General features: G+C 34.7%; 105 protein-coding genes, 3 tRNA genes and 6 pseudogenes (2 of these 114 cut by a window edge). 58 read left to right on the forward strand and 56 right to left on the reverse strand.

Annotated elements, in window-relative coordinates:
- From OOK92_RS04370 to OOK92_RS04380, 3 genes are all read left to right on the forward strand, one after another.
- Nucleotides 1-967 carry the 3' portion of a hypothetical protein gene (locus OOK92_RS04370; RefSeq protein WP_264735340.1) on the forward strand. It extends 257 nt beyond the left edge of the window, so the window shows 967 of its 1,224 coding nt (coding positions 258-1,224); the start codon falls outside the window, past its left edge; its stop codon occupies nucleotides 965-967.
- A 110-nt stretch (nucleotides 968-1,077) separates the two neighbouring features.
- Nucleotides 1,078-14,082 (forward strand): ankyrin repeat domain-containing protein, encoded by a 13,005-nt coding sequence (locus tag OOK92_RS04375; RefSeq protein ID WP_264735341.1) that lies wholly within the window; start codon nucleotides 1,078-1,080, stop codon nucleotides 14,080-14,082.
- A 218-nt stretch (nucleotides 14,083-14,300) separates the two neighbouring features.
- The gene (locus OOK92_RS04380; RefSeq protein ID WP_264736382.1) at nucleotides 14,301-14,855 is read left to right on the forward strand and encodes a latrotoxin-related protein; all 555 of its coding nucleotides are present in this window, start codon (nucleotides 14,301-14,303) and stop codon (nucleotides 14,853-14,855) included.
- Between the two features lie 386 nt (nucleotides 14,856-15,241).
- Here the strand turns inward: OOK92_RS04380 and OOK92_RS04385 are convergent.
- A pseudogene (locus tag OOK92_RS04385) lies at nucleotides 15,242-15,856 on the reverse strand (Rpn family recombination-promoting nuclease/putative transposase); the annotation flags it as partial.
- 121 nt (nucleotides 15,857-15,977) lie between these two features.
- On the opposite strand from OOK92_RS04385, the gene OOK92_RS04390 reads away from it, so the two are divergent.
- The gene (locus OOK92_RS04390; RefSeq protein ID WP_264735342.1) at nucleotides 15,978-17,000 is read left to right on the forward strand and encodes an IS110 family RNA-guided transposase; all 1,023 of its coding nucleotides are present in this window, start codon (nucleotides 15,978-15,980) and stop codon (nucleotides 16,998-17,000) included.
- 271 nt (nucleotides 17,001-17,271) lie between these two features.
- Here OOK92_RS04390 and OOK92_RS04395 read toward each other — a convergent pair.
- Nucleotides 17,272-17,553, reverse strand: a pseudogene (locus tag OOK92_RS04395) (Rpn family recombination-promoting nuclease/putative transposase); the annotation flags it as partial.
- A 129-nt stretch (nucleotides 17,554-17,682) separates the two neighbouring features.
- Here OOK92_RS04395 and wmk (OOK92_RS04400) point away from each other — a divergent pair.
- The 5 genes from wmk (OOK92_RS04400) (at nucleotide 17,683) to wmk (OOK92_RS04420) (ending at nucleotide 22,638) form a co-directional block, all read left to right on the forward strand.
- Nucleotides 17,683-18,594 carry a WO male-killing family protein Wmk gene (gene wmk / locus OOK92_RS04400; protein WP_264735343.1) on the forward strand — a complete coding sequence of 304 codons (912 nt, stop codon included), beginning with the start codon at nucleotides 17,683-17,685 and terminating at the stop codon, nucleotides 18,592-18,594.
- Between the two features lie 170 nt (nucleotides 18,595-18,764).
- Nucleotides 18,765-19,421: a JAB domain-containing protein gene (locus OOK92_RS04405; RefSeq protein WP_264735344.1), complete on the forward strand. Its 657-nt coding sequence runs from the start codon at nucleotides 18,765-18,767 to the stop codon at nucleotides 19,419-19,421.
- Between the two features lie 101 nt (nucleotides 19,422-19,522).
- Nucleotides 19,523-20,719, forward strand: coding sequence for a hypothetical protein (locus tag OOK92_RS04410; protein WP_264735345.1), 1,197 nt, complete (start codon nucleotides 19,523-19,525; stop codon nucleotides 20,717-20,719).
- Nucleotides 20,720-20,804: 85 nt separating this feature from the next.
- Nucleotides 20,805-21,701 (forward strand): WO male-killing family protein Wmk, encoded by an 897-nt coding sequence (wmk, locus tag OOK92_RS04415; RefSeq protein WP_264735346.1) that lies wholly within the window; start codon nucleotides 20,805-20,807, stop codon nucleotides 21,699-21,701.
- A gap of 25 nt (nucleotides 21,702-21,726) precedes the next feature.
- Complete coding sequence (gene wmk / locus OOK92_RS04420) at nucleotides 21,727-22,638, forward strand: WO male-killing family protein Wmk (protein WP_264735347.1); 912 nt, start codon at nucleotides 21,727-21,729, stop codon at nucleotides 22,636-22,638.
- Between the two features lie 58 nt (nucleotides 22,639-22,696).
- On the opposite strand, the gene OOK92_RS04425 is transcribed toward wmk (OOK92_RS04420), so the two are convergent.
- Nucleotides 22,697-23,623, reverse strand: coding sequence for a patatin-like phospholipase family protein (locus tag OOK92_RS04425; RefSeq protein WP_264735348.1), 927 nt, complete (start codon nucleotides 23,621-23,623; stop codon nucleotides 22,697-22,699).
- Here OOK92_RS04425 and OOK92_RS04430 point away from each other — a divergent pair.
- A complete protein-coding gene (locus tag OOK92_RS04430; protein ID WP_264736383.1) occupies nucleotides 23,614-24,135 on the forward strand; it encodes a phospholipase D family nuclease in 522 nt (173 codons plus the stop codon). The genes OOK92_RS04425 and OOK92_RS04430 overlap by 10 nt on opposite strands.
- Here the strand turns inward: OOK92_RS04430 and OOK92_RS04435 are convergent, their stop codons facing one another.
- The 11 genes from OOK92_RS04435 to OOK92_RS04485 all read right to left on the reverse strand — a co-directional run bounded on the left by OOK92_RS04435 (nucleotide 24,136) and on the right by OOK92_RS04485 (nucleotide 32,911).
- Entirely contained in the window at nucleotides 24,136-24,351 is a 216-nt protein-coding gene (locus OOK92_RS04435; protein ID WP_264735349.1) for a hypothetical protein, read from the reverse strand. It abuts the gene before it with no gap.
- A 47-nt stretch (nucleotides 24,352-24,398) separates the two neighbouring features.
- Nucleotides 24,399-24,911, reverse strand: coding sequence for an ankyrin repeat domain-containing protein (locus OOK92_RS04440; protein WP_264735350.1), 513 nt, complete (start codon nucleotides 24,909-24,911; stop codon nucleotides 24,399-24,401).
- A 33-nt stretch (nucleotides 24,912-24,944) separates the two neighbouring features.
- Nucleotides 24,945-25,895, reverse strand: a complete 951-nt coding sequence (locus tag OOK92_RS04445) for a phage tail protein (RefSeq protein WP_264735351.1) — start codon at nucleotides 25,893-25,895, stop codon at nucleotides 24,945-24,947.
- Nucleotides 25,896-26,105, reverse strand: coding sequence for a tail protein X (locus OOK92_RS04450; RefSeq protein ID WP_264735352.1), 210 nt, complete (start codon nucleotides 26,103-26,105; stop codon nucleotides 25,896-25,898). It abuts the gene before it with no gap.
- Nucleotides 26,102-26,449, reverse strand: a complete 348-nt coding sequence (locus OOK92_RS04455) for a phage tail protein (protein WP_264736384.1) — start codon at nucleotides 26,447-26,449, stop codon at nucleotides 26,102-26,104. The genes OOK92_RS04450 and OOK92_RS04455 overlap by 4 nt, the downstream gene beginning before the upstream one ends.
- On the reverse strand, nucleotides 26,449-28,722 hold the full coding sequence (locus tag OOK92_RS04460; RefSeq protein ID WP_264735353.1) for a phage tail tape measure protein: 2,274 nt from the start codon (nucleotides 28,720-28,722) through the stop codon (nucleotides 26,449-26,451). The genes OOK92_RS04455 and OOK92_RS04460 overlap by 1 nt, the downstream gene beginning before the upstream one ends.
- A 109-nt stretch (nucleotides 28,723-28,831) precedes the next feature.
- Nucleotides 28,832-28,951, reverse strand: a complete 120-nt coding sequence (locus OOK92_RS04465) for a phage tail assembly protein (protein ID WP_264735354.1) — start codon at nucleotides 28,949-28,951, stop codon at nucleotides 28,832-28,834.
- A gap of 371 nt (nucleotides 28,952-29,322) precedes the next feature.
- Complete coding sequence (locus OOK92_RS04470; protein ID WP_264735355.1) at nucleotides 29,323-29,580, reverse strand: phage tail assembly protein; 258 nt, start codon at nucleotides 29,578-29,580, stop codon at nucleotides 29,323-29,325.
- A 72-nt stretch (nucleotides 29,581-29,652) separates the two neighbouring features.
- A complete protein-coding gene (locus OOK92_RS04475) occupies nucleotides 29,653-30,675 on the reverse strand; it encodes an IS110 family RNA-guided transposase (RefSeq protein WP_264735356.1) in 1,023 nt (340 codons plus the stop codon).
- A gap of 212 nt (nucleotides 30,676-30,887) precedes the next feature.
- Complete coding sequence (locus OOK92_RS04480; protein ID WP_264735357.1) at nucleotides 30,888-31,427, reverse strand: hypothetical protein; 540 nt, start codon at nucleotides 31,425-31,427, stop codon at nucleotides 30,888-30,890.
- Nucleotides 31,428-31,507: 80 nt separating this feature from the next.
- Nucleotides 31,508-32,911, reverse strand: a complete 1,404-nt coding sequence (locus OOK92_RS04485; RefSeq protein WP_264735358.1) for an NAD(P)H-dependent flavin oxidoreductase — start codon at nucleotides 32,909-32,911, stop codon at nucleotides 31,508-31,510.
- A 166-nt stretch (nucleotides 32,912-33,077) separates the two neighbouring features.
- Between OOK92_RS04485 and coaE the strand changes: the two genes are divergently transcribed.
- Nucleotides 33,078-33,665 carry a dephospho-CoA kinase gene (gene coaE, locus OOK92_RS04490; RefSeq protein ID WP_264735359.1) on the forward strand — a complete coding sequence of 196 codons (588 nt, stop codon included), beginning with the start codon at nucleotides 33,078-33,080 and terminating at the stop codon, nucleotides 33,663-33,665.
- A gap of 222 nt (nucleotides 33,666-33,887) precedes the next feature.
- Here the strand turns inward: coaE and OOK92_RS04495 are convergent, their stop codons facing one another.
- From OOK92_RS04495 to OOK92_RS04505, 3 genes and pseudogenes are all read right to left on the reverse strand, one after another.
- A complete protein-coding gene (locus OOK92_RS04495) occupies nucleotides 33,888-35,066 on the reverse strand; it encodes a ribonuclease D (RefSeq protein ID WP_264731940.1) in 1,179 nt (392 codons plus the stop codon).
- Between the two features lie 74 nt (nucleotides 35,067-35,140).
- A pseudogene (locus OOK92_RS08555) lies at nucleotides 35,141-36,194 on the reverse strand (IS3 family transposase).
- 165 nt (nucleotides 36,195-36,359) lie between these two features.
- Nucleotides 36,360-37,070 carry a class II aldolase/adducin family protein gene (locus tag OOK92_RS04505; protein WP_264735360.1) on the reverse strand — a complete coding sequence of 237 codons (711 nt, stop codon included), beginning with the start codon at nucleotides 37,068-37,070 and terminating at the stop codon, nucleotides 36,360-36,362.
- Nucleotides 37,071-37,350: 280 nt separating this feature from the next.
- Here OOK92_RS04505 and OOK92_RS04510 point away from each other — a divergent pair, with 280 nt between their 5' ends.
- Nucleotides 37,351-37,974: an AAA family ATPase gene (locus OOK92_RS04510; protein ID WP_264735361.1), complete on the forward strand. Its 624-nt coding sequence runs from the start codon at nucleotides 37,351-37,353 to the stop codon at nucleotides 37,972-37,974.
- Here OOK92_RS04510 and tsaB read toward each other — a convergent pair.
- The 3 genes from tsaB to OOK92_RS04525 form a co-directional block, all read right to left on the reverse strand.
- A complete protein-coding gene (tsaB, locus tag OOK92_RS04515) occupies nucleotides 37,969-38,571 on the reverse strand; it encodes a tRNA (adenosine(37)-N6)-threonylcarbamoyltransferase complex dimerization subunit type 1 TsaB (RefSeq protein WP_264688015.1) in 603 nt (200 codons plus the stop codon). The two genes, OOK92_RS04510 and tsaB, sit on opposite strands and share 6 nt — an antisense overlap.
- Nucleotides 38,571-39,701: a dicarboxylate/amino acid:cation symporter gene (locus OOK92_RS04520; RefSeq protein WP_264736385.1), complete on the reverse strand. Its 1,131-nt coding sequence runs from the start codon at nucleotides 39,699-39,701 to the stop codon at nucleotides 38,571-38,573. Before OOK92_RS04520 ends, tsaB begins: the two co-directional genes overlap by 1 nt.
- Nucleotides 39,702-39,964: 263 nt before the next feature.
- Entirely contained in the window at nucleotides 39,965-40,954 is a 990-nt protein-coding gene (locus OOK92_RS04525; protein ID WP_264735362.1) for a ribonucleotide-diphosphate reductase subunit beta, read from the reverse strand.
- A gap of 130 nt (nucleotides 40,955-41,084) precedes the next feature.
- Here OOK92_RS04525 and OOK92_RS04530 point away from each other — a divergent pair, with 130 nt between their 5' ends.
- Nucleotides 41,085-41,423, forward strand: coding sequence for an outer membrane protein assembly factor BamE (locus tag OOK92_RS04530; protein ID WP_264735363.1), 339 nt, complete (start codon nucleotides 41,085-41,087; stop codon nucleotides 41,421-41,423).
- A gap of 334 nt (nucleotides 41,424-41,757) precedes the next feature.
- Here OOK92_RS04530 and OOK92_RS04535 read toward each other — a convergent pair whose 3' ends face one another.
- Complete coding sequence (locus tag OOK92_RS04535) at nucleotides 41,758-41,931, reverse strand: hypothetical protein (RefSeq protein ID WP_264735364.1); 174 nt, start codon at nucleotides 41,929-41,931, stop codon at nucleotides 41,758-41,760.
- Between the two features lie 58 nt (nucleotides 41,932-41,989).
- The gene (locus tag OOK92_RS04540; RefSeq protein ID WP_253307187.1) at nucleotides 41,990-42,616 is read right to left on the reverse strand and encodes a hypothetical protein; all 627 of its coding nucleotides are present in this window, start codon (nucleotides 42,614-42,616) and stop codon (nucleotides 41,990-41,992) included.
- Between the two features lie 150 nt (nucleotides 42,617-42,766).
- Here OOK92_RS04540 and recO point away from each other — a divergent pair, with 150 nt between their 5' ends.
- Entirely contained in the window at nucleotides 42,767-43,489 is a 723-nt protein-coding gene (recO, locus tag OOK92_RS04545; RefSeq protein WP_264735365.1) for a DNA repair protein RecO, read from the forward strand.
- A gap of 144 nt (nucleotides 43,490-43,633) precedes the next feature.
- Here the strand turns inward: recO and OOK92_RS04550 are convergent, their stop codons facing one another.
- From OOK92_RS04550 to OOK92_RS04570, 5 genes and pseudogenes are all read right to left on the reverse strand, one after another.
- The gene (locus OOK92_RS04550; RefSeq protein ID WP_264735366.1) at nucleotides 43,634-45,016 is read right to left on the reverse strand and encodes a PleD family two-component system response regulator; all 1,383 of its coding nucleotides are present in this window, start codon (nucleotides 45,014-45,016) and stop codon (nucleotides 43,634-43,636) included.
- Nucleotides 44,988-45,284, reverse strand: coding sequence for a Sec-independent protein translocase subunit TatB (tatB, locus tag OOK92_RS04555; protein ID WP_253307184.1), 297 nt, complete (start codon nucleotides 45,282-45,284; stop codon nucleotides 44,988-44,990). The genes OOK92_RS04550 and tatB overlap by 29 nt, the downstream gene beginning before the upstream one ends.
- Nucleotides 45,285-45,289: 5 nt before the next feature.
- Entirely contained in the window at nucleotides 45,290-49,996 is a 4,707-nt protein-coding gene (locus OOK92_RS04560; RefSeq protein ID WP_264735367.1) for an NAD-glutamate dehydrogenase, read from the reverse strand.
- A 26-nt stretch (nucleotides 49,997-50,022) separates the two neighbouring features.
- The gene (clpB, locus tag OOK92_RS04565; RefSeq protein ID WP_264736387.1) at nucleotides 50,023-52,686 is read right to left on the reverse strand and encodes an ATP-dependent chaperone ClpB; all 2,664 of its coding nucleotides are present in this window, start codon (nucleotides 52,684-52,686) and stop codon (nucleotides 50,023-50,025) included.
- Between the two features lie 119 nt (nucleotides 52,687-52,805).
- A pseudogene (locus OOK92_RS04570) lies at nucleotides 52,806-52,961 on the reverse strand (transposase); the annotation flags it as partial.
- 197 nt (nucleotides 52,962-53,158) lie between these two features.
- Between OOK92_RS04570 and OOK92_RS04575 the strand changes: the two are divergent.
- The 3 genes from OOK92_RS04575 (at nucleotide 53,159) to OOK92_RS04585 (ending at nucleotide 55,576) form a co-directional block, all read left to right on the forward strand.
- On the forward strand, nucleotides 53,159-54,115 hold the full coding sequence (locus tag OOK92_RS04575) for an IS5 family transposase (RefSeq protein WP_264735368.1): 957 nt from the start codon (nucleotides 53,159-53,161) through the stop codon (nucleotides 54,113-54,115).
- A gap of 547 nt (nucleotides 54,116-54,662) precedes the next feature.
- Nucleotides 54,663-54,797 carry a hypothetical protein gene (locus tag OOK92_RS04580; protein WP_264735369.1) on the forward strand — a complete coding sequence of 45 codons (135 nt, stop codon included), beginning with the start codon at nucleotides 54,663-54,665 and terminating at the stop codon, nucleotides 54,795-54,797.
- Nucleotides 54,798-55,502: 705 nt separating this feature from the next.
- Nucleotides 55,503-55,576 (forward strand) — tRNA-Arg (locus OOK92_RS04585).
- Nucleotides 55,577-55,584: 8 nt separating this feature from the next.
- On the opposite strand, the gene OOK92_RS04590 is transcribed toward OOK92_RS04585, so the two are convergent.
- Entirely contained in the window at nucleotides 55,585-56,535 is a 951-nt protein-coding gene (locus OOK92_RS04590) for a complex I NDUFA9 subunit family protein (protein ID WP_253307182.1), read from the reverse strand.
- Between the two features lie 50 nt (nucleotides 56,536-56,585).
- Nucleotides 56,586-58,115 carry a UDP-N-acetylmuramoyl-tripeptide--D-alanyl-D-alanine ligase gene (locus OOK92_RS04595; RefSeq protein ID WP_253307181.1) on the reverse strand — a complete coding sequence of 510 codons (1,530 nt, stop codon included), beginning with the start codon at nucleotides 58,113-58,115 and terminating at the stop codon, nucleotides 56,586-56,588.
- Between the two features lie 173 nt (nucleotides 58,116-58,288).
- Between OOK92_RS04595 and OOK92_RS04600 the strand changes: the two genes are divergently transcribed.
- From OOK92_RS04600 to mdh, 6 genes are read left to right on the forward strand one after another with little or no spacing between them, the layout of a single operon-like run.
- Nucleotides 58,289-59,248: a hypothetical protein gene (locus OOK92_RS04600; protein WP_264735370.1), complete on the forward strand. Its 960-nt coding sequence runs from the start codon at nucleotides 58,289-58,291 to the stop codon at nucleotides 59,246-59,248.
- A gap of 3 nt (nucleotides 59,249-59,251) precedes the next feature.
- Nucleotides 59,252-59,620 carry an HIT domain-containing protein gene (locus tag OOK92_RS04605; protein WP_164224547.1) on the forward strand — a complete coding sequence of 123 codons (369 nt, stop codon included), beginning with the start codon at nucleotides 59,252-59,254 and terminating at the stop codon, nucleotides 59,618-59,620.
- 18 nt (nucleotides 59,621-59,638) lie between these two features.
- The gene (locus OOK92_RS04610) at nucleotides 59,639-59,992 is read left to right on the forward strand and encodes an NADH-quinone oxidoreductase subunit A (protein WP_006279576.1); all 354 of its coding nucleotides are present in this window, start codon (nucleotides 59,639-59,641) and stop codon (nucleotides 59,990-59,992) included.
- A 3-nt stretch (nucleotides 59,993-59,995) separates the two neighbouring features.
- The gene (locus OOK92_RS04615) at nucleotides 59,996-60,511 is read left to right on the forward strand and encodes a NuoB/complex I 20 kDa subunit family protein (protein ID WP_164224545.1); all 516 of its coding nucleotides are present in this window, start codon (nucleotides 59,996-59,998) and stop codon (nucleotides 60,509-60,511) included.
- Nucleotides 60,504-61,076 carry an NADH-quinone oxidoreductase subunit C gene (locus tag OOK92_RS04620; RefSeq protein ID WP_253307178.1) on the forward strand — a complete coding sequence of 191 codons (573 nt, stop codon included), beginning with the start codon at nucleotides 60,504-60,506 and terminating at the stop codon, nucleotides 61,074-61,076. The genes OOK92_RS04615 and OOK92_RS04620 overlap by 8 nt, the downstream gene beginning before the upstream one ends.
- A gap of 3 nt (nucleotides 61,077-61,079) precedes the next feature.
- Nucleotides 61,080-62,042, forward strand: a complete 963-nt coding sequence (mdh, locus tag OOK92_RS04625) for a malate dehydrogenase (protein WP_253307177.1) — start codon at nucleotides 61,080-61,082, stop codon at nucleotides 62,040-62,042.
- Here the strand turns inward: mdh and OOK92_RS04630 are convergent.
- From OOK92_RS04630 to OOK92_RS04640, 3 genes are read right to left on the reverse strand one after another with little or no spacing between them, the layout of a single operon-like run.
- The gene (locus OOK92_RS04630) at nucleotides 62,017-62,826 is read right to left on the reverse strand and encodes a TatD family hydrolase (protein WP_264735371.1); all 810 of its coding nucleotides are present in this window, start codon (nucleotides 62,824-62,826) and stop codon (nucleotides 62,017-62,019) included. The genes mdh and OOK92_RS04630 overlap by 26 nt on opposite strands.
- 16 nt (nucleotides 62,827-62,842) lie before the next feature.
- Nucleotides 62,843-63,286: an RNA pyrophosphohydrolase gene (locus OOK92_RS04635; protein ID WP_406719231.1), complete on the reverse strand. Its 444-nt coding sequence runs from the start codon at nucleotides 63,284-63,286 to the stop codon at nucleotides 62,843-62,845.
- 34 nt (nucleotides 63,287-63,320) lie between these two features.
- Nucleotides 63,321-63,995, reverse strand: coding sequence for an AAA family ATPase (locus OOK92_RS04640; RefSeq protein ID WP_264735372.1), 675 nt, complete (start codon nucleotides 63,993-63,995; stop codon nucleotides 63,321-63,323).
- Between the two features lie 123 nt (nucleotides 63,996-64,118).
- Between OOK92_RS04640 and rsfS the strand changes: the two genes are divergently transcribed.
- On the forward strand, nucleotides 64,119-64,445 hold the full coding sequence (gene rsfS, locus OOK92_RS04645; protein WP_253309997.1) for a ribosome silencing factor: 327 nt from the start codon (nucleotides 64,119-64,121) through the stop codon (nucleotides 64,443-64,445).
- The gene (locus OOK92_RS04650) at nucleotides 64,436-64,558 is read left to right on the forward strand and encodes a hypothetical protein (protein WP_264735373.1); all 123 of its coding nucleotides are present in this window, start codon (nucleotides 64,436-64,438) and stop codon (nucleotides 64,556-64,558) included. Before rsfS ends, OOK92_RS04650 begins: the two co-directional genes overlap by 10 nt.
- Nucleotides 64,559-64,764: 206 nt before the next feature.
- Here OOK92_RS04650 and OOK92_RS04655 read toward each other — a convergent pair whose 3' ends face one another.
- Complete coding sequence (locus OOK92_RS04655) at nucleotides 64,765-64,896, reverse strand: hypothetical protein (protein ID WP_264735374.1); 132 nt, start codon at nucleotides 64,894-64,896, stop codon at nucleotides 64,765-64,767.
- Between the two features lie 129 nt (nucleotides 64,897-65,025).
- Here OOK92_RS04655 and tyrS point away from each other — a divergent pair, with 129 nt between their 5' ends.
- Both tyrS and OOK92_RS04665 read left to right on the forward strand, forming a co-directional pair.
- Nucleotides 65,026-66,276 carry a tyrosine--tRNA ligase gene (gene tyrS, locus OOK92_RS04660; protein ID WP_253307173.1) on the forward strand — a complete coding sequence of 417 codons (1,251 nt, stop codon included), beginning with the start codon at nucleotides 65,026-65,028 and terminating at the stop codon, nucleotides 66,274-66,276.
- Nucleotides 66,277-66,330: 54 nt separating this feature from the next.
- Nucleotides 66,331-66,891 (forward strand): hypothetical protein, encoded by a 561-nt coding sequence (locus OOK92_RS04665; RefSeq protein ID WP_253307172.1) that lies wholly within the window; start codon nucleotides 66,331-66,333, stop codon nucleotides 66,889-66,891.
- A 425-nt stretch (nucleotides 66,892-67,316) separates the two neighbouring features.
- On the opposite strand, the gene OOK92_RS04670 is transcribed toward OOK92_RS04665, so the two are convergent.
- Complete coding sequence (locus OOK92_RS04670; protein ID WP_264735375.1) at nucleotides 67,317-67,451, reverse strand: hypothetical protein; 135 nt, start codon at nucleotides 67,449-67,451, stop codon at nucleotides 67,317-67,319.
- Nucleotides 67,452-67,649: 198 nt separating this feature from the next.
- Between OOK92_RS04670 and OOK92_RS04675 the strand changes: the two genes are divergently transcribed.
- A complete protein-coding gene (locus tag OOK92_RS04675; RefSeq protein WP_264735376.1) occupies nucleotides 67,650-68,126 on the forward strand; it encodes an SWIM zinc finger family protein in 477 nt (158 codons plus the stop codon).
- Here the strand turns inward: OOK92_RS04675 and OOK92_RS04680 are convergent.
- The 3 genes from OOK92_RS04680 to grxC form a co-directional block, all read right to left on the reverse strand.
- Nucleotides 68,117-68,308, reverse strand: a complete 192-nt coding sequence (locus OOK92_RS04680) for a hypothetical protein (RefSeq protein ID WP_264735377.1) — start codon at nucleotides 68,306-68,308, stop codon at nucleotides 68,117-68,119. The two genes, OOK92_RS04675 and OOK92_RS04680, sit on opposite strands and share 10 nt — an antisense overlap.
- Nucleotides 68,309-68,877: 569 nt before the next feature.
- Entirely contained in the window at nucleotides 68,878-69,750 is an 873-nt protein-coding gene (locus OOK92_RS04685) for a hypothetical protein (protein WP_264735378.1), read from the reverse strand.
- 115 nt (nucleotides 69,751-69,865) lie between these two features.
- Nucleotides 69,866-70,216: a glutaredoxin 3 gene (gene grxC, locus OOK92_RS04690; RefSeq protein ID WP_164224674.1), complete on the reverse strand. Its 351-nt coding sequence runs from the start codon at nucleotides 70,214-70,216 to the stop codon at nucleotides 69,866-69,868.
- 68 nt (nucleotides 70,217-70,284) lie between these two features.
- On the opposite strand from grxC, the gene ribF reads away from it, so the two are divergent.
- The 4 genes from ribF to OOK92_RS04710 are packed head-to-tail and all read left to right on the forward strand — an operon-like array spanning nucleotide 70,285 to nucleotide 74,357.
- On the forward strand, nucleotides 70,285-71,217 hold the full coding sequence (gene ribF, locus OOK92_RS04695) for a riboflavin biosynthesis protein RibF (protein ID WP_264735379.1): 933 nt from the start codon (nucleotides 70,285-70,287) through the stop codon (nucleotides 71,215-71,217).
- Complete coding sequence (lspA, locus tag OOK92_RS04700) at nucleotides 71,214-71,690, forward strand: signal peptidase II (protein WP_264731750.1); 477 nt, start codon at nucleotides 71,214-71,216, stop codon at nucleotides 71,688-71,690. The genes ribF and lspA overlap by 4 nt, the downstream gene beginning before the upstream one ends.
- Before the next feature lie 29 nt (nucleotides 71,691-71,719).
- Complete coding sequence (locus OOK92_RS04705; RefSeq protein ID WP_264735380.1) at nucleotides 71,720-73,060, forward strand: M16 family metallopeptidase; 1,341 nt, start codon at nucleotides 71,720-71,722, stop codon at nucleotides 73,058-73,060.
- A complete protein-coding gene (locus OOK92_RS04710; protein WP_264735381.1) occupies nucleotides 73,047-74,357 on the forward strand; it encodes a M16 family metallopeptidase in 1,311 nt (436 codons plus the stop codon). The genes OOK92_RS04705 and OOK92_RS04710 overlap by 14 nt, the downstream gene beginning before the upstream one ends.
- Nucleotides 74,358-74,359: 2 nt before the next feature.
- On the opposite strand, the gene purN is transcribed toward OOK92_RS04710, so the two are convergent.
- Nucleotides 74,360-74,926, reverse strand: coding sequence for a phosphoribosylglycinamide formyltransferase (gene purN / locus OOK92_RS04715; RefSeq protein WP_187297655.1), 567 nt, complete (start codon nucleotides 74,924-74,926; stop codon nucleotides 74,360-74,362).
- 430 nt (nucleotides 74,927-75,356) lie between these two features.
- Between purN and OOK92_RS04720 the strand changes: the two genes are divergently transcribed.
- Nucleotides 75,357-75,773 (forward strand): hypothetical protein, encoded by a 417-nt coding sequence (locus tag OOK92_RS04720; protein WP_253309572.1) that lies wholly within the window; start codon nucleotides 75,357-75,359, stop codon nucleotides 75,771-75,773.
- Here the strand turns inward: OOK92_RS04720 and OOK92_RS04725 are convergent.
- A complete protein-coding gene (locus OOK92_RS04725; RefSeq protein WP_253302098.1) occupies nucleotides 75,766-76,287 on the reverse strand; it encodes a Na+/H+ antiporter subunit E in 522 nt (173 codons plus the stop codon). The two genes, OOK92_RS04720 and OOK92_RS04725, sit on opposite strands and share 8 nt — an antisense overlap.
- Before the next feature lie 98 nt (nucleotides 76,288-76,385).
- On the opposite strand from OOK92_RS04725, the gene smpB reads away from it, so the two are divergent.
- From smpB to OOK92_RS04740, 3 genes are read left to right on the forward strand one after another with little or no spacing between them, the layout of a single operon-like run.
- Nucleotides 76,386-76,835 (forward strand): SsrA-binding protein SmpB, encoded by a 450-nt coding sequence (gene smpB / locus OOK92_RS04730; protein ID WP_264735382.1) that lies wholly within the window; start codon nucleotides 76,386-76,388, stop codon nucleotides 76,833-76,835.
- A gap of 6 nt (nucleotides 76,836-76,841) precedes the next feature.
- Nucleotides 76,842-77,633: a prolipoprotein diacylglyceryl transferase gene (gene lgt, locus OOK92_RS04735; RefSeq protein WP_264735383.1), complete on the forward strand. Its 792-nt coding sequence runs from the start codon at nucleotides 76,842-76,844 to the stop codon at nucleotides 77,631-77,633.
- A gap of 46 nt (nucleotides 77,634-77,679) precedes the next feature.
- On the forward strand, nucleotides 77,680-77,835 hold the full coding sequence (locus tag OOK92_RS04740; RefSeq protein WP_264735384.1) for a hypothetical protein: 156 nt from the start codon (nucleotides 77,680-77,682) through the stop codon (nucleotides 77,833-77,835).
- A 142-nt stretch (nucleotides 77,836-77,977) separates the two neighbouring features.
- Here the strand turns inward: OOK92_RS04740 and OOK92_RS04745 are convergent, their stop codons facing one another.
- Entirely contained in the window at nucleotides 77,978-78,112 is a 135-nt protein-coding gene (locus OOK92_RS04745) for a hypothetical protein (protein WP_264735385.1), read from the reverse strand.
- 620 nt (nucleotides 78,113-78,732) lie between these two features.
- A complete protein-coding gene (locus OOK92_RS04750) occupies nucleotides 78,733-80,448 on the reverse strand; it encodes a recombinase family protein (RefSeq protein WP_264735386.1) in 1,716 nt (571 codons plus the stop codon).
- Between the two features lie 208 nt (nucleotides 80,449-80,656).
- Here OOK92_RS04750 and OOK92_RS04755 point away from each other — a divergent pair, with 208 nt between their 5' ends.
- From OOK92_RS04755 to OOK92_RS04770, 4 genes are all read left to right on the forward strand, one after another.
- Entirely contained in the window at nucleotides 80,657-80,809 is a 153-nt protein-coding gene (locus tag OOK92_RS04755) for a hypothetical protein (protein WP_264735387.1), read from the forward strand.
- Between the two features lie 439 nt (nucleotides 80,810-81,248).
- Nucleotides 81,249-81,830, forward strand: coding sequence for a Holliday junction branch migration protein RuvA (gene ruvA, locus OOK92_RS04760; protein WP_264735388.1), 582 nt, complete (start codon nucleotides 81,249-81,251; stop codon nucleotides 81,828-81,830).
- Nucleotides 81,827-82,801: a Holliday junction branch migration DNA helicase RuvB gene (gene ruvB, locus OOK92_RS04765; protein WP_264735389.1), complete on the forward strand. Its 975-nt coding sequence runs from the start codon at nucleotides 81,827-81,829 to the stop codon at nucleotides 82,799-82,801. The genes ruvA and ruvB overlap by 4 nt, the downstream gene beginning before the upstream one ends.
- Before the next feature lie 406 nt (nucleotides 82,802-83,207).
- A complete protein-coding gene (locus OOK92_RS04770) occupies nucleotides 83,208-83,747 on the forward strand; it encodes a DNA-3-methyladenine glycosylase (protein ID WP_264735390.1) in 540 nt (179 codons plus the stop codon).
- Here the strand turns inward: OOK92_RS04770 and purF are convergent.
- The 3 genes from purF to OOK92_RS04785 are packed head-to-tail and all read right to left on the reverse strand — an operon-like array spanning nucleotide 83,729 to nucleotide 87,755.
- A complete protein-coding gene (gene purF / locus OOK92_RS04775; RefSeq protein ID WP_264735391.1) occupies nucleotides 83,729-85,114 on the reverse strand; it encodes an amidophosphoribosyltransferase in 1,386 nt (461 codons plus the stop codon). The two genes, OOK92_RS04770 and purF, sit on opposite strands and share 19 nt — an antisense overlap.
- Nucleotides 85,115-85,139: 25 nt before the next feature.
- Nucleotides 85,140-86,243, reverse strand: a complete 1,104-nt coding sequence (gene rodA, locus OOK92_RS04780; protein ID WP_253309566.1) for a rod shape-determining protein RodA — start codon at nucleotides 86,241-86,243, stop codon at nucleotides 85,140-85,142.
- 45 nt (nucleotides 86,244-86,288) lie between these two features.
- Nucleotides 86,289-87,755, reverse strand: a complete 1,467-nt coding sequence (locus OOK92_RS04785; RefSeq protein WP_264735392.1) for a proton-conducting transporter transmembrane domain-containing protein — start codon at nucleotides 87,753-87,755, stop codon at nucleotides 86,289-86,291.
- Nucleotides 87,756-87,819: 64 nt separating this feature from the next.
- On the opposite strand from OOK92_RS04785, the gene OOK92_RS04790 reads away from it, so the two are divergent.
- The 3 genes from OOK92_RS04790 (at nucleotide 87,820) to virB9 (ending at nucleotide 89,565) form a co-directional block, all read left to right on the forward strand.
- Nucleotides 87,820-88,134, forward strand: a complete 315-nt coding sequence (locus OOK92_RS04790) for an NADH-ubiquinone oxidoreductase subunit NDUFA12 family protein (protein WP_264731730.1) — start codon at nucleotides 87,820-87,822, stop codon at nucleotides 88,132-88,134.
- Between the two features lie 2 nt (nucleotides 88,135-88,136).
- Nucleotides 88,137-88,592 carry an outer membrane lipid asymmetry maintenance protein MlaD gene (gene mlaD, locus OOK92_RS04795; protein ID WP_096676800.1) on the forward strand — a complete coding sequence of 152 codons (456 nt, stop codon included), beginning with the start codon at nucleotides 88,137-88,139 and terminating at the stop codon, nucleotides 88,590-88,592.
- A 187-nt stretch (nucleotides 88,593-88,779) separates the two neighbouring features.
- Nucleotides 88,780-89,565, forward strand: a complete 786-nt coding sequence (virB9, locus tag OOK92_RS04800; protein WP_253309562.1) for a P-type conjugative transfer protein VirB9 — start codon at nucleotides 88,780-88,782, stop codon at nucleotides 89,563-89,565.
- A gap of 14 nt (nucleotides 89,566-89,579) precedes the next feature.
- On the opposite strand, the gene OOK92_RS04805 is transcribed toward virB9, so the two are convergent.
- The 4 genes from OOK92_RS04805 to OOK92_RS04820 form a co-directional block, all read right to left on the reverse strand.
- Nucleotides 89,580-90,176 (reverse strand): ribonuclease HII, encoded by a 597-nt coding sequence (locus tag OOK92_RS04805; protein ID WP_015589381.1) that lies wholly within the window; start codon nucleotides 90,174-90,176, stop codon nucleotides 89,580-89,582.
- Between the two features lie 6 nt (nucleotides 90,177-90,182).
- Nucleotides 90,183-91,163, reverse strand: a complete 981-nt coding sequence (gene mraY / locus OOK92_RS04810) for a phospho-N-acetylmuramoyl-pentapeptide-transferase (RefSeq protein WP_253309561.1) — start codon at nucleotides 91,161-91,163, stop codon at nucleotides 90,183-90,185.
- Nucleotides 91,164-91,277: 114 nt separating this feature from the next.
- On the reverse strand, nucleotides 91,278-92,597 hold the full coding sequence (locus tag OOK92_RS04815; protein WP_264735393.1) for a hypothetical protein: 1,320 nt from the start codon (nucleotides 92,595-92,597) through the stop codon (nucleotides 91,278-91,280).
- 4 nt (nucleotides 92,598-92,601) lie between these two features.
- Complete coding sequence (locus tag OOK92_RS04820) at nucleotides 92,602-94,701, reverse strand: hypothetical protein (RefSeq protein WP_264735394.1); 2,100 nt, start codon at nucleotides 94,699-94,701, stop codon at nucleotides 92,602-92,604.
- 376 nt (nucleotides 94,702-95,077) lie between these two features.
- Here OOK92_RS04820 and OOK92_RS04825 point away from each other — a divergent pair, with 376 nt between their 5' ends.
- On the forward strand, nucleotides 95,078-96,091 hold the full coding sequence (locus tag OOK92_RS04825; RefSeq protein WP_264735395.1) for an IS110 family RNA-guided transposase: 1,014 nt from the start codon (nucleotides 95,078-95,080) through the stop codon (nucleotides 96,089-96,091).
- A 45-nt stretch (nucleotides 96,092-96,136) separates the two neighbouring features.
- Here the strand turns inward: OOK92_RS04825 and OOK92_RS04830 are convergent, their stop codons facing one another.
- The 5 genes from OOK92_RS04830 to der form a co-directional block, all read right to left on the reverse strand.
- Nucleotides 96,137-97,066 carry a patatin-like phospholipase family protein gene (locus tag OOK92_RS04830; RefSeq protein ID WP_264735396.1) on the reverse strand — a complete coding sequence of 310 codons (930 nt, stop codon included), beginning with the start codon at nucleotides 97,064-97,066 and terminating at the stop codon, nucleotides 96,137-96,139.
- 196 nt (nucleotides 97,067-97,262) lie between these two features.
- The gene (locus tag OOK92_RS04835; RefSeq protein ID WP_264735397.1) at nucleotides 97,263-98,762 is read right to left on the reverse strand and encodes a collagen-like triple helix repeat-containing protein; all 1,500 of its coding nucleotides are present in this window, start codon (nucleotides 98,760-98,762) and stop codon (nucleotides 97,263-97,265) included.
- A gap of 170 nt (nucleotides 98,763-98,932) precedes the next feature.
- A complete protein-coding gene (locus tag OOK92_RS04840; protein WP_264735398.1) occupies nucleotides 98,933-99,475 on the reverse strand; it encodes a demethoxyubiquinone hydroxylase family protein in 543 nt (180 codons plus the stop codon).
- Nucleotides 99,450-99,980: a disulfide bond formation protein B gene (locus OOK92_RS04845; protein WP_264735399.1), complete on the reverse strand. Its 531-nt coding sequence runs from the start codon at nucleotides 99,978-99,980 to the stop codon at nucleotides 99,450-99,452. Before OOK92_RS04845 ends, OOK92_RS04840 begins: the two co-directional genes overlap by 26 nt.
- A complete protein-coding gene (der, locus tag OOK92_RS04850; RefSeq protein WP_264735400.1) occupies nucleotides 99,977-101,302 on the reverse strand; it encodes a ribosome biogenesis GTPase Der in 1,326 nt (441 codons plus the stop codon). Before der ends, OOK92_RS04845 begins: the two co-directional genes overlap by 4 nt.
- Before the next feature lie 134 nt (nucleotides 101,303-101,436).
- Between der and OOK92_RS04855 the strand changes: the two genes are divergently transcribed.
- Nucleotides 101,437-102,543, forward strand: a complete 1,107-nt coding sequence (locus OOK92_RS04855; protein ID WP_264735401.1) for a hypothetical protein — start codon at nucleotides 101,437-101,439, stop codon at nucleotides 102,541-102,543.
- A 107-nt stretch (nucleotides 102,544-102,650) separates the two neighbouring features.
- Nucleotides 102,651-104,177, forward strand: a complete 1,527-nt coding sequence (locus OOK92_RS04860) for an acyl-CoA carboxylase subunit beta (RefSeq protein ID WP_264735402.1) — start codon at nucleotides 102,651-102,653, stop codon at nucleotides 104,175-104,177.
- A 53-nt stretch (nucleotides 104,178-104,230) separates the two neighbouring features.
- Here the strand turns inward: OOK92_RS04860 and OOK92_RS04865 are convergent.
- Nucleotides 104,231-104,303: transfer RNA gene (locus OOK92_RS04865), tRNA-Thr, on the reverse strand.
- 19 nt (nucleotides 104,304-104,322) lie between these two features.
- On the opposite strand from OOK92_RS04865, the gene OOK92_RS04870 reads away from it, so the two are divergent.
- The 5 genes from OOK92_RS04870 to OOK92_RS04890 all read left to right on the forward strand — a co-directional run bounded on the left by OOK92_RS04870 (nucleotide 104,323) and on the right by OOK92_RS04890 (nucleotide 107,697).
- Complete coding sequence (locus OOK92_RS04870) at nucleotides 104,323-104,544, forward strand: hypothetical protein (RefSeq protein WP_264735403.1); 222 nt, start codon at nucleotides 104,323-104,325, stop codon at nucleotides 104,542-104,544.
- A 17-nt stretch (nucleotides 104,545-104,561) separates the two neighbouring features.
- Complete coding sequence (gene mutM, locus OOK92_RS04875) at nucleotides 104,562-105,377, forward strand: bifunctional DNA-formamidopyrimidine glycosylase/DNA-(apurinic or apyrimidinic site) lyase (RefSeq protein WP_253309550.1); 816 nt, start codon at nucleotides 104,562-104,564, stop codon at nucleotides 105,375-105,377.
- 16 nt (nucleotides 105,378-105,393) lie between these two features.
- On the forward strand, nucleotides 105,394-105,987 hold the full coding sequence (gene pdxH / locus OOK92_RS04880) for a pyridoxamine 5'-phosphate oxidase (RefSeq protein WP_264735404.1): 594 nt from the start codon (nucleotides 105,394-105,396) through the stop codon (nucleotides 105,985-105,987).
- Nucleotides 105,988-106,509: 522 nt separating this feature from the next.
- Nucleotides 106,510-107,512, forward strand: a protein-coding gene (locus OOK92_RS04885; RefSeq protein WP_264735405.1) for an IS630 family transposase whose coding sequence is annotated in 2 segments (ribosomal slippage) — nucleotides 106,510-107,019 and nucleotides 107,021-107,512 — 1,002 coding nt in all. Because the reading frame shifts where the segments join, the coding sequence is not laid out codon by codon here.
- Between the two features lie 35 nt (nucleotides 107,513-107,547).
- A complete protein-coding gene (locus OOK92_RS04890) occupies nucleotides 107,548-107,697 on the forward strand; it encodes a hypothetical protein (protein WP_264735406.1) in 150 nt (49 codons plus the stop codon).
- 28 nt (nucleotides 107,698-107,725) lie between these two features.
- Here the strand turns inward: OOK92_RS04890 and OOK92_RS04895 are convergent, their stop codons facing one another.
- Nucleotides 107,726-108,445: a helix-turn-helix domain-containing protein gene (locus OOK92_RS04895; RefSeq protein WP_264735407.1), complete on the reverse strand. Its 720-nt coding sequence runs from the start codon at nucleotides 108,443-108,445 to the stop codon at nucleotides 107,726-107,728.
- Nucleotides 108,446-108,500: 55 nt separating this feature from the next.
- Here OOK92_RS04895 and OOK92_RS04900 point away from each other — a divergent pair, with 55 nt between their 5' ends.
- On the forward strand, nucleotides 108,501-109,523 hold the full coding sequence (locus OOK92_RS04900; protein ID WP_264735408.1) for a DNA-methyltransferase: 1,023 nt from the start codon (nucleotides 108,501-108,503) through the stop codon (nucleotides 109,521-109,523).
- A gap of 911 nt (nucleotides 109,524-110,434) precedes the next feature.
- On the opposite strand, the gene OOK92_RS04905 is transcribed toward OOK92_RS04900, so the two are convergent.
- Nucleotides 110,435-110,511, reverse strand: a tRNA-Met gene (locus OOK92_RS04905).
- A 429-nt stretch (nucleotides 110,512-110,940) separates the two neighbouring features.
- Here OOK92_RS04905 and OOK92_RS04910 point away from each other — a divergent pair.
- The 6 genes and pseudogenes from OOK92_RS04910 to OOK92_RS04935 all read left to right on the forward strand — a co-directional run.
- Nucleotides 110,941-111,192 carry a hypothetical protein gene (locus tag OOK92_RS04910; RefSeq protein WP_264735409.1) on the forward strand — a complete coding sequence of 84 codons (252 nt, stop codon included), beginning with the start codon at nucleotides 110,941-110,943 and terminating at the stop codon, nucleotides 111,190-111,192.
- 232 nt (nucleotides 111,193-111,424) lie between these two features.
- Nucleotides 111,425-112,513 (forward strand): annotated as a pseudogene (locus OOK92_RS04915) (ComEC/Rec2 family competence protein); the annotation flags it as partial.
- Between the two features lie 202 nt (nucleotides 112,514-112,715).
- Nucleotides 112,716-113,737: pseudogene (locus OOK92_RS04920) on the forward strand (IS110 family RNA-guided transposase).
- A gap of 72 nt (nucleotides 113,738-113,809) precedes the next feature.
- A complete protein-coding gene (locus OOK92_RS04925; RefSeq protein ID WP_264735410.1) occupies nucleotides 113,810-114,067 on the forward strand; it encodes a phage tail assembly protein in 258 nt (85 codons plus the stop codon).
- Nucleotides 114,068-114,438: 371 nt separating this feature from the next.
- A complete protein-coding gene (locus OOK92_RS04930; RefSeq protein ID WP_264735354.1) occupies nucleotides 114,439-114,558 on the forward strand; it encodes a phage tail assembly protein in 120 nt (39 codons plus the stop codon).
- A gap of 109 nt (nucleotides 114,559-114,667) precedes the next feature.
- On the forward strand, nucleotides 114,668-115,343 hold the 5' portion of the coding sequence (locus OOK92_RS04935; RefSeq protein WP_264735411.1) for a phage tail tape measure protein. It continues 1,616 nt past the right edge of the window; the window shows 676 of its 2,292 coding nt (coding positions 1-676); it begins with the start codon at nucleotides 114,668-114,670; its stop codon lies off the right edge, out of view.

Consider the following 115,343-nt stretch of genomic DNA (forward strand, 5'->3'; position numbering starts at 1 on the left):
AAAATCTCTCCTTAGTAACTTTGATCGCTACAGGATTGCATGTTGGTGTTGTTTTGAGGACGAAATAAGAGCTATTTTTGAGGAATTTAAATTAACATTAGGTAGCAAGCCAGTAGAGAGTTTAGTTAAAGGATGTAATAAAGGGGCTTTAATGATTTACTGGTCACATGCTATGAATAACCAGGAACATCAGTTAAAGCTAAATAATGAACATCCATATGTTTATGCTTTTAAGTGTGCAATGCTAGAAAAGCACGTGGAAGCATTGGAGTTCTTTTGGGATAAGTTACAATCAATTGATTCTCTATCTTTAGAGAGAAAAGAAGATTTATTAATGCAAGCAGCATATAATAAAGGAAATTTTTCTACTGATGATGTTGGGATGGCCGACTTCTGTCTACGTCACCTTCATGACGATAAATACCCTGAATTATTAAAAAGAGACTTTAAACAACATAGGTGTTATTATACTTTAAGTATATTAAGAAGAAATCATTCTTTCGAAAATGCCAGAAAGCTATTTGAACATTTAAAGCCAGAAGATTTATCTCCTGAAGGTTATAGTACATCAATGTTTTCAGCATTAAACTCACTTGTTTCTGCACCAGATGATAATTTTGTTAAATCTGGCAGTGATATGCTTGCCTCTATGTGGAATAGTCCTGGCTTTGAAGCTCATAGACAACACTATTTACATAATCTAAGCATAAGATTGTCATCCAGAGATTTAATTGTCCATCTTATTAAGGAGAACAAAGCTGTCAAAGTATTATCAGAAATTGTCAATTCTCTTATTCCGGAGCAAATGCAATCTATTAGGAAACTCAATAAGTCAGAATATGAGGTATTTACTGAAGTTAGAAACAAGCAATTAGATGGTGGTGCAGGTGATTCAACAGTACCAAGTTCATTATTAGATGTAGAAGTTGTACAGCAGGAGGTTACTGACGTTAGAAGTAAAGTGTAGTGTTTCTATTTTAGAAAACAAAGTCATTCAGTTACTTAGACTTAAATGAAAGTAGGTACAGAGTTTAGGTAAGGATGAAAATTGTACAAGGTTAAAATCAGGAGGTAGTTATGGTTATTAGCAATCAACAACAAGAAAAGCTGCAAGATTTTAAAGATTTTGAATTAATAAAGTTGCTTTTTCAGAAAGTGGCTTCTGCTGGCTCTGATCCAGTAGATCTACTAGATAAATCTTTTGAAGCAAGATTTCAGTCGCTGGTTGATCAAATACAATCTTATTTGCATTCCAGTGAAAAGGTTGGTTTTTTTCCTCACCGATTCTTAGGTTGGTTTTCTAGTATATTAGATACTAAGCTCAATGATAAGCTAGGTATAAAGAAATTACACTTTCGTTTTGAGGGAGCAAGAACTTTAAAGGTTGTAGCAGAAACAGAATCTAAAGCACATGTTTTTATTTTCACTGAAGATATAGAAGCTCAATATTCCAATCCTCAACGTCAACAAATGCGCACCAGGAATTTTGAATTTACTAAGGGTGAGTGGAAGGATGTGATGGGTAGAGATTATACTCGATCAGATGCCCGCAAGTTTCAAATTGATGTAGTAAAAATTTTGAAAGATAAATATGAGTTAGTAAAAGGCAGACCGAAATCAAAAACTAATCCTACACCAAAAAAATTATATTTATATCTTAGGAGTGATGGTATATTAGAGTATGTAGCTAAGGACATACGTGGAAATACTCAAATAATACAAATTAGTCGTAATGAATTAAAAGGTAATTATGCATTCAAAGCTAGATTTTTTGATGAAATTAAGCAGTTTCTAGGTAAGTCAGGTAAAGATCTTAGTGATGATGTTAGGAAGGAGTTATCAAGAATTACATCAGCAAAGGGATATACTTTAAAGGGTGGTAAAGAAGATGAAAAAATAAATATTGAAATAGAAAGGAACAAGAAAATCAAAGATGAACCTATCGCTCCTCCAGCAGAGTTTCCATTTAAAGAAGTGACAAAAAAGCTAGGTAAATCTGTCTATCTAGAGGATTATATGGAAAAGCTTGCTAGTCCAGATGGAAAGCAAGTTCAGGATAATCTCAAAGAAATTCTAACTTATATTAAAGAAGTTCATACTAATTTAAATTTACAAGGCAATGTTTACGGTAATAAGGCTCGTGAAGCTGGTCAACATGGTTTTGTAGCAGGAATATTTGATAACTTTCGATATCGTGATAATACCAAGATCTACCTGGAGCAATTTGCTGGTGGAGGTTATGCTGATATTGTTTTGCTTGTTCGTGGGCCTAATCGTGCTATTGATTCAGTTCCAATTCTTATTGAACTCAAGGCTGGAACTGAAGGACAGGTTAATCCAAGTGATGCGCTGAGACAAGCTGAAGATTATATAGAAGGTTTTAGACCAAATAAGATGAGAATTTTAACCAATGCAGATGATGCCATCGCTGTTGGGTTGAATTTGGATTCCACAGAACCATTTAAAACTAACGTAGAACCTATTAAACAACCTTCTTCTTTGATGGAGGATTTTATAAAGTTAGCTCGTAGGTGGAATAATCAACAACTTTCTGAAAAAGATTTCAAGCAAGAAATAGCAGATTTGTTATCAAGCGAATATCATACTTTTCCAGCAAATAAAGAAACAAAAGATCATTACTATTTCAGTCGAGACATATTAGGTCAATCAATTTTAATCAACAAGATTGGTCAAGATCAAAGTAACATTAAAAAATATATATACTCATATGATGAGTACCCGCTGAACTGGCCTCAGGGAACAGAATACACTTTATCTAAAAGCCCAGTTATGACATTAATACTTGTTCAAGGTAATGAAGGGCAAGAAAAAACAGCATTCATTTTTCATATACGAGAGTCCAATACAAAGGAATTCTATGCTGATAAAAAAATTCCAGTACTGAACATACCTGAAATAGGAAAAGTAGGAAATGCCGTAGAAATTAAAATGAGTCTAAAAAAATATGAAACAGGATTATCTTTTGAAGACCTTTTTAAAATAGAACAGATAAGTAAATATAAACCAAGTGGTGCCGATCAACAATTTACAGGTAGTTTTCTTAAGATACCTAATTCTGATGAATTAAAGGTAAAATTTGATCAGGCAATCACTTCTCAGCATGCTACTTCTTCTGATGGTAAAGATTTATTACCAGATTATAAAAGGCTACTTGCTGAGGTAGCAGATGCAATTTATCCTATTAAAGATTTGATTACTAATGAAGCAAGATTACAAGCCATTCTTAATGGTTTATTTAGTAGTTACAGCGATTTAAAGCTACAGGAAACTTCTTCTAAGACTGTAATCATACCTGAATTTCAAGTAGGAGCAGGTGGTCGTGTTGATATGGTAATTCAAGGTATTGGTCCTTCGCCTCAGGGTACTAAAGAATATACTCCTATAGCGCTGGAATTTAAGCTTATAGATAAAAACTTAAATCAAGATCAGCTAAAACAGGAAGTTGATAAATTAACAAAAGAACAAAATGTTAGATATGCTAAAGGGGCAGCACTGAAAACAATAACAGATAGTGACAAAATGCTTTTCATGGGCGTAGTTGTTAATGTGAAAGCTAAAGATAAAAATTCTTTAATATTAACGAGTGATGAGTTTGTTCCTGCTATAGTAGTTCATAGTTCTATTGATATAGCTAAGAGAAAACATTTAGAAGGAATACAAGAGATAACTCAGAGACTTAAAAATATTGGTATACAAGAAGAGAATTTACGTACATTAGAATCTGCAACAGCAGAAAAAGATTATCATTATTGGCTGCAACAACATGATATAGCTGATATTGCAAGAATAGAATACGGTTATGGAGCTGATACATTATTTGAAGTAGTGGGATCATCAGAACACATAGTTAATCAATTGCAACAGTTTCAAGATAGCGTAACAACAAGAGGTGAAAGAAGGCCATTAACTTTAATTGTTAATTTAGATAATAATCACTGGGTTACGTTGGTCGTTGCCTATCAAAATGGGCAGTATAATGGATACTATGTAGACTCGTTGGGTAATAGTGTTCCAGATAATATTCGTCAAGTTTTACAACAGGCTCAAATTAACGTTCATGATGTTCCTGTTACTCAACAAAGAGATGGTTATAATTGTGGCTTATGGGCGTTAGAAAACGCTAGAGGTATTAATGCTGTGTTGCAAGGAAGTAGAAGTAATATTCCTGATGAAATACGTAACCGTTTGCAAGTTCAAGGAAGAGATGAAGCTTATTTTATACGCACGAGAGAAAATGTTTCAGACAAATTAAGTATAGATCCACAACGTATAGCTAATCTAGAGACTGTACTTGCTGAAACACAAGCACCTAGAAAGAAATTTGACCTGAATAATTGTGTAAAACAAGGTAGTAGAAAAAGAAGAAGTATTAATCCTTGTTTATTTTCATTGGATGATGTAAAAAAGTTTATTAAGGGAAGGGTAGATGAAAATAATATAGATAAGATTATAGTTGATAGTGAAAAGTTCCTAACTTATGTTAAAAGTAGTCAAAATGAAGGGAAAAATGCTCAGCTAATAGAGTTCGTTGGAGATAAAAATATCGAAGGTAATCATAAGTACTTATTTGATAGGGTAGTTGAAGATCAAGGGTACGGACGTTATATTGAAAATGAACGTATTAAGAATTTGCACGGTGACATTTCACAGCAAACTGGTAGTACAACAAAAAGCTCAAAGTTGAAAAGCAGGTTAATGAACGCTGCAGGTGGAATACAATTAATAAGAGGAATTCATGGAGCTATTGTATCTTGTAAAGATGGAACAGCAATAGATTGTGGATTAAATTTAGGTGGGATAGGATGGTCTTTTGCATCTCAACCAATTGAGAATGTAATGGTTAAAATTACTCCAAAAGTTGTAGCATCAGCTGAAAAGGTTGCAGGAAAAATTGTATCAGGCACTCTGGGTAAACAGACAAAATTTGCTATTCGGATTGCAGGTGTAAAGTTTGGAAGTACAATAGCAAAAGGTACGGCAGGAGCTATAGCTGGTGTTTTTGATATTGTTGATATAGGTATGTCAGCAAGTAATCTTGTTGATTGTAAAAAAAGAGAGGATAGTGATAATCCATGTGGAGAAAAGGAGATAAGAGATAATATAGCATCTATATCCTTTTCTAGTATATCGTTTGTTTCTGGTGTTGCTCTTACAGCAGCAAGTATGCCGGTGGTTGGTATTGCAGTTGGATTTGGGCTCATGGTAGGTTATGGAATTTATAGTGGTGTCAGCAATATCATAGAGTATGAGAAAAAGTATGATACAACCCATGGAGAGAACTGGAGTATTTTTTGGCGTACACTTCTTTTTCAACCTATGGCAGCTGATGTGCAGCATCTTGCAGCTAGGAAAGACACAGTTAATAGTTTAGCTAAAGGAGTGTGGCAAGCTTTAAATAATAGCCCTAATAGTACTGTTGCTTATGGTATTGGTCTTGGAAAAGTAAGCGGTAATACCCTTCGTCCAGATTATGCAAAGATTCTTATGAATAAAGCAGAAAGAGCCAATACAAGAAATCTTTCACGTATTATACCTCATAGTATTGAAGGTGCTAGCAGGGTTTGTTTACCACAGGTTACTGACCAAGATTATGAAAAAGAAGGTACAAAAAATTCATTCGACTTTGCTTCGTATTATTGTGAAAATTCAGTGGTTATTAGTCACGATAATAGGGTAAAAGCAAAACAAAAGGATAAAACAATTGTTTATGATTTAAGCAATGTAGACAAAGGTACCATCATAGGAAGTGATGAATGGAACAATAATTTTCTAATTGACTCAAGTACAGCAGAAATAGTTGGTGGTAGTAATAAGGTAGTAAATAGGTTTGTTGTAAATAACGCTGACTTCTCAGGTAAAATTATTGGTGGAAGTAACACTGTTAATATACTTGATTTAAGCCAATTGAAAGATCCAGTTATAGGAATGAACGTTAACTATCGTTTTAAGCCTAATGCCTCTGGGTCATTAAAGGCAAGAGTAAATGGTCGTTGGTTAATCAATGATCAAATTGATAATAATGGCATCTTTAATTATTACTATGTTGGAAGAAAGAACAAGGTGGATGAGATTTTGTGCATGGGTTACTCTGAGCACTTTATAGGAACCGATGATCGTGAGGTTATAATAGATAGTGGCGGTGGTCTTGATAAAAATAGGAAAGATGTAGTTGAAAATTGTAAAAAAGTAATTATTTCGCCGTATACTACAGTCAAGGGTGGAAAGAGCAATTATACTTTTTACGTAAAAGCTGCAGACTACAAAGGTAAGGGTTTATATTCAGAAATTGATGTAGATGGAACAGGAACTATAATTTTTCCGGAAATCGATTTATTAGGTGATTGTGATCAAATCACTTATTCCACAGACAGTAATACTTTATCTTTAAAAATAAATTTTGGTCAAAACAATCAATTTACTCTTGATGTAAAAAATTATGTTGAGCAAAGCAGTAATAAACCTCGCTTTGCACTAATAGATAAAAATGGTAGTAATATTGTTCCTAAGATTGAAAGATCAGACTCATCAACTATAAAAATTACTTCATTTGAATTACATTCAGAACATTCCCTAGATAATTTTGACAATGTTGAAAATCATTACAAAAAAATTCTAAATAATCATAAGAGTTATAAAGTCTTTGGTGTTATTAGAGATAAAGTACAAAATCAGGATAATAGTACAGTTCCACATATGTTTTTTGGTTCTTCAGAAGATGATATAATAAATTTTGATCAAGGAGCCATAGTTGCTAGAGGTGGAGATGGAAGTGATGTGTATTTTATTAGCAATGATATAAATAGTAGAGAAGTTAAAATTGATAATAATTCAAATGATAAAAAACTGGATATACTATTTATGCCAATGGTTGAAAAAGATTTTTCAATCCAGCAATGTGACCTCTATTTAAAGCACAATAATAGTAACATTCGAGTAAAAAATTACCTTCAAGATTCTAATTATAGGCATCTTATAATTATGAATAAAAAAGGAGAAACTTTTATCCCTAATATACAGTCAATATCATGTTCTCCCTCTTCTTCGAGAAATGGTAAATTAGTTCCTTTTTTCCACGCTACACGAGCTCAAAACATGTTTGTGTTACCTAAAGATTTTCAAGATGATCATGTAGTGATAGATTCCCGTCTTGAAGATATTGAGCGATATAGAAACAAAGATCATCTTTTACTGATAAGGAATAACGAGGTTCCTTTTATAATAAAAGTAGAAAATTTTTATGATAATCAAAGTAAATGGAGAAACGTTAATTTTTTTCTGTGGAATGATGGTAATTTTTCCTCATATCTTGGCTTACAGCAAGAAGTTAATGGAATAATGGACTATCAAGATAAACTTAAGAGTGATTATGAGAAAACTGTAAAAGAATACACTATAGACTTCACTGAGTCTGTCGATATTACACATAATCAAAATGGTACTTTAAATTCGATAGAGGAAGATGAAAAGCGTATAGGAGTAATGATACTAAAGAATATTACTCCAGATCGGATTAGAGTTTCTAGTAGTAACACAGATTTGGTGTTTTCTGATGAAGTATCCAATCACACAATCAATATAAAGAATTGGAATAATTCTGAGTCTCATAGAATTTCTACGTTGGAGTTTGATCTAGGTTTAGAACCAATAACGCTCCGTAGATTAGATAGGTTTAGCTTATATGAAGTAGGGAAAGTACAAGACCTAATTGAAAAAGCTTCAGAGAATTATAAAAATAAAAGTAAATATGCTCCTAAAGTAGAAAATGACTTTAAATGTTTAGTATCGATTGATAATTTTATAATGGAAAACAAGAACCCAATATACCAATGTTTAAGTTTTTCTTCACTTCAGGACCATGTAAGCTTTACAGAAAATTCCTGTAGTTTAGAACAAATTGAGGAATTAAAAAATAAAACGCCAAGTAGTAATCAGATTTTAACATTGCTTGAAAAGTTAGAAAACAACCTTTTGCTGAATGGCTATGATTCAAACATAATAGATCAGTGCAATAATTGGATGATCTCTTCAGGGTTGGGAGTATTGAAACCTTTGGTAAGTACAGCAGTTTATGAAGGTAAATGGGATGAAGTTAAAACCCTTCTTGATAAAACTGCTAAAAAAAGTAATGTTGATATTGAATATAAAAATCAGTGTTCACAGAACTGGACGCCTTTGCATTATGCTACTTACAACGGTAATGTAGAATTAAGCAAGAGTGTATTCAAAGCATTTTTAGAGAAGAAAGGTAATATTAATGCTTTAGAGAGTACTAGTTGCAACAGTGATAATTGGGCGCTTTTGCACTATGCTGTTCATTATGGTAATCCTGATATGGTTAGCTTTCTTATAGATAAAGGTGCTAGTATTGAAATTAGAAGTAAGGAGGGTAAGACACCCCTGCATTTGGCTGTTGAAGAAGCAAAGCAAAACGTAATTAATCTTCTTCTTGATAGAGGTGCTGATATCGAGGCTAAAAACAACGATGGTAGAACACCTCTATACTTAGCCGCTTACAATAATGACTCAGGTGTAATTGAACTTCTTTGTAACAGGATCAAGACTAAAAGTAATGACGCATTTAAAATGATAAAACAGGTTGAATTTTTAAAGAAGGAAGTTGTTAACCAAGCAAATATTCCATCTAACGCAAAAAGATTGGTAGAGTTTTGTATAAGTAGTTTAAAAGGTTCGATAAAAAGTACAGCAAAAAAGGTGCTAAAGGATGGTATGCTGCATAATCGTAGTGCTTCGACTATTGAACTTTTGGATGAGATTTATAATTTTGATGAAAAGTTGTTTGATAGAGCAATTAAGGAAGCTGTAAGTGACGTATACTGGCAAGTAGATAAAAAAGAAATATTAAGGTTTATATACAGTCATAATAACCCTGGTCAGAGTATCTCAGGTTATATGGCTGTGTTTGATAAAATGCCGAAGAACGATGGTGCAGTATTTGAGTTAGCTCACCGTATTAAAAGTACAGTGAACTCTAATAAATATTCCGGGGTCAGTTCAGAAAAAAGATCTGATCTTGAAAGGCTAAAAAGTAAATTACCAGAGTCAGTGAGAAATGCGGTATTTTCATCAGAGGTATGTATTAAAAATGTTGAGTATGGAAGGTACTTGTACTCACCTAATAATGATTGTATGTACCACTTAAACAATTGTGATAGGGATAGGCGGTATGTGTTCACTTGGCCTTCAAATGGAAATAGTGATCAATTTAAGTGGAAGGTTGAGCTCAATGGCGATAATGTGTATCTAAAGAATGTTGAGTATGGAAGGTACTTGTACTCACCTAATAATGATTGTATGTACCACTTAAACAATTGTGATAGGGATAGGCGGTATGTGTTCACTTGGCCTTCAAATGGAAATAGTGATCAATTTAAGTGGAAGGTTGAGCTCAATGGCGATAATGTGTATCTAAAGAATGTTGAGTATGGAAGGTACTTGTACTCACCTAATAATGATTGTATGTACCACTTAAACAATTGTGACAAGGATAGGCGGTATGTGTTCACTTGGAAATCAGGGGAAAGTGTTATCAATGGTGTTTGGAAGATTGAAGATTGTGGATCTACTCGCAAGAGACGTAGTATACAAGGGTCAAATGGTTATAATCAAAGTGTAGTAGACTATCAGTCAATATTGACTGAAGAAAATAGTCAGCAAATAGCAAGTAGAACATCTGCTATGGTTGAAGATGTTGAAAGGCACACCTTTTTAAATCAGTCAAAAAATAAGTTAGATTTAGATAGTTGTTTAAATAATAGAGGGAGAAGCAACGCTGCGGATTCTATGAGGAGAGATGTTTGTAGTGAACTCAATGCAAGTGGGAGAAAAAATATTGTTCTAAGCGGAAACGATGTATGTACAATTACTTCAGGTCATGAAACACTTGATATTGAAAACTTCCCTATTCAAGAGGTAATCATTAATGAGGATGTCAATGGAAAGAAAAGTTTAAGAAGTATATTAGATTTACATCAGCTGGTACAGCAAGTAGATAGGGATTTGAGTATAAAACCGACACCAACGATTATTAAAGACAAAAATGATTTATTAATTAAGTTATCTATATCAGCTACCGGCTTGCAGCAAGATGTAATAACAGTTAGGCTGAAGGATGCACTTATAAATAAGTGGTATAAAAAACTACAAATTATTTTTGATAATGCACCGGTGGAAATAGATGGTAATCTAGATTTAAAGTCTTCATTCTTTATTTCTGATGAGAAAATTATTGTAGTAAGACCTCAAGACATAGAAGAAAATAGTAAACTAATTATATCTAAAAAAGCAGGGCGGTATACCTACCTTCATGATAAATATGACTTGATAGTTACCAATGCCTTTAATGCTGGCATAGAAGCAAATGAGTTGTGTATTATATATTTTAGAGATTTCTATAAAGAACCTGAAATGAAAACATTATCTATAAAATTTACTGACAAAGAGATATTATTAAGTAATGAAGTAGATAAAATACATAATTCAGATAGTATTGATAAATTAAATAATGTGAGTTCTATTGTTAATTCACAAGAGAGTTCTATACATTTAGAGGTTCCAAACAGTGGAGACATAAATGCTCAAGGTAAACTTGACAGAACACTGTTGCATCTTGCTTCCGAGGCGGGTGAATTTGATAAGGTTAAACTTCTTCTTGATAGAGGTGCTAATATTGAAGTTCAAGATAAATTTGGGTACACACCAATATTTCTTGCTACTCAATCAGGTAAATGGAGCGTGGTAGAACTTCTTCTTGATAGAGGAGCTAATATTGATGCTCAAGACAAGGAAGGTAAAACACTTTTACACTTTGCTGCATCAGGAAATAATTTGGATATGGTTCAATTCCTTCTTGACAGAGGTGCAAGTATCGAAGTTCAAGACGGGCGTGATTGGACACCGATACTTTATGCTGCTCAGTCAGGTAAATGGGGTGTGGTCAAACTTCTTATTAGTAACGGTGCAAAATTTAATAATGAGATAACGTATCAGGGAACGCCTTTACATTTTGCTGCTCAAGGGGGTAATTTGGATATAGCTCAATTCCTTCTTGATGAAGGTGCTGTCATCGAATCTCAAGACAAAGATGATAAAAAGCCTTTAGATCTTGCTGTTGAAGCAGGAAGGTTGAACGTAGCAAAACTTCTTCTTGATAGAGGTGCTAGTGTCAATGCTAAAGATAAGAATGATAGAACACCTTTAGACTTAGCTACTAAAGGAGATATGATAGAGCTTTTGAAGAGAGCGCAGATGGATCAAGGATTGTCAATCAATGCACGAGAGGGCACTTTTGATAAAGTGGAAGATCTTATTGCTCAAGGTGCTAATTTAGAAGCTAAAGATAATAATGATAATACTCCTCTACATAATGCTTGTAATAATGGTCACTTTAACGTAGCAAAATATCTTATCGAAAAGGGAGCTAGTTTAAAGGCTAAAAATAAAGACAATAAAACACCTTTAGAGTTGGTTGAGCAAAAGGGTTACACAGATATAGTGGAAATTTTAAAACAAACACAATTAAATCTGGATAGAGAATTATTGATTGCTGTAGAAAAAGAAGATCTTGGTAAAGTTAGAGACAATATCAGACGAGGTGCTAATGTTAATGCTCAAAGTAGGCTGGGTTGGGTCTCTGTGTTCTGGGCAATTCAAAAGGATAATTTAAATATAGTTAAACTTCTCGTAAATAACGGTGCTGATATTAATGCCAAAGATAATGAAAGTTGGATGCCTCTTCATTGGGCTGTTCAATTGGGTTCATTAGATGTAGTTAAGTATCTTGTTGAGAGAGGTGCTAATATTAATGCTTTAACTGCTGACGGTAGAGCACCTTTAGAATTAGCTGTTCAAAAGAATTGCGTAGATATAATAGAATTTTTGAAAAAAGCACAGTTAGATTTAGATAAAGGATTATTGACTGCAGTGCAAGATGGCAACCTTAATAAAGTTAAAAGTCTTGCTAATCAGAACGCTAATGTTAATACTAGAGGCATACAGGATAGGACACCTTTACACTTTGCTGCTTCTAGTGACAAATTTGACATCGTCAAGTTTCTTTTTGATAAGAACGCTAATATCAAAGCTAAAGATGTGTATGGCAATACACCTTTACATGTGGCTGCTCAGTATGGTAGTGAGCTTGAAATAGTTGAATTTCTTTTAGACAAAAATGCTAGTGACATTAATGATGTAAATAATAATGGTTCAACACCTTTGCATGTAGCTATACAAGGAAATAAACCAAGTACAGTCAAACTTCTTCTTAATAGGGGTGCTAGTATTAAAGTTAAAGACAAACATAATAGAACACCTTTAGGTTTAGCTGATCAAGAAGGTTACACAAACATAGCACAAATGATAGAACAAAGACAATCAGATTTAGATAAAGAATTGTTGACCACAGTACGAGATGGTAATCTCAATGAAGTTGAGGATCTTGTTAGTCAGAATGCTAATGTTAATACTACAGATATATACAGTTGGACACCACTACATTGGGCTGCATTTAAAGATCGCTTAGAAATTGCAAGGTTTTTGATAAAAAAAGGCGCTGATATTAATGCTGCAGATAAAGGCCCTTATGGTAAAAAGCCTATACATGTTGCTGCTGAGAATAATAGTAAAGATATCATAGAGCTTTTTCTTAGCAAGGGAGTAGGTATTAATGATACTGATAAACAAGGTTACACACCACTGCACTATGCTGCATGGAGAGGACGTTTAGAGGTTGCAAAATTTTTGATAGAAGAATACGCTAATTCAATATTTAAGTACAATAATGGTAGCACCCTTCCATGTGATGCTCCTTTAAGTAATCATTTTCATATAATTAAATGTTCTATAGGTGAGAAAGATATTTTAGAAATTAAAGATAATAGTGGCAGAGTTCCCCTGCACTGTGCTGCTTCCAACGGTAAGTTAGATGTGGTAAAGTATTTTATAGATGAAGAGAAAGTTGATGTTAATATAAAAGATAATGGTTACTGGACACCACTACATTGGGCTTCTTGGGGTGGTCATCTAGATATAGCAAAGTATCTTGTAGATAAAAGGGCTAATATTAATGCCAAAGACAAGGGCAGTAAAATACCGTTGAATGTTGCTATCGATCAAAAACATAATGATGTTGTAAAATATCTAGAACAAGCACAATTGGATTTGGATAAAGAATTGTTGATCGCAGCAAAAGGTGGTGATCTTAATAAAGTTATAGGTCTGATAAGCAAGGGAGCTAATGTTAATGTTAAAGATAACAATGATGATACTCCTCTGCACCTTGCTGTTGGTTATTTAGATGTAGTAAAATACCTTATAAGTAAGGGAGCCAACATTAATGCTAAGTGCAAGGCTGGTAAAACAACGCTAGATATTGCTACCTATCAAAAACGTGGTGATGTTGTAGAGTATTTGAAACAAACACAATTAGATTTAGATAAAGAATTGTTGATCGCAGTAAAAAGTGGTGATCTTAATAAAGTTATAGGTCTTTTTAATCGAGGTGCCAATATTAATGCTGAGAATGAATATGGCAAAAAGCCTATACATATTGCCGCTGAAAGCGATTACAAGAATATTATAGAATTTCTTCTTAGCAAGGAGGGAGTAGGTGTTAATGATACTGATGAACAAGGTCATACACCACTGCACTGGGCTTCTTGGAGTGGTCATTTGGATATGGTGGAGTACCTAGTAGGTAATGGGGCCGACATTAATGCTAAATGCAAGGCTGGTAAAACAACGCTAGATATTGCTAGAGATAAAGGACATAATAATGTTATCGATTATTTAGAGAAAGAGCTCAATCAAAAAAGAGGAAGCTCTGCACAACGCAAACGCCGTCATCTTGCTGTAGATTTAAGTAATCAACCTGGAATAGCAGCAAGTAGTGGCACAAGACCATCTTCATGGATAAATGGTTTGTTTGGGTGGGTAAAAGGTTCTGTAGGTGGTTTATTTATTCTGGAGCTGCTTTATCTGAGGAAGCATCAAATACTGCAAGTTCAATACCACAAGTTGATGAGCAATTTGCCAAAGCTTCGGTAAGTAGTAGTAGTTCAACAAGTACCACACTACCATCTGATGGTACAGATAAAAAACAAGAAAATGGAGGTTTCTTTCGAGACAACATTGATTATGTAAATGCAAATATAAAACAAATGCGTGAAAGGCAAACACCTGTTAAATTTAAACCTAGTGGCGGAAATACAATACTAGAAATGGGAGATCACTATCTATCACAGGTTGATTTTAATGGTACAATAATGTTACTTGATTTATTAATTAGAAAAGTTACAGGTCAGAAGTATATTTCTATAGTAGATCAGTCTATATCCCCACTAGAAGCACGGAGCTATGCATTAAATATTACAGAGGGATTTGAGAAAGTAGTAGAGCAAGCTGCAAAGGATAGCAAAATATCAATGCACCGGTTAAATATTGATTTTATGGAAATGCAGAAAGAGATTACTAGAAAAATCATAGGTGGTAAATTTGATGAGATTCCAGGGATTTTAAACTCGTATGTAGAGAAAGCATGTCCTGGTAGAGAAGCGGGATGTCCTGGTAAATTAAGTCCGAAGAGATTTGACAAGTTTATAGCTCAATTTAATAAGGTGCTGCTAAATCAATCAATACAACAGATATTACACAATGGAGATGGTACATTAGAGGTTGATAGTGCAAAAAAACAACAAATGAGTTTAGAGCCTCAAAGTTATTTAAGTAATGCTTCTATTCAAAGCCATTCAAAGGACAAAGTATCAACTTGTCTTTCTGAGGTAGGAGTAACTAAGCTTGTGAATAACCTCAGTAGGTAGATTAAAATATGAGAGATGGAGGTATAATATGCCAAATAGTGGAAAGTTTACAATAGAATTTAAAGTGAAGGTGGTAAAATGAGCCAAAGTAATTAGGGAAACCAGTAGCAAGTTTGATGGTCCTAATACTAACATGGATGAAGTAGACATTGTAGGCAACAAGGCTAGAATTGGGAGATAAGTGGTTGATGCACTCTCCATATTAAACCTATAGTATATAGCTTTGATATAGAAGGTTGGGTAGGAAGATTTCGTTATGATAGTAATTTATATAATTCTATGTGCTATCTTTATAGCTATTTTAGACAGTTCATTAGACTCTTAATTGGGAGTATGTTCGACTTAGGAAAGGTTTTCATAAATGTTGGAGTGAATAAGTAGGAATATTATGTTTTTTCTTTGAGCTGTGAAATTTCAGAATGAGAAAAACCTGTAATTTGAGCTATAATATCTATAGAAACACCAGCTTTAAGTGAGTTTTTGGCAACTTCAATTTTACCTTTTTGATGTCCGATTTGGATGCCTCTTTCTTCTCCAACCCTAAGGCCCTCATCAAATTTTTGAGCGAAAGCAGCAATCTCATCCATTATACGTTTTTTCATTTGTTCATATGCTAGTAACTCTTCTTCTGACCAATTAAACTTATTCATCTCTTCATAAGCTCGTTTTATTATTACGTCACTACCAACTATCTTATCTAGATCCTCTTCCCTTGTTTCTCCTGCATAGCGAAAAAAGTAACACCATTTTTCTACTATATTTTCTAGTTGGTCTTCTTTTGTCTTTGTAAATTTTGGTAGTTCTATGAATACGAAGTAAAAATCCTTTAAGTCATGTTCAAAGCTATTTTGATCTAAAATGACATGATTAGATTTGTACTCAGCCTTATCTGGAAAAATAATACAATCAGCAACAGCAATAAAGATAATTTCCTTGAGATTATGATAATTATCACCTTGATCAGCTTGACTTGAGTAGGCTTTGGCAGCATAATATTGAGCACATACTGTAATTGCTGTTGAATGATGGAGAGACATACTCCATTATTTTAACACGAAGTAACGAATTCAGTAGAATAAGTTCTTCAAAAACAATTTAAACTTTTACAGTAGGAGTAGTCTCATGAAATATTATAGCGGATTAGATGTCTCACTCAAAGAAACTTTCATTAGTATCGTTGATGAGAAAGGAAAGATTGTTAAAGAAGGAGTTGTTGCAAGCGAAAGCAAGGCAATAGCAGAGTACTTGCTTGAACAAGGCAAAAATTACGAAACTATAGGAGTAGAAAGTGGACAACTTTCAATATCAATGTGCAAAAAATTAAGGAGTTTTGGCTTGCCAGTAGTTTGTGTAGATGCAAGACATATGGCAGCAGCTTTGTCTGCAAGAATCAATAAAAACGATAAGAATGATGCAAGAGGTATAGCTCAAATGATGAGGGCTGGGCTATATAAAGAAGTACTAGTAAAATCGGATGAATCTTGTCAAATTAAAATAGCACTTGGAAGTAGAAGACAGTTAACATGCAGCTACCAGCAGATTGTTGGGACAATAAGAGGGTTATTAAAAATATACGGGATAAAGCTCGGTCAAGGGTCAAAATTTGAAAGCTTGTCTTTAAGAATAGAAAAAGCAATTAAAGATTTGGATGAAATAAGTAAGGCTTCAATTGGAGCGTTAGTTTGTAGTTTAGAGGCAATAGAGAAGTCATTGGAAAAACTTGACAAGATGCTCTTAGAACAAGGCAAAAAAGATGAGGATTGTAAATTATTAACTACTGCTCCAGGTGTTGGTACTATAGTAGCAATGACATATAAAGCAACAGTGGATAACCCAAATAGATTTGAAAGATCTAGTACAGTTGGAGCGTATATGGGGTTAACACCAAGACAATATGCTTCTGGAGAAATTGATCGGCATGGTAGTATATCAAAAATGGGGCCCATGGAATGTCGAAGTATGTTATATGAAGCTGCACAAGTCTTACTTACAGTTAGTAAGAAAAATTTTAAGTTGAAAAGCTGGGGGTTAAAACTTGCAAGGAAAAAAGGGATGAAGAAAGCAATTGTAGCAGTAGCAAGAAAATTGGCTGTAATTATGCACAGGATGTTGGTCAATAAAACAGAATTTTGTTATTACAATTAAGAGGAGCATAAACAATAATTTTACTCGAGGTAGTAATGCCGATGGAAGGGATAAGCAAGAAAAAACCTTGAAGCCTAGACTTCGTTGGGCACATGTTGCCGTCCACTTCCACCTAACAAGTATAGTGCGGCTTGACAAGTTTGTTGTCATATCAGACCGCGGAGAGAACCATGGAAGCACACTGCTCTTGTATGTAAAATTATTAAAGATTATGTAGGAAATATGTTATTTTGGTTTATATAAAAATTATTGTTGACTTATGTGCAATTAGAGAACGTTTTTCGAAGCCCTTGGTCTTAGTGAACTGCATTTCTATAATATATCTTGAACCTTGAGAGTCTTTACAAAGAACATCGACAATACTCTGCTTTTTAGCGGCAATTTCAGGGTCTAAAATGGTAGCTAGGAATTCAACATCGTGAATAGCAGCCAAGCCAGTAAAGCCTAAAATATCGTTTAAGAAACGAATGAGGATATCTTTATTCTTCTCAGTACCGAATATTCTTTTGAAGGCATAATCATTACGCGCATCAAGAAATTTAGAAAAAGCCATGACGAATTAACCTAGAAAGCATTAATAATTATACACAATTGTGAAGAAATATTCAACTAAAATTCAAACATAGAAAGAAGCATCCCTTTTGTATATCTTTATTTGGTAGTATTAACCTGTATAATATTTATGGCAAATATCTCGATAAGGTACAAAATAGCACAAAAAGTAAGGAGCTGGAGGTTAAAGCGAGGTTATACTCAAAAAGATTTAGCGGGAAAAATTGGCGTAACGTATCAAGTAGTACTACAATATGAAAAAGGAACACGTAAAATTTCGATTGAGAAATTGTATGCTATAGCAGAAGTGTTATCGGTTGGCATCATAGATCTTATTCCTGTATCAAATGAAAAAATTTGCCTTAAAAACGAAGAAGAAGAGATACTAAATCTAGTAAGAGAATATAAAAAGATTAACGGTCAGGAGTTACGTAGGATGTTTTGTTTACTAACCAAATTTGTCCAAATTAGCGAGAAAAGTAGTAAAAAAGCAGAGAAGGTGAAAATTGCAAAGGGTATGGTTAAAGCAGGAATTTCTGTTGATATTGTTTCACAAGCAATTGGCCTCTCTGCTAATGAGTGTGTTGAAGAAAAAACAGGTTCTATATACTACCAAATAGGAAAAAAGATAAAAGAATGGAGGCTAGTGAGAGAGTATACTCAAAAGGATTTGGCTGAGAAAATGGATACAACACGTGATGAAATAAGCAACTATGAGCAAGGACGTGTGGCCATTCCACTGGAAAAATTATATGCAATAGCAGAAACATTATCAATTAGCATTACAGATCTGCTCATAGAGGAAGATGAGATAGTAGAAAGTGAGCTACCTGATTTAATAAAAGAATACAAAAAAATTGAGAGTCAAGAATTACGCTATGCGCTAATAAAATCTCTGTTTGAAAGCATACAAATTTGCGAAGAAAAAGTGAAAAGAGCAGAAAAGATGAAAATTGCAAAGGATTTAGTGAAAGGAGGAATTTCTACCGATATTATTTTGCAAATAACAGGCCTCTCTTTAGGCGAAATTCAACAGATTTAAAATAAAAAATCAGTATATATTAATATCTTTACTCTTAGATGAAAAAATAAGTAAAAAAGATTGAGAAATTGATTTGACTTCACTCGGAAGCTATGGCTCTATGCCAATGCTGATAAAAAAACAGCAGTAAATAATTAAAAAAAGTTTGTTGTTAGTGAAGGGTAAATTATATGAATAAAAGTAAAGAAGAAATAGAATTCAGAATATTAGAAAGCAAAGGCAAAGCACTACTTGATCGTGAAATAATGGAAACATTTCTAAGTGCAGTACATGAAAGGCCACAAGCTCAAGAAATTGCTAAAAATCTGGTGAATACTTATACGGGAGTAGGAAGGATTTTAGGTAGAGAAATGGATGACCTGAAAGTCATAGAAGGAGTAACTGATTCTGCAGTAGCAATGATTATGTGTGTTAAGGAAACACTAGAAAGGGTACTGAGAGAAAAGCTCAAGAGTGAGCCAATAATGGACTTACAAGGGCTAGTAGAGTACTTAAACGTAAGTATAGGCCACTCAGAAAGGGAATGTGTAAAAATACTGTACTTGAATAAAAGGCGCCAATTAATCGGAGAAGAATCCTATATTGGTGAAATGGAAAAAGCACCAGTATACATAAAGGAAATTATAAGAAAAGCATTAATAAAGAATGCAACATTAGTAATAATGTCACACAACCATCCTGGGGGACGCTTAGAACCATCAGAAGAAGATCAAGAAGTAACGAAGAGCTTAGCAGCAGCATGTAGTACTGTAAGCGTAAAATTGTTTGACCATATTATCATCACAAGTGGAGGCTATTTCAGTTTTCGAGAAAACGGATTGTTATAGCAGAAAATATTTGCAAATCTACTCACTATAATTTATAATGAGTAGTAAGATGTATAAAGTTTATTGTACGCTTAAAAAGTATTTTTAATAGTGGAGGTAATATGGGTAATAAAATAATCGTACCTTTTGATGATAAGAAAGGAGGTACTTATGAATTAAACGTTGATCTTGATAAATTATCAGAAGGTGAGATGTTAAATGCTATTATAGGAATTGGTCGTGTTAACCAGCAGTCCACCTTTGTAAGCAAAACTAATAAGGCTAAAAAACCTGGAGAAGTGCCCTTCCCTAATAGAGACGTTCAAATCAACTACGGAAAGGGACTTGATTACATATATGGCACAAAACCTATAAGTGATCAAGAAGATAAAAATCCATTTACCTCTGCCTTGCAAAAAATAAAGCCAAGTATAAGCGAAAGCGAAAAATTGAGCTGGTTTAAAAGTGCTGTGGTAAGAGCAAAAAGTTTAAAAGAGATGAATAAAGTTATAGATGAAGTAATAGATGATGGAGCAAGGCTAAATGCATGTAATGATGGGGAATGGAGTTTCGCAGAGTATGTAGTATTAGGTACACATTTTCATAAATTTGATAAGGTTGATCGTAAAAAGGTAATACGTAAATTAATGTTAAGCGGTGCAGAGTTTCATGATACTCTACTACAGAATAAACTGATAGGTGAAATCTATAATGAGCTACAACCAGAAATTCAGCCACAGATAGATAAGCAACTAGAAGAACTAGGAAAAGCTGGTGAAAGTGCTGTTCAGGAAGGAGCTTTAATAGATCTAGAAATAGATAATAGGACGTTTTTTGTGGAATTCTCTGAGGACAGCAAGGTAGAAGTTGCCAAAGTACTGAAAGCAAACAGAGAGTTAGGAAGTAATATTTTAAAAATTGGCAATAATGCAGTTGAAGTTAAAAGTGAGAAGGGAGGTATAAGAAACTATACTGATATGTCAGATGGCAGCTCTATTGTATTAGAATTTCCTACGAGCATTGGTAAGCTAAATATTGTATTGTACCAGGATGTAAAAAACTACGATCAAATACAAGTAAAAGTAGCAGATAAGGAACTGTGGGCTAAATTACAACAAAGAGGAGAAGAAATTGGAAAAAATTGCCTTTTTGGGGGAGTGAAACTTCAAGAAGCAGTAGAGAAAGGTAATTTCACTAGATGTGGCATATGGAGTGAAAAATATGCTATAAAAGAGATTAGCAATGATGAAGTACTCTCTCCACCTTCGTGGGTAAATAGAATATATGGAGGTAGTAAAGAAACCTTTCGGAAAATTTAGTTCATTTATTTTAAGGTTCCAGAGTTTATTGGAGCCTTAACAAAATTGAGCTATAGTAGAAAATATTATATGTGCGGTTCTTTTCGTGAAAGGAAATCTAGACTATGAGGTAGGACAAAAAGTAAAAAATTGGAGGTTAGAGCGAGGTTATACTCAGAAGGACTTAGCAGAGAAAATTGGTGTAAAGTACTGGGTAATACTGCAATATGAGAAAGGGAACCGTAGAATTTCGATCGAAAGGTTGTATGCTATAGCTGAGGCACTATCAATCAGTATTACCGATCTTATTCCTGTATCAAAAAGCTGTCTTGAAGATGAGGGAGAAGAAATACTAAATCTAGTAAGAAGATATAAAAAGATTAACGATCAGGAGTTACGTAGAATGTTTTGTTTGCTAACCAAATTTGTCCAAGTTAGTGAGAAAAGTAGTAGAAAATCGGAAAAAATAAAAATTGCAAAGGGTTTGGTTGAAGCAGGAGTTTCTGTTGATATTGTTGCAAAAACAATTGGCCTTTCTGCTGATGAATGTGTTGAAGAAAAAACAGGTTCTATCTACTACAAAATAGGAAAGAAGATAAAAGAATGGAGGCTAGTGAGAGAGTATACTCAAAAAGATTTAGGAGAGAAAATGAGTACAACACGTCACGAAATAAGCAACTATGAACAAGGAAGGACTTCTATTCCACTTGATAAATTATATGGAATAGCAAAGGTGTTATCAATTAACATTATGGACCTACTTGAACTAACAGGAGATAAGATAGAAAATGAGCTGCCTGATTTGATTAAAGAATACAAAGAAATTGAGAGCCAAGAACTACGTAGTGCATTAAGAGAGTTTCTATTTGAAGGTATAAGGATTTGTGAAGAAAAAGTGAGAAAAGCGGAAAGGATTAAAGTTGCAAGAGATCTAGTAAAAGGGGGAATTTCTATTGATATTATTTTGCAAATAGTCGGCTTATCTGCTGATCAAATTGCATGAAAATTTGTTTCTAAGTAAGGTATATATGTTTGTTTCTGTAAGAGATATTAGTTCTATAAGCTACAAAATAGGACAAAAAATAGAAAATAGCAGATTAATGCGAGGTCACACTCAAATAGGATTAGCAAGTAAAATAGGTTTAACATACCAAAAGGTGAACAGCTATGAACAGGGATATACTGCTATTCCAATTAAAGTATTATATACAATAGCAGAAGAACTATCGGTTAATACTATAGATCTGCTACCTGAATCAGTAGTAGTAAGAGAGTATAAAGATGAAGACGAAGAAATACTCTATCTAACGAAAATATACGAGGATCAAAAGTTAGGCAAAATAGTACCTTCATTAGTCAGGTTTGTTCATATTAGCGAGAAAATTAATCAAGAAGAAGCAAAGTTGGAAATAGCAAAAAATCTAGTAAAAGAAGGAGTTTCAGTTGACATAATTTCCCAGGCAACCGGCTTATCTATTTACGAGTATGATAATACAGAGAGAGAAATCTGCACTGATTCTATATATTACAAAATAGGGCAAAGAATAAGAGAATGGAGATTGATAAAAAGGTATACTCAGGAAGATTTAGCAAACAAAGTTGGTGTAACACTCAAGGAAATACACGAATATGAAAAAGGATATACTGCCATATCATTTGATAAATTATATGAAATAGCAGGGGAATTATCAGTGAATATTAAAGTTCTGCTACCTAAAACAAATGAAGATAGTGAACTACTCAATTTACTAAGAAAAACTGAAGAGCAGGAATTAGTGAAGAAATTTTTATCTAGGGATATGAAGGATAGTAAAGAAAAGGTTAAAAAAATAGAAAAAATCAAAGTTGCGAAAAATCTAGCAAAGGAAGGTGTTGCAATTGATATTATTGTGCGAGCAAGTGGCCTAACTGCTGATGAGTTGGGTGATTGTGAAAATTAAATTGTGTTAAAGACAGTTAATAGTGTTAAATAACATATTAAGATATAAGTAAAAATAGTTATATATTTAATACTTCTATACAGAATTTCTCTATCACTTTCTGATTTTCCTCTATCATTGCATTTGCCTCCTCCTGAAGAGATTTGATATTTTTTGATGTAATATTATCCATCTCAGCTGATGCTATTTTTAATTGCGATTGTATACGTATATATTTATCAGCTATAACTTGATTAAGTTGATAGTTTACTGCATCTAAACTTGAAGCAAACATCACATGTATTAGTGGTTTTATCCAGCCTATTTTTCCAAATCTCTTTGAATTGGCATACTCTATGCTTCTATCTGTTCTTCCAGTACCTATCGATAACAGTACAATATCATCATTTGGAAATAACCTCTTACCACTTGCATATGCACAAGCCGCTGGATTATTGGCAAACACCCCTCCATCCACTAATACCATTTCCTTGTGGTTGATTTTAAGATATTTAGGTGTAAAGTAAGTAGGTGCTGCAGTTGCTGCTCTTAATACATCCCTTAATTTAATAAAATTCCTATCCTCTTTCCAGCTTTTGAAGAAAAATGGGCAGTTATTGTGAATATCGTAACTCGTAATCAACACATTACTTAAAGTGTTTTTAAAGACATCATCGCCAAAATATTTATGAAGTACATACTCAATATTTTTATGTGGGTATTGTGTACAGTTAAACCAAGATAATATTGATCGCCTGAAGAATGAAGACTTGAAAATATATGACCCGTATTTTTGGTAAAGCTCGACTAAATCATTGGCTGAACATTGAGGTTTATCTTTTTTACATAATCCTGCCACAACAATCCCACCGGTTGAAGTACCAGCCATTAGATCAAAGATTTCAGCTACTCTCTTTCTTGTTCTTTTTTCTATTTCTGCTAGAATGATAACTGGTATTATGCCCCTTATGCCTCCGCCGTCAACTGAAAGGATGTATTTTTTCATATTTATTAGTTCTATTAACTTGCTCACTTTTATCAGGGTGTGTTTCTTGTCCAAGTACTACTATATGTTTCACTCCTAGAGAAAATTGTACCAATCTAATAATTGATTCTATGGATCATGCTAAAAAATCCGTGTTGGTTCAGGCATACCAATTTACCTCAAAGCCTATTGCACAATCTTTAATTAGAGCAAAAAAACGTGGTGTTGATATTAAGGTTATTCTCGACGAATCGCAAGTGAGCTCAAAGTATAGCGTTATCAATGAGCTGTTTCATCAAAGAATACCAATATATATAGACTATAAACCTGCAATTTCACATAGCAAAATTATGATCATTGATAATCAAAAAATCATAACTGGATCTTTCAATTTTTCTGACGCTGCGCAGAAAGGAAACGCTGAGAATCTACTAATTATAACGGGAGATCCTACACTAGTTGAGCAATACGTTGAAAATTGGAAGGATCGTCAATCTCAATCTGATGCTTACACGCCAAAAGTAGAAGAATAATTACTTTAAATCAGCTTTAAGCTCATCCAACTCTTCAGAGAGGTTTTTTACCCGCTCTTCCAGACGATATACCGTAACAGTTAATCCATTATTTTGTTCTATGAGTTTTTCATGTATATGCACTCGTAAATCCAGTTTGGCAAGCCACCAAATCGCCGCTACCGTCTGTATTAACATCGTTATAATTACTGCGATTGGGATTTTTTGATTTTTCATAATGATTTAAAATATGAATTTATTATGGATAGCTAATTTAGTAACTACTATTTTGATTTATGCTGTTCCTCTGCATTTGCAAGTAGCTTAATAATTTCTCTGTAAGGTTTATCTTTATTGTGCCGTGATTCTATTACAGCTACATCTCTAGGATTTTTTCCGTCTTTATCTCTAATTTTGGGATTTGCATCTTTTTCTAATAAAAACCTAATTATTTCTAAATTTCCTCTGTATGCAGCAGAATGTAAAGCTGTCCATTTTTCATATTTTGCTGTGTTTATATCAGCTCCTTTCTCTATTAGAAATTTAACAACCTCCAAACATCCTGCACCGGATGCATAATGTAATGCTGTTAATTCGGGAATCTGTGTATTAATATCTAATAAATTATTTGCCGAAAATTTTACTACTTCTAGGCTGCAGTTCTTAGAAGCAGTTCGTAATATTGTTTTATAATTATCTGTAGCTTTTGCTCTCATATAGCAATAGGTAATAACAACACATATTATCATTGTTATACACCACCAAAAGTGTAGCTTATTTCTTGAGTCTCTATTCATATTCAATACTTTTTTCAACATTAAACATTTGGGTTACTGATTTTTTCTTAACGTTGATGCTGATAACATAGTGCGATAACCTGAACCATCTAACATGTGTTCTGCTCTGTCAATTATCCATTCACCGTCTATATCTTGATGAAACCCTAACAAATTAAGTTTCGCCTCTGCAAATAGTTCTGGATTACCAGGCATATTGATATTCAACACTGCATTATTTCGCTTGAGTTGTTTTAATTTACCATTTGCTGCACTTAATGCTAACTCTACATTCGAGTAAAGCGTTTGTATAGTATAACTTGGACTACCAGAACCAGCTATTTCTGATATAGTTTCACCTTTTTCATAGCTATGCCATTTTGCAATTACTGAGTTGTACCTACTCACGGTAAAGTGAACCTTCCAATTTATCGTGTCTTGAGGTGTAAGCGTTGTTGTTCCTAGAACTTTTCCAGTTGCTGATTTTGCTTTGCCTTTTGGAATAAAGAGTATGTATCCGCCAGCTAACTTTGCCATTGCCTCGCGTTCTATTGCTATTTTTGTTAGTAAACTTATATCACTTTCTTCTGTTTGGTTAATATGTGGAATCAACACATTTTCAAATTCTTCTGCAACTCTGCACCCATATCCGTGTTTTTCTGCTATTTCCTTAACCAAGTTACCTAGAGTAATTTGATTCCATTCTTTAGATACTTTTTCCTTTAATGATAGTCTTAAATTTGTTGCATGAGCCTTTATTAGTAAGGTTTTAGGTGGACTCTGCACCGTAATTTCATTAACCGTATATACACCCATAGGTACTACTCCAGTTTCTTTGTAACCTAAAACGATACTTAATTCATTCGGAATATCTATGTTTTCATCCCTGTAATCAACACACACTTCAACTACATCGTCTATTGTTCCAGATTCATCTGTAAGGCGCAATGATATGACTCTATCTTTAATTGATTCACATTTATCTATTATAAAATCTGGCTGCATTTATTCCCAGACCTTTAATTTTGACTTTTGTACTGGTTTCTGAATAGTAGGAAGCTTTATCTTTAATCCTGCAGGCAAAAAGCTTCCGTATTCTGCCAAACCTAAGTTCTCTGCTAGTACTAATTCCACTACTCCATCCGTAAATCCGTAATGTTTCCAGCAAATCAGATCTAACATCTCATTTTCTTTACTCACATAGTATATAGTCATCTATAGCTTTTTAAACTCAAACTAAATTCAACTTTTCTTGGTAGTCCATTAGGTAAAAAATACATCTGCTTTTCTTCTAACCTAGTAATTACGAATTGTCCTAAAATATTACCTAAACTATCTACTAAAATATGTGGTTTTTCAGTTTCTTTCACACTCTTTAATTGATTTAGCACGTTGAGATTATGCAGATAAATCATTCCTTCTAAATCTATATTTTCTACACCTTGACCGATATTTTGTAATAGTGGCATATTTTCAATACACTCAATCGTGCTCCAACGATTTTCTCTGCTATACTTTAAACTTGTGGAAGCAAACTTATACGGACCAAGAGATAGCATCAATAAAATGTCTCTACCGTATCAAATAAAACATCACGTGACTTTTCTCTTATCCTTTTTATTACTTCATCTGCAAGACTACGAACATCTTGGTTAGGTTCTGCTTTAATGCTGATAGTGTAATTATTAGTGATGTTCTGAGTTTTATTTTGTTCTTTATTTTCAAACTTACTCCTTGCAAATATCTTATCGCTCTCTGTCTCCTCAATAAGGCTTTTGACTCTGAAGCTATTTTTATTTCTCTTTGAAAATTCTTTAATTATACTGTTACCTAGCACAGGATTTCCACTGTTGAGAATATTACTTTTTAGGGGAGTGTGCACTGCTTTTACTTCAGTTTTTCTTTTTTCAAACTCTTTCAGTGGGCTATTTCCCAATACTTTTCCAAATATACTTTCGCCTATCCATGAAAAAGCTTCTTCTATGGGTTTTATTATCGATTTCCATAAGCTAGAGAAAAAGTCTTTCACCTTTTGCCAGTTAGCTATAACAAGAGCTGCACCAGTAACAAGTCCAGCAACTAAAAGTCCTATAGGGTTACTCATTATAGCGAGTGTTATTGCTCTTAGTCCTGTTACTACTGCAGGAAAAACTGTAGCTGATAAAAATGAAAATACTCCAAGTAGGTTTGCTTTCAGACTAAAAATCGTACTTCCTAGCAATGTAAATCCGTATCCTAGTCCTACTGCTACAATTTTTAAACTTATCAAGGCTGCTACAGTACCCATGATCGCCGTGGTTAAAGTTGGATATTTTTCTGCAAAAGAAGCTATATGCTCTGTTATTGTTTTTAAACTTCCAGCTACATAATTCAAGGTAGGTAACATTACTGACCCTAGATTCATGCCAGCTTCAACTATTGCATTTTTAAGTAATTGTAATTTATTAGCTGTGGTGTCTGCACGATTTTTGAATTCTTTCTGCAGAGATCTTTTATACTCTTCTGTTTCAGCCAGTAACTTTATTGCATCCTTGTACTTACTGAAACTTCCAGCTAATAATGCAATGTCATCTTGATATTCTTGACCGAAAAGTTTCATCAGGGTTGTAGAGCGTTCCTGGTTATCCATTTTCTTTAGAGTTTGGAAAAAGTGAAGTAGTGCTTCTTCCCCATTTTCACTGATCCTTTGTACCATTTCTTCTGTGGTTATACCCATTTCTTCTAGTGCTGCCTTAAACTCTTTTCCTTGATCTTCAGCAGTTTGCAGCTTAGAAAGTAAAGCATTTATGGCAGTTCCTGCTTTTGCTGGTTGTTTGCCTAAACTAATGAAAGCATTTACTAAACTGCTTGTTTGTTCAAACTTTAATCCAAACTGCTTTGCAGTACCACCAACTATAGCTAACGCTTGAACCATATCTTTTGCTTTAGCAGCAGTGTTATCTGATAAGTGGTTGATTACATTGCCAACATGCTCCATTTCACTAACATCAATTCCATAAACATTTGAAAGTTTAGCTATGGAATCACCTGCTTGCTCTGCAGACATATCAAATGCTGTAGACATTTTTGCCACTGTTTCTGTAAACTTAAAAAGATCTTCTTTCTTGATACCAAGCTGTCCACCGCTTGCAGCTATTTGTGCTAATTCTGCGGCCGATAATGGTATAGTACGTGACATCTCTTTTAACTTCTTGGCAAATTTATCAGCTTCCTTTGCTTCATTATTGAAATTGACAACTTTTTTTACATCAGCCATAGCCGATTCAAAATCAATTGCAACTTTAACTGGAGCTGCAAGCGAAAGACCTAGCCCAATAGTCTCTATAATTTGTGACTTAAAATGTGCTTTACTTGCTAAAAAACTTTGGTGACTACGTATTGCAGACCCAAGCTTACCATACTTACCTTTTAGCACTTCAATAGAAGAACCAAGTTTATATTGATCACTTACTAATGACTTAATATTTCTTCCACTTTTTCTTACTTCTTCATTAAATGAATGTAAAGCATCTCTCTTTTTTAAGTATGCTTCTTTTGCTTTTGTTGCGGAGGTTTTGGCCTTGTCAAACTCTGCTTTTAAAGTTTTGCTTGGTTTCTCCACCGCTTTCATTTGTTTAGCTAAAGATTTTACTTGATCTTCAAAGCCCTTCCACGACCTCCTGCTGGTCAAAACATCATGACCTAACTGTTTAAACTTTGATACTGACTTTAAAGATGAATCAAGCTTTCTTATATTCTCACCAAGATTAGAGAGTTGACTACTACTTCCCTTTATTACAGTATTAAAACTGCCATCAAGTACCGCACCTATTTTTATCGATAATACTGACATTTGAACTTCCTAGCTAATTTGCTCCATAAAATAAACTCACTAATCTCCATATCAAGAATGTGCTCAACTCCACCACCTATGATAGAGCCAAGCACTAGTATTTCTAATCTCAAGTTTTTTGGATAATCGGTGAAAAAAAATCCTTTAATACCTCTTGAACTTTCACATAATCAGCAATATCTAACTCTTCAATCGCTTCTTTTGCAACTGATGTCAAATTGGCAGTCAAAGTTACTTCCTTACTTAGATCACTACCATTAAGTCTCTCAATAGCTAGATACCGTCTTGTGAGTCAATAAAAAAATTATTCAAACTGTACCGTAATCAAAAAATACTTCCAACCCACATCCTGTATAGCGTTATACACTAACCAACAACATTTAATAAATTTGTGTAAGGTACTATTCCACATAAGATGCGATAAGAGCATTTTTTGATTTTAAACTTCAGATACCATTTTGTTAATCAGCAAGAAAATTCAAGATTAACATTTAACTTCCTTTGTTGCTTTACACCATAGAATAAACTCATCCATCTCCATATTGAGTATTTGCTCAATTCCACCACCCGTGACAGAGCTGAGTGCAAGTACTTTCGATCTCAAGTTTTTTGTATAATCGGTGAAAAAAAATCCTTTAGCACTTCTTGTACTTTAGCATAGTCTGCAATATCCAACTCTTCTACAGTTTCCTTCGTAACCGATGTTAAATTTGCAGTTAGGGTGATTTCCTTACTCAAGTCACTACCATTTAAGCGTTCAATTGCCAAATAATCCCTAACTTTTGGACGCCTAATAGTTAGCTCTGCAACAGAAACCCCATCAACTGTTATTGGATTATTGAGTATTATTGTTTGCATAAGTTTACACTCCTAAAAAATAAAATTCTAAAGTCTTTTGTAATTAATATAGATTGGAAGCATTTTTTAATTTTAAAGTACTAAACCTTTATTCAACCTTCTAGCTCTGTAGTTCTTGATATGATCTGGGTCAAAAGCCTTTCTTGAACTTAAAACACCAAAGACTATATGAAGTAACTTACGCATTGCAGCACCAACTATAGACATAGCATGCTTGCCTTTTTCTTTTAATTTTTCGCAAAAAGTCATAACAATAGGATTGTGATTCTTAGCTACTATAGCAGGAAAATACATTGCCTTACGTAATGTTTGTAAACCGGTTTTACTTAATCTGGGCTTGGCATGTACAGATGAGCCTGATGTTATATTTCGTGGTATAGTTCCAGCGTATGCTGCCAATTGCCTGGCATTTATAAAGGCTTTTATATCAGGAATTTCAGCTAAAATAGCTATTGCTGATTCTTCTCCTATTCCTGGAATAGTTAATAGGAGTTGAAAGTCCTCCAACAAATCTTTGTGTTGTTTTAATAGTTCACGTATGGAGTTTTTTATTGTTTCTATTGATTGTTCTATGTGCATTGCAAGGCTTTCCCAAGCATTTACAACTTCTTCAGATAGTCTCTCTTTTTTTTCTAAATGATTATTTACTAATGTTAACTCATTTTTTAACGCATCTGAGCAACGATAAAGATGTTTTAATTTTTTCTTTTTAGGAGATGGTGGCATCCAACGGGAAGGTTCCTGTTTTTGACAATAATCTGCAATAATCTCTGCATCAATCTGATCATTTTTTTGTCGTGTAAGCTTACTTTTTGCATAAAATCTTATGCAAGCTGGGTTTACAACACTAACAAAATGTCCAGCATTGTATAGAAATTCAGCTAAAGCCTCGCTATAACAACCCGTGAATTCCATGCAAGCTTTTACTTCTTCTACATTATGTTTTTGTAGAAAGTTCAGCAAACCTTGAAACCCTGTATCATCGTTTTTAAACTTCCGTTTTCTAGTTTCACGTTTTCCTTTTTTACTTATAAATGAGAGAGAAACATCAAAGTGTTCTTTTGAAACATCTATACCTAAAAAGTTGTTGATCATATGTAACTCCATATACTACTATTAAAAATGAAAAGTAAGGCTTACCTTGTGAATACAGAATTAGAACCATTTAGGTCTTTCTATGATACCGTCCAGCCTGTACTTTTGAGAAGGGAACTCTTGTCTTGCTAACAGATTTTATATCTAAGATAATCTTCAAAGTTATTCCCTTCTCCACCTAATGCTTAAGCTTAAAACACCAGATGCTTTTTTCAAGATACAAGATAATCTATTTTTTCTTCTTTTCTAGCCGCTTTTCTGCTGCTGTTATACCAAAAACACATACCAGCATGGAAAGCAACACACACAACTGCAGCTACCATACCTAAAGCTAATAGCTTTCTACTGTCTTCCGAGTCTTTTTTCTTATCTTCTCTGCTTTGATGGCTACCACTACTGAAACCAGGGTTATTTATAACTGTAGTATGACCACCAAACAGGCTGCGAAGTAGTAAATAATCCCAAAAATCTAAACCTCTATTATTGTGTACATGTACGTGTGTAACCTGAGGGCCTGTAGGTTGCCTGTTATTCCCTGCGTTATATTGATTATTTCTGCTTCCTGTATCGTGCCTATTGCTTGAATTTGGATGTGTAAATTTTTCATACGCATTTTTAAAATTCTCCTCACTCCAATTTGTGGTGTTTTGCGTATTACAAAATTGTAAAAACTCTTTAACATTACTGTTACTACCAGATTTTTTTATATAGGCTAACGCATACCTTTTTAAAACACTATCACTTGCTACCATAAATACCCTCTTAAGTTAAGACTAAATTAATAAATACTTATTATAACAAAGTAACGTCTTCTTGTCAAATCAACCATAACTTAATACCCAGTTAATATCCTTTCCACCAGCTCTTTTACTGTCGGTACGTAGCCATTCTCATAAAACGGATCTTGCTTAAATTTGTACACATTGTGCCCGGAAAACATGAGTTCATTTTCAATATCGCCGTCATGTATAATGTTTTGCAGTGTTTTTTGTATACAAAAACTCCGTGGATCTGGCTTTCGTCCTGTTGAATGGTCGCCGTGATCCTTCCAATTGCTAAACAAACAATGACTTAAGCATCCCATACAATTGATTTGATCTTGTCTTATCTCTGCAAATTTGCCTGGCGTCACAAAAATAACAGTTGTATCTGGAGTTTTCATTGCTTCTGTATACCCTGCTTTAGTCCATGTATTTGCCAGCTCTTTGTCTTTTGAAGTAAGGTAGATCTTCCTACCTCTGCTACCCATTGCAAATTCACTACTAAATTCTTCGCTGGCATTTTCTGAAAACTTTATTTGACGTGAATTCCGTTTCTGCAACTCACGTATGAAGTTATTTTTTACTGCAGATGAGTAAAACCCTGTTGGACTGAATTTATTTAAAAATACATCACCTTCTTCTAAAGTGAGTAGCTTCTTTTTCCACTCTGCAGAAATTGGGCTTTCTTTCGTCAAAAGTGGACGAGTGCCAAACTGAAAAGCTATTGGTCCAATTTGCAGATTGTCAAACCAATGTTCCCAATCTTTCAAATGCCACACTCCTCCTGCCATAACAATTGGTGTTTCTGAAAGACCGATCTCGTTCATGAAAGATCTAAGCTCTGCAACTCTTTCAAATGGAGCCTGTGGTAGCTCTGGGTCTTCACTGTTACTGAGTCCATTGTGCCCTCCAGCAAGCCATGGATCTTCATACACTACTCCACCAAGCAAATAGGAAGATATTCTTTGGTAAGTACGCTTCCATAATGCTTTAAAAGCACGCACCGATGAGACAATAGGGTAATAATAAACCTGATATTTAGCTGCAATCTCTCCAAGCCTATAAGGCATACCAGCACCGCAGGTAATACCATGAACTAAGCCTTTTGCTTTTTCTAATATGCCATGAAGCACGTGTTCTGCTGCTCCCATCTCCCAAAGCACATTCATATGTATTCTTCCATGACCTTTTGATATTTCATTCGCTATTTTTGCCTGACTGATCCCAGCTTTAATACTATACTCAATCAATTCACTGTGTTTTTCATTTCTTGTTTTGCCTTTGTAAATCAGCGGCACTAACTCACCATTATCATCAATAAGCTTAGCATTTGCACCAGAAAACGTACCCACAGCATCTGCTGCAGCAAATGCTCCACTTGACCTTCCATCACTGATTGCGATGCCTTTGCCGCCCTCAATGATTGGCCACACTTCCTTTCCTGAAATTACTATCTTTTTTATCTTATTTTTCAAAACTTCCTCGCAATCTTTCACTCTATTTTACTTAATTACTAAAAAAATAATAGCTGTTTATTTTTTCTTTTATCATCAGAGCCTCTGCATAGCCAAATTTGGGTTTTGAGTAGACACAGCAGCTACTGTAATATAGTTTCGAAAGAAGTCTAATGTATTTTGCTATATGATCATAGGTCTAACAGGCGGAATTGGGGTAGGAAAGAGCTTTGTAGCTAATTGCTTTCAAGAGTTTGGTGCTGCTGTGTTTGATGCTGATTCTGTTGTACACCAACTTTATAAAGTGGATAAAAGCATAATAAGTTATGCAGAAAAAAATTTTCCTGGAGTGGTAGTAAATGGTGAAATAGGTAGAACAGTACTGTCTAAATATTTCTTAGCCTACGATGAAAATTGGAAACAATTTCAATCTTTGGTTCACTCTGCTGTGCTGCGTGAATTAGAATTTTTTATTGCCAAGGAAAAAAAGATCGATAGAAAGCTTTTAGTTTTAGATGTGCCACTTCTATTAGAAACAAAATTTCATTCATACTGTGACCTTATTATTTTTATCTATGCAGATAGCGTTGTGCAAGCTCAAAGACTTAACGAACGCAACATAGATAAAGAAAAGCTAAATTTAATCTTCAATGTTCAGTTATCTATTGAGGAGAAAAGGAAGATGAGTGACTTTATTATCGACACCAGTGTAAGCAAAGAGTATGTTTCTTCTCAAGTAAAAGATATAGTGGATTCATTAAACCTAAACACGTAGCTCTACGTCATACCGTCACTTGGCCGCTAACAAGCAGCGGGATGACGAGGTTATCTTCATACTGCCGCGAACCGCCATACCGCCGCGGTATCTCTAGATCCCGCTAACAAGCAGCGGGATGACGAAGTTATCTTCATACTGCCGCGAACCGCCATACCGCCGCGGTATCTCTTAGCCACTAACACGTAGCGGAATGACGATTGTCGATAAATCTAAGTTACTTTAGCAACAGTTATTCTCCACCAAATTACTCCGAATTTTAGTTGTATTATTTGCGGATTTCACTGCTGAAATCTCAAATTTTGAGCTTGTGTTCAAAAATGATTCAACTGACCTGCCAAAAAAATCGTATCTCCACCCCTTGAATAGTTTATCTATCTGCCCAGATATTGACCCGGTTAACTCATCTTTTGAAGAAACTAATTTCCTTGATATGTTACTTTCTTTACATTTACTATCTAAAATAATTGAGAGTATATCGAATACAGATTTGTCATAATTATTCGGTAAGATGTTGTTTTGCTGCATCCAATTTTTTTCATTTTCATTAAAAATATTCACAAACTCTAGTAAATCTGCATCTTTTATATTTTTTGCATTCCTCTTGAGATCATCTAAAATCTCATCAACATGCTCTACATTTTTTTCAATAAAACCAGCTATTACAGCATTATTAATTACTTTATTACGATTCATATTATAGCGCTGTGCTAAGGTCTCTTGCCATTCACTAACTGCTTTAACAGTTAATACCAATCTTGGATTTGCTTCATAATTAAATTTAATTCTCTTCCATGCATCTTTTGGACTATGTAAATACTTATTTATATTAACTATTGATTCCATCTCTTCTTGAAACCAACACATCCTATTATTTTCTTCAAGTTTATTGCACAATATTTGGTATAAGTCATATAGGTGTACCACGTCGTTTATTGCATAGTCTAACTGATCCTCGGACAACGGACGCCTTAACCAATCTGAATTTTTAGCTTTAATTTTATCCAGCACTACTCCTTGATATTGCTCTACTACTTTTGAGTAACCAATAAAGTCATGATAATAATGACAAAACATAGCGGCAACTTGGGTATCAAAAATGGGAGTGGGAATACATTTAAACACAGTGAGTAAGGATTCTATATCCTGCCGGCAGCTATGAAACACTTTGGTTATCCCCTGATTTAGCATTATTTTCTTAATGAATGATAAATCAATTTCTGGCACTAATGCGTCTACAATAAAACTCTTCTCTCCGTAAGAAATTTGAATTAACGATAATTTTGGGTAGTAGGTTAAATTATTTCTAATGAACTCCGTGTCAACTGCTATAAATTTCGGCTTTTTTGCTATTAATTCTTCACACGTATCTTCCAGCTCTGATGTTGTACTAATTAGCATATATTTTTCACTTGGTGGTTCTACTTTATCTGACCTTACCCAGAAAAAGTAGAGAGAAAGTTAAGACGTTTTTGTCATGAGAATGATGCATCAAATTGTGCAGGAATGCAATAATTAATAGTAGAATGCCTACGTTGTTTGTTATAAAAAATTTCTATATATTCAAATATAGCAGTTTCGATATACCGTTTAGAGTGCAGAGAGGTGTCTATTGGTAACTCCCTTTTTAGAGAACTTTTCCACAACAGAATTGTCGTAACAACAACCTTTATGACTCATCTATGTTTTTTATGGATAAGAGATATTGATAACCTTGCGAAGTATATTGTGACCCTTGATCGCTATGTAACAGCAGATTTTTATCGGGTTTGCGCTTATTAACGGCCATCAATAAAGAGTCAATAACCAATTGTTTATTTATTGAACTGCTCATTAACTACCATGCGTGAATATAGATCCTGCCAAATATAGCCATCCTTCTTTGGTTTTTATATAAGTAATCCCATATTTTATTTGGTTGATCGACAATAAAGTTTTGGTCTAATATATTGAGAGCTACGACTCTATTGTCCGTTTGTTGCTTCTTAGTTTTAAATTTTCTTCTCAATATAGCCCGAATACCATTTTTCTGCATAACACTTTGTACTGTTTTAATTTTTGCCTAAAGCTTTTAATTCAGCGTGAATTTTAGGGATCTGCATTTGGATGCTTTTTTTGAATATCTGCTAGAAGCCCATCTCTTGCTAATTCCTTACTGCTTTTTCCCTTAGCAACCCATTTATAATAACCACCAGCAGATATGTCTAAAACCCTACATAGTTCCTGTATTTTATAGCAATTTCTATATAAAAGAATACTTTACTCTTTTTGTTTGGTCAGGGCTTTTTTTTTAATGTCTCTTTCTCTTGTTACTCTTGCTAGTTCTTTTTTTAGATCAAATCTTTCTTTGTCATAAGGAGCCTTTGTCTGGAAATGCGTATGTTTCTGACATTTTTCCATCATATTTTCTTACCCATTTACTTAACATACTGCCATCTATGCCTAGATCTTTTGCTATTTTTTTACTTCTGTTTCTTTAACCAGCTTAACAGCTTCTAATTTGAATCCTGCTGCTTCTATTTGCCATATTTTGAAAAAACGTTTTATTTTACTCCAAAAACGTCTTAACTTTCTCTCTACTTTTTCTGGGTAAGGTCAGAGTATCCACTTTAACCTCTCTAAATTTGCTCATAACCTCTTAACTTGACGCGTATGACTCCCTACTTGGATGACAGATAGTAGTGCGAAAGCCTCTTACAACTTACTTTTAATTAGTCTAACCCATGCGTGCCAATCCCTCTCACCAAGATTGCTTTCAAAAGATAGGAGATCCTTTACAGCTTTTGAGCAAATTTCTTCACTTGGAATTGATAACTCCCTATTCATTGCTAACGTTAAACATTGAGTTTTGCACGCTCGTTCTAAATGATACGTGTAAAACATTGCTTCTTGTATAGTCCGACCACACGTTATAGATCCATGATTGCGCATTAACATGACAAAATTTTCTTTCAGATCAGCTATTAACCTCTTTCCTTCTGTATTGCTAAGTGCTAGGGAATTATAATTATGGTAAGAGATTTTATTGTAAAAGTGCAGTGCCCATTGACTTATTGGAAGTAGTCCATCTTTTAGAGAAGAAACTGCTACAATAGAAGGTGTATGCAGGTGAAAAATTGCTTGAATGTCTTTCCTTGCTTGATAAACAAAACCATGAATTATACAGCCAGTTTTATTATATTGATATTCTGTACCCTCAATCACATTTCCATCTAGTGATACTCTCATCAATGAATTTTCATTCACTTCGTCAAAGCGTATACCAAATGGGTAAATATAAAACGACTTTTGATCTTCAGAACATACCGAGAGGTGAGTATATGTATGATCATCCAGTTTAAGGTAAGACAAAATCTGATAGGCATAGACTAGATCCCTTTTTACTCTGCTCTTTGTTAACAACACAATCCTCTGTTAGAATCTTCTGAAGATTTATACACGAAAAAAGGCTTGTAGTAAACTAATAAGTCTATGCCACTCTGTCTTGCTTTCTGAATACCAAACACTTTTGTGTTGTAGCTTGCTTAAAAATAGTTATCGTTATTATAGAGTTTATATACAGAATTTATGTTTCTAAATTACATAATATCTTAACTATAAAAATAATTTTCTATGTAATATTTCATATGTTTTAAAGCTTTGTTTTTATGTTATTATAAATGTAAGTTTCAAGATTGAAAATAATATGGTAAGTATTAACACAAAAAAACAGCCAGCAGGATTTTTCATATATCTCTCTGGTCTTTCAGGAAGTGGTAAACTTTCCACAGCAATAGAATTGTCCAATATGATAGACGCATTAATTGTAAATAGTAAGTTCTATAACAATGTTCAAGTTTGCTCTATATACAATGGTGTCTTTGAACGTGATCAAATACCTCAAGAAGTTCAAGATAGAATATATGACATTATGCAAATTGTGCTTCAGGTAATAGAAAATTATCCGATTCACTCAAAAAATTACATATTTATTGATGAGTTGATGGAAAATAATGACCAGAACATGAGGATGTATGATTCAATAGTAAGGCTTAGTAAAAAAATGAACACAGAAATCCTTCCTGTGGTACTTAGGTGTGATCTACCGACATTACAAAAGCGTATTGCATTAAAAAGGCAAAGAAAAAATAGGAAGGTGACTAATGTAAATAGCATGATAGATCAATTTAGGATTAACAATTTATTTATACCACCGAGTGCCATAAAGATAGAAAATTCAGATATGAGTATAAAAGAAGTAGCTCAAGAGATAGTAAACCAGATGCACAGGCTTAGCCACATTGTATGTACGCGAAAGAATAGTCTATAATGATTTCATATACTGAGGCTCATTTAAATATAGAGCCTCAACTTCATTTAATTTTTGCTTGTTCTTCAGTCTATAATGAACCAATAGTCCTGCATGGCTAGCATTTAAATTGCAATCCATATGTGTAATGCAGTCACTGCTTGTAGCGTGACACTTGGATCCAGGTTCACGTGCTGCAGTTGGACCAGATAGCGGCAATAAATTGAAATCAAATAACTGCGTATAAAACCCTTGAGCATTTTTGATTATAGCTCTGATATTTTTTTTGCTATTCGTACAAAGCAAAGATATTGTGTAAGCTTGAACTTCCAGCGCATTAACTCCGTATAATGGCTTATTTGTAGCAAGATTTATACCTTGTGCTGCTGATATACCAACTCTAATTCCAGTGAAACTTCCTGGTCCAACTACTACCGCTAAATGATCTATTTTATCATAATTATAATTGTGCTTATCAAACAAAGTATTCAGAATTTGAAAAAATGATTCTACATGATTGTTGCTGGCGGAATTGCGCTCTACAAAACAATTACCATCATAATCAACTATTGCTATTGAACTACCAGTACCTACAGTATCAATCGCTAAAATAGACATTACTTAAGCTTATCATAGAGTTTTGTAAACATCATAGTAAAGGCACCATTACCCATAACATTTGCTGAAGTGATTATTGGATCAAACACTATATACAAGGCTGTGATTAACGAAAGCATTTCTGGAGAAAATTTGAGGTATTTCTCAAGAATAGGTAGCATTACCATAATTCCTCCTGCCGGCACTGCAACGATAGCAAACTTAAATAACAAAAAATAGAGAAGAAAAGTTACATAGTCCGTTGTGGACAATAAATAACCAGAAGTAATTACCATTGATAATATTATAACAAAAAAGCAATCACCTACTAAATGGAAGCTAGCAGTTATTGGTATAACAGACGATGCTATATCAGGTTGCTTTACATTTTTTTTGCTTCCTTCAAGAGTAAGCGGCATAGTTGCATTACTAGACATTGTGCTCATCGCAGTAATAAATGCCGGTATCATATTGCTTATACTAGCTATCCAGCTTGTGATCTTGAATGAATTTGCTGCTCCATATAAGAGGAAAACATAAAGGTAGGTTGCAGATGCTATAATAATGAAAATTATTGAGTAATCCTTAAATATTATAGATAAAACTTGATCATGCTGCATTTTTAAAGCAAGCCCAAGTACAAATATTGGAATAATCGGCGTCAAAAACGTCTTCAAAATAAAGAGAGTTAAATCTAACATTTTGTTCGAAAGCTCTTTGCTTTTCTTAGGTAGCAGTATAGACACTACTATGCTGGACACAAATCCACAAGCAAGAGCATGAAAGTTAGAAAGGAGTAGCGGAAGCCTAAACGACCATAAAGGAACAATTGTTTCTTCATACGTTATATCTTGTATTGAATAAGTGTTTTGTATGATAAAATGCCCAACAGAATAAGCTATTAAACTTGAAGCCAGATTCGATAAGAAGATCATTATAATAAGTAACAATATAAACTTTATAGCTGACTGCTTAAGATTGTTAACACTGCTAAAGATTAACGCAAAAATAATAAAAGGCATTATAAATAGCAAAACCTCTTTTATACTCAGGCTCGTTGAGTACAAGAAGGTTTTTGCTTCCATTGGAACTAAATGACCAAAGAATGCAACTGAAGTGATGACCGTGAGTAAGATTAATAGTTGTAGCACGTTCTTATATACCAATGTCCTATGGACATATATATGGTAAGTTAGTTGTTAAGTAAAGCAAAACTGCCTATTGCTACGAAACATTATGAAAGACAAGCAGCTTTTGTTACTCCCGCGCGTACTGCACGAATATTATCTATTAGATCCCAGTGCCTTGACTACTTCGATCCAGGAAAATTGATTATGCACTATACAACATTCTCGATCAAAAAACTGATTCCAATGTCAGCTACTTGCATAACAAAGAAGAGTGAAATTAGCACTCACCTATTATTCGTGTCGTTTTCAGTAAAAGCCTCCTCCCATGTGCCTTGAGTTGCTGCACGACTATACTCTGTTACTCTATTTTCAAAGAAATTCGTATGTTCAACGCCATTTAGTATTTCATCGAGCCATGGAATAGGATTATCATTGACATCATATATGGACTCAAGACCTAATTGCATTAACCGTCTGTTTGCTACGTAGCGTATGTAATTGCGCACTTCTTCTGCGGATAGTCCTTCAACATCTCCGAAATCAAAAGCAAGCTTTATAAATTCATCTTCAAGTTCAACGATAGTGCGGCATGCAGAGTATAATTCCTCTTTAAATTCTTCGTCCCAAATTTCATTATTCTCTTTAATAAATGTATTAAATAACATAATAATTGAATTGGTGTGCAAAGTTTCATCACGGGCTGACCAGGCGATTATCTGCCCCATGCCTTTCATTTTTCCAAAGCGTTGGAAATTGAGCAAAATTGCAAACGATGCGAATAACTGCAACCCCTCGGTAAATGCACCAAACACTGCTAGAGTTTTAGCTACATGTTTTTTATCGTGTTTTTTGCTTTCCTCAAATTCCAGCATGTATTCATATTTCTTTCTCATAGCATCATACTTTAAAAATGCTTGATACTCGCTTTCTGGCATGCCAATTGTGTCTAAAAGATAAGAATAAGCTGCAATGTGTATGGTTTCCATATTGGAAAAACTTGCAAGCATCATGCATATTTCTGTTGGCTTAAATATATTTGAATAATGCCTCATGTAGCAGTTATTTACTTCAATGTCCGCTTGAGTAAAGAATCTAAAAATCTGAGTTAGTAGATTTTTCTCTACGTTTGAAAGTTTAGTTTTCCAATCCTTCACGTCATCAGCAAGCGGAACTTCCTCAGGTATCCAATGGATTCTTTGTTGCTGCAGCCACGCATCATACGCCCAAGGGTGATTAAAAGGTTTGTATATTGGATCTGCTTCTAACAATGACATAAGACACCTATTATTTTCTAAAGTAAATATTATATTAAGTGATATTGAGAATCAGTCAATTTAACTTTTTGAAATTTGACGGCAGGTAATTTATTAGTGTATTATAGCTTCAAGTAATTTATCAACAGAAATGCGAGTATTAATATCTTTTATTTTATTATTTACAGTGAGCTGCACACACACTATTCACAACCACGGAGCTCCTGGCATTAGTGTTGAATTGTGGAGCAAGATAAAAGCAGGTGACGATAAAGAAAAAGTGGTTCACACTTTAGGATCACCAACATTAGTATCAAAGTTCGATGACAATGTTTGGTACTATGTCTCATATAAAATTAAACAAGCTAACTTCTTAGGAAAAAGGAAGTATAGCAGTAAGTCTCTGCAAATTTCATTCGATCAGAACGGTAAAGTTGCAGATACAAAAGAAACTGACATCTTAGAGAGATCTTTGGCTGTTCCTGATTGAAAATCTGCTGACTACAGAGTTTTTCCCGCCCTTCTTTGTCATCCAAGAACCGTATTACGTCATCCCAGTGCCCAGACACTGGGATCTATTTTTTTTCTGGATGCCAGTGGGCTTTGTTGCATCGCTAGCTATGATGGATTAAAGATAAAAAAGATGGAGAATATCAGTAGCTTATTATTCTGGTATTTATAACAAGAACGGTCAGTGAATACCTAAATTTGAGTAAAAGAAATTTCACTACCACTCACTAATCCGGCTAAAATTCAAGAATTTCAATGCTTTAGCTATTTTCAATAGAATTAAGTTTATTAATATAAATAATAAATTACTATTCTTAAATTTGATCAGATTGATTGCAAAAAAACAAGATTTTCAATAGGTTGCTTATAATCCTAGCTATAGTTAGCCTTTCATAAGTAGCGATGCAACAAAGCCATGCCAGTGTCACGCACTGGCATGACAAGAAAGGAGCGCTGGAATGATAATGTGAAGTGTCTACTTCTGTCATCCAAGTAGCCTGACTACTTGGATGACAGAAGGTAATATAAGAGGTCTATTGTAAGATTTTACCCATTTAGAATAAAGTCTAGTGTTACTTCACGCCAAATGTGGTGGTGCTGAGTAGGCAAGCCAGTCAATGGGCTACATTTATATACTGCACGCATTGCATTATCTGCTATCGACCTGAAAAGTGGATTATTTCGATAGGAATCACTGTCTGCTACATCGGCCATAATTATCTCGCCTTGACTGGATAATAATAAGTTAATTTTTATATTAAAATTTTCTTTGTAAGCTATGCTTTCAGGAATGCTCCAGCATTTTGTAAGTTTGTCTCTTATAGAGTTAATAATTTCTGTTACAACTAATTCATCCTTTTTATTCTCAACGCTTTTTTCGTTTCCTATTTCATTTTTTGCCTCTCTAACATCCCTTCTTAGTTTCTTCCCTACACTTTTTTTTCTTTTTGGAACTGGAATGAATTCTTTACCCTCGTTAATAATGACTTCTTCTTGCATTTCGATAATTTGCCTCGGTTGTGCTACAACAGTGTGCTCAACTGTTTCTTTTTTCCTTTGTGGTATAGGAACAACTGACGTATCATTCGTTTGGGCTTTTGTTGAAGGTAACGAAAAAAGCAGAAAACAACATAAAGATAAAAAAAGAATGTAATTAGAATAGAAAAAACGCATATGTTAAGCAGTTTGTTTTACTGGTTTAAAGCTAATATTGCACGTAAAGTCAATATATTTTAGTTGATTTAAGCTCAAAGACGTAGTTTTTGCTGTACTAATTTTACTATTTCTATAATATCATACGGTCAATATGGTTAATTACTCTAAATGAGATGGAAAGATGAAGGCATCATTATAGCTGCTAAAAAATACGGCGATAAAAACTTAATTCTTTCTCTGTTTACAAAAAATCATGGAAAGCGCAGGGGATTAACTAAGCTAACAAACAATAGCAATTATAAGTTTCAGATAAGTAATCTATTACATGCAGAATGGAGTGCTAAGTTACCTGAAAATCTGGGTTTTTTAAAGTGCGAATTAATCGAATCTCCATTCCATCATTTCTTTCAAGATAGGTTAAAAAGCATTACTATTGTCTCTTTCTCCTCTATTTTAGAAAAAGTGCTTCCAGAAAGTGAACCCTGTGCCGTGCTGTATGACAATTTTCGATATTTCATCGATGTAATTAAACACAACAATCAGTCTTGGCAAAGCCATTATCTTAACTTAGAGCTTCTGCTTCTTACGCAATTGGGATTCAAGTTAGACTTATCCAAATGTGCTGTAACAGGTGTTAAGGAAAACTTACAATTTATTTCTCCAAAAACTGGTAGAGCAGTGTCAAAAAAAGCAGGAGATTATTATGCAGATAAACTCCTACCTTTTCCACAAATGTTGCATGATGTATACAATAATAACCTACAAAACAGCTACTCATTCCAAGAATTTCAGTTAGGACTGAAAGTCACAGGATATTTTTTAAATAAGTATCTATTTTTGCAGTTAAACATGAAATTTCCAGAGCTGAGAAACCTCATGTTGTCGCTTTAACCTTAGTTATCATTTTTTTGAAATCATTTCAGAAATCTATAGCTAACCCAAGCAACACGTCATACCGCGATTCATTCGCGGTATCTCAGCATAGATTCCGCTAACGAGTAGCGGAATGACGGTTGTCGGTAAACTTAAGCCACTTTAGCTATAGCCAGTAACCACTCTATTTCTACCACTGTTTTTTGCCTTATATAAATATTTGTCAGCACGTACTATAAATTTTTTAATATCGTCAAGGTCAGATCCTTGCATTTCTGCAATTCCAATGCTCACAGTTATGTTATGGGTTGTATTTTTGTCCGCAAGTATAAAAGTTTCTTTAGCAATAATTTTTCGTATTCTCTCCGCAATAGTGTACGCATCTGATACATTGGTATCTGGCATTACAACAACAAACTCCTCACCACCAAACCTAGCTAGTAAATCTGTCACTCTGATATTTTCAGAAATTCTTTTCTGTACTTGCTTTAAAAGTTCATCTCCAGCACTATGCCCAAAACTGTCATTCACCATCTTAAAATAGTCTATATCAAGTATCATAAGAGACAACCTTCTATCCTTTTCCACAGAGTCCTTAACAATGTTTCTTAAGTGTGCATCAAAATATCTTCTATTATAACAGTTAGTTAATGGGTCCTTTATAGACATTTCCGCATTATTAAATAAATTCATTCTCAAGGCATCTTGATATCTTTTGCGTTTTACTTGCGAATTAACCCTTGCTACTAACTCACCCTCATCCAAAGGTACTGTTAAATAATCATTAGCACCTACATCAAGTGCTTTTACTAAATTGTTTTTATCATAATCCTCAGAAAGAATCAGAATTGGTGTATAGCGTGTTTCTACTTTACTACGAAACTCAGAACACAAACGCAGGCCGTCAGTTTTTGAAAACTGCATATCAGAAATGATCAGGTCGTAATTATTCTTAATACCAACCTTTAATGCCTCCACTGGATCACTCAGTATTTTAATTGACCTAAAGCGGTGCTTTAGTACATTATATATCTGCTCTGCTTGAAAGACATCTTCATCTACAACAAGTATGTTAGCATCAAAAATCTGATTAGAATAATCCATAATACTGTTTCCTGCTACTCCGCCAATCTCAGCGTTGGTTTCTCCTCTCAAACGCAATTCGTCGATAATCATCTTTAAGCGTGTGAGAGACTTAATTCTCGCAGATAAAGCAGTTTCGTTTATTGGTTTAGTCAGAAAGTCATCTGCACCAGCATTAATGCCTTGTACTCTATTGTGAGTATCATGCAGTGCAGTTACCATAATTATTGGAATATGGGTTGTCAAGGGATCACTCTTTAGCTCCTTACAAACTTGAAAGCCATTCATCTTTGGCATCATGATATCAAGTAATATAATATCAGGCTGCTGCTTTGCTACTAAATCTATAGCTTCTTCACCATCATGAGCTACGATAACCGTATAGTACTCTGCTTTTAGTCGAGCTTCTAAAAGCTTGACATTAGATAGTACATCATCTACTACTAGAATCTTCGCTGTCATTATCTTTAGATGTATTATCTATATCGTAAGTAGGATAAAGCTTACCATTTTTACCAACTATGTAATTTACTTTCTCAGTATTACACTCTTTATATAAGTCTTCAATTCCTGCGTCTTTCAATAACCTCCTAGCTTTTGATTTTATAATCATAAGATACCTATATGTATTCCTAATAAGATCAATAAATACAGGCACCTTATTTCTATCAAGAACAATTATGCTCACTAAAGCAACGACCAAAATTTCTGAAAGACCTATATTAAACATTTTTCCTATGAAGCAAGTACTTTAATCCTCCTGATTATAAATATTAATTTGCTTAAATCAAGTTTAGAAGCAACTATCTCATCTAAAAAACTATTATAACGTTCTATGTAGTCCTTATCATTACAAGCCCAGGTTTGAACCTTATCTTCGGGGTTATCAGTAGCTTTTATGACTTTAACAGCTAGCTTGTGATGGTAATTGCTTAAATCGTCCAATAAATCATTAACTAAGCTGCGATCCCAATAAGAAGAGCGGCTTTTCATCTTGATGGCAATTGTTCTAATCAGATCGAATCTTAACAGCGACTTTAACTCAAAGTATATTTTACCAGCATCAAGAATGGGCAAAGACGTCTGTTCAGCAACAGATATAATATCCAGTGCATAAGTAAGAACGCACAGGTCAGCAATTTTTTTTGCTAGATCTTTATCTATATTAAGTTCCACTAAAGAAGTGTATCCACGATTATAGACCTTTAACAGGTGTTCATCTAAAACATTAGTTAAGTTCTGGCCTAAAGTTTCAATTGCATCTTTAAATTTTGTAACATCATCCAATTCTATAAAGCTAAGTTTGCCAAGATTTTTTACTAACCAAAACGATACTCTGCCAATAAACTTCTGCACATTTCTCACTATTTGCAAGTATGAGTTAATATCAATTTTTCCATCCAATTCATCAATTTTTTGCCACAGGTTATTTAAATCATATAGGTGGTTAACAACGATATATATGTTAACTGCTTCGTGTACCTTAATTCCAGTATTCTCAACTAAATTATTAATAAATATACAGCCCATCCTATTTACTACATCATTTGTAATACAAGTGGAGATAATTTCTCTACGAAGTTGGTGTTTTAATATGAAATCCTTAAACTTTGTTATCATCTTTTTAGGAAAATAACCTAGCAAGTAGTCATTAGATATAAGATCTTTTTCAGGCAGATCGGAATGTATAATTTCATTTTTTATTGCCGTTCTAGCATAAGACATTAGAATAGAAAGCTGAGGAGAACTGAAACCTTCTGCACCAGTTAACATCCTTGCTATCTCTTCTTCAGTTGGAAGAAATTCTACGCTTCGGTTTAACAGCCCAGATTTTTCTAAACTGAGCAGTAACCTGTGGTGCTGCTCCAATCTCTCTTTAGCTTGCAAACACTCAAGAAGTAATGCTTTTGTTTCAATTCTGTTGTGGTTCTCAAGCACTTTGGATGCAACTTCGTCCACCATACTTGCCAGTATTTCATTCCTTTTTTCTAAAGAAACACCCCCTGCTTTCATAGCTGAAACAAATGCAATCTTGATGTTAACTTCAAGGTCCGAACATATCACTCCGGCTGAATTATCAACAAAATCTGCATTTATATATCCACCTCTTTCAGCATATTCTATTCTTCCAAGCTGTGTGCATCCCAAATTTCCGCCTTCTATAAACATAGAAGCTCTAATATCTTTACCATTTACTCTTAACTCATCGTTTGCTTTGTCACCGACCATGCTATGATTTTCACTCTTTGCCTTAACAAACGTGCCAATTCCTCCATTCCATATGAAGTCCACTTCTGCTTTGAGTAGATATCTAATCAAATCACTTGGAGGTAGCATATCTTCTGTTATATCAAAGCATTTTTTTATTTCTTGAGAAATGTTTACTTGCTTGCTGCTACGCTCAAATACTCCTCCACCCTTAGAAATCAAATCTTTGTTATAATCCATCCAAGTTGAAAATGGTAACTCAAAGAGACGTTTACGCTCTGTGAAACTCTTTTCTGCACTAGGATTTGGATCAATAAAAATATGCATATGGTTAAATGCGCCGATTAAATGTATATTTTTTGAAAGCAGCATACCGTTTCCAAATAGATCGCCAGCCATATCTCCAATTCCAATAACAGTTGCATCTTGGTAAATATCCTTATTCATTTTCCAAAAATGCCTCTGCGCTGCAATCCATGCACCTCTGGCTGTAATACCCATTTTTTTGTGATCATAACCTGCTGATCCACCAGATGCAAATGCATCGCCAAGCCAAAAATTGTATTCAGAGGCTATTTGGTTTGCATAGTCAGAAAAAGAAGCAGTGCCTTTATCTGCTGCAACTACCAAGTATGGATCATCCTCATCATACCTAATCACATTCTCTGGTGGAATTATTTTGCCATTAACTACATTATCAGTAATGTCAAGCATTCCCCTGATAAAACTCTTATAGCATTCAACACCTTTCTCTCTTAAAATATCTTTGTCTTTATAAACTTGCTTAATTACAAACCCACCCTTTGCGCCAACAGGTACAATAACCGCATTTTTTGTCATCTGAGCTTTCATGAGCCCCAAAACTTCAGTGCGAAAATCTTCCGTCCTATCCGACCACCTTAAGCCACCACGGGCCAATTTCCCTCCTCTCAGATGTATTCCCTCAAAAAGATTTGAATAAATATACAATTCACGATATGGACGAGGATCAGGCAAACCATTTATTTTATTTGAGTCAAATTTTGTAGATAAATATGGTTTATCGTCTTGATAATAACTGGTCCTTAAAATAGCCATTATCAAGTTAAATATCGAGCGCAAAACGTAATCATGTGAAACATTGCTGATCTCTTTTAGAAGTTCCTCAATTTTTTCTATGAAAATGTCCGTGGTTTCTGCTCTATCAATGTCTATGCTAGGATCAAATCTTGCATGAAATAGTTGTATCAAATACTTTACTATTTTTGGATACTCTGAGACTACCTTTTGGATATATTCTGGATTGTAGTTAAATGACGTCTGCTTTAGGTAAGCACTGAGCGCTCTAACCAGAAGCACTTCTTTCCACTCCAGTCCAGCAATAATGACCAAACTATTGAAATAATCATTTTTAATTTCCTTTCTAAACACTTTCGCAAGTGTTATTTCAAATTGCTCTTTTAGAGTAATGTTGTCTATTAATTCATCGACTCTTGACAACACAAAATGGTGTATCCATATTCCGCCGTTAATTTCTATGTAATAGCCATTATGAGATAGAATCTTAGCTCCCAAATTCTTAGTGATCCTTAATATCTTCGATAATTCAAGGCCTCTATTGCTTGGAGTATAAACCTTTAATTGATAATTAAGATTATCACGAGTAAGTCTTAAATCGACCTCGCTAACTCCTTTTTTCCTCACTATCTCCAATTTTTTCATATCGTAATATGCGTCATGAGGTTCGAAACTCTCTTGATAGCTTATTGGAAATGCCTTGCAATAACGGATGAATATATCCTCAACAGTACTAAAAGTATTATATAAATTGTCTATAAAACGATCTTCCCACTTTTCCGTAATGTTCCTCAATTTGTTTTCGATACGCAAAACTTCGTCATCAGGAACACTAGCATTTTTGGTCTTTAGCACTACATGCAATTTCATCAAATCATATTCATTGATAATGTGATTGTTATAAATATCTGAACTTTCTGCACTTGTCTCATCCTTCAATATGTCACGTATCTTGAACATTAGCCTAGCGCTAGCATAACGCATTGGTATCAGCACTATGCAACTAATAAAATCCCTTACTCTTCTTAAAAATAATCTGACCCTTGGCCTAATCGCAAGAGACATGATCGAAATGCAAATTTTAAATAATTCGTCTTCATTTGATTGGAATAATTCATCACAAGAGAATGCTTGTAAAATAGAAATTAAAGCTTTGTTATTGTGGCCCCCGGTTACAAACCCTGCATTTTTTTCTATAACTTTAACTTTATCTCTTATTATTGGAATAGTTCGAATATCTTGGACCTCCGCTACAGAAGTAAATAGCCCGAAAAAACGCCGTTCCTTTACTACATTACCCTGGTCATCAAATTCTTTTACTCCTATACAATTCATGTATGTACGCCGATGGACTATTGAGATTAGATCTGATCTCAATATGTATAGGGAATCAAGGTTTGCAGAAGGAATCAACGTACTTTGACCTACTCTTATCAGGCCAAGGTCCTTTTTGCTATCACAGACGAGTTTTTCATCTTTACCAGCAATATATTCTTGATAACCTAGAAATACAAAATTATTGTTTTTTAGCCAATCTAAGAAATCTTTTCCTGGTGTCACTCCAGCGTTCGACGCTGGCTGCTCGATGGCAAAAAGAAGACTTTTTGCTTCATCAAGTTTCTTGAGCATTAAGTGCCAATCTTTCACAACGCAATTAACTGCTTTCAGCGTTTTTTGTAGAGATTCTTTTAATGTATCAACAAAACTGTCACTTATACCTTTGATAATTACATATATAACTGATTCTTTGACTCCATTGCTTTCTTCCAAGGAGTAAATCTCATCTATTAGGCCATCTTTTCTTTTAATGTTAATTATGCTGTTGCTGTAATAGCATATGGTTAAATTGTGCGATTTAATAGTTGCAATAACAGAATCAACCAAAAATGGCATATCATCGTTTGTTATCTTAATCGTGGTAAAATCGCCTTCTATTCCTGGTATATCATCTATATTGCTTACTACTAACTTACTTTCATCTTTCTCTTTTTGAGAAACAAAATTGTAAGCATCGTTTACAATATATAGCAAAAACTTATCGTTGGCTTTTAGGTCGCTTTTATAAACAAAACTATAAAAATACTTAATAAATTTTTTAATTTTTTCTTTATCTTGCTGATTTTCTTGATCAACTAACTCAAATAAAGACTCAGTGTCAACATTATGATCTATACACATTTTTTTAACAAAAATACACAGTGAACTTAAACCTTTTTAACTAAGATTTCATTATCAAGAGCGTACACTATTAGCTCATCATTTTCTACTACTTCCCCTGATAAAACTAATTTAGCTAAATTATTTTGGATACACTCTTGTATAACCCTTTTTAGGGGCCTTGCTCCATATTCAGGGTCATAGCCAGTTTGTGCTATTAGTTCTTTAGCTTCCTGCGACAAACTTATACTCAGTTTACGCTTAGCAAGTGTTTTTTGTAAATAAGAAAATTGAACATCTATAATTTTATAGATGTCATCTCTGGTTAAACTGTGGAATATAATAATTTCATCCAGCCTGTTTAAAAATTCTGGACGAAATGCTGATTTAACTATTTGCATCACTTCGCTTTTTACAGAGTTAGCAACTCCTCCTTCCGATGTCATTCCAGCGCGTGACGCTGGAATCTGCATCTGGATCCCAGTGTCAGCTACTTGGATGACAGGAGGTAGAGTCTCATTTTCTGTAACTCCCTTAAGCATTATCTCTGCACCAAGGTTAGAAGTTAAGATCAGTATGGTGTTGCGAAAATCAACTAATTTGCCATGACTATCAGTGAGTCTACCCTCATCCAAGATTTGCAGCAATAGATTAAATATATCTGGATTTGCCTTCTCTATTTCATCAAACAGAATAACCTGATATGGCCTTCTTCTTACTGCTTCGGTTAATCTGCCACCTTGCTCATAGCCAACATACCCTGGAGGCGCGCCAATTAGCTTTGAAACAGAATGTTTTTCCATATATTCTGACATATCAAAACGCAAAAGCGCTGATTGATCGTCAAACAGAAATTCAGCAAGGGCTTTTGCCAGTTCTGTTTTTCCAACCCCGGTTGGGCCTAAGAATAAAAATGAACCGAAAGGTCGATTAGTATCTTGCACACCAGAGCGAGAGCGCCTAACTGCATTACTTATTGCTTCTATCGCGCCTTTTTGCCCTATTACTCTTCTTCCTATTTCATTCTCCATGTTAAGAAGTTTTTCCTTTTCGCTGTGCATCATGTTATCAACTGGAATTCCTGTCCACTTTGAAACAATGTTTGCAATATCATCTCCAGTCACTTCTTTCTTTAAGAAACTATCAGTAACCTTTTCCTGATTTTTTAATTCATTCTCAAGCTGAGGGATCACACCATACATCAGCTCTCCTGCTTTTCCTAAATTTCCACTCCGCTGAGCCAATTCCAGCTCTTTTCTGGCGTTATCTAATTTTTCAACTGTTTCTTGTATTCTAGCTATTTTATTCTTTTCCATCTGCCATTTGCTGTTCAAGTCAGCAAATTTACTGTTTAGATTTTCGATCTCTTCATTTATCTTTTTTAAACGCTGTTTAGAATTTTCATCACTTTCTTTTTTTAGAGCTTCTGCTTCAATCTTTAGCTGTATAACCTTTCTCTCAAGTTCATCAATAACTTCAGGCTTGCTATCCATTTCAATTCTCACCCTACTTGCTGCTTCATCAATCAAATCAATTGCTTTATCAGGTAAAAACCTATCTGTTATATATCTATTGGACAACGTTGCAGCAGCAATTATTGCACCGTCTGTAATTCTTATACCATGATGCACTTCATATCTTTCCTTCAAACCCCTGAGTATTGAAATGGTATCAGTTTCAGTTGGTTGAGAGATAAACACAGGCTGGAAACGCCGTGCAAGTGCAGGATCTTTTTCTATATGTTCACGATATTCATCTAAAGTTGTGGCTCCTATACAGCGAATTTCTCCACGCGCAAGAGCAGGCTTCAGCAGATTCGAGGCATCCATTGCACCACTTATTGCTCCTGCTCCAACTAAAGTATGAAGCTCATCTATAAACAAGATAACTTTTCCCTCTGTTTTTGAAATTTCATTAATCACTGCTTTTAACCTTTCTTCAAATTCTCCTCTAAACTTCGTTCCAGCGATTAATGCACCAAGATCCAAAGCTAAAACCTTTGCATCACGCAAACCAAGTGGCACATCGTTTGCAACAATTCTGTTTGCAAGCCCCTCGACTATTGCAGTTTTTCCAACACCAGGTTCACCTATCAGCACTGGATTATTTTTTGTCCGCCTCAGTGATACCTGCATAGTTCTTCTGATCTCTTCATCACGACCAATTACAGGATCAAGCTTGCCTTGCATAGCAAGCTCTGTAATATCCTTTGTATATCTCTTAGCAGCGTTCAATTTTTCCTCACTATTTGGCGAGTCTGCACTGCTACCTTTCCTCATGTCTGTAACAACTGAATTTAATTTTTGCGGTGTAACACCATTCTCTGCCAGAATTTTGCCTACAGTATCATCTTTTTGTGCAGTGAGGCCCTGCAGTAAACGCTCAACAGCAACAAATGAATCTTTATTTCTCTTTGCAAGACCAATTGAATCTTCAAAAACTTTTGCTATTTCTCTTGAAAGTTGAAGTCCACCACTTCCTGGACCTTCAACTACTGGAAACTTTTTTATTGCGCTATCCACAGCATCAGAAATACTTTGCACATTTCCACCACAAGCGTTTATCAAATCCTGAACTAAACCTAATTCATCCTCAAGCATCACTTTGAGTAAATGCTCAGGCATAAAAATCTGATGCCCAGCTCCCAACGCTTTCATCTGAGCACTTTGAATTAGACTTTTTGCTTTTTCGGTAAATTTATTTAAGTCCATAACACCAGTTAAATTCGTATTTGCTGATGTATATAACAACTGATTTCATAAATTTAAACCTAAAGTTGTTTATTGTTAGGTATGGTTTGCAAAAATTTAAAACTTTCTTAAGAACCTGTTTAAAATCTTCGTAATAGGAGAGAAATGAAGGAAAGGACAATCATTTGCAAGCTGGTATTGAGTTTACGTTCGCAATTTTTCCACAACCGCCTACACTTTTCCAACCAAGCAAAAGAGCGCTCAACGACCCATCTCTTTGGCAATACAACAAAGGTCACTGGGATCCAGAAAAGTTTGCTTGTTTATAAGCAAACTAGCATGGAAAGTAGCTGATCTTATACTAAATGAATGTTTTTGATGAGGTTGCATAGAAGCTGGATTCCAGTGGGCTTTGTTGCATAGCAACCGAAAAAATCTGGTGGCTACTGACAAAATTCATTATAAATAACCATTTAACTGTTGAAGAAAAAATATGCCACAGAAAATGAAAGTCAGTAACCAAAACGAATATAACAAATTCCTTGAAAAAAGGGGAAATATTTTTCGTTACATCGATGAAGCTATCGAAAATTGGTATGAAAATAGTCCAAAAATGCAGGGCGGCAACTATATTTACAGTGATAAAGTCGTAATTTTGGTGCATATAATTGTCAATCTTTTTAGAATTGGGTTAAGACAAACGGTGGGGTTTATAAAAGGATATCTGCAACAAATAGGAAAAAATTTGGCAGTTATCAGCTATTCACAAGCATCAAGAAGGTTTAAAAAACTTAATATTAAGATAAATGATTGCAGGGTTGATAAAAGCAACATGGAAAATATTGAAATTATCATAGATAGCACAAGTATCAGCATTTACAGTAACACTCCTGGCCACAGTAAGGAAAACAGTGCAGATAGAAAGTACCGAAGCTACGAGCAAGTAAGAAAGTTACATGTTATGTTAAGTGTGAATAGTAAAAAAGCTATAGCTGCAAGATACAGTAATGGCGTCTACTCTGACCACTATGGAGCTTGCGATTTGCTTGAAGAAGTTAATTTTCAGCACAAAATAAAAGCATTATATGCAGATAGGGCATACGATAGGCACAAACTTTATAAATTGTGTAAGAAATACGATATAAAGACAAAAGTTCTACCAAAAAAGGATGCAGCAGAACATTCAAAAATAGATTATATGTCTGACAGGAATGCTGCTATTAGGTTAATAAAATTATATGGACAAGATGGTGTAAAAGAGTGGAAAAAGGAAGCAATTTATGGAAAGAGATCTTACATAGAAGGATTTTTCTCAAGGTTGAAGCAAGTATTTGGATTTAGCTTTAGGAATAAATCTGAAGTAAATCGTGAAAAAGAATTACTAATTAAGTGCTATTTGCTCAACAAATTCACTGATATTGGTATGGCTAAATTTGAAATCATTACATAAATTTGTCGTAAACCATCACTGCTTAAGGTGCTATGCAACAAAGCCATTCCAGTGTCAAGCACTGGAATGACAGCAGTCCTACGTCATACCATCGCGAACCGTCATACCACCACGAACCGTCATACCGTGATTCATTCACGGTATCTCTTAGCCGCTAACAAGTAGCGGGATGACGATTGTCAGGGTGTCATTCCAGCGCCCCTATGATGTCATCCAAGTAGCCAACACTGGGATGGCTTTGTTGCATCGCTAGCTATGATGGATTAAAGATAAAAAAGATGGAGAATATCAGTAGCTTATTATTCTGGTATTTATAACAAGAACGGTCAGTGAATACCTAAATTTGAGTAAAAGAAATTTCACTACCACTCACTAATCCGGCTAAAATTCAAGAATTTCAATGCTTTAGCTATTTTCAATAGAATTAAGTTTATTAATATAAATAATAAATTACTATTCTTAAATTTGATCAGATTGATTGCAAAAAAACAAGATTTTCAATAGGTTGCTTATAATCCTAGCTATAGTTAGCCTTTCATAAGTAGCGATGCAACAAAGCCCACTGGGATCCAGGAAACTTAACTCTACACCAAGTAAATGTACAATAAGAACTAGATTCCAGACTGGAATGACAGCAGTCCTACGTCATACCATCGCGAACCGTCATACCGCCGTGAATTAACCGTCATACCGTCACGGTATCTCTTGACATAGATCCCGCTGCGGGATGACGAATTACTATACCACCGCGAACCGTCATACCACCACGAACCGTCATACCGTGATTCATTCACGGTATCTCTTAGCCGCTAACAAGCAGCGGGACGACGATTGTCAGGGTGTCATTCCAGCGCCCCTATAATGTCATCCCAGTGCTCCTTTCTTGTCATCCCAGTACTGATTAGCTATAAAATTTAAGAAGATATTTAAGAAATTTACCAAATAAAAAAAAGGCAAAAGAAGCCCCGTGGTGCGAGTTTTGACTCTATATTACTGTAAGTGGCGCTGTAATAATGTGCTAACGCTTAAAATAAGCGCGATTTGGCTGAATGTAGAAAAAATAAAAAAGACATGCAGCCGCTATAATTTTATGTAATCCGCCAAAAAATACCCTGAGTTTTTTACTGAATTTTGTCATTGAGCCTGCAGGTCAAAAACAAGTTTTGAGTCATAAATACCCTTATTGTCATAATAAGGGGGCTGGCGGAGTTTGTCAAGCAAGTTTCTATATAATATTTTCTAAAATAAATGGACTTCTCGCATCCAATTTCGGCAGCGCATGACACACAACTGCAATGACAAGGTGTTGTAAGATATTACCACAAACATCATATTCACACGAAATACTTGACTTCACTTGTACTAAGAAGCATTTTATATATATTGTGTGCCCGTAGCTCAGCTGGATAGAGCAACAGCCTTCTAAGCTGTGGGTCGTAGGTTCGAATCCTACCGGGCACACTCTTCTATCAATACTTTCTATAAATCTTCAAGTATTCTGGCACCACATTTTCAATTGCTAATGGTCGAACCTTCATTGTTTCAAGGTCAGCTGACTTTTCGATTGAGCTATTCATCATAACTTTCACCTGATCTTGAGTAAGCACAGGGTTCGTATCTCCGGTTATTGGTTTTAGCAGCATAGAAATAATTTTATTTTCTAAAAAGAAAGCTATTAACTTTGCCATTGGAAAAGATACATTGATCAACAAACACTTTCTGTTAGTAACATTCAGAATAAACTTCAATAAGCTTTTGAAAGAGTAAACCTTTGGTCCACCCATGTTATAAATTTTCTTGTCTTGCTTATTAAAACTGATAATACGATATACCACTTCAGCTAAGTCTGTTACACATATTGGCTGAAATTTAGTCGTTCCATTGCCAATTAGCGGCAAAAAAGGAAGAACAGTTGCTAATCTTGCAAATTTATTAAAGAAGTTATCTTCTTTACCAAATACAAGGCTTGGCCTAATTATTATTGCTTCTTGAAATGCTGAAGTTACAGCTTTTTCACCTTCCAATTTACTTTTGGCATATTTTGACAACTTGCTATTTTCTATTCCCATAGCGGAAAAATGTATCATCATAGGTACATTTTTCATTTTTGCAGCTTTTGCTATCCTTTCAGCTATTTTAACGTGAACAGCGTAAAAATCGTGCTTTTTTGCTTCATATAATATTCCCACTAAGTTTATGGCTACATCACATTCTTCCATACCCTCTAGAACTGATTTTTCATCAAAAAAATCGCCTTTAAATATTGATATTTGTCCCAAATTGCCACACAATTTTAAACAAGCAGCTTTTTCCTGATTACGAGTGAATATCTTTATTAAATATCCTTCTGCTGCCAAGCGTCTTACGATGTGTTTCCCTATAAACCCCGTTCCACCAAAAATAATTACACGTTTTGTCACGATTAAAGTTCCTAATAATTTGTTACTGTAAATTAATACAATGATTTTGCTTAATATTCTATTATGAATTCCCGTACAATAAGATCCATTTTCATTCTTCGTGAGCCTTTAACTAGAATTGCGTCATTATTCTGAATAATGTTAGCTAAATCACTTTTCAATTGATTAGAATCATTAAAATGCGCGCCTCTTATATTATCTGGCAAAAGCTCATGCAATTCTAACATAAATTTACCAACTGTATAAATTTTATCTATATTATTTTCTGTGACAATCTTAACCAAATCTGTATGAAATTCTATGCTTTTATCACCAAGTTCCAACATATCACCAAGCAAAGCTACTTTTCTCTGATTAGAATATGTACTCAAAGTTTTTATTGCAGTTTTCATCGAAGCAGGGCTGGCGTTATAGGAGTCATCAATTAAATGTATATATTTTTTATTGTATTTGACCTTATGAATATTGCCTCTACCTTTCGTTACACTAAAATTCTTAAGTGCAAGTGGTAATTTTGATAAATCAAGTCCGAGGCTCTGCACAACTGCTGCAACAACAAGTAGCGAATAAGCAAAATGCTCACCTTGTACACGTAAATTACAGTTTATAATTTGATTATCACTCAGCCTGATTTTTAAACTTAATCTATTAGCAACTCGGTTTGATGTCATTCCAGCGCGTGACGCTGGAATCCAGTCTTTATTATACAACCGTCTGATATGCTCATTTGCAATTGAACTTCCTGGATCCCAGTGTCTGGGCACTGGGATGACAGAAGATAGTGCTGAAATGACAGAAGATTCATCGTTTCTTATTAAGTTTAGTAAACAAACTTCAGCATTTTTATCTTTACCGAGGCTTATTACATTTCTATTGGCGCGTGATGAGAGATAATCATAATATTTATTATCTCTGTTCAAGACCAAAGTACCATTACTTTTCATACCATATAGAATTTCTAACTTCGCTTGTGCAACGTCAAATAGTGATGAAAAATTTTCAGTATGTGCAGGTTCGATGTTGGTAATAACTGCAATATTTGGATTACTAATCTTTGATAATTCTTTTATTTCACCAGCTTTATTCATTCCCATTTCAAGGATTAAGTACTGGCAGTTTTTTGGAGCTTTTAGAATTGTCAAAGGCAATCCTATATTATTATTTAAGTTACCTTTGTTTGCATGGGACACTCCATATTGCGATAAAACAGTGTGCAGCATATCCTTTGTAGTGGTTTTCCCGACACTGCCTGTAATTGCAATAATTTTAGCATCAACAAGAATATTTCTAATATAGTATGATGCCATATCGTGCAAAGCTTTCAGGGTATCTTGTACAATAATGAGAGGGAAATTTTTATATTTACCCTCACTTACTATTGCAGCGGCAGCCCCTTTTAAAAACGCTTCATGCAAAAAATTATGGCCATCAAAATTCTTTCCCTTGAGTGCAATAAATAAATCACCTTTTTTTATGCTTCTTGTGTCCGTTGAAATATTTGAGCTATGTGTCCAATTACAACCATTTACGCCTCTTCCGCCAGTTGCATCAATGATATTATTTGTATTCCACTTAAACATAATTTAGAGAGTACTCTTTAAAGTAAATTGAATAAAGTAGCAAATACCACATGTTTTAGACAATGTATAAATAATGGTTGCAATCCCTATAATTCTATCTTATAATGGATATAGAAGTTTAAATTTTTTCGTCTATAATTAGGTATGTTGTAGAAAGTACCTTGGAGGTATGTATGTTAACAGGAAATGAAAAACCTACTTCTATACTAGCTAAAGTTGGTAATGCAGCTTCGGGAGTAGGAAATTTTCTGGGTAGAGGTGTAGGAGCTCTATTTGGGGGTATAATATATCCTATACAGCCAAAAAACTGGTTTAAGTCTCGGGGCGAAATGTGGCACGACATAAAAAATGGCGGGCGCTATGTTATTGGCAGCGAGCTTGAAAAATATGATCCACCCATAAAAACCACACAAGCTAGTGAGAATCTTGGTGTAGAAATAACAGAGCAAAAGAAAGGGAAAGGAAAGGTAGCTTTTTTAGCGTCAAGGACTCTGACGGGAGATATACCTTATTTGAACGATGAACAATTAGGTCAAATAAAGAAAAACCTGCCAAATGTAACTATTTTTAGAGAAGAAAACAAAATTGTAATTGAAATTAACGTTGAGGAAATAGCTAACACTATTAAAACTAATCCTGATAATAAAGGCAAGAGCAAGAAAGAAATAGAAGAGCTTGTTCTTAAAGGAATTGCTAATAAAGTTGACGAAGACCTTAAGAAGCTTGCAGGAATTACTGGTGGAGAATTTAAAATTCATACAGACTTAAAATTGCTGAATGGTATTGCAGAGAAATTGTATCGAGAATATGATAACCAGAACAAACCATCAAAAACTCCAGGGCCAGCACAAACTGGAAAGTCACCAGGGCAGTCTTCAGAAACTGTTACAAGTACAGATGAATTAGTAAAATCTTTTAACATTACTAATCCTAACGAGTTTCCTTTTGGTAAAAGTAAAGAAGCTATTTCTCCTATAAAAAATATGCAGTTATCAGAACGAGATATCAAAAAGCAAGCAGAAGGATTGGGCAGTACTTTTTTGAATTTTGAAGATGCCTCTGGTGAAGTAATAAAACCACTATCTATGCCTGATGTAGAAAGAAATAAAGGAAGAGGGAAAGGTCGCTCTTAAAATATGAGCAATGAAGTTTATGATAGCAATAACATCTTTGCTCAAATATTAAGAGGTGAGTTACCTTGTGAGAAGGTACATGAAAATGAAAATGTACTAGCTTTTCGTGATAAGTACCCTGACGCACCAGTTCACATTTTAGTTATACCAAAAAATCAATATATTTCATACGATGATTTTATTCTAAAAGCTTCTGAAGAGGAGATAGTAAGCTTTTTCAAAATTGTCAGAGAAATAGCACATAAATATAATTTAGAAAAAACAGGATATAGATTAGTCACTAACTACGGTGAAAATGGAGAGCAGGTTGTACCACACTTTCACGTGCATATTTTAGGTGGTAAAAAGTTAGGAAAGCATGTAAACTCATAGTGTTATATGTTTTGTTAAATGAGCGAATATCTAACCATAGTAATCTTTATCTGCGTATCAATTGTAGTATCTTTTGCTTTAGGTATATTGCCTATGTTTCTTGCAGTGAGTAAGCCAGATGGTGAAAAACTTTCCACATATGAGTGTGGCTTCAATCCACTATCCAGTGCAAGAAAAAATTTTGACATTAAATTTTACCTAGTTTCAATATTATTTATAATATTTGACTTAGAAATCGCTTTTCTTTTTCCTTGGGCTGTTTCTTTATCTAAGATAAGCTATGGTGGATTTTGGTCTATGATGGTATTTCTTGCAATACTCACTATAGGTTTTATCTATGAATGGTGTAAAGGTGCATTAGAGTGGGAGTAGTTTATGACAAATCAAATTCTATCTAATGATGACTGGGGTCGTTATAAAAAAGAAGGGTTTCTTGTTACTAAATTTGGTGATTTAATAGATTATGTAATGAATTGGGCAAGGTCTGGTTCATTGTGGCCAATGACATTTGGTCTTGCATGTTGCGCAGTTGAAATGATGCATACTGCATCCAGCCGTTATGATCTTGATAGATATGGCATAATGTTTCGTGCAAGCCCACGTCAATCAGATGTGATGATTGTTGCTGGCACACTAACTAATAAAATGGCAGCAGCATTGCGCAAGGTTTATGATCAAATGGCAGACCCGAAGTATGTTATTTCTATGGGAAGTTGTGCAAATGGTGGTGGTTATTACCATTATTCTTATTCAGTAGTCCGAGGCTGTGATAGAATTGTGCCAGTTGACGTGTATGTCCCTGGATGCCCACCAACCGCTGAGGCGTTGCTATATGGAATGCTATGCCTACAAAACAAAATAAAACGAACTCAGAATATAAAGCATGGATAAAACTGCAAGGCATATACAAAAAAAGACCAAGTGTGAGTGCATTCAAAAAGATGATGGCATTATTGTAATATATTCAACTTTAGATGAAATTGAAAAGCACCTATCCTTTCTACGTGATGATGAAAAGTGTAGGTTTGAACTATTAGTTGATATTTTTGGGGTTGACTATCCAGATCGAGAAAAGCGCTTTGAGTTAGTGTACAATTTACTCAGCATTGTGCATAATATTAGAGTACACATAAAACTTCAATTATGTGAGGGCGATATGCCTCCAAGCATAGCAAAGGTATTTAGCACAGCTTCGTGGTTTGAGCGTGAAGTGTTTGATATGTATGGAATAGAATTCTCTGATCACCCTGATTTGCGTAGGATTCTAACAGACTATGGATTCAAAGGTCATCCAATGTTAAAAGATTTCCCTCTCACTGGTTATGAGGAAGTAAGATACGATATAGAGGCAAAAAAGGTTGTATATAATCCTATAGATTTATCGCAAGATTTTCGTATGCTTGATAGCCTATCGCCTTGGGAAGGTAAAACCATAAAAGTAAATACAAAGGAGTAGAAAATGACAGTACAAAGAAAAAAAATATCTTTAATCGGTGCAGGAAATATCGGTGGAACTCTTGCCCATATGATTGCACTAAGGGAACTCGGCAATGTTGTTTTACTTGATATTAGTGATGGAATACCGCAAGGTAAAGCACTCGACATAGCAGAATCATCCCCTATTGATGGATTTAATTCTGGTTTAACTGGAACTAATCAATACAAAGATATAGAAAATTCTGATGCAATCATCATAACAGCAGGCATTGCTAGAAAACCTGGAATGAGCAGGGATGACCTCCTGCAAACCAATGCTAAAGTAATGAAGGAGGTTGGTGAAAATATTAAGAAGTATTCTCCAAATGCGTTTGTAATAGTGGTTACCAACCCTTTGGATGCCATGGTTTCAGTGGTGCATAAATTTTCAAACCTTCCAGCTAATATGGTTGTTGGAATGGCAGGAGTGCTTGATTCTTCCCGTTTCCGTTATTTTCTTGCAAGTGAATTAAATATTTCAGTTGAAGATATATCTGCTTTTGTGCTTGGAGGACATGGTGACACTATGGTACCACTCATTAATTGCACTTCTATCGCTGGCATTCCACTTACCCAAGTTATCGATATGGGTCTCATTACGCAGAAAAAAGTTGATGAAATAGTTGAACGCACTCGCAATGGCGGTAAAGAAATAGTTGATCTGCTTAAGTCTGGATCTGCATACTACGCTCCTGCATCTTCAGCTATATGCATGTTAGAGTCATATTTAAAAGATAAAAGGCGTATATTACCATGTGCTGCTTACCTTAATGGTGAATATGGTGTAAAAGATTTGTTTATTGGTGTTCCTGTAATTATTGGAAAAAATGGAGTTGAAAAGGTCCTAGAAGTTAAGATGGATAATAGTGAACGAGAAATGTTCGATAAATCTGTGAATGCAGTGAAAGAACTATTTAGGCTCATAAGCAAATCAATGGTTTTATAGAATTTCCTTGTAGCTCAAGTTTCGTAAACAGCCTAAAAAAGTTGCTTGTGGTTATTTCTGCTACTTTGTCGGGTGACTCATTCCATAACTCTGCCAAACAATCCACAACATATTTTACCATTGCTGGTTCGTTCTTTTTTCCTCTGCAAGGCTCAGGTGATAGATACGGTGCATCAGTTTCAACCAAAACACGTTCGCGTGGTACACCTTGTGCAATTCCTCTGAGTAAGCTCGCATTTTTAAAAGTAATGATTCCAGAAAATGAAATATATAACCCTAAATCTATAGATTGATAAGCAAGCTCTTTAGAGGAAGCAAAGCAGTGCATTACTCCACTAAAAGCACAGGTTTTCATTTCTGACTTTAACATATCGATCATCTCACTATCAGCACTCCTAGTGTGAATAACTAAAGGTAACCCTGTTATTCTTGCTGCTTCTATGTGTGATGCAAAACTTTTTTTCTGATTGTCTTTGTTGTCAGATTTATAAAAATCTAACCCGGTTTCACCGATACTAATTACCTTTTGATTCTTAGTAAATTCAACTAATTCATCAGCATGTATACACTCACCGTTTTCTATAGCAGCATCAAGTGGATGTATACCAACAGAGAAGTAGACTTGATCGTAGGATGAAGAAATTTTTAATAATTTAGGGATATCATCAATGCTTACGCATATGTTATGCAAAATTTTTACACCATTTTGCTCTGCCCTTGAAATTACTTTTGGTATTTCATCATCGGAAAAATAAATCAAGTGGCAATGAGAATCTACTATCATGAGCTTATTGTAAATTTTACTCAATAATAGAGGTTTTTATTATAGAAGAAAACTCTTCTATCACTGTCTTATAAACTTCTTTTTTAAATGATATAGCATTGGCTACTAAATCATCTATACTTTGCCAACGCCACTCTTTGAACTCTGGATGATCAGTATAATTAATATCAATATCCTTATCCTCTCCATAAAATTTCATTAAGAACCACCTTTGCTTTTGACCAGAATATTTCCCATTCCAGCACTTTGGTATAACTTCTTCAGGCAAGTTGTAGTATATCCAATCCTTGCTTTTAGTTATAACCTTTACTTTATTAGTACCAACTTCCTCTAGCAACTCACGTAACGCTGCTTGTTCCAGTTCCTCACCATCATCAACACCTCCTTGTGGCATCTGCCAGTAAGAGTCGCTATCAAAGCGTTTTCCAATAAAGGCATGTCCTTGTCTGTTAAATAGCATTATGCCAACACAAGGACGATACTTATCTTTCTGCTCAACCACGAGTACGCTCTGTTTTTAAATGATTTGTTACAGAAGTTTTAATTAATTTTCCATTTTTTTCTTCCTTCATCTCTTCAACAATTTTCTTTGCAACTTCCTTTGCACTTAAGTTTGAGTTATCAATTTCAAGTGTACCTTCCGGTATAAATAGCCTTTTCCCTTCAATTCTTTTCATAACAAAATCCGAATCAATAATTTTATTTTTCCGGCATCTCTCATTTGAGTGAATACGCCTTGCTAGTTCTTCGTCATTACAATGTAACACTACAGGAAGAATTTCCATATCCATTTTTTTACTTAAATTTACCACAGAGTTGTATATTCTCTGATCATAGGGGTCACCCTCTATCAATTCATTTGTAAATATATAATGTTTTGATTTTATGTAGTGTTTTTCTAGTATTGCTAATACATTTTCCCTAACTGCAAAAATTTTTTCCCATAGTTCATCTGGAACTTCAGCATCCTGCAATTTAACAATATCAAATATAATATTATTGAATAGATTATTGCTTACTATTACTGCATCAATGATTTTACACAGTTCCTTTGCAGTAGTAAACTTACCACTGCCTGGAAAGCCGATTAAGTAGATGAGAGTCTTGTCCATAATGAATACTAGTAGAAAGCTATTTTCAATTATATATAAAAGTATATCATTGTACATGCTAAAAACATGATGATAAAATAGATGCAGGTAATACCTTTTTAACGAACATTCGCGTTGAAAATAGTTCATATTTAGAGATTTTGAGTGTATAATTATAAGTAAATTAAATAATTTAAGATGATGACTAATGTATCCAGTGATACAGAATCAATAAAAAGCATGATTGTAAGTATAATAGATCAAAATAAAGGTCACGATATAGTTACTCTCGATGTGCAGAATAGGACCATTATTGCAAAATATATGATTATTGCATCTGGTGATTCAAGTCGCCATGTGAAAGCGTTAGCTGAACACGTAATAAAAAGTCTCGAGCGACATGATAAAATAGATGTAGAAGGTATGGATGAAGGCAATTGGGTGATTTTGAATTTTCAAGGCATAATGGTTCACATATTCAGGTCAGAAGTAAGGGAGTATTATAAAATAGAAGAGTTATGGAACTGATTGCCTGGATAGCTGGTGCACAACTGCACAAACGTTGTAATTTTGAAGGCAACTTCTGCACAGGTAGTGTCATGAAAGTAGCTGACACTGGAATGGCTTTGTTGCATCGCTAGCTATGATGGATTAAAGATAAAAAAGATGGAGAATATCAGTAGCTTATTATTCTGGTATTTATAACAAGAACGGTCAGTGAATACCTAAATTTGAGTAAAAGAAATTTCACTACCACTCACTAATCCGGCTAAAATTCAAGAATTTCAATGCTTTAGCTATTTTCAATAGAATTAAGTTTATTAATATAAATAATAAATTACTATTCTTAAATTTGATCAGATTGATTGCAAAAAAACAAGATTTTCAATAGGTTGCTTATAATCCTAGCTATAGTTAGCCTTTCATAAGTAGCGATGCAACAAAGCCCACTGGAATCCAGTTTTTCATGCAATTTCATCGAAAACGTTGTATAGTGTGCTTGTTTATAATTAAGTTTTCTGGATCCCAGTGTTGGCTACTTGGATGACATCTTTCCCTATTAGGGTTACCTTCGGCATTAATGACAGGATAGACTGGGGTTTATAAAATGAAACACAAGTCCGAGTTTTTAAATTTTATCCAAGAAAGAGGGTACCTATACCAATGTACAAATATTGAAGAGTTAGATCAGCTATTATCCGAAAATAATCATATAGTCGCATACATTGGGTTTGATTGCACAGCACCAAGTCTTCATGCTGGTCACCTAATTCAGATTATGATGCTCCGTCACCTGCAGAAATTTGGTTATAAGCCGATAGTCTTACTTGGAGGTGGCACAACAAAAATTGGTGACCCATCCTTCAAAGATAAAGCAAGAAGCATCTTGCCCGTAGAGAACATCAATCAAAATACATCCAGCATAAGGAGAATATTAGAGAAAATGGTGTCTTTTAATGACAGCAAGACTGGTGCAATGATAGTAAATAACGCAGATTGGTTGGATAACATAAAATACATAGATTTTTTGCGTGATATAGGAGCTTATTTTTCTGTAAATCGTATGCTAAGTTTTGATAGTGTGAAAACTAGGCTGGATAGAGAGCAAACCTTAAGCTTTCTGGAATTTAATTACATGCTATTGCAGGCTTATGATTTTGTTGAGTTGAATAAAAAGCATGGCTGTCGTCTGCAGATTGGAGGGTCAGACCAGTGGGGAAATATAGTAAACGGAATTGAGCTTGGAAAAAAGTTGAATTTACCTGAGCTGTTTGGCCTTACTGCCCCTCTTTTATTGAATGCTCAAGGGGTAAAAATGGGCAAAACTGAAAGTGGAGCAGTGTGGCTTGATGATAATATGCTAAAGCCTTACGACTACTGGCAATATTTTCGCAACGTTGATGATCAAGATGTTGGACGTTTTTTGAGATTGCTCACTGATGTGTCAATTGATGAGATCAAAAAGTTAGAATCCTTAAAAGATCAGGAAATAAATGAAGCAAAAAAAGTTTTAGCAACAGAGGTGACAAAAATATGTCATGGTGACAAAGAAGCGGAACTTGCACTATCTGCTGCAGTCTCTGCTTTTGAGAATGAAGATAGCTCACTACTTCCTGATTACATCATAAAAAAAGCACAAGTTGCAAGCGGCATATCCTTAGTAAACCTACTGCGTGACACCGGTTTTGAACCTTCAAAAGGCGCAGCAAAGCGTTTAATACAGGGCAACGGGTGCAAAGTTAATGATAATATTATAAATGACGTTAACTATATAATAAATTTCGAGAGCTTTAAAGGTCAGCCATTTATAAAATTATCTGCAGGAAAGAAGCGCCATATTAAAGTTGTGGTAGATTAGGTCTCGAAGTAAGAAAATAAATTTTATACAAGTGAGAAATTAGATAATGATGATATGAATGACTTAAATCAAATATATTTATCTAATCATAAGCCTATATCGAATCTCTTTTTAAATTTGGATATTATTACGTTACGTGAAGCATTAGAATATGTACATGAGCTGCCTTATGGACGCAATTTTGACCGCACAGATTGTATATCAGTATTCAATGAAAGACGAGGAACGTGTAGTACAAAACATGCTCTGATTTATAAGTTAGGTTGCGAATGTGAAATCGACATAACGCTACACATAGCTGTCTTTATGATGAATAAAGTGAACACTCCGAAAGCTTCTGCAATTCTAAATGAGTATAACTTACTACACATTCCAGAAATGCATTGCTATCTTCGTTACGAAAGCCGAATTATTGACATAACTTTTCCAGGAAATAACATGTTATTAAAACTGACAGAGGAAGAAAAAATTGAGCCAGAACACCTTGGAAGCTATAAAATAGAAAAGCATAAACAATTTATTGAGAGCTGGCTGATCAGTAACCCAACCATACCGTATAACATGGAGCAAATTTTCAAAATTCGAGAATTATGTATAAAGCGATTGGAAAGATAGTAGAAAGCGAAATTCTATTATATATAGCTAAAGTGGCTTAGGTTTACCTACAATTTGAAAAACAACAAATTCGTCATTCCGCTACTCGTTAGCGGAATCTATGCTGAGATACCGCGAATGAATCCATAGCTGTACGAACATTCATTTTTGAAGGTAAATTGCACAGCAAATGGTGTCATTCCAGTGCTTGACACTGGAATGGCTTTGTTGCATCGCTAGCTATGATGGATTAAAGATAAAAAAGATGGAGAATATCAGTAGCTTATTATTCTGGTATTTATAACAAGAACGGTCAGTGAATACCTAAATTTGAGTAAAAGAAATTTCACTACCACTCACTAATCCGGCTAAAATTCAAGAATTTCAATGCTTTAGCTATTTTCAATAGAATTAAGTTTATTAATATAAATAATAAATTACTATTCTTAAATTTGATCAGATTGATTGCAAAAAAACAAGATTTTCAATAGGTTGCTTATAATCCTAGCTATAGTTAGCCTTTCATAAGTAGCGATGCAACAAAGCCATCCCAGTGTCTGGGCACTGGGATGACACCCCACTGGTGGCCCAAACTACAACGTTCGTACAGTTGTGGAATGAATCGCGGTATGACGTAGGGAAACCTTTCTTGAGTTAGCTATAGCACTATAAAGTTGTCCGCAGGGCCATATAAAAGTTGTGGTGGGTTAATAAATTTTTATGGAAGAAAGGATATATTAGAAAATTGAGGGCTTTATATATGAAATAAGGAGGCAAAAATGAGACTGTATTATAAAGATATCACAGGTCTTATTAAAGAACCCTACCTCTCTAGCGGAAGAGATTATTTTAACAAAGGAAAGGTACAGATTATATCTGTTAATGAATCTCAAGCTAAATCAAAGGTAGTTGGATCAAGTGTATATCGGGTAAAACTAGAATACGATAGTCCATTCCTTAGTGGAAAGTGTTCCTGTCCTGCATTTGTGTATTATGGTCCGTGCAAGCATATGGCTGCAACGGGTTTTGCTTTGATTGATCTTGACAGAAAGGAGTATCGATCATCTATGTGCCCGGGATATGTTGATGAACAAACTCTCCTTGAAAGGTTTTTACTTAAAAAAACAAACAAAGAGCTCATTTCAATAATTGTTCGTCTAGGTGACCAACATCCAGAAATTTTTGAAGAACTAGAGGATGAAGAATATGAGCAATTCACTCAAAGTAAGTTTTCAAAATCCGAGAATTATGTATAAAGTGATTGGAAAGATGGTGAGATCAGGTAACCTATAGCTGATCCAAGGAAGACATCATACCGCCGCGGCGCTAACAAGTAGCGGGATGACGAGGTTATCGTCATGCCACCGCGAACCGTCATACCGCCGCGGTATCTCTTAGCCGCTAACACGTAGCGGGATGACGGTTGTCGTTTAGCCATAAATGTTTAAGAAATTTACCAAACGAAAAAAAAGGCAAAAGAAGCCTTAGTCATTGTCTATTTTCAGTATTGGCGTTTTTTAAGTCTTAAACACTGCAATTTAGCTGCTTTTAAATGCAACTCACCTTTGTTTAAATGTTTAAGAAATTTACTAAGCAGAAAAAAAGGCAAAAGAAACCCCGTGTTAGCTAGTTGTCACTTTCTAATCCTGCAAATTGGCGTTCTCTGCTGTCTTAAACGCTTTGTAAGCGCGTTTCGGCTTATATAGCTAGAAATGTTGTGAAGACATAAGGTGCACATAGTGCGAAAAATTAAAAATAAGACGCCAAGTACGTTGTTTTTTTGCTGTTTAATCTGCACAGATGAAGATAACTGAATACCTTCAGTACCATGATAAGGGGGCTGGCGGAGTTTGTCAAGTAAGTTTTTTCGTTTCTGAGGGCTACTGAATAACGGCTACAATGTTTGTACAGCTATGTACATAGTGCTGGAACCAAAAAAAGAACCAAGTAGCTTGGCTACTTGGATGACAAAAGGTAATACAAGAAATCTATCGGCTCTCGTATACCTTAGTGAAACTTAACAAGTTTATCTATAGTTTTAGTGATGATTCTTGGAGTATCCGGAGAAACTGCTGAGCTCAGCCTATTTAACCGTTCTATAGCAAACTCGCTGTTCTCATTTGCTATGAAATCACATAAAATATTTTCTATATCCTTAGTAACACTTTCATGCTTCCTCAGAGGATGATTATGTGGATACCTATTGATGGTTCTGATGCTAGAATACTCAACAAAAGCTTGATCCTTAAAAGCAAGTTGTCTCAATTTCTCTTTGAATTTTCCTTCTTCCTCTTTTGCTAAAAGGCGGGACTTTATCAGTGATTTTATAATCAAATTTATAGCTTGATGTATTTCAGAATGCACTATAACTTTAATAGTATTTTCCTCTACTATACAATCATAAATACTTTTTTCGCTCTTTAATGACTCTATAAGCGTTCTGCTATTTTGTGAATTCAATTCCAAATTCTCTTCACCCATAGGAGTTATTATAAAGGTATTCTTATTTACTCTGATGTTAAATTGTGGAGAGCCTTCAGAAAAGGAAAATGCTACATTCTTAGATTCAAGTGCGTGATTGTATGCAGCAAAAAGGGTGTGTGCTATAACACTGCTGGGCACCTTCATTCCATGTTTACTCAGGTGGTTCAATACATTTTCAACCTCATGATATGTAAAGTCTGTATCTTTTAGCAATTCAACAACTTCTCCGCCGTTGTGCTGTTTATACTCTATTCTCACTTCTTCTGTAAAAAGTGTTTTAGCTGCTATATGTTTATCAAGCACTGTGAAAATCTTGATGAAATTCTCTAAATCTTGTTTGTTAACTAATTCGATACTAATTAAGTTTCTGCTAATAATTGAAATATTTTTTGTCATTTTTTCCCACTAAAAAAACTCACTAAATGAATTGTATTTTTAATTCATTAAGAATTGTTTAAAGTGAGCATACTAGTTTTCATTTACGTATTACACGACAAAACAAGATAAAAAGTTACATAAAATCATCATGTGGTATAACACACTCTCCACATTCATCATTGCTGTTTGTGTAGGTTGTGACATCAGTGTGATTGTCATTATTATTTAGCATATCATCCAACTTTCCTTCTTTTTCAAGATCCATCAATTTGTCACACCCCCCAATGTGCTTATCGTTAATAAAGATCTGTGGAACTGTTCTAACGTTATACTTTGATTTTATGTCGTTAAATAGATCTGAGTTTTTGAGCACATCGATTTCTTCATATTTCACACCTTTTTTATCCAGTAACTCTTTTGCTTTTTTGCAGAATGGGCAGTGATGCTTTACATATATTATAACTTTTCCTTTAGTATTTTTCACAATTTATCTCCGTAGCTTGCTAAAATATAGTTATTATATATAAGAAACATGTAAAAACATCAAATTGTATGAAAATTATTTATAATTGTGAGCAAGGGATAGAAAATAATATAGCACTAACCTTCGGAAATTTCGATGGCATTCATTTAGGACATGAATTTGCAATTTCCACTCTAAAGAAGGTAGCACAAGAAAGAGGATTACCCTCTGCAGTTTTAACTTTTGAGCCTCACCCATCAACTGTTTTATTTGGTAGAAACAATTTTAGGTTAATAGACCAAGAACAAAAAAAGGAACTAATCAGCAGCTATGGTATAGATTACTTGTATATTATTAATTTTAGTAGAGGTTTTTCTGAGGTTAGCTGCGATGACTTTATCAGTGAGATTTTAATAGATAAATATGGCGCTAAACACATAATTGTCGGAGAAAATTGCACTTTTGGTCATAAACGATTGGGTGATATATTAACTCTAGAGAAATATTCTGAAACATATGGATACTCTTTGACTAAATTAGAGCCATTAATAATTGACGGCAAAATTTGCTCTTCTTCTTCAATCAGAGAGTATGTACAGAAAGGTGAAATAGACATTGCTAATAAATTACTTGGTAGACCTTATCAAGTTTCTGGTGTTGTGACAAAGGGTGCGTGTAGAGGTAGAGAAATAGGATTCCCAACCATAAATATTCCTATAGAAGATTGCATGATAAAACCAAAATTTGGTACATATTACGCTAAAGTGATGTTTTCTTATAATAACCCAAACTGGTTATATGGAGTAGTCAATATTGGTATGAGACCTACATTTAAGGATCTGAAAAAGCCTATAATAGAAATGCACATATTCGATTTTGATGAAGACGTATATAATCATAAAGTTAATATACAACTTTTAAAATTCATAAGGTCAGAAAAAAAATTCCATAGTATTGAGGAGTTAACAAAACAGATAAATTATGATATACTTAAAGTTTATAGGTTAAAGGCAAATTTATGAAAAAGTTATGCTTAATTGTTATATTAATTATAGTATTGATTGACCAAACGAGCAAATTGTACATAAACTCATTGATTGATGAGGGAGAATCAATTGAGATCGCTAGCTTTATAAAGCTAGTTGAAGTTTGGAATTCAGGCATTAGTTTTGGAATGTGTAGCGCTTTACCGCATGGCGGTTTCTTTTTTTCAGCATTTTCAATACTAATAATTGGTATACTTGCATACTTAATATACAAGTCTGATGATCGGTCAACTTACCTTGGGTTTTCTCTGATGATTGGTGGAGCAATCGGAAACGTAGTTGATAGGATTTATTGGGGAGCTGTATATGATTTCATATATTTTCATATTGATGATTGGTATTGGCCAGCTTTTAATTTAGCGGATTTATCTATAGTTTGTGGAATGTTTACATTGTTATATAAGTGGTATATATACGATATGTTTATTTCCAAACAAAATGAGGAATAAAATAATTGTTTTTATATTAGGTCGAAATAATGCTTCATAAGTTTTTTAGTTTTCTTATACTACCTGCACTCTTTTTTACTTACCCAATTTCTTTGAAGGCTTTAAGCATAGAGCACGACATAAAACATGCTAAACTCAGTAACGGACTAGATGTCTATGTTGTTCCTAATCATCGGATTCCAGCCGTTTTACATGCAGTAATATACAAAGTTGGGGGAATGGATGATCCAATTGGCAAAGCAGGATTGGCTCACTACTTTGAACATTTAATGTTTGAAACTACAGGGAAGTTCACAGATATAGAAGCCACTATGAGTAGCATTGGGGCCCAGTTTAATGCGTTTACTACTAAGGAATATACCTGTTACTACGAATTAGTCCTTAAAAATGACTTACCACTGGCAATGGAAGTTGAAGCAGACAGAATGGGCAATTTTAATGTTACCCAAGATAAAATAGAAAGAGAAAAAAACATTGTACTGGAAGAGAGGAAGATGAGATTTGATAATCATCCTAACAGCTTGTTGTGGGAAGAAATGGATAGTGCATTTTACCGTACTGGCTATGGCAGGTCTGTTATTGGCTGGGAGAGCGATATCACAACTTACAATCAGGATGACATAACGAGGTTTCATGATAACTATTATCACCCCGGCAATGCAATATTACTGATTGTGGGTGATGTGGAATTTGATGAAGTAGTGAAGATAGCAGAAGAAAAATATGGCGAAATTAAAGCTAAGCCTGTAATGAGACATTACCCAAATCAGGATCCAGTGCATAATGCAGGTTTATCGGTGATTTTAGAGAGCACTGAAGTAAAAGAACCAGTTTTATATTTTCGTTATCGTGTTTCTTTATTTAAGCACACAAGTGAAGCCTCTGCTGCTCATTTAGCGGTTGACATTTTAGGTGGCAGCAAATCCAGCAAACTGTATAAAGATTTGGTTTTAGATAAAGATGTGGCAGTATCAGTATCTGCTTATTACAATAGTTTAACTTTTAGTGATGGCTACATTGATATTCAGGTCATTCCAAAAAGCGGGGTTAGTTTAGGCGCTGTTGAAAGAGAATTAGAAAATGCTATTAATAACTTCATGTCTAAAGGAATAACGGATGAGGAGTTGCAAAGCTCAAAATATAGATATAAAGCAGCACAGTTTGATAACTTATCTAGCTTAGAGAATATAGCATTCTTTTACGGCTCACAGTTAGCGCTTGGTATTCCACTTGATGAAATAGATATTTCATATAGCAAGATTAATGATGTCAATCTAGAGGATGTAAATAATAAAATCCGTGCTATTTTTTCTGCTAATAAGTTAATTGGTCGTTTGTTGCCAAAAGGAGATGATAATGAGAATAAGTAAATTTGTACTCCTATTTTTTTTCTGTCTAGGCTTTAATTTACAAGCAAGTGGTAACCTAAATATAGAGGAGGTCACTACCCGTAAAGGATTTAAGTTTCTATTTGTTGAAAACCACGATTTACCAAAAATTTCACTTAATATATCATTCAAAGATGCAGGTTATGCATATGAAAATGTAGAAAAACAAGGACTTACCTGGTTTACTTCTCTTATAATTCAAGAAGGGGCAGGAAAAAATGATGCCAAAGATTTTGCAAAAAGGCTAGAAGATAAAGGGATTAGTTTAAATTTTATTGCTGGTTTAGAAGCATTTAGAGTTTCATTAGATGCTTTATCAGAAAATCTTGAAGAAGGTATTTCATTATTGAGCGACGCTATAATGCGTCCTAAAGTTGACCCTGAAGGGTTGAATAGAGTTTTCGAGAAAGCCAAAGTTGATTTTAATAATCTTGAAAAAAATCCTTTTTTTGTTGCTGGAAAAGAATTGAATACGTTATTGTTTAAAAAACATCCTTACTCAAAAAGTGAATATGGAACTCTTGACACTGTAATGAGCATTACTAGAGATGATGTTTTAACATACATAAAGCGTAATTTTGCTAAAGATAACATAGTTATCAGTGTTGCTGGTTGTGCAAAAAAAGAAGAAATTATTACATTATTAGATAAATATTTATCTAAATTGCCGTCAAAAAGATCAAAAGTTAGAAAAATACCTGTGAAAAATGATTTTGGTCCTGCAGAGAATAAAAACATTTTTATGGATATACCACAAAGTGTGATACTTTTTGCTCAAAAAGGCATAGCTTATGAAGATCCAGACTACTATAATGCTCAAGTCTTGATTAATGCGCTTGGCAGCATGGGGCTGAATTCAATATTAATGAAAGAACTGAGGCAAAACTTAGGCATTACTTATGGTGTTTATGCAAATATTATTTCCAATAAACATGGGAACATTATGATTGGAAGTATTAGTACTGATAGTTCTACTGCTGGCAAAGCTATATCAGCAGTAAAAGATACATTTAGCAGGATAAAAAAGGAAGGAATTGATGAGCAGTTGTTTCGGGATACAAAAATTAGTATGGTAAATTCCTATGTTTTCTCTATGTTTAATAATAACAACATAGTTGCAAAACTAAATAATATTCAGACAAACAACCGCGATATTAACCATATAAATGATTTTGTGAGCTATATTAATGACGTTAAATTAGAGAAAGTAAACGAACTGGCAAGCTCTTTACTGGAACCCGAAAATTTATTTTTTGTTGAAGTTGGGAGAAACACTTAAGGTCAATAATTAATATTTTCTGCTATTGATCTTACTGCTTCTACATAACACTTATGCTCCTCAGCTAGAATGCGTTCTGAGAGGCTTTGAATATCATCAGCTGGTAACACTGGCACAGCAACTTGAGCAATTATGGCTCCAGCATCAATTTCAGGAGTGACGTAATGTACAGTACAGCCTGCGATTTTTACTCCTGCTTTTAGAGCTTGCTCTTGAGCATTTAGGCCCTTAAAGGACGGAAGTAGAGAGGGATGAATATTTATCACCTTGTTATTCCATTTACTGAGAAAATTAGCTTGCAGGATTCTCATAAACCCTGCAAGGCAAATTAAATCAACCTTATGTTGAACAAATATTTCGTGAATTTTATCAGCATCAAGTGGTTTATCTCTAACAATAAACGCTGGCACTCCTGCTTGTTCTGCTATTTTTAGGCCAGCAGCTTCGCTATTATTTGTGATAGCGCACACAACTTCTGCAGGAAAATTACGATTTTGACATGCCTCTATCAAGGCCTGCATATTTGATCCCCTGCCTGAAATTAGTATCCCAAGTTTCACCTTTTTCATTTTGTGCAATTGATTTGGTGTAATAATTAATGTTAACAAAATAACTCAAAAAGTAAATCTATAGCTAAAGTGACTTAGGTTTACCAACGATTTGAAAAACAACAAATTCGTCATTCCGCTACTCGTTAGCGGAATCTATGTTGAGATACCGCGGCGGTATGACGTGGGGAAACCTTTCTTGGGTTAGCTATATTTCAGAGTGCTCCTGTTATGAGCTGATGTCCAACTGTCATTTTACAGCTTAGCTTGCTTAGGTAATGCAGAAATAAGAGGTGCCCAATATAAACCAGCCTAAATCAACTTTAATGTCTGGATATCGTACTATTTTACATAACATGCCATTATGAATATATATTTTTATGATTGCGTTATCATTTATTTAACAAAGTATTAGTATAATCTATCTACTGGATTAAATGGAGAAAGTTGAATGAGTAAATTACCGAACAATGCAAAAATAGGTAAATCCCAGGTTACTCAGTGGGAGGTAATAAAAAATTGTGAATATGCTGATAATTGCTTATCAAAAATAGTAACTTTATACGTTATTAGAATAACTCAGCTATCAGATTTTTATACAAATGACGAACCTGAAATTAACACTGTTTTAGCAAGAATAAGCGTGACAAGTGAAAATGTATTTTTAAACAAGGCTACTACTATTGAAGTTATGGAAGGTATTTTTCCGTATAAATTCAACAGCAAGAAGAGAAATAACATACTAAGGTTAGAAGATTTACATAATTATTTATGTTCTATTGTTAACAATAGCCTTCCAAAAGAGATGCTTGAAAGTCTTGTAAGGGAATATAAGGATGCTGTTAACTTATTTAAAGCAATTACTTAACTGAACGTAGTATTTTTAAGATTTTATTTTCTATTTCAGAAATGCCGCTTTCAAGATCTTTATCTATCAGATACATGGTAGAGAAATATGTTTTCTGCTTACTTTCAACATTGATAGTTAAAGTTCCAGGAGTGATTGTAACCGAATTGGCAAATAACGCAATGCTTTCATCATTATGCCCTTTGCATTTTCTTAGGATAATGATTGGCTCAAGCTTAGATTTGAGTCGTAGCACCTTTTTTGTTACATAAACACTTGATAAAATGATTTGGTACATTAACCATGGTATATAACTTACTAACTTATAAAACGACAGTCTACTCGTACCATTTAAAATCTGGCTAAGAGCTCTTTCAGCGTTTATCAACCTTCTAAAGATAAATAATGTGAATATAGAGGAAAACACTCCACAAAAAATAAAAAATGGCTCAAAATAACCAGACAATACAGTCCATAGAGAAAATAAAATTACAAATGATAGAGAAAAAAACTTGATTTTTTGCCTAAGGTTCATGGTTTGCAGTATAACTTAAATGATTTTTTAAGGAAAGATACATTATGAATTAAGTCAAAAACTCTGTAATATATTGAAGCTTAAAGATATCTTTAGATATGGAAGTTATTGCAGAAAATAGGAAAGCAAGGTTTGAATATTTCATCTTAGAAGAATTTGAAGCGGGTATGGTCTTATTAAGCAGTGAAGTTAAATCGCTAAGAGAAAGAAAAGTAAATATTTCCGACGCCTACGTTATCGAAAAGAATAGCGAAATATGGCTGCACAATATGCATATTGCAGAATATAAAGCTGCAAACCGAAAAAATCATAAACCAAAAAGGGAACGTAAACTGCTTTTACATAAAAAAGAGATAAACAAACTAATTGGTCAAATCAAAACCGCTGGGATAACTGTTGTGCCGCTTTCGATCTATTTTAATGATAAAGGATTTGCAAAAACTAAAATTGCCATTGTAAAAGGAAAAAAACTCTACGATAAGAGAGCAACCATAAAACAGAGAGAGTGGGATCGTGAAAAAAGTAGATTGCCTAAGAATAATTTATAGCAAAATATGTCTTTAAATCCAGTAATTTTCAGCATCGGTCCTGTTTCTATATATTGGTATTCCTTAGCTTACGTTTTGGGTATAGTGTCTGCATATTGGTATTTACACAAGCTAGACGACCAAAAAATATTTACTAAGAATTTTTACGATTCGTTATTAACAGCCACTATTGTAGGCATTATCCTTGGAGGTAGACTTGGCTACGTATTGATATATGATCCAGTTCTTTATATAAGCAACCCTATCGAGATATTGAAGACCTGGGAAGGAGGAATGTCATTTCATGGTGGTGCTATAGGAGTTTTGCTTGCAGTAATAATTTCGTGTAAAAGACATAACATTCCTATATTTTATGCACTGGACCTAGTTTCTTGCGGAGTTCCCATAGGTTTATTTTTAGGTCGCATAGGCAATTTTATAAACGGAGAGTTATTTGGCAGAGTTACAACTATGCCATGGGGTATGGTATTTCCAGAAAGTGGTGATAATTTGCTGCGTCATCCAAGCCAGCTTTATGAGGCACTTTTTGAAGGACTGCTACTTTTTGCAGTTGCAAATTCACTGTTTTTCTTGACTAGAATAAGACTGTATCACGGTGCGTTAACTGGTATTGCAGTTATGTGGTATGGAATAGCACGTTTTTTCGTTGAGTTTTTTCGCGAACCAGACTATCAAATTGGCTATTTGTGGCTTGATTTAACTATGGGGCAGTTGCTTTCTATACCTATGGTTTTGCTAGGAATGCTTGTATATCTAGGCGCATTAAATTTAAAATTTAATACGAAATCTGTTACATAGAGGAAAGGTGAGTTTAATAGAAAAATGTAGCCAGAAACCCTACATCATGCACAATTGTACGAATTTTCTGCGTTGCAGTAGAATGAATGTGAGATCCGGTGGGCTTTGTTGCATCGCTACTTATGAAAGGCTAACTATAGCTAGGATTATAAGCAACCTATTGAAAATCTTGTTTTTTTGCAATCAATCTGATCAAATTTAAGAATAGTAATTTATTATTTATATTAATAAACTTAATTCTATTGAAAATAGCTAAAGCATTGAAATTCTTGAATTTTAGCCGGATTAGTGAGTGGTAGTGAAATTTCTTTTACTCAAATTTAGGTATTCACTGACCGCTCTTGTTATAAATACCAGAATAATAAGCTACTGATATTCTCCATCTTTTTTATCTTTAATCCATCATAGCTAGCGATGCAACAAAGCCGATCCGGTGTCATTCCAGCGTGTGACGCTAGGCCATAAAACTTGCTTGACAAACTCCGCCAGCCCCCTTATCATGGGACTGAAGGTATTCAGTTATCTTCATCTGTGCAGATTAAACAGCAAAAAAACAACGTAGTTGGCGTCTTATTTTTAATTTTTTGCACTATGTGCACCTTATGTCTTCACAACATTTCTAGGTTTTTACCTATATAAGCTGAAACGCGCTTATAAGTCGTTTAAGACAGTATAGTACGCCGATTTGCAGGATTAGAGAGTGAACACTAATTACCACGGGGTTTCTTTTGCCTTTTTTTCTGCTTAGTAAATTTCTTAAACATTTAAACTAAGGTGAGTTGCATTTAAAAGCAGCTAAATTGCAGTGTTTAAGACTTAAAAAACGCCAATACTGAAAATAGACAATGACTAGGGCTTCTTTTGCCTTTTTTTTCGTTTGGTAAATTTCTTAAATATCTTCTTAAATTTTATAGCTAATCAGTACTGGGATGACAAGAAAGGAGCACTGCTATTATAGAGTGAAATGAGATCCCAGTGTCAGCTACTCGGATGACATTATAGGAGCACTGGGATGACATTATAGGAGCACTGGGATGACATTATAGGAGCACTGGAATGACACCCTGACAATCGTCATCCCGCTACGTGTTAGCGGGATCTATGCTAAGAGATACCGCGAATGAATCGCGGTATGACGGTCTGCGGCGATATTACCCCGCCAACAATGTTGCAAATTTTTCTTTTCTTCTCGATTATTTCCAGGAGAGTTTGGTAGCTCTTTTACACGAAATACCACATTTACGTCCTCAAGGTTAATTTCAATTCTCTTGACTAACGTTCTAATAATATCACGTTTAGTTAGCCAGTCTGCGTTATCAAGGTTTGATGTAATATTGGAAGAAAAGTCTTCTAAATTGGTTACAACCAAAGTTAATTCCTGTTTTAATTTCTTTTGATCGAATATCCTTTTCTTCTCCTCTTCAATTGTTTTTAAACTTTGTTTCATTGCTTTAATTCGTGGTTCAAATTCTTCTTGATTAATATATTCTTGAGCATAACTATCAATAAGTCTAGCAATACCACGTTTTAATTTATTTTCTTGTTTCTCTAGTAAATCGCTTTTTTGATCCCATGATGATTTTTTAAGCTCTGAAAGTCTACGCCTGTATTCTTCTAAAACCCTATTTGGATTTTTCAATAAATGCTTAACCTCTTCCCAAACGGCTGTTTCTAATGCATCTGTACGAATGTGTTTATTATCACAAATTTTATTACCACCAAAACGGTAAGAATCTCTACCAATACAACGATAATAAGCATAATGATCAATTTTTTCTCCTCGCTTATTTCTTACAGGACTTCCGTAATATGCATAACGACAACGCTTACATACGATTAAACCTTGTAGTAAATATTTTGCTCCTCTTTCTCTTGTCCTTGCTATTTTTCTATTCTCAGCTAATTGTTCTTGAACTATATCAAATACATCTTCGTCCACTATATTTGGCACTTTAACATAAATCCAATTTGCTTTTTCAACAGAATAGGTAGAGTAATTATCTTTCGGTTGTTCACAAGAATGTTTCTGTGGTCTGATATGTTGTAACTTTATACCTACTTTTGTTTTACCAAAAGCCGCTTGTCCTTTGTAAGCAGGATTTTTTAACATACCCCAAATCACACTTCTATCCCAGTACTTTTTTCCTGTTCGTGTTATAATAGACATAGTGTTTAGCCGACGACACACTTCCCCAATACTTGTCCTTTCTCTTCCTATCCACAAAAATACTTTCCTAACAACATTAGCTTCTTCTTCGTTTATTTCAAATAAAGCTTGTCCTCCTCCCATATATTTATCTATATAACGATAACCATAAGGAGCTCCTCCCATTACGCTTACACAACCTTTATTAGCTGCATAAATCTTTCCGCGACGACTTCGTTCCATAATTTTCGCTCGTTCATATTCTGCTATCATACCTTGCATTTGTAACAGCAATTGAGATTCTGGATTATCGTTAATCTCATAATTTAAGAAAACCGTTTCTGCTCCTGCTTTCTCAAATTCTTCAAGTAATACCATTTGATATGCATATTTTCTAGATAAGCGATCAGGTGAATGAATGTAAATTCTATCAATTTTACCTTCTGTTACTTTATCACGTAACTTTTCTAGATCAGGACGGACTAGATTAGATCCACTGTAGCCATTATCAATAAATTTATACTCACTTAATAATTTGTATCCATCCGTACTAATTTGCTTCTCTAAAGCTGCAACTTGACTTGCTATTGTATTTTCTTGTGCTTGTTTCCCCGAAGAAACTCTTGCATATAAACTCACTGTTACCATTTGATCCTCCTTGAATCCCATTTTTATGTTTTAAATTTTTTTGGCTTACTTGCTTTGACACGGCTTTTTCATAAGCATCTAACAAATACTTTTCTGCCAACCGGTTAGTTTCATAGCTACAGCTAATCCGTATAGCTAATCTCTTATTTCCCATGAACTTTCCTTGAAATAATATGTTCATATCATTCATTGAAACTGATGGTTAATTGATTGTTGGCACTATAAATAAATGGCACTCTTGTTTTTGGACATAGAAGTTTTCGAGAAATGCTTTTCTCTAATTTTACGTTTTTTGCAACATTGTTGGCGGGGTAATGACGGTTCGCGGTGGCATGACGATAACTTCGTCATCCCGCTACTTGTTAGCGGGATCTCTTGTTAGCGGATGAGATACCGCGGCGGTATGACGGTCTGCGGCGGTATGACAATTAAGCAATTCGTCATCCCGCTACTTATTAGCGGGATCTATGCCAAGAGATACCGTGAATAAATCACGGTATGACGTCTCGCTTGCAACCTATAGCCTTGTCATTCCAGTGCTCCTTTTTTTGTCATCCCAGCGTCACGCGCTGGTTTCAACATTATATCATGAACTTTCTAAAATTCATTGAACTGTGCTTTCAAACGGTGGTACCGGGGTGTGAGTATAATGATTATCAGTATATAAAAGTCATAGCAGACAGACTTGAAGCGGCAAATGTTGGCAAAATGTGTCAAGGAAGTTTTTCGTTTCTATGAGCTACTTGGCTCTCTGTTATAATGTTCGTTTGCTTGACCTAAGATCTGAGAGTATTTAAACTGAACCCTATACAGTGCTAAAAATGATAGGAAATCTAAGCGGAATAGTTGATGAAGTGCGCAGTGATCACATAATCCTGAATGTGAATGATGTTGGCTATATGGTGTATCTCTCAGCCAAAACTTTAAATGCATGTTCCATCGGAAGTAGAGTTAAATTACTTATCGAAACCTATGCAAATAACAGAGAAAATGTCGCTCAGCTATATGGTTTTATAAGCAAAGAAGAACAGCAGTGCTTGAGGTTGCTTGTTAAAGTAAGCGGTGTTAGCTACAAAACTGCAATGTCAATTTTGAGTAAATTAACTCCAGAACAGCTGTTTTTGGCAATTATGAATGAAGATAAAGTAGCACTCAAGATGAGTGGACTTGGCATGAAACTCATAAATCGAATCATCACTGAATTAAGTGGCAAAGTGAGTAAATTAGAAATAAATAACAATAATTTTCATCCAATCAATGAAGATGCCCTTTCAGCATTGATCAATCTTGGGTATGAAAAAATGAAAGCTTATGATACGATAAAAAAAATACAAGACGAATCGTCAAATCTGGACACCAAGGATATTATTCGCATGGCGCTTAAGGAGCTCTCAACATTATGAAATCAATATCGTGCGGTAAAGAATATACTGAAGATGCGCGCAATATCAACATCAGGCCTGAGCAACTTGATGATTTTGTCGGGCAAAAAGACTTAATACAAAATTTAAAAGTGTTTATAAATGCTGCACAGACAAGAACTGAAGCCTTAGATCACGTTTTATTGTATGGTCCCCCAGGACTTGGCAAAACAACTTTAGCACAAATTGTTTCTAAAGAATTAAGGGTCAGCTTCCGCGCAACTTCTGGTCCTTTACTTAGTAAAGCTGGGGACTTGGCTGCAGTGCTTACCACTTTAAATGCAAAAGATGTTCTATTTATCGACGAAATCCATAGATTAAATCGCAGCATCGAAGAAGTTTTATATACTGCTATGGAAGATTTTTGCTTGGACATATTAGTAGGTGAAGGTCCATCTACTCGCACTTTAAGGATAGATCTACCACCATTTACGTTAATCGGAGCAACTACACGGCTTGGATTACTTTCTGCGCCACTCAGAGATCGTTTTGGCATTCCCTTGCATCTTGAGTTTTATTCTTTTGAAGAACTGGTTAATATTATAAAAAGAGGCGCAAGAGTTCTTTCTACTGAAATTGAAGAAAATGCAGCACGGGAAATTGCCTGCCGTGCGCGCGGTACTCCAAGAATTGCTTCGAGGTTACTCAGAAGGATAAGGGATTTTGTTGAAGTGAAAGATGATAAAAAAATCACTTATGAAGTCGCTGATTCTGTATTGCTAAAATTGGGTGTAGACAAAATGGGACTCAATAAACTTGATGTGCATTATCTAAGATTTTTATTCAACACCTCAGGACCTGTTGGAATTGACACCATATCTATTGCGCTATCCGAGGATGTTGGCAATATTGAAGAAACAGTAGAACCTTATTTAATCAAAATTAGTTTTGTAAAGCGCACACCAAGGGGGCGCGTTCTAACCGATCAAGCAAAGGAGTATTTGAGCCTTTAATATTAGAGAGCTTTTTTACCATAATTCAATTATATATTGATTGGCATAATATCATATACTGGCATTTTTGTGTATAAAGGCATATATGTTAAATAGCACTGAAACTGTAGTTCAAATTAAAACTTCTCCATTTCGTATTCGCTAGTTATGCTATTCTAACTAATTAAGCTATGGTTTGTGGTAATAGGAAAAAACTGGATTCCAGCGTCACGCGCTGGAATGACACCCTATGAGTGCTGCTTGTGTATATTCTCTCTTTCACCATCTCAGTGTTTCTTTCTTATTATGCCAGTACCATTTTCTTGTCATTCAAGTAGCTCCCCTTCTTGTCATCCCAGTGCTTGACACTGGGATCCAGAAATTCTTAAACTGAATTCTATATAGAACCTCAGAACAAAAATAAAAAATGGGTAGCACAATACTACCAAGAAATTTCTACGAGCGGCCGACCTTAACTGTAGCTGGAGAGTTATTGGGAAAAGTCCTCAAATTTTCTAACTTTAGTGGAATAATAACCGAAGTTGAAGCCTATATAGGAATGAGTGACCCAGCTTGTCATGCAGCAAGAGGCTATACTAACCGAACCTCAGTAATGTTTGGTATGCCGGGGTTTTCGTACGTATATTTTATATATGGGATGTATTACTGTTTAAATATTGTAACAGAAGCAGAAGGGTTCCCAGCAGCAGTGTTAATACGGGGATTAAAGCTCATTGAACCGCTTGAAGCAAACTTAGGCGGACCAGGAATATTGTGCAAAAGATTAAACATTACAAAAGAACACAATAAACTGGACCTTACTATAAGCCACAAATTTTGTATTTATGAATCTCATCTCAACCCGGATTATGTGTGCACTCCGAGAATCGGAATTAGTAAAGGCCAAGAGAAATTTTGGCGGTTTAAAAACTTAAGATCTTGCGTAGACTATTTGCCAATCGGATAATCACCAGTGAAACAAGCATCGCAATATTGTGGTGTAGCATTGTTACGCACCTCTCCTTTAACAGCCTGATATAGTCCATCAATACTCAAGAAGGCTAGGCTATCTACTCCTATAACTTCCTTAATTTCCTCTACAGATTTATTTGCAGCAATTAAATCTTTGCACTCTGGCGTATCTATTCCATAAAAACAAGAATGCTTAATTGGTGGGCTTGAAATTTTGAGGTGAATCTCTTTTACTCCTGCATCCTTTAGCATAACTATTATATTTCTGAGCGTACTACCACGCACTATACTATCATCTATTAAAATTATGTTTTTACCTTTCAAAGTGTGCTTATTAGCATTGAATTTTAATTTTATTCTAACTTTACGTACTTCAGCGGTTGGTTGTATAAAAGTTCTTCCTATGTAATGATTACGAATTATCCCCAGTTCCATAGGTAATCCTGAATGCTTTGCATATCCAATAGCTGCAGGTATTCCAGAATCAGGTATTGGTACAACCATATTTACATTGTTTTTTGGTGGGCTCTCTTCTGCAAGTATTCTTCCTATTTCTTTTCTTATATCATATATGGACCTATTCTCCATTATGCTGTCTGGTCTCGAAAAGTAAACGTATTCAAAAATACAAAAACTTGATTTTTGCTGTGGGAAAGGAAACATTGAGGCTAGCTTACTATCCGAACTGATGGTAACTAATTCGCCTGGTTCTATTTCTCTAATAAACTCTGCATTTATTATATCAAGAGCACAAGTTTCAGATGCAAGAACGTAAGAACCGTTTAACTTTCCTAAAACAAGAGGCCTGATTCCAGATGGATCACGTACTCCAATAACTACTTCTTGATTGATTGCCACAAAAGAATAAGCACCTTGTATTTGCTTTAATGCATATATAAAACTCTCTAAAAAGCTATCTTTTTCACCGCTTGCTGTCAGATGCACTACTACTTCTGTATCAATATCTGACTGAAAAACGCACTCTTGTTTAATTAATTGTTCGCGTATCGGAGAAATATTAATTAAATTACCATTATGTGCTATGGCAAAATCCCCAAATTTGCCACTTTTGCCAAGCATGGGCTGCACTCCAAATTTACTACCACTTGTTGAGTATCGAACGTGACCTATTGCACAATCTCCAGGTAAGGATTTCTTTATTTCATCTATATCATCAAATACGCTGCTCACTTGACCTTGAAAGTGATAAGAGTGCAGCTTATCGTTGTTACTGGTTACTACGCCAAAAGACTCTTGACCTCTATGCTGCAAAGCGTGGAGAGCAAGTATAGAGTTAAATGCAGCATCGTTATTGCAGCTTATACCAAATACTCCACATTCCTCACGCATTTCATCTAGCATAAAAACTATTAAGTAAAGTTTAATTTTACTTTAGCATAGGTGAAATACAAGCATTTTGTTGTTCATCTGCTTTTATTGCCAGCAATAATCCTATGCATATCAAGCTTGCAGCAGTTGTACTTCCTCCATAGGAAAGAAATGGCAGTGGATCGCCTATCACAGGCAAGAGGCCTATTGACATTCCAATGTTTATAAAAAAATGAGCGCCAAAAAAAGCAAAAATCCCGATAGATACTAACTTAGAAAAATAATTTTTCGACCTATAAGCGATAGAGAAAATTATGCCAAGTAATGAGGTATAAAGCAAAATTAAAGCCATGCTACCTAAAAAGCCCCACTCCTCACTCAGCACTGCAAAAGCAAAATCCGTACGTTTCTCCGGCAAAAATCCAAGTTGAGTTTGACTTCCGTTAACAAAGCCCTTACCAAGCAAACCTCCTGAACCAATAGCTATCTGAGATTGCTGCGCATTATAACCTATTCCAAGTGGATCCACTGATGAATCCAAAAACGACAATATCCTTTGCTTGTGATAAGGACGTAAAAAAGGCCAAATAGCCGGTACTGCAAAAATGCCAAGCGTCCCACAAATTACTAAATGAGCTCTTTTTATTACTGCTGTGAATATAATTGATGCTCCTATAAACAACATTATCACAGCTGTGCCTAAATTAGGTTGCTTTAACACCAAGAATACAGGCAAGAAAATAATTATTACCGCCTTAAGCAATCTTTTAAATTCCATCATTTTATACACACTTTGCTTATCAAAATAACGAGCAAGCGCAAGTATTAAGCCTACTTTTGCAAATTCTGATGGTTGCAAACTAATTGACCCAATTCTTATCCACCTCGTCGCACCCATTATGTGCGAGCCAAAAAAATTTACTGCTAATAGCGAAATCGCTGCTGCTATATAAAAAAAGTAGGCGTGCTTCAAATAAAAATCTAGCTCTATGAATGACATAGCTATAGCGAGTAGGAAAAAGAAGGAAAATATGACTATTTGGTGAATTGCAAATGGTACCCACTTTCCTCCAGCAGAAGAGTATTGAACAGCAATGCCAACGCAAAACAGCACTATCACGTTAATGACTAATAACCAATGAATCTTCTTCAGCCTATCCACACTTATAACCTTAAAGTATAGTAAAATATGAAACAAAGATAAAAATCAAAAAACCAACTTCTCAACTACTAACCGAATTGGAGTGCTATATATTCCAGTTACTATTGTTAAAGCTGCCATAAACAATAGACAGAAAAGCATAGGAAATGGCACATCATTAATTTTGCCTAGTGTCATTCCAGCGCTTGATGCTGCACTATTTTCAAAATACATTTTCTCTACCATCTTCCACATGTATATTAGTGCAAGAAAAGAACCGGCAGCAAAAGCTATCAGGGAGATCCACGCGCGAGATTCTATAACTGCTTTCATTATATACCATTTGCTTACAAAGCCATTTGTTAGCGGCACACCGACTAATGCTAAACTAAGTAGAGTAAACGCAAGTGCTGTATAAGGCATTGATTTCTTGAGTCCCGATAAATTCTCTATTTTTGTTGTATCAAATTTGTAAGAAATACATCCTGCAGCCATGAATAAAGATGTTTTTATTATGCTGTGGTTTACTATGTGAAGAATTGCTGCAAATACACCTATTTTTGAGTTAAAACTCAGTGCTAAAATTATATAACCAATTTGGCTGACACTAGAATTAGCAAGCAGTCTTCTTATATCTTTTGCAGTTATTGCAGATATTGACCCAAATATAACAGCGCAAAGTGCGAGGATAATTATCACGTTGCTTAGTGATGGTTTAAATAAGAAGAAATTCTGATGGAAAACAGTATAGAAGATCCTAATGAAAACATATATCATCACTTTTGTCACTGTGCCTGAAAAGAATATGCTAATGAAACTTGGCGCCTCACTATATGCATTAATCAGCCACCTGCTTAATGGAAACAGTGCCATTTTAATTGAGAGACCAACAAAAATGAACAATGTGCCAAGTTTTATGATGTTGTTATCGTATAATGGAACTATTCTTTCAGCCATGTCAGACATATTGAGCGTTCCTGTCATGGAGTACAAAAGCCCAACACCAAACAAGTAAAACGTTGCCCCTATAGTGCCACTAATTAGATATTCAAATGCTGCAACCAAGGCTTTTTTATCCCTTCCCATTGAAACTAATACATAAGAAGAAAGAGATGAAATTTCCAAAAAAACATAAAGATTGAATATGTCGTTTGTTACTAGAATCCCGAGCAGTCCGCTTAAGCACAGTAGAAATAGAGAGTAAAAACCAGTGATTTTGTTTTTGCTAATTTCTTTTTCGTTAATATAAAAGCTATAAAGCACGCTAATCAGCGCTATAAAATTCACCAAAGTTAGAATCAAGGAGTTTAACACGTCGATTCTTAACTCTATTCCATGCGGAGGAGCCCAATTTCCAAGGTGATAAGTTATAATCTCGCCTCTATATGTTTTTATGAGTAGTATTGATGAAATGATAAGAGTGATTGTTGTTGCAATAAAAGAAATAAACCAAGATACCTTGTGTTTCTTGGTAAGAAAGCAAAACATTGATGCAATTATTGGTATAATAACTTGTAAAATTGGTAATTGCATTAAATTGTTGTTAATATATCGTTAAAGTATTAGTATATATAATACTTTTTGTTTTAATACTCTTATGTTATCTAAAATTTGTAACGCAATAAAACGCCTATTACGAAGAGAAGATAAATTTGTAGGAAGAGATGAAAATGGAAATTCTTACTATGAATCAAGTAAAGGGAAAAGGTGGATTATGTATAGCAGTGTTTCTGAGCCTACAACAGTGTCTCCGGAATGGCATATATGGCTTCACTATACTGATAATGTAGTACCAGTTAATAATAAAAAAAGAAAAGTAAAACATACTCCTAATTTAACGGGTACAAAAGATGCATACTATCCAAACCAAAAAGTGAAAAATTACTATAAAAGCTGGAGTCCTGATAACTAAAGATGCGAAGGTCAAATATACTTGAAATAACCGCTGGATTATTTGTATTAATTTTCACTATTTTTCTGATTTTCTTTGCTATTGATAAGCTATCTTACATAAAGAAAAACTATAAGGATTGCTATAAAATATATGGTCTTTTTGCTAACGCTAACGGTATAGGAGTTGGTGATAGTGTCAAGATCTCTGGTGTGGACGTTGGAAGCATAACTGGTGTGTCACTTGACAAAGCTACCTACATAGCACGAATCGATATGTGCGTAAGCCGAGATATAAAGTTGCCAGTTGATAGCTCAGCTCTGATCACTAGCAGTGGAGTTGTTGGCAGTAAATTTGTTAATATATCACCTGGATCAGATATTAAACTAATCTTGCACGGTGGTAAAATAGAGTATACTCAAGCTGAAGCAAATATGGGTGGAATAATGGACAGAATTCTTGGTATGTTTACGAAGTGAAAATGGCAGGATTCCAAGTATATCCGTTCAGGTGAAGCCTCCTGTAGTTCTAAAGTATTTAAGGAGTTTGCCTTATTTCTTGTCTTTTCTACCCCTTGCTAACCTATAATTGGGGTTTATAGTACAGCTTAACAGTTGCAGTGCATGTCTATCAATGATAAAATGAAGATTAATTTATTTTGATATTATGATTGGTTTACTGTTTGCCGTACTGTTGTTTTTTTGTGGTAGTGATGCACTTGCAAAACAGGAGCCACGTTCAATAGCTGGAGATAATCACATAAAGGTAATAAATTATAACCCACAAGCTATACATAAGTATACGGGTTTTTATGGTTATCAATCCAGCATATTGTTTGAACCAGGGGAGGTAATACAAAACCTTTCAATGGGTGATTCAACTGGTTGGCAACTCCTTCCTCAAGGTAACAGATTGTTTATTAAGCCTATAGATGATATTGCCGATACTAACGCAACTATAATTACCAATAAAAGAGTTTATTACTTTGAACTTCATGCTGAAGAAGCAACTGGACTAGATGATCCAAAATTAGCATATGAAGTAAGGTTTCTTTATCCATTATTTAGCAGTGATGAGATTTACACAACAAATAACGGCGATATCTTCGAACAAGCTAGTCATACCATTATTCCTGATATAAACGACATTGAAGTTGTAAAGAAGGGCTTAAATTTTAATTATTCCATCTCGCACGTTAAAGGCAGTCAGTCAATAATACCAATTAAAGTTTTTGATGACGGAAAATTTACATATCTACAATTCAATAAAATAAACTCTGATTTCCCGGCAGTTTTTATGGTTGATTCTGCAGGGTATGAGTCTTTAGTAAACTTCCGTACAGCTGACAACTACCTAATAATCGAAAGGGTGAGTTCAGTGTTTACCTTAAGGAATGGATCAAGTACAGTTTGCCTATTTAATGAAAACATGCCTTTCAAAAAAGGTAAGTGATTACTATCTAAAGGCTATAATGCCCGAGATATGGGTGCAAAGTTTTTTCTATGATGTTCTGTAATTCCATAAAGGCCAATAGCGTTAAGGTGCTCTTTTGTCCCATATCCTTTATTTTTATACCAATTATATTCAGGATGCTTATTGTGCAATTCTTGCATAAGCCGATCTCTCGTAACTTTTGCAACGATTGAAGCTGCTGCAATTGATGTACTCAAATTATCACCATTTACTATGGATTTCACTTGCCATTTCACTTCAGGTGGTTGATTACCATCAACTAGCACATAATCTAATTCTAGGTCCAGGTCTATCAACGCACGTTTCATTGAAAGTTTTGTTGCTTGCAAGATATTGTATGAATTTATTTCTTCTACGCTTGCCATTCCTATACCAAATTTTGCAACGGATATTATTTTTTCATATAGGACTTGCCTACATTGAGGAGTCAACTTTTTCGAGTCGTTGATTCCATCAATAATTGTATTTCTATCAATAAACACTACGGCTGCGGATATTACTGGACCAGCTAGCGGACCTCTTCCAACTTCATCCACTCCTGCTATCACTCCTGATAATTTATTTTCTAATGTAAAGTCTGGGTATTTCATAGGTTTTTATAATAAGAAAGTTATAGTAAAAACTGAACAGATAATAGAAATTATCCAAAATTTCATAACGATTACATTTTCTGACCATCCCTTCTTCTCAAAGTGATGATGTATTGGTGCCATAAGAAAAACTCTTTTTCCTTCTCCATATTTAAACTTTGTATATTTAAAATATGATATCTGAATAATCACAGATAGAGTCTCTATTACAAAGATTATTCCAATAACGGCAAAAAGCATTTCTCTCTTCATTAAAACGCTAGTTAACCCTAAAGCTGCACCAATTGACAAGCTACCAACATCACCCATAAATATTTTTGCTGGATGTGTGTTAAACCACAAGAAACTTAAAATAGCTCCTATAAATGCAATGCAGAATAAAGTAATATTCATATCTGCTTGAGTTATATATGCAATTAGCCCCAAAAAAGCAAAGGAAGTGATGACTTGAGTTGCAGCAAGGCCATCCAAACCATCTGTGAGATTCACAGCATTAGCAGAGCCGACAATTACAAACGCAGCAAACGGAACATATAGATAGCCAAAGTCGATTATTACTCCTTTAAATAGAGACGTTTTTGTAAAACCTTCAGCAGAGTATAGCTTAAGTATAGACATACTAACCAAAGTTACAATAAACTGAATAAGTATTTTGGTTTTTGCACTTAAACCTCGATAGTGATTTGTCTTCAATTTTAAATAATCATCAATAAATCCAAGTAGAGCAAAAAATAGAGTTATCAATATCAGCAGCAAGATTTCTAGTGTTAACTGAGCCCAGAGTAAAATTGGTAATAAAGAAGAAATCAGTATTATTATTCCGCCCATAGGTGGTACATTCTTTTTTGTTATTAAATGACTTTCTGGTCCACATGATCTAATTGGTTGCCCATCTTTACTTATTTTTTTTAGAAGCTTTATAAAATAGGGAAAAAGAATAAACCCAAAAACAAATGAGGTAAAAAATACTTTTGTAGCTAAGATCATCTGCTTACTTAAATTGACTAAGTATCATACCACCTATAGCTAATAAAGCCAACTTCTGTCATCCTATAGCCTATTCCTCTTTTACTTCATTTTTTCCTAACTTGGTGCGTATAATTACAATAACTCTGGAATGGTGTGAAGAATTATATTGTTATCTTCTGCAAAACAAAATTCGCTATTTTTATCTGTCCATTTATACATTTCTTTTAGATTAATCTCAGAAGAATCATAAGTATCATATTCCATTTTTTTATGATAATCACAATAGTGAAACTTATTATTTTTATCAAAATAACCAAATTCATCAGTCAATGTAGCCTTTTTTTCACCCTTTCCACTATTTATTACTTCGAACACTACAGCTTGATGGTTACCTAGAGAATCTGGTTCAGCAATTCCTTCTGTAATAAAAAACGATGGCCGATGGCTAAGTAACTCACCAAGATTTAGGTTACGTTTTTCTTTCATACAACTCAAACTTATGAATTTATATTCATCTGAAACGTTCGAATACTGTGGATCGTATTTTTTATATTCAAAGAATTCATTACCTAAAAAATTACAAAACGTTAATTTATAATCATCATTATTAGATTTAATAACTTTTAAATAGTGAAAATCCCTTGGGACAATTACCTCCTCTTTCGTAACATGATTACGCATGACCAATTGATCATCGAGCATGTAGTAACCTATTTTTGGTAAAGTAGCTATGGGCTTATCATTCAAGGCAACATTTGCTTCATAGATGTTATCCGATAACTCTTCCCCTTTTTGCAAAGTGAATTTCTGCTTTTCGTTGTTAGTCTCGGTTAAATTGCCTATTATTGTTGATACATCACTTATTGTTAATACATCACATTTATCTTTTGTGTATTGATACTGATAGCAGTTATCTTCATTATCTTTATCATATATTGAAACACAAGCTCCATTTTTGTCTGATATATAGATATAATCACCTTCTATTGTAAAATAAAGTCCACCTGTTTCTTTTTTGATCTTTTGTAGTACTGGATCATTTTCATCATACAAGTTAATGAAGTTTAGTACCCCAGTTATTGGGCTAGATCTAGAAATGAATAATTCGATACCAAAATTTTCACCTGGTATGTTTTGCAATATAATACCAATATCAGTCTCCTGAAGCTTCTTTACAATAGCCTCTTTATCTTTACCTATAATAGCTTCTTGTTCTATAACAAAGTCCTGGCCATTTAGTTTCAGAGCTGAGTCCTCTTCATATAAAAATATTTTATCCCTGTCCCACTTTAATTTTACATTACGAGCATTCTTTATTTCCACCGCACTATTATTGTGTGAATAGATAGTGTACCCGTTGCCATTATTCTTTAATCTGTAATATGCAGTAGGAAGTTTAATTAGCTTCTTATAGAGCGGATCTTTATTATCTATTCTAAATGTATTTCCCATACTATTACCTTAAACAATTAACAGCCTTCAGATCAATCGCCTTGAAACTACTTTGAGGAGTAACATCGCTCATAAAACTCCTTGGCTGCTCGTTATCTGTTGCTGTTTTCTCAATATTAACAAACCCCCTTTGTTGCTCATTGTTTTCTAATGTTCTTTCCATACGATCTTTGAAAGTAGCCAAAAATCTATCAGTTTGTTTATAATTTGGACATGATTTTTTTGCAGATAAATATAAGAGTTTTAACAGCTCGTTACGACTTTCATCATTAAATAATGACCTATCTAGAATGGTTGACTGTAGTTTTACTGGATCAAAATTTAGGCTTTTCTTTGGAATGCCGCATTTTGAAGCAGTTTTTTCTAATACCTTTTCAAATTTTGTAACAATGTCTACTGCATCTATTATTTTTGGCACTTGATTAAGCTCTTGTATTTTATTCTCTATTTTATATTCATCTTGTCCTACCGAAGGATAAAAGAAATTTATTACTTGAGATATAAATGAAGTTGGCCTACTTGCTCCACTTGTCACCGGGCTGTTTAAATTTTTAGCTTCCCTCTTCTTTCTATGTATAGGACAAACCTGATCTGTAGGTTTTGTTTTACAAAAGATATCTTTTACTTTACTATGAAGTTCTTGAACATTTTTTTCTGATTGAAATGCTTTATCAGCAAAATTGTCAGCCTCCTCTTTAAAATCTTTAGCTTCTTTGGCAGATTTTTCAGAAGCAGTTTTAGCTACCTCTGCTGCTTTTTGAGCATTCTGGATTTCAAGTTTTGTTTGATTCATCTTGCGCAGAAACTGATCAGCAACTGCAGCACCTATTCCATCTTCTCCCTTTGAGCCTTTAGGACCAGGCGCTCCTGTGTTGCCTTTAGGACCTACTCGACCTTGAGCACCTTTTTCTCCTTGCATGCCATTAAAGCCTTGTAGACCTGGCAATCCATCCATTCCTGGTGCTCCAATTTCACCTCTATCTCCCTTGAGACCAAGATCACCTTTTATTCCAGGCATCCCTGGTAATCCATCTACTCCTTTGTCACCTTTTAATCCAGCCGTACCCGGCGCTCCGGTATCTCCTTTATCACCCATATCGCCTTTTGGACCTATGTCTCCCTGATCACCTTTTATTCCAGGCATCCCTGGTAATCCATCTACTCCTTGAGGACCTACTGGACCTGAATCTCCTTTATCACCTTTAGGACCTACTCGACCTTGAGCACCTTTTTCTCCTTGCGTGCCATTAAAGCCTTGTGGACCGGTTTCTCCTTTTAGTCCAGCCGTACCCGGCGCTCCGGTTTTACCTTGTTCGCCTTGTGAACCAGGTTCACCTTTCCAACCTCTTGGTCCTTGGGGACCAGCTTTTCCCAGTTCTCCCTTTTTACCCTCTGGACCTATTGGCCCTTGAGGACCACTAATACCTTTCTCTCCCTTTGTTCCACTTGGACCTTGAGCACCTTTTTCTCCTTGCGTGCCATTAAAGCCTTGTGGACCGGTTTCTCCTTTTAGTCCAGCCGTACCCGGCGCTCCGGTTTTACCTTGTTCGCCTTGTGAACCAGGTTCACCTTTCCAACCTCTTGGTCCTTGGGGACCAGCTTTTCCCAGTTCTCCCTTTTTACCCTCTGGACCTATTGGCCCTTGAGGACCACTAATACCTTTCTCTCCCTTTGTTCCACTTGGACCTTGTGGGCCTATATTCCCCTTTGAACCTTTCAATCCCAGTTCTCCAAGATCTCCTTTTGGACCCCGCGGACCAACTTCTCCTTTTAATCCTTGCTCACCTTTTATTCCTGGTTGTCCATCTAACCCTGGTCGTCCTGGTGCACTGGGCTCACCTTTTAAACCTTTATCCCCTTGCGGACCAACTGGACCTTGAGTACCTGACTCACCTTTTGGACCTGGAACTAAAACACCCCTTAGACCTTGAGGACCTGTTGAACCTTTTATTCCTTGCAAGCCTTTTTCGCCTGGAAGACCTTGCGTACCATTAACGCCTTTAGGACCTTGTATACCTTGAGCACCTTTTTCTCCTGGAGGACCTTCATAACCTTGAGCACCTTTTTCTCCTTGCGTACCATTAAAGCCTCTTTGACCTGGCAAACCTCTTGGCCCAGGAGGTCCATCTAGTCCTTTAGGACCAGGGGTTCCGTCTCTACCATCTTGACCTGGATAACCTTTCTCACCTCTTAGACCTTTAGGACCTGGATAACCTGGCTCACCTTTAGGACCTACTGGACCTGGAGAACCAACTTCTTATATCTTGTAAAAAGCATCTAGTGTTTTAAGCTTAAGCATTAGGTGGAGAAGGGAATAACTCTGAATCGTAACTTAGATATAAAATCTGTTTACAAGATAAGAGCCCCCTTCTCAAAAGTTTAGGCTGGACGGTATCATAGAAAGACCTCAATGGTTCTAATTCTGTATTCATAAGGTAAGCCTTACTTTTCATTTTAAATAGTAACGTATGGAGTTATATATGATCAACAACTTTCTTGGTATAGATGTTTCAAAAGAACGCTTTGATGTTTTTCTTTCGTTTATAAGTAAAAAAGGAAAACGTGAAGCTAGGAAAAGGAAATTTAAAAATGATGATACTGGATTTCAAGGTCTGCTGGACTTTCTACAAAAACATAACGTAGAAGAAGTAAAAGCTTGCATGGAATCCACCGGTTGTTATAGTGAAGCTTTAGCTGAATTCCTTTACAAGGCTGGATATTTTGTTAGTGTTGTAAACCCAGCTCGCATAAATTTTTATGCAAAAAGTAAGCTCGCACGGCAAAAGAATGACCAGTCTGATGCAGAGATTATTGCTGATTATTGTCAAAGACAAGAACCTACTCGTTGGACACCACCTTCTCCTGAAATGAAAAAATTAAAACATCTTTATCGTTGCTCGGTTGCGTTAAAAGACGAGTTAACATTAGTAAATAACCACTTAGAAAAAAAAGAGAGACTGCCTGAAGAAGTTGCAAATGCTTGGGAAGACCTTGCAATGAATATAACTCAAAAAATAGAAACAATAAAAAACTCCGTACGTGAACTATTAAATCAACACAAAGAATTGTTGGAAAATTTTCAACTTCTATTGACTATTCCAGGCATAGGAGAAGAATCAGCAATAGCTATTTTAGCTGAAGTTTCTGACATAGAGGCTTTTAGAGATGCCAGGCAATTGGCGGCGTATGCAGGTGTTATACCACGAAATATGACGTCAGGTTCCTCTGTATATGCCAAGCCTAAGCTAAGTAAATCAGGTTCACGGACATTGCGTAAGGCTCTTTATTTTCCTGCTATAGTAGCTAAAAATCACAACTCTATTATTAAAACTTACTGCGAAAGATTAAAGGAAAAAGGCAAGCATAATATGGCCGTTGTGGGAGCTGCAATGCGTAAATTACTCCATATAGTTTTTGGTGTTTTAAGTTCAAGGAAGGCTTTTAATCCAGATCATATCAAGAACTATAGAGTTAGGAGGTTTACTGAAGCTTAAAAGGAAACGTTCAAAAATGCGAGTTCTAGATTAAAAGGTTAAAGTTTATGATACTACTGTACAGAATTTATCTATTGCTTTTTGATTACATTCAATCATCGTTTGTGCTTCTTTTTTTAAACACTTGATATTTTCGTATGTTGTATTGTCCATCTCCGTTGATGCTACTTTTAGCTGCGATTGAATTCTGATATAGCTATTGTTAATAATCTGGTCTAACTGATAATTTACACAATCTAGTCCAGAGGCAAACATTACGTTTATCAATGGCTTAATCCAGGATATTTTGCCAAATCTTTTCGATCTGAGGTATTTAATGGAATGAGACGATCTGCCAGTACCGATGGAAAGAAGTACTACATCATCGTTAGGAAATAGCTTTCTGCTGCTTGCATAGCTACATGCTGCTGGATTATTGGCAAAAACTCCTCCATCTATTAATACCATTTCCTTTTGGTTGACTTTTAAATATTTAGGTGCAAAGTAAGTAGGTGCTGCAGTTGCTGCTCTCAATACATCCCTTAATTTAATAAAATTTCTATCCTCTTTCCAGCTTTTGAAGAAAAATGGGCAGTTATTGTGAATATCGTAACTCGTAATCAACACATTACTTAAAGTGTTTTTAAGGATATCATCGCCAAAATATTTATGAAGTACATACTCAATATTTTTACTGGGGTATTGTGCACCGTTAATCCAAGAAAATATTGATCTTCTTAGAAATGAAGACTTAAAAATATAAGGTCCGTACTCCTGATAAAGATTAACCAAGTCATCAGCTGAATATTGTAGCTTTCCTTTGCTATCTTTTTTACATAGTCCTGCTACAATAGTAGCACCAGTTGAGGTACCCACCAATAAATCAAAAATTTGAGAAATAGGTTTACCCGTTTTTTGCTCTATTCTGGATAATATCATTGCTGGAATAATCCCTCTTATTCCACCACCATCAATTGAGAGAATATATTTTGTCATTTGTACTAAACTTTAGATGTTTTTGAGTATCTTTATTACCTGGTTACTCAAAATTGCTGCTTGTTTTATAAGAGATAGATTCGCTGAACGTATAACTGATGCACTGCCTCTCACTAAGAAGGCACAGTAAAAAATTGGTGTAACTGTGTATAAGGTATCAGCCTAAATTAAAACTTTTTGTTATTTTTTATTCTTTTTAGCTAAATAATTTGTTGACAATAAAAACGGTATCTCCTCTTAATCCTTGATCGCCCTTTTCACCCTTTATACTTTTTTTTAAGTTTTTATTATTTGCAATTTCCTTCGGCAGGTCTTGAGTAACATAGTTATTAAGTGTTTTACCTTTTAATTCAGTTATAGGTGTATTAAACAGCGCTTTTCCGAATCTTTCTAGTTCACTTGATAATAAAATAGCTGCCACATTCTCGGGCTTTGCATCCATTCCAGGATTACCTTTTTCACCTTTAATGCCTGGAACACCTTTCTCACCCTTTGGACCTGGCCAACCATAACCTGGCTCACCTTTAGGACCTGGAAAACCGTCAATACCTCTCTCACCTTTTTGACCTGGAAAACCTTTTCCACCTGGAAGACCTGAATGATCTCTAAAGCCTGGCGACCCAGGCTCGCCCTGTCTACCTTTTTCACCTGGAAAACCTTCATGACCTCTTAGACCTTTATCACCTGGAGGACCTCGATAACCTGGAGGACCTCGATAACCTGGAAGTCTAGGCATTCCTTCTACTTGTTCTGTATGTCTTAATTGCTTAATTTGCTCTTTTAAATGTTGAACTTCTGCTTTTAAGTCTTCAAATTCTCTAGTATTCACCACATCAACCTCCAAAAAGTTACCAAAATTTTCTAAGTTATAATAATAAGGATATAAATCTAAGTTATGATCGTATTTATACCCAAAAGAATTAGGGTTTAACGAATAGAAGTTTTTGCATTCGCCATTTTCATCCGATATGCAACCAACATAATTGCTGCCTAACTTTTCTGTTGCGAAATAGCTATTTTTCACATTCAATCTCTTTATTTCATGAAAAGGAGATAATTTGAAATCATCACTTCTCCTATCGAATATTGGAACAACATTATTCAACATACCAACCTTACTACCAGTGGAGTTATGTATTTCAACGCTCTTATAAAATTTGTATTCATATTGTGATTCTTTAAAAACATTGTCTCCAGTTCGTATATCAAGTCTACTGCCAATAAGACTCATATTTTTACTACTTATTACATCTTTTGGATCTATTAAAACCTTACTACTTTCAAGTGGTTTAAATTTTATAGAACGTGTATCATAATCATATACATGAACATATTCACCATTCTTGCGGGATTGAGGTATAAAATCAATAGTAGCTATATTAATAATATTGCCATCATGGTAATAATAGTAATATTCACCTGAGTCAGTAACCAAAGCTAACTTGTTGTCATCTCCTACTTTTTCTAGCTTTAGTTGTAGTCCTTGCAATGAACTATTCAGCACCTTTTCTGTTCTACAGATATGGTCAATCACAATAAGGCGCTCACCTCTAGGCTCATCAATAATAACGTAAGATGTAGTAGGTAGACTAACTGTTGTTTCGCTATTTACTCTTACTTTAGTAGTTATCACATAACGAGCTGCGTTACTACAGTCTTTACCTGGGGCATCTTCCTTTTCTAGTTTAAAACGCATTTTCCCTTCCTTTGTGGTCTATGTTTTAGACACAGTTAATTTACAAACACTAATTATTGATTAATAATGGTGATATGTAAATATAGTTATAAAATAATTGTTACACTTGAATTTCTTCCTGGTTTCTGTTGTCATCATAACATTAAAAACACTTTAAGAAAGCTGCTTAGTTAAATTAACTTGGACAAGTAAATAGCAGTTTTGCAGCCTGTTTTTATGAATGAAGATAAAATGTTGTAGCCAAATGCGCTTTCAGCATTGTGCTGAATTGCAATATCTCTGTGTTCTAGCTCCTCATCGCGGAATTTACTTATAGTTTCTCTTAATTCCCCATCTTCTAAATGTGAAACTTGCTCTTTGTAGTGCTCCCCTATAACTTCTTCAACTGCAGCAGTGCAAGCCATAGCAGCTTTTTTGCCCATAATGGCAGTTGCAACGCCAAGTGACACTCCTAAAACACGCCAAACTGGCGACAAAACAGTAGGACGAACTTTTTGCTCTTTGATTTTCTCATTAAAATAGTGAAAATGCTTTTTTTCCTGCTCTTCCATTTCAATTATTTCATTGATTATAGAAGATTTTTTAAGAATAAATTTTTGACCAGAATAAATGCAAATAGCTCCATATTCCCCAGCATGATTTACTCTAATTGCCTGTTGCAAGAACTGATTGTTGCTGTACCTTAAATTATTTAGATTTCTTTCTTTCTCCACAATACACCTTACCTGATACGAACAGAGCTGCTATGAGATAAATTAAATTCCATGTTGCTAAGGAAACACCTAGAACATAATGAGGTCTGTCACAAGATGGAGAGTAATTAGGGTTTAGTAGATTATTTCTGAGCTCTTCTATACTAACGTTACCACTTGCTTGCTCTGTGCATCCTAAAATGTCATGAAATAAGTGGAGTTCAAGGCCTACATGATAAAAAGATATTACTGCACCTATGAGGTAGCTGCAAAACATTGCATAGATTAGAATTTTGTTGTCTTTAAGCATGCATACTACTGCAAGTAACCCTGCAACATAGTAAACTACCCGCTCGTATGTACATAACTTGCATGGCAGCATGTTGAAAAAATATTCTAGCACATATGCAAAAATTAGAGCAAAAGCACTTGATAGCAGAAAGATTGTAGGAATTCTGGAGTTATTACACACGACTTTAAGTAAATTATTATAAAGACCCCTGAAAGTATAAAGCAGAGTATTCATTTTGCATAGGGATTTTTATTTTTTTTCAAAAGTAATCTGACTGGCACACCATCTACGAAGAAATTTTTTCTAAGATCATTAATTAAATAGCGTTTATAACTTTCATCAACACTTTCAGGTATGTTACATATCAAAGAAAAAGCTGGAGGTTTAGTACCAATTTGAGCGATATACTTCATTTTAACTGCTTTACCTTTTACAAGCGGGTGAGAGTGCCTATCTAAAGCATCAATTAGCCACTTATTCAGTTTTGCAGTGCTGACTTTCTTGTTCAAAGATTCACTCACTTCAAGACACTTATCTATCACATCGCCGCAGCGCATGCCTTTCAATGCAGAAATTGTTACAGTTGGCACTTCCAAGAATAACCGAGTCACTTCCTGTTGTTTGACAAATTTTATTAACTTACTTCTGTCATCCTTACCTATTAAATCCCACTTATTTAAAACAACAATAATCCCTTTCCCTCCCTTAATTGCAGCTTCACCAATTGATAAATCCTGCTGCTCAATACCAACTAGGGAGTCTAGCATTAAAACTACCACATGAGAGCGCTTGATTGATTCTAAGCTTTTTTCAACAAATCTTGATTCTAAGTCATCTATAACATTCGCCTTTCTGCGGATTCCTGCAGTATCAATGAGAGTAATTAGCTCCCCATTATGATCATATACAATATCTACAGAATCACGTGTGGTGCCTGGCTCTGAATTCACTATTACTCTGTTTTCTGTAAGTAGGCTGTTTAAAAAAGTTGATTTTCCGACATTTGGGCGACCGATGATTGCAATTCTAAGTTTACTGGACTCACTGCCCAATAGATCAGTGTTTTCGTTCAAATTTTCAATAACACCAGCTAATACATCATAAAGATCAACCATACCAAGATTATGTTCGGCAGAGATATACACCGGGCCAAGAAAATCAAAAAACTGCAAATAATCAACATTTTCGGATTTATGACTCTCACATTTATTTGCTATGAGGATTACAGGTTTATTTATTTTTCTCTTCAGCCACTTTGCAAATTCTTTGTTTTGCTCATTTTGCACTTTTGCATCAACAAGAAAGAAAATTATATCTGCACTCAATAGAGAAAATTTTATTTGTTCAATAACTTGTAGTGAAAAATTAGTTTGGTCGTTCCATCCTCCTGTATCTATAACTTTAAACTCTAAATCGCTAATTCTGCCTATTCCTTCTCTTCTATCTCGTGTAACCCCTGGAATATTGCTGACCACCGCTGCTTTTCTTCCCACCAATCTATTAAAAAGAGTTGATTTACCAGCATTTGGTAGGCCTACTATAGCGATTTTTAGCATAATTTAAGAGCACCTTCTATACACAGTAAATTATAACCGAAATCTTGCAATTTAACTATTGACTTTGTAGGTTATATCAATATTCTCAAGTCAAGATATTTTATCTTAACTTTATTATGTGAAATGGAAGAGTTATGTTAGGGCTAGAGCAAATAGAAAGTGTAGGTAATGGAAAATTAGAACAACAAGGGTCACAAAACCATTCATATAAAGATATAAAGCGTCCAGAAAAGACGGGTGAATTCCTATTAAGTAGGACAGTATATAAAAAAATTGAGAGAGAGAAGCGGAAAAAGATCCTAAAGCAAGTAGAAGATATAGAAGAAAAATATAAAGTGCTTTCTGATAGTCAGACTGCGGGAAAAATGGTTGACGAATTACTAGAAATTGTAAAGCTTGCATATCAGGAGCAAATTATGTTTGGTATGCCGTATGGTTTGGTGCATGGTATACTATCTAATGAAGAAAAAGAACGAGCAGCAAAAGAAATATCACTGATAGGGCACTTGATAAAAAATATAGACCTAATCAAAAGACAAAATTTAAGCCTTGAAAATAGTGAAAAAGAAAAGTTGGATTCTCTTTGCTCAAAGATAACTGATTTAATTTCAACAGGCACGTATGTGAGTAAAGAAATCTTGGACTTGTGTTGCAACAATATACCAATAGATTCGGCTCTAGAAGAAAAGCGTAACAGCTACTTATTGAGCCTAGAGAAAGCTGTGTGTGACAGTATTGAAAATGACAAAAAAGAAGGAATTGTAGTAGAAAGAGATAATAAATTTTATTGTGTAAAATGTCCAGAAGAAAGTGTGATCACTCCTGCAAAGTTTATGAATTCTCCGGAATTTAAGGATTTAGAATATGGTGCATTGCTAATGGGAGAAGGAGATAATATAATTCGGACACGAAATGGGCAATATCGTGATATGAAAGGCAAAGTAAAAATGATCTTTAAAGTGGGTGATGATGAAAAAATTGAAATGACTTTATCTTCTATAAAAGATAATACATTAACTTTTGGTGCAATAACAGTACAGATGGATGATAAAAGTTGTGAAATCTTCTCAAAGTACCTAAAAGAGCTAGAAAAAGAACCTAGTATAAGCAAGGTTGTTGAAGCTGCTAAAAGTTTTGCACAAACGAAAAGCAGTAAAGTTAGTTTACCTTCTTCTGTTCTAGAAAACGTTAGTCAACCACAACATTCTCAAAGTAGTGGCCAGGAATTACCAGCGCATTAACAATTATCATACATACACTGTTGCATATAGCAATAGTGTATGTGTATAGTTAATAGGGTTTGTAAACTTAATAAAGTCTACAACTAATTTGAAAACTACTTTATTGTATGCAAGACTTTGAAATACTAGAAAATCTAAAAACCAAAGCACTAGAAGCTGAAAAAGGAGGCGGTTCTAACAGAATCAATAAACAACACGAAAAAGGGAAATTAACTGCTAGAGAAAGGCTCAGTGTATTACTCGATGAAAATTCGTTCGAAGAATACGATAAATTCGTGAAGCATCACGCAACTGATTTTGGCATGCAAAATGCTAATTTTTTAGGTGATGGAGTAGTGATTGGTCATGGTACTATTTATGGCAGAAAAGTTTTCGTTTACTCGCAAGATTTTACTGTCTTTGGTGGATCACTTGGTGCATCACATGCAAAAAAAATATGCAAAATTATGGATATGGCAATTAATGCCAGGGTTCCAATTATCGGACTAAATGATTCTGGTGGAGCCAGAATTCAAGAAGGAGTAAATTCTCTTGCTGGTTATGGAGAAATTTTCCAAAGAAACGTAAATGCATCGGGCGTTATACCACAAATCTCTTTAATTATGGGTCCATGTGCAGGAGGGGCTGTTTATTCTCCAGCATTAACTGACTTTACTTTCATGGTAAAGAATAGTTCATACATGTTTATAACCGGACCAGATGTAGTAAAAAAGGTTACCTATGAAGATGTAAGTTTCGAAGACCTCGGTGGAGCAAAAATTCATACAAGCAAAACAGGAGTGGCAGATTTTGCATTCAATAATGATGTTGAGATGCTACTCAAAATGCGTGAATTCCTTACCTTTTTACCAGCAAATAATCAAGAACCACCGAAATCTGTACCAACCTGTAATGATGTTAATGAGATTGATGAATCCTTAAACACTCTAGTTCCTACCAATCCTAACACTCCTTATGATATGTATGAACTCATTGAAAAAGTTTGTGATGAGAAGAAATTCTTTGAACTAAAACCTGATTTTGCTCGTAATATTATAATTGGTTTTAGTAGAATTGGAGGAAATACTGTTGGTATTGTTGCAAATCAACCTATGCACCTTGCAGGATGTTTGGATATTGATTCTTCAAGAAAAGCTGCAAGGTTTGTAAGATTCTGTGACGCATTTAACATTCCGATCATCACACTTATTGATGTTCCGGGGTTTTTACCTGGTACAAATCAAGAATACAATAATATAATACAACACGGAGCAAAGTTGCTTTACGCTTACGCTGAAGCGACTGTGCCGAAAATTAGCCTTATCACTAGAAAAGCATATGGTGGTGCATATATCGTTATGAACTCGAAACATTTAAAAGGTGACATAAATTATGCTTGGCCAACTGCTGAAATAGCTGTAATGGGCCCTGAAAGTGCAGTTGAAATTATATTTAGGCATGAAAAAGATCAGCAAACGTTAATCAAAGAATATAAAGAGAAATTTGCTAATCCATTTTTTGCTGCATCACATGGATACATTGATGACATTATAGTGCCAAGTAAAACAAGGCATCACTTTCACAAAGCATTAGAGCTATTCAAAAACAAGAAAGTAGAAAGGATATGGAAAAAGCATGACAACTTACCTCTGTAACTTTCTTTTAGGCCTTGCTTGCAAGTTATGCAATATTATAAGTGTAATCAGTGTGCCGTTACCAAGACTCGAACTTGGGACCTCGTCATTACCAATGACGTACTCTACCACCTGAGCTACAACGGCAAGTTTATATATTATGATAATGAATAATACAAAAAGGAATAAGGAAAAAGAAGAGGAGAAAAAAAGATTAGCGAAAGCTTTAAAGCAAAATATTTTGAAAAGAAAAAAGCAGCAACAGAGTAGACAAAGCAGACCCCTTTCAAAATTTGTTTGTGGTGAGGAATTTTTAGGAAGAAGCGCCGCAGAATACCCAAACGTATTTGAGGAAGCTTTAACGACAAAATTACCATCAGAAACTTAAGTTTTGAAGGAGGTATCATGCCAGAACTACCAGAAGTAGAAGTAATCTCTAACTTCTTGCTTGATAAAATTAAAAACAAGCAAATTAGTAATGTTATAGTTAATAATTGGAATTTACGTGCCCCAATAACAAAAAATATTGATGATATGCTAAAGGGCAAAGTCATACGCAACATCAAGCGTAGAGGTAAGTATACGATCTGGAATACAGATGGTAGTATGGCTGTAATCATACATCTTGGCATGAGCGGAAAGCTTATATATGCTGACCATGATCAAGTGCGGAATAAGCACGATCACGTGGTATTTTTATTTTCCGATAATACTTCAATAATCTTTAATGATCCAAGAAGATTTGGATTAGTTATTATTTTAAGCAAAGAACAAGAAATAAATTTTTTTGATGGTTTTGGAATAGAGCCCCTCACGGATGAATTCAGTGGAGACTATTTACAGGAGTTGCTGAAAAACAAAAAAGTGAATATCAAATCAGCATTAATGGACAATAAATTAATAGTTGGCGTAGGCAATATATATGCTTCTGAAAGTTTGTTTAGAGCCCGCATATCACCACTCAGGTCAGCAAAAGACTTGACCTATAGAGAGTGCGAAAAACTTGCTGCTGAAATAAAAAATACTCTGAGTGATGCAATTGCTGCAGGCGGTTCAACACTGAAAGATTATGCACAGCCATCTGGATCTGCTGGATACTTTCAAAATAACTTTTACGTATATGGTAAAGTTCAAAAACCTTGCAAAATCTGCAACAATATCATAACACTTATACGACAAAATGGCCGTAGCACTTATTTCTGCAACGTATGTCAGAATTAAGATTTTATTTTTGAATATGACATTTTTACCTGAAAAAGATCCGATTAACTTGTTTTCAAAGTGGTATGAAGAAGTACTTAATTCTCCGTGTAAACAACCAACTGCAATGACGCTAGCAACTTGTAGCAAAGACTGCATTCCATCTGCAAGAGTAGTATTACTAAAGGAATACAGCAAAGAAGGTTTTGTGTTCTTCACTAACATAAATAGTAGAAAAGGAAAAGAATTGACCGAGAACCCTAAAGCTGCATTAGTGTTTCACTGGATAGAATTTGCTAGGCAAGTGCGAATTGAAGGAGATGTTAAACTTCTAAACGATGAAAGAACTGACAAATACTTCTCTTCTCGAGCGCGCGATAGTCAAATTAGCGCATGGTGCTCAAAACAATCGAGCATTCTGAAAGATTGGCAAGATTTTGAGCAAGCTATAAAATTGAAGGAGAAAGAATTTTACAATACACAAGTTTCTCGTCCTAACTTTTGGGTGGGATTTTGCGTAATCCCAAAAGTAATTGAATTTTGGCAAGAAGGTGAATATAGGAGACACACTAGGTTTAGATATACTCTTATTAAAGAAAGCAATTGGAAAGTGGAACAATTGTATCCCTAGCTACATTCGTTATTGGAAAGCTGAAGGAAGGTATCCGTTCAGCAGAGTGGCAAAATAGGTAGACAAAGTGCTCTAAAAAGATAGTCATAGAGTAAATGTGAGCTTACAATAAATGGTGTCATCCCAGTGCCCAGACACTGGGATGGCTTTGTTGCATCGCTAGCTATGATGGATTAAAGATAAAAAAGATGGAGAATATCAGTAGCTTATTATTCTGGTATTTATAACAAGAACGGTCAGTGAATACCTAAATTTGAGTAAAAGAAATTTCACTACCACTCACTAATCCGGCTAAAATTCAAGAATTTCAATGCTTTAGCTATTTTCAATAGAATTAAGTTTATTAATATAAATAATAAATTACTATTCTTAAATTTGATCAGATTGATTGCAAAAAAACAAGATTTTCAATAGGTTGCTTATAATCCTAGCTATAGTTATACCAATTCCCACTATACAAAGAACAGATAGAAGATAATGGAAAAAAAGCTATACTAAAGTAAGTGAAATAGCGAGGTTTAAATGGCATTAAGGTCAAAACTATTAGACGAAAAAGTTGTAAATTTGGCGAAAGAAATGTTAAAAAAGGTCAGAAATAATGCATATGTTTCAAAAAAGTTACAAGCGGTAATAGCAGGAAAAGAAAGTAGTATAAGCGCTGTAGCAAGAATATGTAAAATTTCAAGGACTGCTTTGACTGAATGGATAAAGCATCTAAAATTTGGTAGAGTAGAAAAACTATTTGCCCCGTCTCAGCGGCGAAGAAAAAGCAAATTAAACAAAAATCAACGTAAGCAAATTGAAATATGGGTAGAAAAAAATCCAAATATTACTATTAAGGAAGTGCGAATAAAAATCTCAGAGGAATTTGACCTAAACATCGGTAAATCAACAGTGCACCGTGAGATACAAAGGATGAAATTTTCTTACATAACACCAAGGCCAATGCACCATAAACAAGATAAAAACAAGCAAGAAGAGTTTAAAAAATACTTCAATAAAATAGTCAATTCCCACCCTGAAAAGGAGGTATTTTTTTGATGAATCACGATTTGGAACTCATTCAAAAATCGGACACGGATGGTTCAAAAAAGGGATCAGAACGCAGGTTAAAATAAAAATCGGTAGACAAAATTTCTATATCTACAGTGCGGTAAATCCAAGAAGCGGTAAGGAAATTAGCCTACTTGCTCCATATGTAAACACTGATTGTATGAATATATTTCTGGAGCAGATGTCGAAAGATTTAGGCACGAAAGAAGCCTTTCTTGTAATGGATTGTGCAAGTTGGCATAGATCAAAAAGTTTGAAATTTCAGGAAAACATTACCATTATATACTTGCCTCCTTATTCACCTGAACTGAATCCTGTTGAGAGGTTGTGGCAATATATCAAACACAATACTTTACGCAACAGAGTCTACGATACCATAGGCTTACTTGAAGATGTTGTGTGTAATTTTATTGTCAGTATTTCCAGCACTACTATTAAACGAGTTTGTAATGTTTCTTATTTGTTCGATTAGTAATGGAATTTGGTATTAGCCTTTCATAAGTAGCGATGCAACAAAGCCCACTGGGATCCAGAAAAATTGACTGTAAACAGGCACACTATACAACATTTTCGATCAAAAGCTGGATCCCAGTGTCTGGGCACTGGGATGACAAGAAAGGGAACACTGGAATTTTTGTTTCAGTATTTGTACATTAGCCATGCACCTGAACAGATACGAAGGAAGTTAGTGGCGGTCACATACTCTTTCATCACAATGATAAAGAAGCTTACCTTTATCTCTGACGTATTTTAAAGGAATTTTGGGATTATTGATGTCTTTACCACCGGTGTCATGCCATTTCTTTTCCCATGTAATATAATATGGCTCAAGGTCTTGCGGCGTTAATTTATATATTTCTTTCAGCTCTATTCCTTCGTAAATAGCAAATATCCAATCCACCTTTCGGTATTTTGCAATTATTGTCGGATTCATATGATGATGAGTAGAAAAGCTTTTTGTAAGAAGAGCATTTACTGATTTAAGCTCATATTCATTACCATACTCATCAATGGCATCATTTCCCTCGCGTGCTGGAAGAATAGTGAGTCCAGTTAGTAATAAGACTTGTAGGATTTTCCCGCCGTTATCCTGAAAGATATCATTTATACCATGCTTAACAGCAAACTCCTGATACTTCCGTATATGAGGAAATATATCTTTCAGACATTTTCTGTCTTGATCCTGATTTAGAAGTGCAGTAGGTTCAACACCAAGGGCATCTGCTATGCGCTCAACATTATCTATAGAGATATTTCTCTCACCACGTTCAACGGAGCCTATATATGTTCTGTGTAATTCACATAAATCAGCAAGAGTTTCTTGGGAAAGCCCTTTTATATTTCTTATCTTTCGTATATTCTGGGAAAGAAGTAACCGCAAAGATTGTTTTTTTATTTTTGTCATCTTTGTAAGATAATAGTTGACAATTATAAGTCTACAGACTATAAGTATCTTTCATATGGCACATATATTGGAAAAATTTAAATTTAATAATAAACCCACATATACTACAGACAGGGGAGCTGCATATTGTGGAGACTCTCTTAACCTATTGCCGCAATTACCAGATAATAGCTTAGATCTCGTAATCACCAGTCCACCGTTTGCTTTGCAAAGAAAAAAAGAATACGGAAATGAATCCCAAGCCGAATATGTTGCCTGGCTTAGTCAATTTGCAAAATTAGTACATAGCAAACTCAAAGATACAGGCAGTTTTGTACTTGATCTAGGTGGGGCTTATGAAAAAGGCGTGCCATCCAGAAGTTTATATAATTTTAGAGTGCTTATACATTTCTGTGATGACATAGGCTTCTTCCTTGCAGAAGATTTCTATTGGTATAATCCTTCTAAGTTGCCAAGTCCAATTGAATGGGTAAATAAGAGAAAAATCAGAGCAAAAGATTCTGTTAATACAGTATGGTGGTTCAGCAAAACTGAGTGGCCTAAAGCAGATGTCACAAAGGTGCTAGTGGAATACAGTGGCCGCATGAAAAAACTTATCGAGAACCCAAAGGCTTATTATACTCCAAAAGAACGACCATCAGGACATAATATTGGTAGTAGCTTTGGTAAAGATAATGGAGGAGCTATTCCATCAAATCTTTTGCAGATTCCCAATTCAGAATCTAACAGCCAGTATCTTGCTGCATGTAAAGAACTAGGTGTAGAAGAGCATCCAGCTCGATTCCCTGCTAAATTACCTCAATTTTTTATTCGGTTTCTAACACAACCGGGAGATGTTGTTTTAGATATTTTTGCTGGTTCTAACACAACAGGTTTTGTATGTGAGCAAGAAAACCGTTACTGGTTAGCATTTGAAGAAAATAGAGAATATCTTGCTGCATCTGCTTTTAGGTTCTTAAAAAAAGAATGCTCAAAAGAAACTATTTATCAACGCATTGTTCATGGTGAAGAGCAAGTGTTAAAGGCTAAGCAGTCTGTATTGGATCTTAAGTTCACTCAGCAGTCATTAGTAGTTTAGTTATGCTCTTTGTTCATGGTTTTCCCGTTTTTAGCAATAATTTTTTATATAAGCATTTTTGTTGCCTATCCTCAACACTTTCCACATTAGCGTCACTATAGCTGACCTAAGCAAGGTTTCCCTACGTCATACTGCGATTCATTCGCGGTATCTCTAGATCCCGCTAACAAGCAGCGGGATTATCTTCATGCCGCCACGAACCGTCATACCGCCGCGGCGCTAACAAGAGATCCCGCTACACGTAGCGGGATACTATCTACACCGTCATACCGCGATTCATTCGCGGTATCTCTCAACATAGATCCTGCTAACAAGCAGCGGGATGACAGTAGTCCTACGTCATACCGCGATTCATTCGCGGTATCTCATCCGCTAACAAGTAGCGGGATACTTGACCTTTACAGGGATGACGGTTGTCGGTAGGCCTAAATTACTTTAGCTACAAACATTAAGAAATTTACCAAATGAAAAAAAAGGCAAAAGAAGCCCTAGTCACTGTCTATTTTCTGTATTGGCGTTTTTTAAGTCTTAAACACTGCAATTTAGCTGCTTTTAAGTGCAACTCACCTTATCTTAAATGTTTAAGAAATTTACTAAGCAGAAAAAAAAGGCAAAAGAAACCCCGTGTTAGCTAGTTGTCACTCTCTAATCCTGCAAATCGGCGTTCTATACTGTCTTAAACGACTTATAAGCGCGTTTCAGCTTGTGTAGGTAAAAACCCAGAAATGTTGTGAAGACATAAGGTGCACATAGTGCAAAAAATTAAAAATAAGACGCCAACTACGTTGTTTTTTGCTGTTTAATCTGCACAGATGAAGATAACTGAATACCTTCAGTATCATGATAAGGGGACTGGGGGAATTTGTCAAGTAGTTTCTACCTGAAACCACAATATTCGCACAGTTGGAAAATGGTTGCGGGAGTAGGATTTGAACCTACGGCCTTCAGGTTATGAGCCTGACGAGCTACCGAGCTGCTCCATCCCGCGTCGTTGTTTATTTAGCTATTATACTTGCAATTATAGGATATACAAGGATAAAATCCGCTATGGGTCGTATATTAGTATATTTATTAACTTTTTTTGACATAATAGTGAGCTATATACGTCATAACCTACGTAATGAAAAATATAACTTGATACTGTGGTTTCCTGTGTGTCAGTGTGTAGGGATTTTAACCTATTTTTCCCTAAGTTTTGAACCAAGCTGCATTTTCACTATATCTATTTTTCTTTTGCTTCCACCTACACTAACTCTGATTGCGATACTGCACAAAAGGTACACAATACTATGCATTGCTTTAATTGCAGTGCTCATAGGATTTACAGCTAGTAAATTAAGAACAGCTTTAGTTGATACTCAAATTCTTGATAAAGAGAGATACGTAAAAGATATAATTGCCACAGTGAAGGACATTAATGACAGGGGCTCATACAAACAATTTCTGCTTTCTGTCTCTACTATCTCAAAATCCTCTCCTGTCATCCCAGCACCCCCTTTTGTCATCCCAGCACCCCCTTTTGTCATCCCAGCACCCCCTTTTGTCATCCCAGTACTTGATACTGGGATGGCTTTGTTGCATCGCTACTTATGAAAGGCTAACTATAGCTAGGATTATAAGCAACCTATTGAAAATCTTGTTTTTTTGCAATCAATCTGATCAAATTTAAGAATAGTAATTTATTATTTATATTAATAAACTTAATTCTATTGAAAATAGCTAAAGCATTGAAATTCTTGAATTTTAGCCGGATTAGTGAGTGGTAGTGAAATTTCTTTTACTCAAATTTAGGTATTCACTGACCGTTCTTGTTATAAATACCAGAATAATAAGCTACTGATATTCTCCATCTTTTTTATCTTTAATCCATCATAGCTAGCGATGCAACAAAGCCTACTGGGATCCAGAAAAAAAAGATATGGATTCCAGCGTTACGCGCTGGAATGACACCGGATAGAGCTCTAGATAACATCAGAATATCAGTTAGAACCAAAGTGGAAAAAGGCATTAAAATAGGCGATCAAGTAAAATTATCAGCAAAACTCTTCCCTCTAAAGATTGCACCTTCGGAGCATGCATATGATTTTGCAAGAATAGCATATTATCAGAAAATAAGTGCAACAGGTTTTGCAACAAGCAAAATAGCTTTGCACAAAAAGGCTGAAGCAAGGAAATTTCAAGAATATATAGAATCTTTCCGTCAATACATTTATGAAAACCTGCAGCAAAATATTAAAAAACCACATGCAGACATAATTTCTGCATTACTAATCGGCAAAAAGGACGGAATAGACCAAAAAACTATGGATGCGATAAGAGATTCAGGTATAGCACATTTGTTTGCCATATCTGGTTTGCATTTATCATTTGTTGCTGGCCTGTTTTTTATAGTGTTTCGTAATTTATTCGCAATATCTGAAACTTTGACTCTTAAGTATAACACCAAGAAAATATCTGCATTCCTTACTATCTTGCCAACCACGTTTTATTTGTTGATTACCGGTATGCAAATTTCTGCTCAGCGTGCCTACATCATGGTGATTTTAGTACTCGTTGCAATAATGATAGAGAGAAAATATCGAGGGTTAATAGCAATTGCGTTTGCTGCTGCAGTGATACTCTCAGTAGAACCAGAAGCAATTTTAAAGCCAGGCTTTCAGATGTCATTTTCTGCGGTTTTGGCACTGGTTGCCAGTTATCAAATTAATGCTAATAAATTGTTCAAAATAAAAATAATGAAATATTTTGTGTCGATAATGATCAGCTCAGTAATAGCAAGTTTAGCAACTGTTCCGTACACGATATACAATTTTAATTATTTTTCAATTAGTGGTATTATCACAAATTTAGTTGCTATACCAATAGTTACGTTAATTATTATTCCACTTGGAATAATTTATGTCTTATTGATTCCTTTAGGTATTGAATGGATTATAGCGCCATTTATAGAGCGCCCAATTGACAGTATCTTGTATCTTGAAAAAAGCATCTGGTGTTTTAAGCTTAAGCATTAGGTGGAGAAGGGAATAACTTTGAAGATTATCTTAGATATAAAATCTGTTAGCAAGACAAGAGTTCCCTTCTCAAAAGTACAGGCTGGACGGTATCATAGAAAGACCTAAATGGTTCTAATTCTGTATTCACAAGGTAAGCCTTACTTTTCATTTTTAATAGTAGTATATGGAGTTACATATGATCAACAACTTTTTAGGTATAGATGTTTCAAAAGAACACTTTGATGTTTCTCTCTCATTTATAAGTAAAAAAGGAAAACGTGAAACTAGAAAACGGAAGTTTAAAAACGATGATACAGGGTTTCAAGGTTTGCTGAACTTTCTACAAAAACATAATGTAGAAGAAGTAAAAGCTTGCATGGAATTCACGGGTTGTTATAGCGAGGCTTTAGCTGAATTTCTATACAATGCTGGACATTTTGTTAGTGTTGTAAACCCAGCTTGCATAAGATTTTATGCAAAAAGTAAGCTTACACGACAAAAAAATGATCAGATTGATGCAGAGATTATTGCAGATTATTGTCAAAAACAGGAACCTTCCCGTTGGATGCCACCATCTCCTAAAAAGAAAAAATTAAAACATCTTTATCGTTGCTCAGATGCGTTAAAAAATGAGTTAACATTAGTAAATAATCATTTAGAAAAAAAAGAGAGACTATCTGAAGAAGTTGTAAATGCTTGGGAAAGCCTTGCAATGCACATAGAACAATCAATAGAAACAATAAAAACTCCATACGTGAACTATTAAAACAACACAAAGATTTGTTGGAGGACTTTCAACTCCTATTAACTATTCCAGGAATAGGAGAAGAATCAGCAATAGCTATTTTAGCTGAAATTCCTGATATAAAAGCCTTTATAAATGCCAGGCAATTGGCAGCATACGCTGGAACTATACCACGAAATATAACATCAGGCTCATCTGTACATGCCAAGCCCAGATTAAGTAAAACCGGTTTACAAACATTACGTAAGGCAATGTATTTTCCTGCTATAGTAGCTAAGAATCACAATCCTATTGTTATGACTTTTTGCGAAAAATTAAAAGAAAAAGGCAAGCATGCTATGTCTATAGTTGGTGCTGCAATGCGTAAGTTACTTCATATAGTCTTTGGTGTTTTAAGTTCAAGAAAGGCTTTTGACCCAGATCATATCAAGAACTACAGAGCTAGAAGGTTGAATAAAGGTTTAGTACTTTAAAATTAAAAAATGCTTCCAATCTATATTAATTACAAAAGACTTTAGAATTTTATTTTTTAGGAGTGTAAACTTATGCAAACAATAATACTCAATAATCCAATAACAGTTAATGGGGTTTCTGTTGCAGAGCTAACTATTAGGCGTCCAAAAGTTAGGGATTATTTGGCAATTGAACGCTTAAATGGTAGTGACTTGAGTAAGGAAATCACCCTAACTGCAAATTTAACATCGGTTACGAAGGAAACTATAGAAGAGTTGGATATTGCAGACTATGCTAAAGTACAAGAAGTGCTAAAGGATTTTTTTTCACCGATTATACAAAAAACTTGAGATCGAAAGTACTTGCACTCAGCTCTGTCACGGGTGGTGGAATTGAGCAAATACTCAATATGGAGATGGATGAGTTTATTCTATGGTGTAAAGCAACAAAGGAAGTTAAATGTTAATCTTGAATTTTCTTGCTGATTAACAAAATGGTATCTGAAGTTTAAAATCAAAAAATGCTCTTATCGCATCTTATGTGGAATAGTACCTTACACAAATTTATTAAATGTTGTTGGTTAGTGTATAACGCTATACAGGATGTGGGTTGGAAGTATTTTTTGATTACGGTACAGTTTGAATAATTTTTTTATTGACTCACAAGACGGTATCTAGCTATTGAGAGACTTAATGGTAGTGATCTGAGTAAGGAAGTAACTTTGACTGCCAATCTAACATCAGTTGCAAAAGAAGCAATTGAAGAGTTGGATATTGCTGATTATGTAAAAGTGCAAGAAGTATTAAAGGATTTTTTTTCACCAATTATCCAAAAAACTTGAGATTAGAAATACTAGTGCTTGGCTCTATCATAGGTGGTGGAGTTGAGCACATTCTTGATATGGAGATTAGTGAATTTATTTCATGGAGCAAATTAGCAAGGGAGCTTAAATGTCAACGTTATCTATAAAAATCGGAGCTGTTTTAGATGGCAGTTTTAATACTGTAATAAAGGGCAGTAGTAATCAACTTACTTATCTTGGTGAGAACATAAGGAAGCTTGACTCATCTTTAAAATCAGTATCAAAATTTAAGCAGTTGGGTCATGATGTTTTGACTAGCAGGAGGTCGTGGAAGGGCTTTGAAGATCAAGTAAAATCTTTAGCTAAACAAATGAAGGCAATAGAGAAACCGAGCAAAACCTTAAAAGCAGAATTTGACAAGGCCAAAACCTCCGCAATAAAAGCAAAAGAAGCATATTTGAAAAAGAGAGATGCTTTGCATTCATTTAATGAAGAAGTAAGAAAAAGTGGAAGAAATATTAAGTCATTAGTAAGTGATCAATATAAACTTGGTTCTTCTATTGAAGTGCTAAAAGGTAAGTATGGTAAGCTTGGGTCTGCAATACGTAGTCACCAAAGTTTTTTAGCAAGCAAAGCACATTTTAAGTCACAAATTATAGAGACTATTGGGCTAGGGCTAACGCTTGCAGCGCCAATTAAAGTTGCTGTTGATTTTGAATCGGCTATGGCTGATGTAAAGAAAGTAGTAAAATTTGTGCAAAATGACACTAAAGATGAAGCATTAAAGTTTGCTAAAGAGTTAAAGAAATTATCTCGGGAGATAC

This window comes from Wolbachia endosymbiont (group A) of Rhinocyllus conicus, from assembly GCF_947250775.1.
GTDB lineage: Bacteria > Pseudomonadota > Alphaproteobacteria > Rickettsiales > Anaplasmataceae > Wolbachia.

Excerpts from the sequence above, each read along its gene's own strand:
- mutM (WP_253309550.1), top strand. The coding sequence starts at position 104,562 with ATGCCAGAACTACCAGAAGTAGAAGTAATCTCTAACTTCTTGCTTGAT.
- OOK92_RS04830 (WP_264735396.1), bottom strand. The coding sequence starts at position 97,066 with ATGACAAAATATATTCTCTCAATTGATGGTGGTGGAATAAGAGGGATT.
- ruvB (WP_264735389.1), top strand. The coding sequence starts at position 81,827 with ATGAAATCAATATCGTGCGGTAAAGAATATACTGAAGATGCGCGCAAT.
- mraY (WP_253309561.1), bottom strand. The coding sequence starts at position 91,163 with ATGATCTTAGCTACAAAAGTATTTTTTACCTCATTTGTTTTTGGGTTT.
- OOK92_RS04620 (WP_253307178.1), top strand. The coding sequence starts at position 60,504 with ATGGATAAAACTGCAAGGCATATACAAAAAAAGACCAAGTGTGAGTGC.
- OOK92_RS04895 (WP_264735407.1), bottom strand. The coding sequence starts at position 108,445 with ATGACAAAAATAAAAAAACAATCTTTGCGGTTACTTCTTTCCCAGAAT.
- OOK92_RS04600 (WP_264735370.1), top strand. The coding sequence starts at position 58,289 with ATGTTAACAGGAAATGAAAAACCTACTTCTATACTAGCTAAAGTTGGT.
- OOK92_RS04855 (WP_264735401.1), top strand. The coding sequence starts at position 101,437 with ATGTTAGGGCTAGAGCAAATAGAAAGTGTAGGTAATGGAAAATTAGAA.
- OOK92_RS04900 (WP_264735408.1), top strand. The coding sequence starts at position 108,501 with ATGGCACATATATTGGAAAAATTTAAATTTAATAATAAACCCACATAT.
- OOK92_RS04910 (WP_264735409.1), top strand. The coding sequence starts at position 110,941 with ATGACAGGGGCTCATACAAACAATTTCTGCTTTCTGTCTCTACTATCT.
- OOK92_RS04680 (WP_264735377.1), bottom strand. The coding sequence starts at position 68,308 with ATGGCTAAACGACAACCGTCATCCCGCTACGTGTTAGCGGCTAAGAGA.
- smpB (WP_264735382.1), top strand. The coding sequence starts at position 76,386 with ATGGAAGTTATTGCAGAAAATAGGAAAGCAAGGTTTGAATATTTCATC.
- OOK92_RS04835 (WP_264735397.1), bottom strand. The coding sequence starts at position 98,762 with ATGCGTTTTAAACTAGAAAAGGAAGATGCCCCAGGTAAAGACTGTAGT.
- OOK92_RS04805 (WP_015589381.1), bottom strand. The coding sequence starts at position 90,176 with ATGAAATACCCAGACTTTACATTAGAAAATAAATTATCAGGAGTGATA.
- OOK92_RS04455 (WP_264736384.1), bottom strand. The coding sequence starts at position 26,449 with ATGCTATCTCTTGGTCCGTATAAGTTTGCTTCCACAAGTTTAAAGTAT.
- OOK92_RS04425 (WP_264735348.1), bottom strand. The coding sequence starts at position 23,623 with ATGAAAAAATACATCCTTTCAGTTGACGGCGGAGGCATAAGGGGCATA.
- OOK92_RS04770 (WP_264735390.1), top strand. The coding sequence starts at position 83,208 with ATGGGTAGCACAATACTACCAAGAAATTTCTACGAGCGGCCGACCTTA.
- OOK92_RS04510 (WP_264735361.1), top strand. The coding sequence starts at position 37,351 with ATGGTAAGTATTAACACAAAAAAACAGCCAGCAGGATTTTTCATATAT.
- OOK92_RS04405 (WP_264735344.1), top strand. The coding sequence starts at position 18,765 with ATGAATAAAAGTAAAGAAGAAATAGAATTCAGAATATTAGAAAGCAAA.
- OOK92_RS04540 (WP_253307187.1), bottom strand. The coding sequence starts at position 42,616 with ATGCGTTTTTTCTATTCTAATTACATTCTTTTTTTATCTTTATGTTGT.
- OOK92_RS04675 (WP_264735376.1), top strand. The coding sequence starts at position 67,650 with ATGAGACTGTATTATAAAGATATCACAGGTCTTATTAAAGAACCCTAC.
- OOK92_RS04435 (WP_264735349.1), bottom strand. The coding sequence starts at position 24,351 with ATGAAAAATCAAAAAATCCCAATCGCAGTAATTATAACGATGTTAATA.
- OOK92_RS04790 (WP_264731730.1), top strand. The coding sequence starts at position 87,820 with ATGTTATCTAAAATTTGTAACGCAATAAAACGCCTATTACGAAGAGAA.
- OOK92_RS04595 (WP_253307181.1), bottom strand. The coding sequence starts at position 58,115 with ATGTTTAAGTGGAATACAAATAATATCATTGATGCAACTGGCGGAAGA.
- OOK92_RS04475 (WP_264735356.1), bottom strand. The coding sequence starts at position 30,675 with ATGATCAACAACTTTTTAGGTATAGATGTTTCAAAAGAACACTTTGAT.
- OOK92_RS04375 (WP_264735341.1), top strand. The coding sequence starts at position 1,078 with ATGGTTATTAGCAATCAACAACAAGAAAAGCTGCAAGATTTTAAAGAT.
- OOK92_RS04550 (WP_264735366.1), bottom strand. The coding sequence starts at position 45,016 with ATGACAGCGAAGATTCTAGTAGTAGATGATGTACTATCTAATGTCAAG.
- OOK92_RS04725 (WP_253302098.1), bottom strand. The coding sequence starts at position 76,287 with ATGAACCTTAGGCAAAAAATCAAGTTTTTTTCTCTATCATTTGTAATT.
- OOK92_RS04560 (WP_264735367.1), bottom strand. The coding sequence starts at position 49,996 with ATGTGTATAGATCATAATGTTGACACTGAGTCTTTATTTGAGTTAGTT.
- lspA (WP_264731750.1), top strand. The coding sequence starts at position 71,214 with ATGAAAAAGTTATGCTTAATTGTTATATTAATTATAGTATTGATTGAC.
- OOK92_RS04470 (WP_264735355.1), bottom strand. The coding sequence starts at position 29,580 with ATGCAAACAATAATACTCAATAATCCAATAACAGTTGATGGGGTTTCT.
- OOK92_RS04605 (WP_164224547.1), top strand. The coding sequence starts at position 59,252 with ATGAGCAATGAAGTTTATGATAGCAATAACATCTTTGCTCAAATATTA.
- OOK92_RS04610 (WP_006279576.1), top strand. The coding sequence starts at position 59,639 with ATGAGCGAATATCTAACCATAGTAATCTTTATCTGCGTATCAATTGTA.
- OOK92_RS04665 (WP_253307172.1), top strand. The coding sequence starts at position 66,331 with ATGAATGACTTAAATCAAATATATTTATCTAATCATAAGCCTATATCG.
- pdxH (WP_264735404.1), top strand. The coding sequence starts at position 105,394 with ATGACATTTTTACCTGAAAAAGATCCGATTAACTTGTTTTCAAAGTGG.
- OOK92_RS04580 (WP_264735369.1), top strand. The coding sequence starts at position 54,663 with ATGCAACAAAGCCCACTGGGATCCAGGAAACTTAACTCTACACCAAGT.
- mlaD (WP_096676800.1), top strand. The coding sequence starts at position 88,137 with ATGCGAAGGTCAAATATACTTGAAATAACCGCTGGATTATTTGTATTA.
- OOK92_RS04450 (WP_264735352.1), bottom strand. The coding sequence starts at position 26,105 with ATGACTATATACTATGTGAGTAAAGAAAATGAGATGTTAGATCTGATT.
- OOK92_RS04410 (WP_264735345.1), top strand. The coding sequence starts at position 19,523 with ATGGGTAATAAAATAATCGTACCTTTTGATGATAAGAAAGGAGGTACT.
- OOK92_RS04440 (WP_264735350.1), bottom strand. The coding sequence starts at position 24,911 with ATGAATAGAGACTCAAGAAATAAGCTACACTTTTGGTGGTGTATAACA.
- OOK92_RS04785 (WP_264735392.1), bottom strand. The coding sequence starts at position 87,755 with ATGCAATTACCAATTTTACAAGTTATTATACCAATAATTGCATCAATG.
- OOK92_RS04460 (WP_264735353.1), bottom strand. The coding sequence starts at position 28,722 with ATGTCAGTATTATCGATAAAAATAGGTGCGGTACTTGATGGCAGTTTT.
- wmk (WP_264735347.1), top strand. The coding sequence starts at position 21,727 with ATGTTTGTTTCTGTAAGAGATATTAGTTCTATAAGCTACAAAATAGGA.
- tsaB (WP_264688015.1), bottom strand. The coding sequence starts at position 38,571 with ATGTCTATTTTAGCGATTGATACTGTAGGTACTGGTAGTTCAATAGCA.
- virB9 (WP_253309562.1), top strand. The coding sequence starts at position 88,780 with ATGATTGGTTTACTGTTTGCCGTACTGTTGTTTTTTTGTGGTAGTGAT.
- purF (WP_264735391.1), bottom strand. The coding sequence starts at position 85,114 with ATGCTAGATGAAATGCGTGAGGAATGTGGAGTATTTGGTATAAGCTGC.
- OOK92_RS04495 (WP_264731940.1), bottom strand. The coding sequence starts at position 35,066 with ATGCTAATTAGTACAACATCAGAGCTGGAAGATACGTGTGAAGAATTA.
- mdh (WP_253307177.1), top strand. The coding sequence starts at position 61,080 with ATGACAGTACAAAGAAAAAAAATATCTTTAATCGGTGCAGGAAATATC.
- OOK92_RS04825 (WP_264735395.1), top strand. The coding sequence starts at position 95,078 with ATGATCAACAACTTTCTTGGTATAGATGTTTCAAAAGAACGCTTTGAT.
- OOK92_RS04480 (WP_264735357.1), bottom strand. The coding sequence starts at position 31,427 with ATGGTAGCAAGTGATAGTGTTTTAAAAAGGTATGCGTTAGCCTATATA.
- clpB (WP_264736387.1), bottom strand. The coding sequence starts at position 52,686 with ATGGACTTAAATAAATTTACCGAAAAAGCAAAAAGTCTAATTCAAAGT.
- der (WP_264735400.1), bottom strand. The coding sequence starts at position 101,302 with ATGCTAAAAATCGCTATAGTAGGCCTACCAAATGCTGGTAAATCAACT.
- OOK92_RS04650 (WP_264735373.1), top strand. The coding sequence starts at position 64,436 with ATGGAACTGATTGCCTGGATAGCTGGTGCACAACTGCACAAACGTTGT.
- wmk (WP_264735343.1), top strand. The coding sequence starts at position 17,683 with ATGGCAAATATCTCGATAAGGTACAAAATAGCACAAAAAGTAAGGAGC.
- OOK92_RS04860 (WP_264735402.1), top strand. The coding sequence starts at position 102,651 with ATGCAAGACTTTGAAATACTAGAAAATCTAAAAACCAAAGCACTAGAA.
- OOK92_RS04380 (WP_264736382.1), top strand. The coding sequence starts at position 14,301 with ATGTTACTTGATTTATTAATTAGAAAAGTTACAGGTCAGAAGTATATT.
- ruvA (WP_264735388.1), top strand. The coding sequence starts at position 81,249 with ATGATAGGAAATCTAAGCGGAATAGTTGATGAAGTGCGCAGTGATCAC.
- OOK92_RS04890 (WP_264735406.1), top strand. The coding sequence starts at position 107,548 with ATGCAACAAAGCCCACTGGGATCCAGAAAAATTGACTGTAAACAGGCA.
- OOK92_RS04870 (WP_264735403.1), top strand. The coding sequence starts at position 104,323 with ATGAATAATACAAAAAGGAATAAGGAAAAAGAAGAGGAGAAAAAAAGA.
- OOK92_RS04925 (WP_264735410.1), top strand. The coding sequence starts at position 113,810 with ATGCAAACAATAATACTCAATAATCCAATAACAGTTAATGGGGTTTCT.
- ribF (WP_264735379.1), top strand. The coding sequence starts at position 70,285 with ATGAAAATTATTTATAATTGTGAGCAAGGGATAGAAAATAATATAGCA.
- rsfS (WP_253309997.1), top strand. The coding sequence starts at position 64,119 with ATGACTAATGTATCCAGTGATACAGAATCAATAAAAAGCATGATTGTA.
- OOK92_RS04535 (WP_264735364.1), bottom strand. The coding sequence starts at position 41,931 with ATGACAGAAGTAGACACTTCACATTATCATTCCAGCGCTCCTTTCTTG.
- OOK92_RS04740 (WP_264735384.1), top strand. The coding sequence starts at position 77,680 with ATGCACAATTGTACGAATTTTCTGCGTTGCAGTAGAATGAATGTGAGA.
- OOK92_RS04525 (WP_264735362.1), bottom strand. The coding sequence starts at position 40,954 with ATGTCATTGTTAGAAGCAGATCCAATATACAAACCTTTTAATCACCCT.
- OOK92_RS04445 (WP_264735351.1), bottom strand. The coding sequence starts at position 25,895 with ATGCAGCCAGATTTTATAATAGATAAATGTGAATCAATTAAAGATAGA.
- OOK92_RS04685 (WP_264735378.1), bottom strand. The coding sequence starts at position 69,750 with ATGACAAAAAATATTTCAATTATTAGCAGAAACTTAATTAGTATCGAA.
- OOK92_RS04755 (WP_264735387.1), top strand. The coding sequence starts at position 80,657 with ATGGCACTCTTGTTTTTGGACATAGAAGTTTTCGAGAAATGCTTTTCT.
- OOK92_RS04615 (WP_164224545.1), top strand. The coding sequence starts at position 59,996 with ATGACAAATCAAATTCTATCTAATGATGACTGGGGTCGTTATAAAAAA.
- OOK92_RS04720 (WP_253309572.1), top strand. The coding sequence starts at position 75,357 with ATGAGTAAATTACCGAACAATGCAAAAATAGGTAAATCCCAGGTTACT.
- OOK92_RS04575 (WP_264735368.1), top strand. The coding sequence starts at position 53,159 with ATGCCACAGAAAATGAAAGTCAGTAACCAAAACGAATATAACAAATTC.
- OOK92_RS04845 (WP_264735399.1), bottom strand. The coding sequence starts at position 99,980 with ATGAATACTCTGCTTTATACTTTCAGGGGTCTTTATAATAATTTACTT.
- OOK92_RS04640 (WP_264735372.1), bottom strand. The coding sequence starts at position 63,995 with ATGTACAATGATATACTTTTATATATAATTGAAAATAGCTTTCTACTA.
- OOK92_RS04390 (WP_264735342.1), top strand. The coding sequence starts at position 15,978 with ATGAAATATTATAGCGGATTAGATGTCTCACTCAAAGAAACTTTCATT.
- OOK92_RS04750 (WP_264735386.1), bottom strand. The coding sequence starts at position 80,448 with ATGGGATTCAAGGAGGATCAAATGGTAACAGTGAGTTTATATGCAAGA.
- recO (WP_264735365.1), top strand. The coding sequence starts at position 42,767 with ATGAGATGGAAAGATGAAGGCATCATTATAGCTGCTAAAAAATACGGC.
- tatB (WP_253307184.1), bottom strand. The coding sequence starts at position 45,284 with ATGTTTAATATAGGTCTTTCAGAAATTTTGGTCGTTGCTTTAGTGAGC.
- OOK92_RS04710 (WP_264735381.1), top strand. The coding sequence starts at position 73,047 with ATGAGAATAAGTAAATTTGTACTCCTATTTTTTTTCTGTCTAGGCTTT.
- OOK92_RS04655 (WP_264735374.1), bottom strand. The coding sequence starts at position 64,896 with ATGAAATTGCATGAAAAACTGGATTCCAGTGGGCTTTGTTGCATCGCT.
- OOK92_RS04530 (WP_264735363.1), top strand. The coding sequence starts at position 41,085 with ATGCGAGTATTAATATCTTTTATTTTATTATTTACAGTGAGCTGCACA.
- tyrS (WP_253307173.1), top strand. The coding sequence starts at position 65,026 with ATGAAACACAAGTCCGAGTTTTTAAATTTTATCCAAGAAAGAGGGTAC.
- OOK92_RS04630 (WP_264735371.1), bottom strand. The coding sequence starts at position 62,826 with ATGATAGTAGATTCTCATTGCCACTTGATTTATTTTTCCGATGATGAA.
- purN (WP_187297655.1), bottom strand. The coding sequence starts at position 74,926 with ATGAAAAAGGTGAAACTTGGGATACTAATTTCAGGCAGGGGATCAAAT.
- OOK92_RS04815 (WP_264735393.1), bottom strand. The coding sequence starts at position 92,597 with ATGGGAAATACATTTAGAATAGATAATAAAGATCCGCTCTATAAGAAG.
- lgt (WP_264735383.1), top strand. The coding sequence starts at position 76,842 with ATGTCTTTAAATCCAGTAATTTTCAGCATCGGTCCTGTTTCTATATAT.
- coaE (WP_264735359.1), top strand. The coding sequence starts at position 33,078 with ATGATCATAGGTCTAACAGGCGGAATTGGGGTAGGAAAGAGCTTTGTA.
- OOK92_RS04635 (WP_406719231.1), bottom strand. The coding sequence starts at position 63,286 with ATGCTATTTAACAGACAAGGACATGCCTTTATTGGAAAACGCTTTGAT.
- OOK92_RS04705 (WP_264735380.1), top strand. The coding sequence starts at position 71,720 with ATGCTTCATAAGTTTTTTAGTTTTCTTATACTACCTGCACTCTTTTTT.